The sequence below is a fragment of the Kouleothrix sp. genome (assembly GCF_046328425.1).
Taxonomy (GTDB): Bacteria; Chloroflexota; Chloroflexia; order Chloroflexales; family Roseiflexaceae; genus Kouleothrix.
Genome location: NZ_JAXLWP010000009.1, coordinates 1 through 115,343, shown reverse-complemented (window position 1 = coordinate 115,343; position 115,343 = coordinate 1). Strand labels below are relative to the sequence as shown.

Here is a 115,343-nt window from a genome sequence, read left to right as displayed (position 1 = left end):
TTCGGGGGCGGCAATGCCGCCCCGAACCCCCGCCACACCGCACGTGATCAGCCGGATGTAGTATTCAGCAGGCGCTGTAGCCTACTTTTTGGCAAGGCCAGCCGCAGGCATATACAGGCGGGTGGCGTACTCCTTCACCATGCGGCGGGTGCTAAACATCGGCGCGACGGTAGCAATCGCCTCTTTGCTCCAGCCGATCCACTTATGCGGCACGCCATCGCTGCCGCGCTCGTAGAAGGTGGGCAGTACCTCGTTCTCGAGGATCTGGTATAGGTGTTGCGAGTCGCGCCAGTCCTGCTCGTCGATATTGCTGTACTCGCGCTCCTCGCCGATCGCCCAGCCATTCTTGCCATTGAACGCCTCGGGCCACCAGCCATCGAGAATGCTCAGGTTCGGCGCACCGTTCAGGCTGGCCTTCTGGCCGCTGGTGCCGCTGGCCTCGTACGGGCGGCGCGGCGTATTCAGCCACACGTCTACGCCCTGCACCAGCTTGCGCGCCACGCACATATCGTACTCTTCGATGAACAGGATCTTGCCGAGGAAGCCGGGCTGCTGCGACATCTGGTACACCTGCTGGATGAACAGCTTGCCGGGATCATCGGCCGGGTGCGCCTTGCCGGCGAACACAATCTGCATGGGCCGGTCCCAGCGGTTCAGGATGGCCTTCAGGCGCTCGATATCTTTGAACAGCAGCGTGGCGCGCTTGTAGGTGGCGAAGCGCCGCGCAAAGCCGATCGTGAAGGCGGTTTCGTCGAGCACCGGCCACACCGCCGGCGAGGTGCCAAGGCGCAGGTGGCGCTCGCGAGTGCGCTCGCGCGCGAACTCGACCAGCTGCTTTTTGAGGCTCTGGCGCGCCTGCCACATCACTTCGTCGGGCACGTCGTGGATCTTTTGCCACAGCGCCACGTCGTCGAGCCGATCTTCCCAATCCTTGCCCATGTAGGCTTCGAACAGCCGGCGCATCTCGGGCGCGAGCCAGGTGGCCGTATGCACGCCGTTGGTGATCGACGTGATCGGCACTTCGTCCTGGCTTTTATCCTGATACATCCACTGCCACATGCCGCGGGCTACATGGCCGTGGAGCTTGCTCACGCCGTTATGGCGCTCGGAAGCCCTGAGCGCTAGCACCGTCATGGCAAAGGTTGGCCCCCAGCTCTGCTGCTGAAGCGCCACATTCACGAATTCATCGCGGCTGAGGCCCAGCTGCGACCAATACTGCCAGAAGTATTTTTCGATCAGCGGCAGTGGGAAGGCATCGTTGCCGGCCGGCACGGGCGTGTGGGTGGTGAACACCGAGCCCGACTGCACGCGCTGCATGGCTTCGGCGAAGGGCACGCCCTGCTGCACCTGCTCGCGCGCCAGCTCGAGCACCAGGAACGCCGAGTGGCCTTCGTTCATATGCCACACCGTCGGGCTAATGCCCATTTGGCGCAGCGCGCGCACACCGCCGATGCCGAGCACGATCTCCTGCGCCACGCGCATCTCTTGGTCGCCACCGTACAGCCGGGCCGAAAGCTCGCGATCCTGCGGGCTATTCGGGTGAATGTCGGTGTCCATCAGGAAGAGCGGAATGCGCCCGACCTGGATGCGGTAGACCTTGGCGTAGATGGTGCGGCCGGGCAGCTCGACCTCGACAACCACCTCGCGGCCGTCGGGCGTGAGCGCGGGCGAGGCGGCGACATTCGCAAAATTCAGCTTGACGTACTGTGCCTCTTGCCAGCCGCTATGGTCGAGGCGCTGGCGAAAGTAGCCCTGCGGGTACAGAAAGCCCACGGCCACAAACGGCAGGCCAATGTCGCTAGCCTCTTTGGCGTGGTCGCCGGCCAGCACGCCCAGGCCGCCGGAATAGATCGGCAGCGACTCGTGCAGGCCGAACTCGGCCGAGAAATAGGCGATCGCCTGATCCTTCGTGCCGGCATATGTCTGCGCGAACCAGGTTTTCGCCTCGCCCATGTAGCGATCGAAGGTATCGAGCACCTGATCATACTGCTTCAGATAGTCGGGGTTCTCAGCAGCGTCTTCGAGCCGGCGCTGGCGCACATCACGCAGAAAATCGACCGGGTTGTGGTAATCCTGCTCCCACAGCTCAGGGTCGATTTGCCGGTAGAGCTCCTGCGCTTCCGGATGCCAGCTCCACCACAGGTTGAAAGCCAGCTCGCGTAGGCGGCTGAGGCGTTGCGGAATGGGGGTGAAGAGCAGATCGGCGGTGGTAATATTCACAAAACCTCCTAGCATGTATCGAAGCTGCCTCATACCGGCAGTCGGTCATCTCAACAAAGGACGAAGGGCAAGACCGAACGCGGCTGCCGCCGCTCGACCCTTCGCCGTTCGTCCCCCATTGGTACATACGCCGCCCATTGTACGAAAAGACCGGGCTTCTGTCGAGTCGGTATTTGTTTGCTCTCTTGACAAACTTTCGAGAGTATGCTAGGATCACAGCCATCACACCTAAACCGATTTAACTACGAAACGCAAACCATTCGCCACGGGATTGTCCGGAGATAGCGCAGGTTCGCCGTATGACCGATTCGCACCCAGCCGACCTGGCGCTGATGCGCGAGTTGAACCAGCGAAGCGTGCTGAGCCTGCTGCGACAAGAAGGGCCGATCTCGCGTGCCGAGCTGGCGCGGCGCAGCAACCTGAGCCGCTCGACCGTATCGAGCATTATTGCCGCGCTGCTGGCGGCCAACCTCGTGCGCGAGACCGGCATCGGCAGCTCGCAGGGTGGGCGGCGGCCGATCATGATCGAGTTCAACTACCAGTCGGCGTTTGTAATCGGCATCGAGCTCGGCAGCACGGCGCTGACGCTGCTACTGACCGATCTGGCCGCGAATGTGCTGCGCAGTGCCTGCGTGCCATTCGACCTAGCGGCCGGCCCGGTGGCGTGCATTGCCCAGCTGGTGGCGCAGGTAAACGGCCTGCTGGCCGCAGCGCAGCTCAGCCGCACGCAGATCGTGGGCGTGGGCGTGGGCGTGCCGGCGCCGCTAGCCTACGCGACGGGCCGGCCGATCGCGCCGCCAGTGATGCCCGGCTGGCATGGGGTGCCGCTACGCGCGCTGCTCGAAGACGCGCTGGCGCTGCGCGTGTTTGTCGAGAACGACGCGAACCTCGGCGCGCTGGCCGAGCACCACTGGGGCGTGGCGCAGGGCTGGGACAACGTCGCCTACCTGTACCTTGGCAGCGCGGGCATCGGCTGCGGGCTCATCCTTGACGGGCGGCTGTTCCGCGGCGACATCGGCTCGGCCGGCGAGATCGGCCACCTGATGGTGGAGGAAGGCGGCCCACGCTGCCGCTGCGGCTCGTACGGCTGCCTCGAGGCCGTAGCCGGCCTGCCGGCGGTGCTGCAGCGCGCCCAGGCGCTCGGGCTGCCCGGCGGCCAGCTCGACGACATTCTGGCGCTGGCGCGACAGGGCCACAGCCAGGCAATCGCGCTGCTCGACGCAACCGGCGAATACCTGGGCATTGCCGTCGCCGACATGCTGAACATGATCAACCCCGGCTGCGTGGTGATTGGCGGGCGCATGGCCGAAGCCGGCGACTGGCTGCTGCGCGCGCTGCGTGGCACACTGCAGCGGCGTGGGCTTGCGGTAGCGGTGGAACATGTGGCGATCGTGCCGGGCAAGCTTGGCAAAAATGTGGTAGCCATTGGGGCAGTGTCGATCGTGATCCACCACGCCTTTAATGTGCCGGCGCGCGCCCCGAACCAAAGCGCGGCCGAGGCTCTGCCGGTATAGCACGGCAAGTTCCAAGTTTGGTGGTTTCGCATGAAACCAATACGCCCTGAAAGGGGGTGATTGGAGCGGTTGGCACGCCACCTGCGCGCCGCTGAACCCATCCACAGAACCATCGCCAATCGTACGATGATTGAACGGCATCAGATTCCCTTTATGCAAAGGAGCGAAACAGGTATGCATCGGATGCTCAAACTCCTGGGCGCCATCGCGCTGATGGCACTGCTGCTGGCCGCCTGTGGCGGCGGCACCACCGCAAACCCCACCGCCGCGCCTGCGGCCCCCGAGCCCACCAAGGCTCCCGAGGCTACCGCCGCGCCCGCAGCCCCCGAGCCTACCAAGGCCCCTGAGGCTACCGCCGCGCCCGCAGCCCCCGAGCCCACCAAGGCCCCCGAGGCCGGCGGCGCCATGGCTGGCCCGAAGGTGACGGGCGAAGTGACGCTGTGGCACGCCTACGGCGCTGGCAGCGCCGAGGAAAGCGCGATCAATGCGTTGATCGAGAACGCCAAGAAGGACAACCCCGACGCCAAGATCACCGTGCTCGAGGTTCCGTTCGACCAGATCTACAATAAGTTCGAAACCGAAGCGGCGGCCGGCGGCGGCCCGGACATGTTCATCGCGCCGAACGACAGCCTGGGCAAGGAAGTTCGCGCCGACCTGCTCGCGCCGATCGACGACAAGATGGCCGGCCACCTCGACAACCTGCTGCCGGTCGCGGTCGATGGCTGCAAGGTCGATGGCAAGCTGTACTGCGTGCCCGAGTCGCTGAAGGCCGTGGCGCTGTTCTACAACAGTAGCACCGTCAAGGCCGCGCCAAAGACCACCGACGAGCTGCTGGCGGCCGTCAAGGGCGGCTTGAAGCTGGCGATCAACCAGAACGCCTACCACAACGTGCCGTTCTTCGTCGGCTTCGGCGGCAAGATCGTCGACGACGCCGGCAAGTGCGCGCTCGACCCGGCCTTCGGCGAGGCGATGGCCTACCTGAAGCAGCTGAAGGACGCCGGCGCGCAGTTCTACACCGACGGCGGCAAGGCCAACGACGCCTTCCAGACGGGCAAGGCCGACGCGATCATCAACGGCCCGTGGGCCACTGGCGACTACAAGAAGAGCCTCGGCGACAAAGTCGCAGTGGCGCCGGTGCCCGCCGGCCCGAAGAACCCGGCTGGCCCGCTCACCGGCACCGACGGCTTCTACATCAACGTCAATAGCAAGAACGTCGATGGCGCGGTGGCGCTGGGCCTGTACCTCACCAGCCCGGCCTCGATGAAGGTGTACGTCGACCAGGCCGGCCACGTTCCGGCCGACAAAACCATCCAGATCAGCGACCCCGTGACCAAGGGCTTCGCCGATGCGGCCGCCACCGGCTACCCGCGCCCGCAGGTCAAAGAGCTCGACAACTTCTGGGGCAACTTCGGCGACGCTGTCAACAACGTGATCGAGAAGGGCACCGACCCGGCACAGGCCTCGAAAGACGGCTGTGCGGCGATGGACAAGGCCAACGGCAAGTAGCACCAGGCCCACGAGTGACCTTTCGGGATCGGTTTCCGCACTGCGCGGAAGCCGATCCCACTCCAACGCAGCGCTGCAACGCGGCACAACACCTGCCCGTGCCACCATCAAACGTACCACTGATGGCTGACCAAGGAGCGCCTCATGGCTACAGTCAACGTACAGTCGAATACCCCGGTGACCACGCGAAAATCGTCGCGACAGCGCGCGGCTTCAACCCGGCTGGCGTATTTGTACCTGCTGCCGGCACTGCTGGTGATGGGCGTCATCACCTTCTACCCGCTGCTGTTCCAGGTCTACATGTCGTTCACCGATTTTGGCTTGAAAAATCTGCGCGTCAACTCGCAGCCGCCGAACTTTGTGGGGCTCGACAACTACATCAGAATTCTCAAAAGCGACATGCCCTTCACGGGCTTTAACTTCTGGGGCACTTTAGCATTCGACCTGTGGTGGGCCTTATCGAATGTGGTGATCCACGTGGTGCTGGGCGTGCTGATCGCCGTGCTGCTGAATACCGAGGGGCTGTGGTTCAAGCGCGTCTACCGGGCGATCTATGTGCTGCCGGTGGTCATTCCGGCGCTGATTGTCGCGACGGTGTGGAAGAACATGTGGGACGCCGACTACGGCCCGATCAACGGGCTGCTTTCGACGATCGCCGGCTGGTTCGGCGGCGCGCCAGTGCATATTCGCTGGCTCGACTCATTCGACCTGCCGATCCCCTGGATCCCGCTGCCGCTCTCGTACTACGCGATGCTGGTGACGAATATCTGGCTAGGCTGGCCGCTGAACGCGGTGGTGGCGACCGGCGCGTTGCAGAGCATCCCGAAAGAGCTGTACGAGGCTGCCGAGATCGATGGCGCAACCCGCACCCAGCAGTTCATGAATGTGACGGTGCCGATGCTTCGGCCAGCCATGCTGCCATTCGCGATCTTTGGCTTTGTCACAACGTTTAACCTATTCCACCTCTCGTACTTCCTGTCAGGCGGCGGCCCCGATCACCGCACCGAGCTGCTGGTCACGTGGGCGTATCGCCTGGTGAACGAGCAGAAGCTGTATGGCATTGCCTCGGCCTTCGCCGTATATGTGTTCTTTGTGCTCCTGATCCTGACGCTGATCACTAACCGGCTGGCCAAGGCTACCGCGAGCTACACCGAATAATCCGGCCGCTGCTTCACCCTATTGAAGGAGGACGAGCTATGGCAACCGCTACTACTCCAGCCCGCGGCGTTGGCCGGCGCCCGCGCGGCACGTCGTCGGGCCGCCCGCTGCAGCTCGGCACGCAGCTGCTGCTCCAGGCATTCTGCCTGCTTCTCGCCTTCACCGTGCTGTACCCGATCGCCTGGGTGGTGGCTCGATCGATCGACCCAAGCACACTCAACCGCCCGACTTCGCTGCTGCCCGAAGGCGCGACGCTCGATGCCTATCGCGCGGTGCTGACCCAGCCGACGACCAACCCGGTGTCGTTCGCGCAGCTGGCGCTGAACACCATTCTGCTGGCCGGCGGCGTGACGATTTTCGCGCTGGCGATCGCCGTCACCGCTGCCTACGCCTTTTCGCGGCTGCAGTTCCCCGGCCGCTCACAGCTGATGCTGGCCGTGCTGGGCGTGCTGATGCTCCCGTCGGTGGCCGGCATCGCGCCGCTGTTTGTGCTGCTGAACCGGGTGGTGATCGGCGGGTTTAACCTGCGCAATTCGCTGTTCGGCGTGGGCCTGGCCATGACATCGGGCGCGCTGCCGTTTGCGATCTGGAACCTGAAGGGCTACCTCGACACTATTCCGAAAGAGCTCGAGGAGGCCGCGACGATCGACGGGGCGACCCGCAACCAGACGTTCCTGCGCATCGTGCTGCCGCTGGCAACACCGGTGCTGGCGGTGACGGCGTTTCTGGTGTTCCTGGGCGGCTGGACCGAATTCTACCTGTCGTGGCAGTTCCTTACCGAGCCGAAGAATTTTACGCTCTCGATGGCGCTGTACAACATGGTCGGCCAGTACGCCGGGCAAACGCCCTGGTCGCGCTTTACCGCTATGGCGCTGATCATTGCGGTGCCGGTGGCGGTGGTGTACCTGGCGCTCCAGAAGTATATCGTCGGTGGCCTGACGGTCGGCGGTGTGAAGGGCTAGCCCGCACTCACCAGCGCGACCCAGGCGCGAAGGCCCGAAGCTGCCAGGCCGCTTCGGGCCTTCGCGCTTTTTGCGCCGGCGCACGCCGCCGGCATCCCCGCAGCGAATGGGTATGCGCTCGCAAGCGCGCCGCGCCGGCTACGCGGCCGCTCGCCAAGCTGGCCCGGCCGCGCTTGACGATCGGCGCGCTCAACGCGTATACTAGCGCAGCCAGAGCCCACGAGGAGCCTATGCGCAACCGATCGCACCGCAGTTCACGCGCGGCCTGTATCCCGGCATAGCCGCATGGCCGACGCATACTCTCAGCCACCGCGTGCCGCAAGGCTGTGGCCGCTGGGCCGCCTGCTGGCATGGGCCGCGCTTGGCATGCTGGCGCTCGTCGTCGGCGCACAGCTGGTCTTCTTCGCTATCCACGCCGCGCATATGCTCGGCTACCCATTCCCGCTCGACTACGGCGAAGGCCCGCTGCTGGCGCAGATCGGCATGCTGCGCGGCGGCACGCCGATCTGGCAGCTCTACGCCAACCCCGATCAGCCACCCTACTTCGTGGTGAACTACCCGCCAGTGTACCCGCTGGCCGCCGCGCTCGCCGCGCTGCTCACCGGCGACGCGCTGCTAGCCGGGCGGCTGGTGTCGCTCGCCGCCACATGCGCCGCGCTCGCAGCGCTCTGGCAGCTGGCGCAGGGGCCAGCAACCGCGAACCGAGAAGCCAGAAGTATGATCAATCGGCGCTTCCTGGTGCTTGGCTCGCGGCTGCTGATCGTTCTTTCATTCCTTGGGCTGCCGATCGTGCGCGAGTGGGCCGTGGTGACGCGCGTCGATATGCTTGGCGTGGCGCTCGGGCTGTGGGCGCTGGCGCTGGTGCGGCGCGGCGCCGGGCGGCGCCTGGCGCTCTGGGCGGCGCTGCCGCTGGCGCTGAGCCTGCTGGTCAAGCCCTCGCTGATCGCCGCGCCGGCCGCCGCGCTGGTGTGGCTGTTGTTTCGCGACTGGCGCCGCGCGCTGCTGCTGGGCGCGCTCACCGCCGCGCTCGTCGCACTGGTGGCGGGCACGCTCGAATTCGCCAGCGGCGGCTGGTTTGCGCTCCATGTGCTGGCGGCTAATGCGAATGCCTGGGAAGCCCGGCTGGCGTACGGCTTCTGGCACGATCAGCTGGCGATCCTGTGGCCGCTGCTTGCAGCAGCTGGCCTGGGCGCGCTGTTCGGGCTGTTTGCGCGCGAACCTGAAGCGGAGAGCCAGGCGCCAGCAACCAGAAACCCCGGCTCGGGCCGGCCGATCCTGAGCTCGCGCACCTCGATCCTGCTCGCGCTCTACTACACAATCTTCGGCGCGGTGGTGGCCTATGGTGTGGGCAAAGTCGGCGCGTACACGAACTACTTTCTCGAATTCTACGCCGGGCAGATCTGGCTTGCCGCCGAGGCGGCGTGGTGCGCCGGCCACGGGTTCACCCCGGCATTCGTGCGCCGCGCGCGCCTCGGGCCGATCGCGCAGCTTGGGGCCACGATCGCGATCGCGGCACTGCTGGCGGGCGCACAGCTACGCTACTACCCGCTCTGGAGCGAAACCTACCTGAAGACCGCCGGCCTGATCGAGGGCGTGAACCCGCCGCGGCTGGCGCTTGGGCGCTATGGCGTCTGGCAGGATCTGCGGCGCGAGCGCGACCTGCTGGCGGCGTTCGCGAAGATCAACGCGGCGTTGAATGCCGAGGCGCACGCGGCTGGCGGGCCGCTGTTCACCGACATCCCCGGCGTCGCCGCGCAGGCCGGGCTGGTGTTTCGGCTGCAGGCCTTTGAGTATCGCCAGCTGCTCGACGCCAACCTGGCCGATCAGCGCGGCCTGCTGCGCGACCTGGCCGGCGGCCGCGTGCCGCTGGTGGTGCTCGACTACCTTGGCAACTGGCTGACGCCCGAAATGATCACGCTGATCACCCACCGCTACGCCCAGGCCGGCTCGCGCGGCACCTACGATATCTATCGCCCGCTCGAGCCTGGCCCGCCCACGGCAGCCAGCCTGAGCTTTGCCGGCGGCCTGCGCCTGCTGGCGTTCCACCTCGCGCCTTCGCCCGGCCGGCCGGCCTACCACCCCGGCGAAACAGCGCTGCTGACGCTCGACTGGCGCTACGACGCCGCGCCGAACGACCCCGCGCCTACAAACGCGGTCAGCGTGGTGGTACAGCTTCAAGACGCGGCGGGAAGCGTGCTCGCGGAATTCGCGCGGCCGCTGCTGTACGGCGCGCTGGCGCCGCGCGACTGGGGCGACGCCGTGGTGCAGCATTTGCAGCCGCTGGCGCTGCCGGCCGAGCTGCCGCCGGGCAGCTACCGCCTGGCGCTGGGGCTGCGCGCTGGCGAACGCGACCTGGCTGCACCGCAGCCGCTCGCAACGCTGAACGTCGAACCCCGGCGCGGGCGCGCGATTGGCGAGCGCGGCTACTTCGTGCCCGAGCCTCTGCTGGCGGCCTGGCGCGCGCGCGGCGGCGACGGCTCGGCCGGGCCGGGCGACCCGATCATGCCGGCGGTGCCCTTCGCCGACGGCACGCTGCAGTGCTTTGCGCGCGCCTGCCTGCGCTTCAGCCCTGGCGGCGTGCAGCCGCTGCCACTCGGCGAGCTGATCAGCCTTGCCGACGCGGGCCTGCAGCCCACCGGCGCAGGCGCGCCCGGCACGGTCAGCGCCGGCTTCCAGGCGCTCTGGCAGGCCAGCGGCGGGGACGAGCAGCTTGGCCCGGCGATTGGCGGCGAGCTGATCCGCGGCGACAAAGTGGTGCAGTACACGCGCTACGCCCGGCTCGAGCGGCCGCTCGCGGGCGGGGCGGCCCGGCTGGCGCGCCTGGGCGATGAATTTCTACGGCTGCCGGGCGGCGGGCCGTACCGCTGGCCAGAATACCCGCCCGCACCTAACTAAACCCGCCAAAGTAGCCCATCAGGCTATCGCGCGCGGCGTCGAGCATGCTCAGGTTATCGGTTTCGCGCAGCTTCACGCCCAGCGCGACGGCGATTGGCTTGAGCAGCGCCACCACCTCGGGCGAGGCGACACGCAGCTCTTTTGGCAGCGCGCCAGCCATCTCGAGCATATCAAGAACGTGCTTTTGAAACCCGGCCTGGTAGTTCTGCGGCCCCGAAAGGTACGGCTGCAAAACCATGCCGCTGCGGTGATCGACTACCATCGCCATAAACGGGTAGTACGGCCGCTCGCCGCGCTGCTCCTGGATGGGCGTCGGGGCCGGAAACAGGTCGACTTCCCAGATCTGCTGGCCGGCGCGCAGCCGCTGCTTGATCTGCTGGAGGCGCGGGCGATCGAGCGGCGGCAGCTCGGTTTCCCTTGCAACGAACCTAGCCGGCTCCTGCCAGGCGTCGCTCCACACCAGCCCCTCGGCGCCGCGCTTGGCTACGCGCACCAGCAGCTTCCCCGGCATTGGCGAGCTGAGCAGCTCGGGGTTCTCGGCCAGGCGCTGCGCCACATCTACCGACTGCTCGAGTGCCAACGCGAGAAAGCGTGCGTCGGCGGCGGTGATATACCACGGCAGCAGGCCCGGATCGTGGCTGCGGAACTGGGGCCAGGCGCTGCGCCCGCGAAACTTCAGCTCAAGCTGCTTGATCACGCCGAGATCGCGCTTGTCGAGGTACGCGCGGTCTTCGAACGAGGCCATCAGGCACTTCTGCGAAAAGATTACGTCGAGCGGGTTGGGCTCGGGGCCGAGCGCGCCCGACTGCAGCGCCATGTAGCCTGCCAGCCCCTCGGTGCCGCGATACACCCCGAGCGCGAAATGCTCGCCGAGGTTGCCCATCACGCAGCAGTAGCCCACCTCGCCATCTTCGGGATTCTGCACGCCAAACAGGTCGGAGTCGTACATCCACTCCCACGGCGCCACGGCCTTGAATGCCACAGCAGCCTGAAACAGCGCCCGCCATTCCTCGGTGGAAGGTTCTTGTTGAAGCATTGCCTCTCGCTTTCAGCCGCCGCGCTGGGCCGTCTTTTCAACCGCAGCCATGGGCGAAGCCGCGTGATGGTGCGCGTACCTGCCGCGTAGCGCATACCAGCGCACCCGCAGCACGTCGAGCAAATTGCGCCACGAGTCGCGCAGCGGGTTTACCTTGGTCTCGGTGCCATAGCGCCAGATCACCGGCACCTCGGCGATCGGGTAGCCCTGCCGCCGCGCCAGAAACAGCAGCTCGACATCGTACGCCGTGACGGCGGCGCCCTGCACGCGCGGGGCGTGCTCGCCGTAGATCTGCACGCGCCCGAACAGATCGCGCGCCACGAGGCCGCGCAGCGCCTTGAACCCGCACTGCGTATCCTGGATGCCGCCAATCGCCACCACCCGCACGATCAGGTTGAACACCCGGCCCATCAGGTGCCGATACCATGGCTCGCCCAGCCGGCGCGCGCCCAGGCCCTCGCGCGAGCCGATGGCCACGTCGTAGCCGCGATTGAGCCACTCGTGCAGCTTGGGCCACTCTTCGATCGGCACCGCCAGGTCGGCGTCGCACAGCAGCAGGTATTCGCCGGTGGCCGCCAGCGCCCCCGCCCGCACCGCAAAGCCTTTGCCGCGATGATCGAGCGAGAGCAGCCGCAGGCACGGGTGGTTGCGCGCCATCCGCTCGACCAGCGCGGCCGTGCCGTCGGTGCTGCCGTCGTCGGCCACCAGCACCTCCGAGGCGTAGCTCTGCCGCTCGAGGTACGCGAGTATCTGCGCCAGGGTATCGGGCAGGCGCGCCTCTTCGTTGTAGGCCGGTACCACTACCGAGAGCAGCGGCGCATCAGGCGGAAGGCTCACAATGCACTCCTTACAATGTCAGCGTCGGCGCCAGCGCCGGCGCGGCCGAGCGAGAGAAGCGTTGCCGGCGCTTGCGCACAAAGCGCGGCAGCGCCAGCAAGCCGGCTGCCTGGCCGCGCAGCCGCGCGCGCGCGGCCTCTTCGCGCACATGCCACAGCGCCGCGAGCGTGAAGCTCAGCTGGGCGCGCACAAACGCTGCCAGGTGCTTGCGCACCAGTGCGGCCGGCATGTTCTTAGCCCACACCAGGATGAAGTTGCGCCCGCAGTAGTAGCTCGCCAGCTTGCCCCCGCCAGTGGCGCTAAGCCGGTGGTACACCACCGCCTGCGGCACGTACAGGGTGCGCAGGCCGCGCAGCCGCGCGCGCAGGTTCAGGTCGACATCCTCGCAGTACATCACCAGGTCTTCGTCGAAGACTTGGCCGCGCTCGCTCAGCGCCTCGAGCGCCGAGCGCCGGTACGCCGCCGCGCCTGCGCACGGGCCGAATACCTCTTGCATCACATTGTATGCCGCCGCGTCGTGCTGCCATACCCCGCGGCTGCCCGGCACGCCGTTCGCGCCATAGAAATCGCCCGCCGAGTGCAGGTGGTCGCGCTGATCGAACAGCATAAGCTTGCTGGCCGCGAATGCGTACGACGGGAAGCGCTCGAGCGCGCCTACCAGCTGCTCGAGCCAGCGCGGGTGCGCCTCGGTGTCGTTGTTCAGCAGCACCACGTACTCGCCGCCGGTCGCCTCGAACCCGGCATTCACCGCCGCCGCAAAGCCGCGATTGCGCGGCTGCACGATCACCTGCGCCTCGGGGTAGCCGCGCCGCAACAGCTCGCACGAGTCGTCGGTCGAACCATCGTCCACCACCACCACGCAAAAGTCGCGGCGGGTCTGGCGCCGCAGCGCGTTCAGGCACGTCGGCAGGTGCTTCGCACCATTGTAGTTTGGAATGATGACGTCGATCATGGTTTCAGTAGGCCGTTCGCGGTTTCGCGGCCGGCGCTTCATTTCAGGCCGTCGCCAGGCTATTGCACGCTGCCGATATACTCGGCTACTGCGGCTTGCCATGGGCGTAGCTCGATGCCCAGCGCGGCGGCGGCCAGGTTGCGCAGCGGCGTATACGGCGGCACCGTGCTGTCGCGCTTGTACTCGGCCAGCGTGATCGGCCGTAGCGCTGTGCGCGTGTTCCCGGCCTGCCGCACGATCTCGGCCGCGAACTCGTAGCGCGAGCAGGCGCCTGCGTTCACCAGGTGGTAGGTGCCATAGTACGGCGTGGCAATCAGCTGCTCCACCGCCGCAGCTACATCGCCGGCATGCGTCGGGCTGCCGATCTCGTCGGCCACCACCGCCAGCTCATCGCGCTCGGCTGCCAGCCGCAAGATCGTTCGCACGAAATTGCGCTCGCCGCCAAACAGCCACGCAACCCGCACGATATAAAAGCGATCGAGCAGCTCGCGCACCGCCTGCTCGCCGGCCCACTTCGAGCGCCCATAGGCATTGATCGGCCGTGCCTGGTCGTACTCAAAGTACGGCGCCGACGCCGCGCCGTCGAATACCTCGTTGGTGCTAACATACACCAGCGGCGCGCCAAGCTGCCGGCAGGCCAGCGCCACATAGCGCGTCCCTAAGCCATTCACCCGGTGGGCCAGCTCGGGGTCGCGCGCGCAGCCGTCGACATTAGTGTAGGCCGCCGGGTGTAGCACCAGCTCGGCGCCGGTGGCCACCAGCTGCGCGACACACTCGGGACGGCCGAGCTCCAGCTCGCCGTGGCCCAGCGCGATCAGCTCGTGCTCACGGCCCAGCCGGGCCTGCAGCGCCCGGCCAAGCTGGCCATTCGCGCCGGTGATTGCGATCCGCATACTACCCGCCTTTGGCTTGGAAGGCTGTCTGAGCGCCCGCATGATAGAAGATACTACCCGGCGCGTCAAATGCCTAGCCCCGCCGCGCTGCTCCACTGCCGCTCGCCGCCGGCGCTGCGATCGTGGCCAGGCGTGGCTTCCAGCGGCCGATGACTTGAATACATGGGCTTGTCGTACAGCGGCGAACAAGAGTACTGCGCAGGTGTATACCCGGAGTACCAGCCGATGGCTTGACCAGCGCAGCGCTTCCGTAGTATGCTGCGTTAGGTTCGATAAAGCATGCTATCCGCACCTGACAAAGCGTAGGTCTCTGTGGTCGCATCTGCCCCCGATAACTCAACCGCTCCGCAGCTCGATGTGCTGCTGTTCCGGCTCGCCGGCGAAGTCTACGCGCTGCCATCGGCCTGCGTGCGCGAGGTGATTCGCTATCGCGACTATACCCCGGTGCCTGGCGCGCCCGCAACGCTGCCGGGCATCTTGAACCAGCGCGGCGTCGTTGTGCCGGTGGTCGACATCTACCCGCTGCTGGGCCTGAGCGCGCCGCCGGCCTCGCGTGCCACGCGCCTGGTGATGCTGAGCCACCAGGAGATCGACATGGCCCTGCTGGTCGAGGCGGTGCTCGATCTCGCCGCGCTGCCGCCCGCAGCGCTCGAGCCGCCCCCGCCCGCGCTCGACCCCGCCCGCGCCCGCTTTCTCCGCGGCCTGGCCACGTTCGAGCAGCAGCCGGTCGCACTGCTCGATCTCGACGAGCTGATCGCCGGGCTGAGGGCATGGGAGTAGCCAATGAACGCCGATATGCTGCTGATCGTACGCACGGCCCGCCATCGCTACGCTGTTCGCCACGCCGACCTCGCAGGCATGAAAATGCTGGCCGATCCGCGCGTTCTTGATCATAGCGGCTTCTACGGCCAGCCCTGCCTCGCGGCCGAGCTTGGCCCGCTGCTCGGCCACGCCGACACCGGCGCGCTGCAGCGCCGCCAGGCGCTGATGGTGCCGCTGCGCCGCCGCTATGTCGCGCTGCTGGTCGACGCAATCGAGACGTTTATCGAGCACGCGAGCGCCGTGCCGCTGCCCGCGCTGCTGCGCGAGCGCCTGCGCCAACCCTGGGCCACCGGCGCGCTGGTGCTGGAAGCACAGCCCGTCGTGCTGATCGATGTGCGTGCGGTGGCCCGCAGCGTAATGCTGGCGGCACCAGCCAGCCCTGATCGAAAAGGCAACACTGCTTATGTCTCAGGCGCCTGATCCCAATCGCCTCGGCCGAACCATCGTCGATATCTACAACGACGAAGGCGAGCGCAGCCGGCTGCTCGGCCGCTTCGCCATCAGCTTCGGCACGATCGCGGCCGCCGGCAGCTGTACGCTGCTGGGGCTCAATCTGCTGGGCGCGCTGCCGGGCCAGCGCCTGGCATTTGTGGTGATGCTATCGCTGCTGCTGGCCCTCAGCATTACGCTCGCGACACTCGGGCTGCTGCGCGGGCGCCGCTATCGCCTGGCCACCAACCTGTTTCTGTACTCGGCCGTGTTCTATGTCACCGTGGCGATCTACCTGGTCGGCGGCGTCGCCAGCCCGATCTTTGTGCTGTATTTCGTGCCGATCATGGCCGCCGGGCTGTTCGGCCGCACGCAAGATAGTATTCGCCTGTTCCTAGTTGCCCTGCTATGCTACATCGGCCTGGCTATTCTGCAGAGCACCGAGCTGCTGCTGCCGGTGATCGACCTGCACGGCACCGGCCGCGTGATTATCACCCTGCTGACGTTCGGCTCGATCGGCGGCTTGCTGGCCTACCTGGCGCTGGTGTGGGCCAGCAGCACCAGCCACTTTATTAGCCAGGCCGGCGCGCAGGCCGAGGCGCTGTTCGACACAAACCAGAAGCTGCTCGAAAAGAATATTCAGCAGATCGAGCTAGGCAGCGAGCTTTCGACCGCCGCCGCCGAGCTGCTGGCCGCTTCGCACCAGCAGGCCAGCGGCGCCACCGAGCAGGCCAGCGCGGTCTCGCAAGTCAGCACCACCATCGAAGAGCTGGGCTCGACCGCGCGCCAGATCGCCATCGCCGCCGAGCAAGTGGCCGAGGCCTCGCGCCAAACGCTCGAAAACTTGAGCGAGGGCCAGGACGCGGTCGACAACAGCATTCAGGCCATGGAGCGCATCCGCGGCCGCATGCAGGATGTCTCGTCGCGCGTGCTCAACCTGGGCGAGCGCTCGCAGCAGATCGGCGAGATCATCGACCTGATCAACGACCTGTCGGACGAAACCCACCTGCTCGCGCTCAACGCGGCGATCGAGGCGGCCGGCGCCGGCGAGCACGGGCGCCGCTTTGCGGTGGTGGCCGCCGAGGTGAAGAGCCTGGCCAACCGCGCGCTCGCGGCCGCCAAAGAGGTCAAGGGCGTGATCGCCGAGATCCAGCAGGCTACCAATTCGGCTGTGCTGGCGGCTGAAGAAGGCGGCAAAGAGGTTGAGCATGGCGTTGAGCTAGCCCACAGCGCCGGCGAGGTGATGAATGCGATCGTGCTGGTGGCCGAGCGCACCGCCCAGAGCAGCGCCGAGATCAGCCTGGCCACCGCCCAGCAGCAGAGCGCCAGCGAGCAGGTGGTCGAGACCATGCGCGAGATCGCCGATGTGGCCCGCCAGACCGCCGCCGGCTCGCGCCAGATGGCCGACTCGGCCCAGATGCTTACCGCAATCGCCGAGCGCCTGCACGGCCTGGTGTACGACGAAGCTCATACGCCCGCGTTTAAAGCCGAGATGGACGCGCTCGACCGGCGCATGTCGAGCATCGCCGGGCGGAGTAATAGCCGACCCTAAGAAGTTGTTTGAAAAGGCAGTGGTTTGGAGGACGAAGTCCCTCCAAGTATCCACTTGTTCTGGCGGGTGGCGGCCACGAATGTGGCCGCCACCCGCCAGAGGAAGTGCGAGGGGCAAAGCCCTCGCGCACCCCTTTTCAAACAGGCTCTAAGATCAATTCACAGCATTGTATGGATTTAAGCGCTTTCCATAACCAGTTTCGCGATGAGACGCTCGAAAATGTGCGCGTGCTCAACGAGGGCTTGCTGGCGATCGAAACGATCGAGCTCGGCGCCGCCGAGCGCCGCCAGTGGCTCGACGCGATTTTCCGCGCCATGCACACTATTAAAGGCTCGGCGCGCCTGCTTGGCTTCGAGCCGATCGGCCGGCTCGCCCATACCTGCGAGCATATTCTTGGCGCCGTGCGCGAAGGTCGCCGCGAGCTCGACCGTGCGCTCGCCGACGATCTGCTGCGCGGCGGCGACGCAATCCTCGAGCTGACAAGCGCCAGTATCGAGGGCCGCGCGCCCACGATCGATGTCGAAAGCCTCACGCTCACGCTCGGCCGCAGTAACCGCAGCCCAGCCTCGCCCGCCGCCGATCCTCCGGCCGCAGCGCCCGAGCCTGCCACCGCCCCGCCCGCCCGCCCTCAGCGTTCGGCTGCGCGCCAGACCATTCGCGTGCGCGTCGATCGGCTCGACCGGCTGCTGAACCTGACGGGCGAGCTGGCGGTAGGCCGCCAGACCCAGGCGGCCCACCTGCATACCCTCGACGAGCTGACCGGCCTGGTGGCGCAGCAGGAGCGCGCCCTGCTGGCGCTCGAGCGCGAGCTGAAGCAGCTGCGCTTCTCGGCCATGCAGCGCGACACGATCGACCGCCACCTGAACAGCGCGCTCAACGCCGGCGACCGCGCCAGCCGGCTGATCCACACCCACGCCGAGCGCTTCGGCCAGCACCTCAACCACACCAACCTGCTGATCGAAGACCTCGAGCAGGAGGTGATGGCCGCGCGGCTTATGCCGATCGCCACCGCCTTCGCCAACCTGCCGCGCGCCGTGCGCGAGCTGGCCTACGAAACCGGCAAAGAGATCAGCCTGGTGCTCACCGGCGAGGCAACCGAGCTCGACCGCAAGATCATCGAGGCGCTGAGCGACCCGCTCGTTCACCTGATTCGCAATGCCGTCGACCATGGCATCGAGCCGCCTGAGGATCGCGAGCGGCTCGGTAAGCCACGCCAGGGAACTATTCAGGTTGAAGCTGAGGCATTCGGCGCGCTTGTGTACGTGCGCATCCGCGACGACGGCTACGGCATGGATACGGCCAGGCTGCGCGAGGCCGCGATACGCAAAAATCTGTATACCCCCGAGCAGGCTGCGGCGCTTACCGAGCAGGAAGTGCTCGATCTCGTGTTCTTGCCGGGCTTCAGCACCGCCCAGATCATCACCGATATCTCCGGCCGTGGCGTGGGCATGGACGTAGTGCGCACCAATATTGTCGAGCTGGGCGGGCAGGTGCAGGTTGAATCGCGGCTGCAGGCCGGCACGACGATCACGCTGATCCTGCCGATCACGTTGATGACCACGCGCGTGCTGCTGGTCGAGGCTGCCGGCCAGCTCTTCGCGCTGCCGGCGTCGGGCTGCCAGGGCAGCACCTGGGTGTATGCCGAGCGCCTGAAGACGATCGAGGGCCGCGCCATGCTCCAGCACGAAGGCCGTATGGCGCCGCTGCTGCGCCTGGCCGACTTGCTGGGGATCGGCGGGGAACGGCCTTTCCCGGCGCACCAGCGCCGGCCGGCAGTGCTGATCGGCGGCCAGCGCGCCCTCGCCGTGCTGGTCGATCGGCTGATCGACGAGCGCGAGGTGGTTGTTAAACCGCTCGGGCCACTGTTCGAGAAGCAGCGCCAGTTCAACGGCGCTGTTCAGCTTGGCAATGGCCGGCTGATCTTGCTGATCAACCCGGTGGCGCTGACCCAGCTCGCCCGCAGCATGGCGGTGAGCGCGCCACCGATCGCGCGCCCCGCGCCGGCTCGACACTCGCGCCTGCTGGTAGCCGACGACTCGTTCACCACCCGCGAGCTGATCCGCTCGATCCTGCAATCGGCCGGGTACCACGTCACCACCGCAGTCGATGGCTTCGACGCCCTTGACAAACTGCGGAGCGATACCTACGATCTGGTAGTCAGCGATATTGAAATGCCGCGCGTCGACGGCTTTCAGCTCACCAGCAAAATTCGCACCGACCTTGGCCTGGCCGATCTGCCGGTGATCATCATCACTAGCCTGGCCTCCGAAACCCACCGGCGCCGTGGCCTGGAGGCCGGCGCGCAGGCGTATATCGTCAAAAGCCAGTTCAATCAGCACAGCCTGCTCGAAACTATTCAGCAGCTGCTCGCATAGCCACCCACAATGGTAGATCATGATCCACGCGTGTCTACCCAGCCTTTAAATGGAGCACGACATGGCGGAAAAAATTCTCGTCGTCGACGATAGCAAGCTGGTGACCGATATCGTCAAGATGCGTCTGAGCATGTATGGCTACGAGGTGCGGCTCGCACATAGCGGCGAAGAGGCCCTAGCCCAGATCGCCGACGAAGTACCCGATCTGATGGTGCTGGATGTGCAGATGCCCGGGATCGACGGCTACGAGGTATGCCGGCGCCTGCGTAATAACCCGGCGCTCGACGAGCTGCGTATTATTATGCTAACATCCAGCGACGACAAGCACGCCGCGTTCGAGGCCGGCGTCGACGATTATCTCAACAAAGATATCGATCTGCTTAACCTGCCCAACCGCGTCAAAAATATTCTCGAGATGCACTAAGCCGCCGCGCTTGCCGGCGGGTAGCACCGTTCTACCGCATCGCTACCATCAGCTGTCGGAGCAATGTCTCGCCCGGCATCGCGTCGCCGTCGCTTGGAAATGCTATGAGCCAGCCTATTCGCGTTGTGGTTGTCGATGACTCTGCGCTCGCGCGGAGCATTATCACCGACCTGCTCGAGCGGGACTCGGCGATTCAGGTTGTCGGCAGCGCCGGCGACGGCCGCGCTGCGATTGCGCTCGTGCAAGAGCTGCGGCCCGATATTGTGACCATGGACGTACGCATGCCGGTCATGGATGGCCTGGCCACCACCGAGTATCTGATGGCCTACTGCCCCACGCCCATTCTGGTGCTTACGGCTTCGCTCGCCAGCCACGACGTCGATATTACGTTCAAGATGCTGGGCGCAGGCGCGCTGGAGGTGCTCGAAAAACCTGGCGGCAGCCCGGCCGATCTGGCGCGCGCCGGCCGCGCCCTGAGCCGGCGCATCAAGGTGCTGGCGCGCGTCAAGGTGGTGACGCACCTGCGCGGCCGGCGTAAGCCGCCCAGCGCTACCCTGCCACCTGCGGCCGCGCCGAAGCTGGCTACCCTGCCTAGCGAACCCGCGCCGCCTACCAGCCTTGAGACGCCAGCCTTTCCGCTGATTGTGATCGGCGCGAGCACCGGCGGCCCGCGCGCCGTCAGCCAGGTGCTCGCGGGCTTGCCGCGCGGCCTGGGCGCCGCCGTGCTGGTGGTACAGCACATCGCCGCTGGCTTCAGCGCCGGCCTGGCCGAGTGGCTAGCCCACACCAGCCCGCTGCCGGTGCGGCTGCCCCACGAGGGCTATGCACTGCGCCCAGGCGAAGTACTGGTGGCCCCCGACCAGGCCGACCTGCTGATCGCCGCCGATGGCACAGTTCACCTGAGCGCCAACCCACTGCTCCTCCAGCGCCCATCGATCGATATTTCGATGCAGGCTGCCGCCGCCATGTTCGGCCCGCGCGCGCTCGGCGTGCTGCTCACCGGGATGGGCCGCGATGGCGCCTACGGCCTGCTGGCGATCAAGCGCGCCGGTGGGCATACCATCGCCCAGGACGAAACCACCAGCACGATCTTTGGTATGCCGCGCGCCGCGATCCACCTTGGCGCGGCGTGTGAAGTGCTGCCGGCTACCGAGATCGGCGCGCGCCTCGCCGCGCTCGTGCACGCCATGCAGCCGGCCGAGCGAGGTGCGCGATGAGCCAGCAGCCTAAGCACGCGCCAGCCCGCCAGCACATCGGCCACGGCGCCACACCTACGCCCTGGCTCTCGCCCGAGCAGTTCGCGCATTTTCGCGCGCTGCTGGCCGATTACAGTGGCATATCTATCGACAGCGCGCACCAGCGCGCGCTCGAGCAGGGGCTGGCACAGCGCCTGCAGGCCACTGGCGAAACCCTCGCCACCTACCGTCGCTGGCTTGGCACGCTGGCCGGGCGCGCCGAGCTGCGGCAGCTTTCGGAGCTACTGCTGAACCACGAGACGATGTTCTTCCGCAATGGGCCGCACTTCCGCGCGCTGCGCGACGTGCTGCTGCCCGAGCTGCACCAGCGCAAGCCGCCCGGCGAGCCTCTGCGTATCTGGAGCGCTGGCTGTGCGACCGGTGAAGAAGCCTACTCGCTAGCGATTAGCGCACTTGAAACCCTTGGCCAACCGCCTGCCCGCCCGGTCGAGATCTGGGCTACCGACCTGAGCGAGCCAGCACTGCAGAGCGCGCGCGCCGGGATGTATCGCGGGCGTTCGCTGCAGAATGTACCGCCTGAGCTACTGCAGCGCTACTTCACCCCGCACGATGGCGGTTTCGGCCCCACTCCGGCCGTGCGCGCACTGGTGCGCTTCGCGCAGCTCAATCTGCTCGAGCCATTCCCGGCCGAGGCTCAGAATGTCGACATCATCTTCTGCCAGAATGTCACTATCTACTTCCAGCTGCACACATGCCAGGCGTTGATTGCGCGCTTTTACAGCTGCCTGCCCGACGGCGGCATGCTATTCCTGGGCTTCTCTGAAACGCTCTGGAATGTGTCCGAGCAGTTTGCTACCCGCGAGGTGGCCGGCGCGTATGTATACTGCAAGGGTGCCGCCACGCCGCCCGAGCCGCCGGCTGCGCGCAAGGCCCAGCCAAGGCCGCCGGCCGAAGCACCGAGCGCGCGCCCGCGCCGCGTACCAGCTGTGCCCGTGCCGTCATTCAATCGCCATGCCGGCGCTGCCAAAACCGACCGCGCGCTGCTCGACAGCGGCTACGCGCTGCTGTCGCAGGGCCGCTCCGAAGAGGCGCTCGACCACCTGCGCCAGGTGGCGCCGCAATCGCCGCTGGTGGGCGAGGCGCTGCTGCTGATCGCACGCGGCCACGCCGACCGCGGCGACCTCGACCTGGCGATCGCCGAGGTTCAACGCTCGATCGAGATCGATGCCCTGAATCACGCGGCCTATCTATTGCTTGGTACGATCTATAGCCGCCAGGAACAGTGGCCGGCGGCGATCGAGCAGCTCGAGCGCGCACGCTACCTCGAAGCCGAGTCGGCGCTGGTGTCGTTTCGCCTGGCCGAAGCCTATCGCCAGGCCGGGCGCTTCGAGAAAGCACTGCTCGAATATCGCAATACCCTGCAGAAGCTCGACCGCTACCCGCCCGGCGAGCTACTCGACGGCGTGGCGGTTGGCTGGCTGCGCGAAACCTGCCAGCGGCATCTCGCGCAGATACAAGCCACGAATACACATCCATACGGGGCGTAACGCCCCTTTACTATCTCTAGTAGTAAGTATGCCAAAGCTACGGCGTCAGTCGAATCGGCGCAGCCACGCCAGCCTGTTGGGCCACACCAGCTCGCCCTGGCTGGCGCGCGCCCGCCCGCGCCTAGCGCCCGAGGCCACCGACGCCGCACAGCGCCGCCAGGCCGAGATCGAGCAGGATCTGCGGCTGGCGCGCGATATTCAGCAAGGGCTGCTGCTCGAGGCCGTGCCGCATTTACCTGGCTGGGAGATCAGCGCCATATCGATCCCGGCGCGCGACCTCGGCGGCGACCTATATGATTTCCTGCCGCTGGCCGATGGATGGCACGGTATCATGATCGGCGATGTGTCGGGCAAAGGGCTTCCGGCAGCGCTGCGTATGGCCGTGGCGCGCACGGTGTTCCGCCAGGCCGCCCGCCGCGACGAGGCGCCTGGCCCGACGCTCGCCGCCACCAACGCCGGCATCATCACCGAGATTCCGCAGGGCATGGTCACGATGCTATATGCCAAGCTCAACACGCGCCATGGCGAGCTGCGCATCGCCAATGCCGGGCATAACTACCCGGTGCTGCTCAACGGCCAGGTATCCGAGCTTGAGCTTTCGGGCCTGCCGCTCGGCGTCGACGACGAAAGCGCGTATCGCGAAGCCAGCGCCTGTATCGAGCCGGGCGACATTGTGGTGCTCTACACCGATGGCGTCGTAGAAGCCGGCTCGCCCGATGGCCAGCTCTACAGCTATGCGCGGCTCGAGCAGATGCTGCAGGCGAATGCGCACCTCAAGCCGCGCGCGCTGATGGCCGTGCTGCTGCACGATCTGCGCGCCTGGAACGGCAGCGCGCAGGCCGACGACATCACCATGGTGATCATCCGCCGGCGGCTGGCACGTGCTGGCGACGAGCTGCGTAGCAGCGCCGAAGACGTGCTCGGGCCGGCGCGCGCCGCCGAGCTGTGGGCCGCCGCCGAACTGCCCGCGCCCGACGCGCCGGCCGAGCTGTGGGCCGCACGCCTACCCAGCATTGTTGGCCTGGCGCAGGGCCGCTTTGGGCGCGGCCTGGCGCGCGAGCTGAACGCCCAGCTACGGCTGGCGCTGGAAGAGTACCGTTAAGTATCAGAACCGAGAAGCACAGCGCTGGCCCTGATTCTCGGCTCTGCAAAGGGCTGGAGCGACCGCGATGACCGTGAACGAACCGCTCAATTTCATGCCGCTCGATCTGGATACCTTCGCCGGGAGCGAGCGCTTTATGGCCGGCACACGGCTCGGCGCCGCGTTCAGCCAGGGCATCCGCGCCTACCTGCGCGCCGCCTACAGCGATGCGATCGAGCACTTCAAGGCGGCCCTGATCGCCGCCTATGTCGAGGGTGAAGAGCAGGCCCAGATCTTCGACCGCGAGCGCGCGATTATCTACCTGTATATCGGCAATGCGCTGGCCTTTCAGGACGACTGGGACGGCGCGCTGCGCGAGTACCTTGAGGCAGTGCAGACCGACCCGCAGCTGGCTGAGGCGCACTACAACCTCGGCGTGGCCTTTGCCGCGCGCGGCCAGCTCGATCGGGCGATCGCCGCATTCAAAGAGTCGCTCGAGCACAACCCGATGCTTTACGAGGCGCACTTCTCGCTGGGGCGCTGCTACCAGCGCTTGGACGACGCCGGGCGCGCTTATATTCACTACGACCAGGCCTGCGGCGCGCGGCCACAGGCGGCCGAGCCACGCTACTACATGGGCCTGATGCACCAAGCCCACGGCGCCTATGAGCTGGCGCAGCGCTGCTTCACCGAGGCGCTGCGCGTCGAGCCGACATTTGTGTCGCCCCAGGTGCAAGACGAAGTGCTGGTGACACGCTCGGAGGAGCAAGTGGCGCAGTGGTACTACCGCCTCAGCCAGGATCTGAAGCAGCAGGGCTACGAAGAGGAGGCCGAGCGGATCTACCGCGCACTGCTACAGTGGCGGCCGCACGAGTATCACGCGCGCTATCTGCTGGGAAATCTGCTGGCGCGCGCGCGCCGCCTCGATCGGGCGCTGGAAGAGTATACGTGTATTCCGCCGCAGGATCGGCATTATGTTGACGCGCGCATCCGCACCAGCGCCATTCTCAAGCTACAGCGCCGCCTACGAGAGGCCTACGAAGTGCTATTCAACTGCGCCAAGCTGCACCCCGGCAACGGCAAGCTCTTCCTGAACATGGGCAAGCTGCTCTACGATATTGGCAAACACACGCCAGCCACGCGCGCCTTTGAGCGCGCGGTGCAGCTGCTGCCGCGCGATCCGCAGGCGCACTACCTGCTCGGCTTTATGTACAACGCAATTGGCCGCGAAGGCTGGGCGCTGGCCGCCTGGCGCAAAGCAGTGGAATTAGCGCCCGACGCGCACTCGTTGCGCTACGATCTCGGTTACATGTATATGCGCCGCGAGCGCCACGACCTAGCGGCGCGCGAGTTTGAGCACGTGTTACAATATTGGCCCGAAGACATCGAGACCAATTTTATGCTCGGCGTGTGCTACAAAGAGCTGACTGATCCAGCACGAGCGATCCCGCTGTTCGAAAAAGTGCTGCGCCGCAACCCTGGCCACACCCAGTCGTTGTACTACCTGGGCGCCGCCTACCTGCAGATCGGCAATGTTTCGCTCGGCAAAGCCTACCTGCGCCGCTACGACCACCTGCAGCGCCAGGGCGGGCCAGCGGCCGGGCCGGCCAGCTCAACGCTGGCGCAGCAGGCGCGCGCGCAGGGGCTGCGGCTGATCGGCCAGCGTTGATTTGCTCTATCGCCGCGCCTCCCGATGAACCAAGCAGACACCGGACAACCGGCAAAAGGACAGCGCATGGAACGTGTGCTCGTGAATATTCCTTCGAACCCGATCTTCGAGCGCGTGGTGCGCGCCAGCGCGAGCGAGCTTGGCCAGGCGATCGGCCTGCCGCCCGAGCGCGTCGAAGATCTCAAGCTCGCCGTGAGCGAGGCGGTGAATAACGCGATCGACCACGGCAACCGGCGCGAAGCTACCAAGCTGGTCGAGGTTGTGTTTGTGCTCGAGCCCGACAAGCTCGAGATCCATATCAGCGACCAAGGCCAAGGCGTCGAGCAGCTCAATTTCTCGCGGCGCACGATCGACGAGAGCAATCTCGAGGGCGGCATGCACCGAGGGTTCGGCATGTACTTCATTGGCGCGCTCGTCGACGACTACGAGGTGCGATCGTCGCAGCAGGGCACAGTAATGACACTACGGCTCTACCGGAAGGACGCTATATCATGAGCAACGATGTGATTCGGCGCGAAGAGTTTGGCGAGGTCGCCGTGCTGCATATATTGACAACCAGCGTCGACACTAATTCGGCTGCGGCGATCGAGGCCACCGCCAGCCAGGCGGCTATGCGCCCGATCACCGTGCTCGACTTCGCCAACGTGGCGTTTATTAACTCGGCCGGCATCTCGGCCCTGCTGAAGTTCGTGGTGTCGGCGCGTAAGGCCGGCAACAAGCTCTTCGCCATGAACGTAAGCCCGCATCACCAAAAAATTTTTAAAATGGTCGAAATGTCGCGTTTCATGCCGACGATCGAAGAGCGCGATCTGGCATCGTACCGCTGAGCATATCGCACGCCCGCACGACATGACAGCGCGATTACAGTTGTTTCAAAGTGGCGCAAATATCGTAACTTTGCTGACGCCACCACGTTCACATGTGGTAAAATAGTCGTACCTGCATATGCATACGGCATCGTCGACCCGGCGGCCCAATGGCAATAGCATGCAGCCGCCCCGGATGTAAAATGCCCCGAAAGATTTGTGATTCAAGGATACGGAGGTCATCTCATGTCATTGCCGACAAGCCCGGCCGTAACCAATGGCAGCGCTCCTAGCGTCCTGATTGTCGAGGACGATGCCGCAACTCGCCGACTGTATAAGTTTATGCTGACGAACGGCGGATACCCGGTGATCGAGGCGGAGGACGGTGTCGCCGCGCTTGAGCAGCTCGCCAAGCATCCATGCGAACTGGTTATTACCGATATGAATATGCCGCGCATGGACGGCATGGAGCTGATCCAGGCCATTCGCCGCGACTATAGCGATGTATATGTGATTCTGATCACCGCGTTTGGCACGCCGGATACCGAGAAGCAGGCTCGGCGGATCGGCGCCAACGATTACCTGGCCAAGCCGTTCGATTTCGAAGAGCTTGAGCGCCGCGTGCGGCTGTTCTTCGAGAGCCGGCCACGGCCGGCGTAGTGGCAAGCGCAAGCGGCAGCTGCCTGGCGCTCGCACGGGCGCACCGCGCTGGAATTTGACCATGGTTCATCATCGCCAGCATTATCTATAAACCATGGAGTCAGAACTCCGCGACGTCTACGAACAACTTGTCGCCACGCTGCGCGAGCTGCTGCCTTGCAGCGGTATTGCCGTCCTGCTCCCCAGTGGCGCCGCTATTATAACCGCGGCGCAGTTTGGTATCCCCGCGCTCCCCAGCCAGATCCCAGCTAACCCAAGCACGCTCGGCGCGCTGCAGCGGATCATGGCTGCGCGCCAGCCAGTGCTGGCACGCGCAGCGGGCGCGCGGCTGCCCACGCCCGGCGCCGGCCCCGACTGGCTGGCTGCGCCAATTCTGGCCGGCGACGAGTGCTACGGCTGCGTGAGCCTGAGCGGCGAGTTCGCGCCTGGCCACGAGCGGCTGGCTTTATCGGCCGCGCGGCAGGCTGGGCTGGCGCTGCGCATCGCACAGCGAGCGGGGGCGCCGCTCAACCACGATCCTCAGCTGCGCAGCCTGGAGGCGCGGGTACGCCAGGCGGCCGACCAGGCCACTGCGCTGGCGCTGGTCGTCGACGCGGCGCTCGCGCTGACGCAGGCCAGCCACTGCGGCATCTTCACCAACAAGCAGGGCCGCGCGGCCTTGCTGGCGCGCCGCGGCTACACCCCGGAAGAGGCCGCCTTGGTGCAGCAAATCCCACCCAGCCTCGAGCACGGCCTGACCGGCCGGGCCTTCCGCGACGGTACGCTGGCCTACTCGGCCGATATCGAAAACGACGCGCTGGCACTGCCGGCGCTGGCCGGCTCGCGCGCGCAGCTGGTGATCCCGATCGGCGAGGGCCAACCGTGCCTTGGGATCATCGATCTTCAGTCATCGCGCCTTGGCGCCTTTCAGCCGCTCGACCCGGCCCTGTTCCTGGCGCTTGGGCACCTCGCCGCTGTGGCGCTGGCGGCGCCCGCGGCACGTACGCTGGGCGCGCCGGCCAGCGAGACACACGTCAGCGCCGAGCACGACCTGCTGCTTTCCTCGCGGCTGGCGGTCGTCACCGACCTGGCGGCCGGCGTCGCGCACGAGATCAACAACCCGCTCACAACCATTCTCGGGTATACCCACCTGCTGCTGCGCGACCAGCAGCTGCCGCAAGCCACGCGCGACGACATCGCCCAGATCATGGTCGAGGGCCAGCGCATTGCCGCGCTTGTCGAGCGCTTCCTGCGCTTCGCCCAGCCATCGGCAACCGGCAAGTGCCCGGTGGTGATCGACGAGCCGCTGCACGAAGCACTGGGGCTGCTGCGCAGCCGCATCCAAGAGAGCGGGATTCACCTCGACGTCGCGCTGCCCGAAAGCTCGCCGATGGTGTTGGGGCAGGCCGGGCAGATCGAGCAAGCATTTCTCGAGCTGCTGCAAAACGCGATCGAAGCCATGAACACCAGCGACGAGCGCCGCCTCAGCGTGCAGGTGAGCGAGCAGCACAACTGGGTGCGCGTGGCCATCGCCGATACCGGCCGCGGCATCCGGCCCGACCTGCTGACCCGCGTATTCGAGCCGGGCTTCACCACCAAAGTCGATAAAGGCATTGCGCGCGGCCTGGGCCTGGGGCTCTACGCCGTCCACACGATCGCGCAAGAGCACTGGGGCCGCGTCGAAGTGCAGAGCCACGTGTGGCGTGGCAGCACCTTTACATTGTGCCTGCCGGCGATCTAAACGTTTATACACCTACGACCCACTCGCGTATCCGGTTGGTTCGCCCTGGCGATATACATGGCAAACTAGCCCGTGCCCGCAGCACAAAAGGTACACCGACATGAGCACCCTCGCCACACCCGAACCCGCTGAGCAAGGCCCTTCGCGGCTGCTGATCGTCGAAGACGACACCAATGTACGCGATTTCTGCGTGCGCCTGCTGCGCATGAACGGCTACCAGGTAGTGGCCGCCGAGAATGGGCGCGTTGCGCTGCAATACCTGAGCCAGGCCAGCTACGACCTGGTATTCACCGACCTGCAGATGCCCGAGATGGGCGGGATCGAGCTGCTGAACGAGCTGCGCGAGCACTACCCCGACACCGACGCGATCGTATTCACGGCTCACGCCACTGTCGAGACCGCGCGCCAGGCGCTCAAGCTGGGGGCCTTCGACTATCTCACCAAGCCGGTAACGGTCGACGACCTCGAGCGCACTGTGCGGCGCGCGATGGAGTGGCGGCGCGTGCGGCAAGAGAAGCAGCGCCTCTCGCAGATCGTGGCGCTGCACGAGATGAGCCAGACCTTCACCTCGACGCTCGATACCGCCACAGCGGTGCGCGAGATCGTGCGGCTGCTGTGGCGGCGCTTCGCCCCGCGCGCGCTCTCGCTCTCGCTGCTGCACCCCGAGGACGACGAGCTTGAGCTACTGGCCCAGCGCGGCGCCGGGATCGACCGTGCGCCGAACAGCCGGGCGGCCGTGCGCGGCTACGACGAGCAGGCGATCGTGCGCGCGCACATCGAGCTGGTTGGCGACGACCACGACGCGCCCAGCCCACGGCACCTGGCCCGCATCACCCTGCGCACCAGCGATCGGCCAGTGGGCCTGCTGCAGCTGGCGCGCAGCGCCGACCAGCCCGGCTTCGACAACGACGACCGCACGCTGCTGAACGTATGCGCCTCGCATATCGCCGCGTCGCTCGACAACGGCAGGCTCTACCAGCAGCTGAAAGATCAGAACCTTCAGACGATCGCGGCGCTGGCGGCGGCGATCGATGCGCGCGACCCGTACACAGCCGGGCATTCCGAGCAGGTGCGGCGCTACGCCGTGCGGCTGGGCGAAGTGCTGAGCCTTCCGGCCCAGCGGGTGGAGTATATTCACTACGGCGCGCTGCTGCACGATATCGGCAAGATCGGCATTCGCGACTACATTTTGCTCAAGCCAGGCCCGCTGAGCGAAGAAGAGTACGCGATCATGCAGTCGCACCCGACGATTGGCGCCGACATCCTGCGCAAGATCAAGGCGCTGCGCGACGTCATCCCGATCATCGAGTGCCACCACGAGCGCCTGGATGGCCGTGGCTACCCGCGCCACCTCCAAGGCCCGCAGGTGCGCGAGGAGGCGCGGATCGTGGCGATTGCCGACGCCTACGATGCCATGACCTCACACCGCGCCTATCGCCGGGCCATGGAGGCCGAGCAGGCATTTCATATTCTGATGAATGGCCGTGGCACACACTGGGATGGCCAGTTTGTTGAGGTGTTCGTCGAGATGATGCGCCGCGAGGGCACAGCGCTGCTGTTGCCGCGCCCGCGCCCGCCGCAGCTGGCCGTGAACGGATTGCTCGAGCGGCCAGTCGCGATCGAGCTTGAGGCACGCGACTAGGCCGTATTGGTATTACTTCCCGCTGACCACGCCATCGCTGCCGTCGTTGTTGATCGTGATCAGCACATTCTGGCTGCGCTCCTCGTCGTCGGCCGGCTCCTCGACCGACAGCGCGGCGACGTGATCGCCCTTGACCACATTCAGGATCGTGACGCCCTGCGTCGAGCGGCCCAGCAGTGAGATCTCGCCGGCGAGGCAGCGCATCACCGTGCCGCCGGTGGTGATAAATGTCAGCAGCGAGGTATCGTACACCACGCGCGCGGCGGCCACTTGGTCGGCTGGGCGCAGCTTGATCGTGATCACGCCACCGGTACCACGGCCCTTGGAGGGGTATTCGTCGAGCGCGGTGCGCTTACCGAAGCCATTAGCCGTCATCACCAGCAGCGAGCCGCCATTCTGCACCAGATCCATGCCAATCACGCGGTCGTTGTCGGAGAGGTTCACGCCGATCACGCCACTCGCGGGGCGGCCCATGGGGCGAACTTCCTCCTGGCGGAAGCGGATCGTCTGGCCGCGCATGGTCGTGAGCAGCACATCTTCGTTGCCCTGTGTCATCGAGACCCAGCCCAGCAGATCGCCTTCCTCGAGGCCAATCGCGATCAGGCCATTCGAGCGCACCTGGCTGTACTCTTTCAGAATGGTGCGCTTGATCTTGCCGCGCTGCGTGGCCATAATCAGGTACTCGCCCTCGTCAAAATCGGGCACGGCCAGGATCGACGTCACCTGCTCGCCCGGCTCCAGCGCGATCAGGTTCACGAGCGGCAGACCTTTGGCCGTACGCCCGGCGTCGGGCACCTCGTGGGCCTTCAGCTGGTAGACCTTGCCGCGATCGGTGAAGAACAGCAGGTCGTCCATCGTCATGCAGGTGAGGATGTGGCGCACGACGTCCTGCTCGCGCGTGACCATGCCCCTGATGCCGCGCCCGCCGCGCCGCTGGGTACGGTAGGTATCGGCGTTGATGCGCTTGACATAGCCACGCTCGGTGAGCGTCACCAGCACCTTGATATCGGGGATCAGGTCTTCGTCGCTCACCTCGCCGTCGGCGTCGGGGATGATCCGGGTGCGCCGCTCGTCGCCGTACTTCTCTTTGAGGTATTGCAGGTCGGTCTTGATCAGGTGCAGCAGCTTGCGCGGGTTGGCCAGAATATCTTCAAGCTCGGCGATCAGCTTGATGACCTCTTTATACTCTTCTTCGATCTTTTTGCGCTCAAGCGCGGCCAGGCGGCGCAGCTGCATCTCGAGAATGGCCTGGGCCTGGATCTCGGTGAGCTTGAAGTTGCGCATCAGGTTGTTGCGCGCGCTATCGGCGTTACGCGACTCGCGAATGATGCGGATCACCTCGTCGAGGTTATCGATCGCAATCTTCAGGCCTTCGAGCACATGCGCGCGCGCGCGGGCCTTGGCCAGATCGAACGCGGTGCGCCGGCGGATCACCTCGCGGCGATGATCGATGTGCTCTTGCAGCATGCGCTTGAGCGTCAGCACGCGCGGCTGCAAACCGCCCTCGACCAGCGCCAGCATGTTCACGCCAAAAGTCGTCTGCATCTGGGTGTGCTTGTACAGCGCGTTGAGCACCTTTTTCGGCTGGGCGTCCTGCTTCAGGATGATCACCAGGCGCATGCCGCTGCGGTCGGATTCGTCGCGCACGTCGCGCACGCCCTCGATCTTGCGCTCTTTAGCCATCTCGGCGATGCGCTCTTGCAGCCGGGCCTTGTTCACCTGGTAGGGCAGCTCGGTGACGACGATATTGTACGCGCCACGCGCGGCCTCTTCGATATGCGCCTTGGCGCGCAGCGTGATGTGGCCGCGGCCAGTGCTGTAGGCGTTCACAATGCCTTCGGTGCCGAGGATCATGCCGGCGGTGGGGAAGTCGGGGCCGGGGATGATTTTGATCAGGTCTTCGACCGTGGCATCGGGGTTGTCGATCAGGTGCATGATCGCATCGCACAGCTCGGTGAGGTTATGCGGCGGGATGTTCGTGGCCATACCTACGGCGATGCCGGCCGCGCCGTTGAGCATCAGGTTTGGCAGGCGCGCGGGCAGCACGGTTGGCTCTTTGAATGTGCCGTCGAAGTTGTCGCGAAAATCGACCGTGTCCTTGTCGATGTCGAACAGCAGCTCTTCGGCGATCGCCGAGAGGCGCGCCTCGGTGTAGCGCATGGCGGCGGGCGGGTCGCCGTCGACGCTGCCGAAGTTACCCTGCCCGTCGATCAGTGGGTAGCGCATATTCCAGGGCTGGGCCAGGCGCGCCAGCGCATCGTACACCGCCGTATCGCCGTGCGGGTGCATCTTGCCGAGCACATCGCCGACGATACGCGCGCTTTTCTTGTACGGCTGGTTGTGGCGCACGCCCATGTCCCACATTCCGTACATAATGCGCACCTGAACAGGCTTGAGGCCATCGCGCGCGTCGGGCAGCGCCCGCGACACGATCACGCTCATGGCATATTCCAGGTACGCTGTGCGCATCTCGTCGTTGATGCTCACCGGCCGAACGATCCCGATTTCCATGACGCCTCCAGAACGCGATCAGCGGCGGCAAAAAGCCGCCGGCTGATAATTTCTCGTACTTAATGCACGGCTCGATTCTCTGCATATTATACCGCTAAATCGCGGTTTTGTCCATGAAAATCAGCACATATTTTCTACCGAAAAAGACGTGCTCGGCAGTAGCTCAGCGGTCGCATGCCTGGCAGGCCGCGCCCTCCAAACTGCATTGCTTAGGTGGCTTGAAACGAAGTAAGCTCGCCGTGGACGGCGCGCTATTCAGGCGGAGGAGGCACGGTGCCGGCAGCCTCGTGGCCAAGGCCGCGCACCGCCACCGGGCCGAAGCCCAGGTAGTCGCAGGAGGTAAGCTGGTAGTACACGCCGTCGACCACGCCCTGGGTGGCGACGGCCCAATCGTGGGGGCGATGCAGGTGGCCATACACGCAAGCGACGGCGCCGGAAGCCGCGATGCGCCGGGCAAACTCGGTAGGCCGATGATCGAGGAATGGCGGGTAATGCACCATGACGACAATCGGCTTGGCGCCGGCGGCCAGCTTGCGCGCGGCCTGGAGCGCCAGATCGAGCCGGATCAGCTCGCGGTTATACACCACCTGATCTTCGTCGGGCTTGAAGCCGGGGGTATCGGGGGTGATCCAGCCACGCGTGCCACACACCACCACATCGCCAAGATCAAGCGCGTCGCCCTGGACCACTGCCAGCGAAGGCGGGAGCTGGCGGCGCACCCGCCCGGTGCTCTCCCACCAGTAGTCGTGGTTGCCGCGCGAAAGCACCTTGCGCCCCGGCAGCGCGTCGATCCAGGCTAGGTCGGGCAGGGCTTCGGGCAGCTTAAGCGCCCACGAAATATCGCCGGCGATCAGCACGGTGTCGGCGTCGCGCACGCGCGCGCGCCACGCCGCCGCCACGCGCTGCGGGTGCTGTTTCCAGCGGTCGCCAAAGATATCCATTGGCTTTGGCTTCACCGACGAAAGATGCAGATCCGAAATAGTCCATATCACGGCGCTATGATACCAGAGGCTTGGCGGCTTGCCAAACGCGGTGCGTGACAAACATCATAGTGCTGGCGCCGGCGCGCTTTTATAATAGACTTCATTGGACATACAATGGGGGAACCGATGAACAAGCTCGAACTGCTCAAGCGCGTCACCGCGTTTCGGCGGCTTAGCAGCGAACAGCTGGCGCTCCTGGCGCGCAGCGTCGGGTCGCGGGCATTTCAGCGCGGCGAGATCATCTTCCACCAGGGCAGTATCGGCAGCACACTGTATATCATCGTAGCCGGGCAGGTGCGGATCTACACCACCAGCGAGGCCGGGCAGGAGCTGACGGTGACGCTGTTTCGCGACGGCGACTTCTTTGGCGAGATGGCGCTGCTCGACGGCCAGCCGCGCGCCGCTAGCGCCGAGGCTATGTGCCACACCACCACGCTGACGCTGCACCGCGCGGCGTTTCTCGACACCATCAACGCCTGCCCGCCGATCGCCGCCTCGGTGCTCGAGGTCATGGCCGCGCGCATTCGCCAGGCAAATATGGCCGCCGAGCAGCTGGCGAACATGTCGGCCTCGCAGCGCGTGGTGCGGCAGCTGCTCAGCCTGGCCGCGCGCTACGGCACCGCCGACGGCGGCGAGATCCGGATCGACATCCACCTGACCCAAGACGACCTGGCCAGCCTATCGGGCACCACGCGCGAGACCGTGAACCGCGTGCTCGCAAACCTGCGCGGCCAGGGCCTCATCCGCGTCGAGCGCGCGCGCGTCAGCGTGATCGATCTCGACCAGCTCGAACACTCCGGCGATTCGCCCGGCTAACGGACCTTTGAAGGCAAGGAGCTCGCCCATGCTGTACCTGTTCGTGTTCGCGCACCTCGTCGCCGATTTCGTGCTGCAGCCCTACTGGCTGGTGTTGCGCAAGCGCCGGGTGGACGGCCTGCTGATCCACTGCGCGATCGTGCTCGGCTGCATGCTGACGCTGCCACTGCTCGACCGCGCGGCGCTGGCGCTCGTCCCCGCGATGCTGGCGATCACCGCCGTGCACTTCGCGGCCGACTGGTGGAAGGTACGGTTTGGCGATCGTATTCCTGGGCCGCCGATCGGGCCATTTCTGCTCGACCAGCTGATCCACCTGGCAACGCTGATCGGGGTGCTGAGCCTGGCGCTGGCGCAGGCGCAGGTATGGCAGATCAGCGCCTCACCATTCGCACGGCTGGCGCTCTACGGCTCGGCCTACATTATCGCGGCATTCGCCACGCCGATCGGCGTGATGATCTGGCTGGATCCGGGCTTCTCGAACGCGGCGCTGGCCGGCGGCACGCGGCTGCGCAGCGTGCTGGCCGGGGCCTCGGCGGTGTCGCTCGCGATCTTCGGCGGCTTGCTGGCGCTGCCCGCCACGCTGATCGGGATGACCATGCTGGCACGCCACCCGCGCTCGAACCACCCGCTCGATCTGCCGGCGGGTATGCTCGCAGTGCTGTGCGTGGGCGCAACAGTGGGCACAGTGCTGGCGCTGCTGCAGTAAGGGGGTGGCTTCGCCACCCCCGACCCACACGGCAGCCTATGTTTTCATCCCAGCTTGGCGCTACTCGAGGTAGCCGCGCAGGTGGCGGCCATATGCCGGATGGCGCAGCTTACGCAGCACACGGGCCTCGATCTGGCGGATCCGCTCGCGCGTGATGCCAAACTCGCGGCCAACCTCTTCGAGCGTGCGATACTGTCCGTCGGCCAGGCCATAGCGCAGCTGAATAATCCGCCGCTCGCGCTCGGGCAGCTTCTGCAAGGCGATATCGATCTGCTCGCGCAGCAGGTGCTTGGCAGCCTGATCGAGCGGCAGCGCGCCAGCCCGGTCTTCGATAAAATCGCCCAGCACTGCGTCGCCCTCGGCGCCAACCGGCGACTCGAGCGAGAGCGTCTGACGCGAGGCCTCAAGCGCGCGGCGCACCTTTTCGCCCGACAAGCCCAGCTCAAGCGCCACTTCGTCGGGGGTAGGCTCGTGCTCCATCGACTGCTGCAGGCGGTTAGCCGTGCGCAGCACGCGGTTGATCGTTTCGCCGACATGCACCGGCAGGCGAATGGTGCGGCTCTGGTCGGCGATCGCGCGGGTGATCGCCTGGCGCACCCACCAGGTGGCGTAGGTAGAAAACTTAAAGCCGCGATGATAATCGAATTTTTCGGCGGCGCGCATCAGGCCGATATTGCCTTCCTGGATAAGATCGAGGAACGACAGGCCGCGGCCAAGGTACTTTTTCGCGATCGAGACGACCAGGCGTAGATTCGCCTGGATCAGATGCTCACGGGCTGCCTGGCCCTCGGCCGAGCAGCGGAGCAGCTCGGCGCGCTCGCCGGCCTCACAATCGCCACCCGCCAGCCGCGTGTCGGCCTGCTCGCCTGCCTCGATCTGCCGCGCCAGACGCTGCTCTTCAGGCGCGCTCAGCAGCCCGACGCGCCCGATCTCGCGCAGGTAGATCCGCACCGGGTCGTCGGCGGCAATGCCCTGCTCATCGAGGCCGGCATCAAGATCATCGCCGAGCGCCTCGTCGTCGGCTGCCACAGTGGCGTATGGATCGAGCTCGGCGCTAGACGCACCAGTGGTGGGGCTAGCAGCGGAAGCGTAAGCGGGCGGTGCCAGGTAATCGTAGGCAGGGGCGGAGGCGAGGTGCCGCTTGTCGCGGGCCGTGGACAACAGCAGATCGAGTGTATCGTTCACTGGGTCCGGCTTTCTATTAAAACGGCCTGGCCATGTTATGCAAAGTGCACTATACCACAGAATCATGGCGGCTTCAAGGGGGTATTTTTTACGATTCTAGCACATACAACATTGCTTTAACGAATGGTGAAAGAATGCAGGGAAGATATCGCATGCAATGCTGAAAATCATTTTTTACCAGTTTCGGCGATACGGCGCAGCATCGGCGCGGTATACGCGTGGCAAATTGCGATCGCCACCGCGTCTGCCGCGTCGTCGGGCTTGATAATCGTCGGCTGCTTCAGAGTCAGCCGCACCATCTCCTGCATCTGTTTTTTATCGGCGCCGCCGTAGCCAGCAACCGCCTGCTTCACGGCTGTGGGCTTGTACTCGTGGGTTGGCACGCCGGCCTGCGCAAGCGCCAGCAGCGCCACGCCGCGGGCCTGGCCGACATGGATGGCGGTGTTGACATTCTTGCCGAAGAACAGCTCCTCGATCGCCGCAGCGCCGGGGCGGTACTGTTCGAGCAGCGCCTGTAGGCCGTTATACAGCGACAGCAGGCGCTCTTGCTGCGGCAAGCCGGCCGGGGTAGTAAAAGCGCCGCAGGCCACCAGCACGAGCGCGCCGGTCTGCTCGTCGACGATGCCCCAGCCCATGATCGCGGTGCCTGGGTCGATCCCTAGTGTTCGCATAGTTTCCACCGGCGAAAGACGAAAGACGAAAGACGAACATACATTGTCGTACATCATCCTTCGTCTTTCGTCCTTGGTTCTTGGTCGTTACGTTAACTGTTCGCAAACTGCTCGGCCAGCTCGTCGGTGACTTCGAGGTTGCTATACACCTTCTGCACATCGTCGAGGTCTTCGAGCTTTTCGATCAGGCGCATTACGCGCAGGCCATCTTCGACCTCGGGGTTGACGGTGGTTGTGGCGAGCATGGTTTTCTCGGCGCCGGTGAGCGGCAGCCCGGCGGCAAGCAGCGCCTGGCGCACCGCCGCGAGCTGTTGAAACTCGGTGTACACCTCGATCGCCTCCTCGCCGACCTCGACGTCATCGGCGCCAGCGTCGATCGCGGTGAGCATGACCTCGTCGGGATCGAGCTTTTTGGCGTTCAGATCGATCGTAATCAGGCCTTTGGTTTTGAACATCCAGCCGACCGATCCTGGCTCGCCAGGGTTGCCGCCGGCCTTGCTCAGCGTGGCGCGAACCTCGGAGTTGGTGCGATTACGGTTGTCGGTGGCGGTTTCGATCATCAGCGCGACGCCGCCGGGGGCGTAGCCCTCGTAGTAGATCTCTTCAAGCTTGGCCTCGCCGCCCTTACCCATGCCGCGGTCGATCGCGCGCTGGATGTTATCGGCGGGCATGTTATTGGCCTTGGCTTTATCAACTGCAATGCGCAGGCGAAAGTTCCCGTCGGGGTCGCCGCTGCCCCCTTCGCGCGCCGCAATCGTAATATCGCGCGCCAGCTTGGTGAACAGCTGGCCGCGCTTTTGATCGAGAATGCCTTTGGAGCGGCGAATCGAGTGCCATTTCGAGTGGCCGGACATAACACGAGCCTCCTGTGTTGTTTGCTGGCCATATTATAGCACAGGCGCCAGCGCGACGAACAACGAGCCCTGGAGCGGTGTACCGCCCCAGGGCTCGCGTGCCGTTTGCAGGGGTTAAGCGATCGGGTTTGGCACATCCGTGAGCGGCGCCGTGGCGCTGCCATTGCCATTCAGGCTCACCACCGGCTCGGGCAGCTGGAGCAGCTTCACGCGGCCCAGCAGCTCGCGCAGCCGGTCGCCGTCGATCGTCTCGTACTCGATCAGCGCGCTCGACATATCGTTCAGCACAGCGCGGTTGGTGGTAAGGATCTCGCGGGCGCGGCCGTAGGCCTCATCGACGATCCGGTGCACCTCGCCGTCGATCGCGCGGGCGACATCGTCGCCGTAGTTGCGCTGCTCGCTGATCTCACGGCCGAGGAAGATCAGCTCGTCCTTCTCGCCGAAGGCGATCGGGCCAAGCTTCTTGCTCATGCCATAGCGCGTCACCATCGCGCGGGCGATCCGCGTCACGGTGGTAATATCGCTCGACGCGCCGGTGGTCACATCGCCGAAGACGATCTCCTCGGCCACGCGGCCGCCCAGCGCCACGGCCAGCTGCGCCTCGAACTGCGACACGCTCATGTAGTTGCGGTCTTCGTCGGGCAGGAACAGGGTGTAGCCACCGGCCCGGCCGCGCGGAATAATCGTGACCTTCTGCACGCCGTCGGCCTTGGGCATACCGCCGCCGACAATCGCGTGGCCGGCCTCGTGGTAGGCCGTGATCAGCTTCTCGCGCTCGGTCATCACGCGGCTGCGGCGCTCGGGGCCACCCATCGCCACGCGCTCGATCGCGTCTTGTAGCTCGGCCATGCCGATCTTCTTCTTCGAGCGGCGCGCCGCCAGGATAGCGGCCTCGTTCACCGCGTTGGCCAAGTCGGCGCCCGAGAAGCCCGGCGTCTGGCGCGCGATCACCTCGAGGTTGATATCGTCGGAGAGCGGCTTGCCCTTGGTGTGCACCTTGAGCACGGCCACGCGGCCCTTCACGTCTGGGGCATCAAGGATCACCTGGCGGTCGAAGCGGCCGGGCCGGATCAGCGCCGGGTCGAGCACGTCGGGGCGGTTAGTGGCGGCGATCACGATCACATTGGTGTTGGTATCGAAGCCGTCCATCTCGACCAGGATCTGGTTCAGCGTCTGCTCGCGCTCGTCGTGCGAGCCGCCGAGGCCAGCGCCGCGCTGGCGGCCGACCGCGTCGATCTCGTCGATGAACACGATGCAGGGCGCATTGCGCTTGGCCTGGTCGAACAGGTCGCGCACGCGGCTTGCGCCGACGCCGACGAACATCTCGACGAACTCCGAGCCGGAGATCGAGAAGAACGGCACGCCGGCCTCGCCCGCCACCGCGCGTGAAAGCAGCGTCTTGCCGGTTCCGGGAGGGCCGACCATCAGCACGCCGCGCGGGATGCGCGCGCCCAGCGCCGCGAACTTATCGGGGAACTTCAGGAACTCGACCACCTCGGTCAGATCCTGCTTGGCCTCTTCCTGGCCGGCCACATCGGCGAACGTGATCGTCGGCTTATCGCCCGAGAACATGCGCGCCCGGCTCTTGCCAAACGACAGCGCCTGGTTGTTCGAGCCCTGGGCCTGGCGCATGAAGAAGATGAAGAAGCCGATCATCAGCAGCACCGGCAGCAGGATGGTGAAGATATTGAGCAGCCCGCCCCAGGCCGGCGCCGGCTGCACCAGCACATTCACCGCCTTGGGATCGACGCCCGACTGCACCAGCAGGTTGGTGATGCTGTCGTTGGCCTCGAGCCGCGAGCGATAGCGCTGCTTGGGGTTATCCTTCAGGGTAAAGAAAATATCGTTACTTGCCGACTGCGGCTCGATCCGGTCGATCTTGCCGTCTTTGGCAAGCGAGATCACCTCGGTGATACCCTTCTCATCCGGCGCGTTTTGCTGGTTGTTGAAGTAGTTGAAGAATAGCGCCAGCGCAGCTACCAGAATGATGAGGTAGACAAAGCTATTCTTGAGCCATCGGTTATCGCCCATAATCGTGTTCCGCTCCCCTCTCAGGAGCCAGGCTCCTCACTAGAAGGCACAGTGCAGCGAAAAAGCTCGCCATTTGTCAATGCGGCCATTATAGCAAACCAGTATGGCCCCCGACAAGGTAACGAGATCACAGATTAACGACAACCTTAGCGCTGTTTTGCAATTTCTAATGTAGTACTCACATTGCCAGCGCCAGGCTACGCGGCGCGCGGTTCGCCACGCGCCGGCTACTCCGCGTAGATCTCCTGCTTCAGCACGCCGATGTACGGCAGGTTGCGGTAGTGCTCGCCGTAGTCGAGGCCATAGCCAACCACAAATTCGTTCGGAATATCGAAGCCAAGGTAGTCGACCGGCACATTGGTGACGCGGCGATCGGGCTTGTTGAGCAGCGAGCAGATCCGCAGGCTGGCGGGGTTGCGCCGCAGCAGCTGGCTGCGCAGGTATTCGAGCGTCAGGCCGCTATCGATGATGTCTTCGACGATCAGCACATGCCGGCCGGCGATGTCGGTGTCGAGGTCTTTGAGCAGGCGCACAACGCCGCTTGAAGCCGTGCTGTGGCCATAGCTCGAGGTAGCGATAAAGTCGATCGCCAGCGGCATCGGGATGGCGCGCGCCAGATCGACCATGAACATCATGCAGCCCTTCAGCACGCCCACCAGCAGCAGGTCGCCAAGCGGGGCGTAATCGTTGGCGATCTGCGCGCCGATCGCGCGCACTTTGGCCTGCAGCTCCTCCGACGAGATCAGGATTTTATCAATGTCGCGATCCATGAGTCCAGACTCCATAATGTGCACACCTCGATCAGATTGCAGGGATGACGCGGTGGCCCGCGTCCAGGCTTACGGTGTTTCGGCAGTGGGTCAGGCCGGTGCAGCGTCGCGCAATACATCGACACGCACAACCTGGCGGCTGGCCGGATCAGCCAGGTACGGCGCGGCGGCGCGCACGCCCACCAGCCACACCAGCGCGTCACCAGCTACCACGATCGGCCAGGCGGCGCGCAGCGCCTGCGGAATGCGCGCATCGACCAGCAGATCCTGCACGCGCCGGCTCATTCCAGCGGCGATCGGCAGCCGGTCGCCGGGCTGGCGGCGGCGTGCGCCGAGCGGCCCCGGCAAGCGCTCGGCGTCGAGCAGCAGCGACCACGGATCGCGCGCCTGGGGCGATCCCGCGCCGCGCGCCACCACGATCGACCAGCCAGCGCCTAGCGCGACGGCGCCGTGCTCGGGCAGGCCGAGCGACGCGCCAGGCAACTGCGGACCGTCGAGCGGGGCGGGCGCGCCGAGCGTGAACGAGCCGCCATAGCCTACCAGCAGCGCCGCGCCTGGCAGGGCGACGCGGCGGCCAACAGCGCCGCCGATCAGCGCGCGCGCCTGCTCGACATGGTCGAGCGTCAGCGTTTCGCCAGGCGCCAGCAGCGCGTGGGCGCGCCGCAGCGCTGCGCGCTGCAGCGCGGGGTGTAGCGCGCGCCAGGCCGCTCCGTCGATATCAACGCCGTCGGGGCGGATCCGCGCCAGCGCAGGCCAGGCGCGATCCAGCTCGGCGGCGAGAAACGCCTGATCATCGGCGCAGATCTGGGCAGTACGACCAAGCGCCGCGACAATGTGCGGATTATACTCGATCAGGCGCGGCAGCAGATCGTGGCGAATGCGATTGCGCGTCGCCAGCCAATCGTGGTTGCTGGGGTCGCGGCGCGGGTCGAGCCGATGCTCCGCGCAGTAGCGCTCGATCGTATCACGATCGACGTGGAGCAGCGGGCGAATCAGCGATGGCGAGGCGGGCGCGCTGTGGGGCGAGGCCGCCAGATCGCCCTGCCCGCCTGGGTTCCACGCCTCCCAGGCCACAACCGGCCGCATGCCCGCCAGGCCCTCGGGGCCGGCGCCGCGCAGCAGGTGCAGCAGCAGCGTCTCGGCCTGGTCGCCGGCGTGGTGGGCCACCGCTACGGCCTGCGCGCCTGTGTCGCGCGCCACCTCGGCCAGAAAACGGTAGCGCGCCTGGCGCGCCGCAGCGTGCAGGTTGAGCCGCTCGCGCGCGGCCAGCGCCGGCACATCCTTCGCCGCGACGGTGGCGGGCACGCCCCAGGCGCGCGCCAGATCGGCGACGAACTGGGCCTCGGCGGCCGACTCAGCGCCGCGGATCATGTGGTCGAGATGCGCGACGTGCAATCGCGGGGCGGCGGGGTACAGGGCGCGCAGCACGTGCAGCAGGCACAGCGAGTCGGGGCCGCCCGATACCGCCACCACCACAGGCGCGTCGGAAGCGAGCATCTGGTGCGCCGAGATCGCGGCGCGGACGGTAGAGCGAAGATCCGGCATTCGCTATTCTCAACGCTGGCGCTAGCGGCCAGGCTGATCGCGCAGGCGCAGCACGTACAGCGTCAGGCCATTCTGGGGCACCGGCTGGCCGTCGACATTGGTGGCGACCGCCGGCTGGCTGACCCAGCCAAGCAGGTAGATGCCCTCCGGCGCATTCGGGGCATTGGGCGAGCCAGGGCTACCCAGGCGTGAAAGATCGCGATCGAACAGCATATTCATCATCGGCTGGCGGTCGAACACACCCGAGGCGCCTAAGTCGAGCGCCGACGGAAAATTCGCCTGGGCATCTTCGGGGCGAACCTCTTTGCTCACGCCAGGCGCGAGCGTGCCGAGGCGTACAAACGTGTTGCCGCGCACCAGCACGGCATCGTCGAGCGCCACCGCGCCCGAGTTACGGATCTCGCCGCGCATGCCCTGCGCCTCGCCTGCAAGATTGCTCTCGACCTGCGGCGGCACATCGACGGTGGCCTCGGCGACAAACATCGTCACCGAGGCAATATCGGCGAGCACGGCGACCGACGGTGCGCCGGCCTCGTCGACGCGCACCGGCTCGAAGCGCGCGTTGAGAAATAGCTGGGTTGGGCCGCCCGTCACCAGCGTGGCCTGCGGAAACGTGAGCGCATATGAGGCGCGCTGGGGCGAGAACAGGCCGATAAACGACGTGGCCAGGCCACGGCGCTGGCCCTCGCTGCTCTCGACAATTGCCAGCTGGTTGTATTGCGCGGTGCCGCCGCGCAGCAGCGTACCGACGATATACAGGCCACCAGTGAACAGCAGCACCACCACGGGCACGGTGATCCAGGCGAGCTCGAGCCGGCGTACGCGCCGCAGCACAACATAGTTGAGCGGGCCAATCACCAGCACGTAGCCCAGCACAAACAGCAGCAATGTCCAGGGCGAGGGCAGGTTCAGCGAGGGCAGCTTGAGCACGCCACGGTCGAGCAGGTTGAACTGGCTGAGGCGCGAGCTGGCGCCTGGCCTGAGCGGCTGCAGATCGCGCAGCACCTGGCCCCAGAGCGCGGGCTCGCCGGGCCAGCCGCGCAGCGAGGCCAGATCAAACGCGCTGAACGTCACCAGCCCAGCGCCGTAGCCATGGCGGAACAGCAGGCTGGCGCCCGGCGGCAGGAGCTCAGCGTCGGGGCGTGGCTGCGCGCGGCTGAGGGTTGTGCCGGCGGGCAGGCTGGCCGCATCGGCGCCGGCCAGCGTGGCGAGCGGCGCGATATCGCCCTGCGCCAGAGCGCCAACCGACTGCACCGGCAGCAGGTCGGCCAGGCCGCCTGCAGCGGCCGCAGCATTGGCGCCGCCGCCGACAACCAGCTGGCCGCCCAGGCTGACCCAGATCGCCAGCGCCTCGCGCTGAGCCGGCGCCAGCACAGCGCTATCGATATCGTGGAAGAACAGCGCGTCGAGGCCACGCAGCGCCCCGACCGTCTCGGGCAGATCGCTGACGGCGATGTGGCGCACGCGCGCGCCCGAGAAGCCATTGATCTGCACTGCATCGAGCGCATTGAGCAGGGCCGGGTCGCTGCTGACGACGCCAATCAGAAAGATGCTGTCGTCGACGGCGTCGATCGACACGTCCTGCGATGCCAGCTCAGTTGCGCCATCGAGCAGCCGCACACGGCCATTCGGCGAGTAGACGGCGCTATAGGCATCGAGCACCACGCGCTTACGCGAGCCGCGCGGCAGATCGACCGCGCGCCGAAACACCTGCTCGTCGAAGCGGCCCGGCAGCGACCACTCAAGCTCGGCGCGCAGATCGGGGCCATCGTTAGCCACATCGACAACCACGGGGAACCACTCGCCCAGGCGGTAGCTGCCATCGTAGCCCGCGCGCACCTGCAGCGTCACCGGCGACTGCGCCAGCGCCAGCGGCAGCGCGGCGGCGCCTGTGCATAGGCCCGCCAGAACCGCAAGCAGGAGCAGCCATGGGCGCGCGCGGCGCAACACAGATAGCGGCATACGCACCTAGGACTCGGAGCGGCGGCGCATCAGCCGCTCGCGGCGGGCATTGCGCCGTAGCAGCGCCTGCATCTGGCGGCGCATCAGCGTAGGCATGCGCGTGTTCACCTCGCGCTCGACCTGCACAGGCAGCTCTTTCTGGGTATACTCGGCGAGCTTTTCAGCCAGCAGCGCCTCAACGCGGCTGGTATCCGCCAGCTCGCCGCGGCGCTCTTGCACCGTGTGATACTCCTTCAGCAAGGTCAGCACGTCCTTCTGGGTACGCTCTTTCTCGCGCTTCTTGAAATCGGTAAGGTAATCGTTGATCGTCGTGGCGACATTGCGCGGGTCGGGCACATGCTTAAAGGTGAACTTGCCGCCGCCGCCGCCCGTCTCGATAAACACATCGCCGTAGCCGAGAATGCTCTCGACAAAGCTGACATCGAACGACACGTCCTGGATGCGGTCGAGCGGGGCGCTGCGCGTGCTCTCGGGGCCAAACGGGCGCTTATCGACATCGACGATCTTATCGCGCTGGAGGATATATTTATCGTGCTCATGCTCTTCGCGCACCCAGATAATGCGGCCGATGCAGCCAAGCGCGATCGGCAGCCAGATCAGCAGCGCCCAGCCGCCACCGATCAGCTCGAGGCGCGAGGCAATAATAAGCAGCACCGACGAGAGCAGCAAAATACCGAAGGGGCGCAGCATGGCCAGCACCAGAAAGATCCAGAATGGCCGCCACGTCACTTCTTCCTTTTCGTAGTTGATCTCGGGGTTGGTCGAGAACAGCCAGGGAATTGGTCCAGGGCGCTCTTCGACATGAATAGGCGCCTCGCGCTTCTTGTCGGGCTTCTTGCCGTAGACCTGATCTTCGATGATCTGGCGCAGCAGCTCGGGCTCGTTCTGCTTGCGCAGCTTGCCAAGCTCGGCGCTGATCTTCTGCTGCATGAGGGCAGGGTTGGCGGCCCACTCGAACAGCAGCTTGCGCACACTCAGCGAGCCGACGACGAGCTTGCCATAGGCTACCGCAGGCTTCTCGGGCGGCTTGGTTTTGAGCAGGCCGAGCCTGAAGCGCAGCTGATCGCGCCAGAGCGCAAGCTGGCCAAGGAAGTAGGCGAAATAGCTATCGGCGCTGAGGTTCACCTGCTGGATGTTTTCGAGCAGGATCTCCTGCTTGACGTGCCGCACCAGCAGCTGCGTATCGTCGTAGATCACGCGGGTGTTAGTGAGGATCAGGAAATCGTTGGCCCAGTCGATCGTCAGGTAGACCAGCGTACCGAACGCGACCAGGGCGACCAGAAACAGCAGCAGGTTGATCAGGTCGGCGCCGGCGGCGCTGGCCTGATCGATATAGAAAACGCGCCCGCCCTGGTAGCGAAAGTAGATCATCAGCGCAAGCGTGGCCATAGCCAGCAGCAGCAGCGTATCGGCGGAGATGCCGAAGCGGCCTGGCTTCTTTTTCTTCTTTGGATCGCTGTTGCCGCGAAACCAGACGAACAGCAGCCCGCCGATCAGCGCCAGGAAGAAGATATTAATCACATCGACCAGGCGGCCAGTCGGGGCGACGTCGCGCTGGAAGAACTGGCCGCCGACGAGGCGATACAGGGCCAGGCCAAACGTGAGGGCGGCGATCAGCAGCGGGATGAAGATCCGCTGCAGCAGCAGAATCCAGTGGCGGCGCGTGTAGTGGAGGATCTGTTCGCCTTCGTCCAGCTCCAGATCAACATTGGGCTTCAAGAACCCGAGCATGGAGAACCTCCTCGGCCAGCATGTATGCGAGACTGTATAGATGCTATAACAGAGCGATTGAGCGGAGAGCCGCCGGTCATCCTGATGCGCTCCGGGGCCACCCCACAGGATCAGTATCTCTGCTCTCCGCGAGCGAATTAGGTAGCGCTGCAAACCGTCACGCTAGTGGCCATCGGCATAGGCGCCGCGCAGTTCGGCCGGCAGCAGCGCGGCGACCTGGCGCATCAGCTCGTTGGTAGCCCGCTCGCGCGCGTCGCGCGGGGCGGCGTGCTCGGCCGCGCCGAGCCGGAATGGCTTGCCCACCGTGACGGTAACGCGCGGGAAGCCCAGCCACGGAAAGCGCCGCATAAACACGCGCGGCGTGCCGGTAAGCGCCACGGGCACGATCGGCGCGCCGCTCTTGAGCGCCAGCAGCGCGGCGCCGCCGTGCGCCCGCGCCAGCCGGCCATCGTGGCTGCGCGTGCCCTCGGGAAACAGGCACAGCAGCCGGCCGCGCCGCAGCGCCTGCTCGGCCAGCTGCATGGCGTGGCGGTCGGCCGCGCCACGGCGTACGGTAAACGCGCCAACCATGGCCATAAACGGCCTGAGCGGGCCACGAGCGTTTTCGACCTTTGACATCAGCACGATCGAGCGTGGCAGCACGCCCACAAGCACGCCCGGATCGATGGCGGCCAGGTGATTGCTGACGACAATGCCGGCACCCTGGCGCGGCAAATGCTCGATGCCCGAGACGCGCGCGCGCATGAGCACGCGCATCAGCGCCCGGATCAGGCACCGTACAAAGCCATACCCCAACCGCTCGCGCCACCCTAGCTCTGGCATGCCAGCCCCAATACACCAGCGCAGCCGCCGCGCCGCTATGAATTACGCCGCAGTGCGCCCAAGCTGCGCGATGATCAGCTCGACCTCTTGCTCGGGCAGCAGCGTGTCGTTGTTCAGCACCAGCGCGTCGGGCGCGCGGCCCATCACGTGCTGGTCGAGCGCGTCGCGGCGTGCCACGTCGGCGGTGACCGCCGCCACGTCGGCGGCCATGCCGCGCCCGCGCAGCTCGGCCACACGCCGCTCGGCGCGGGCGCCCAGCGACGCGTCGAGATAGATCTTGAGCCGCGCCTCGGGCAAGACGATCGTGCCAATATCGCGGCCGACCATCACCACACGGCCGCGCATGCCGATCGCGCGCTGGCGCCCGCGCATGACCTCGCGCACCGGCGCGTGGCGCGCCGCCTGCGAGACATGCCGGTCGACCTCGGGCCGGCGCAGATCCCACGTGACATCGGCGCCATCGACCAGCACGGTATACTGGCGGCCGTCATCGGCAGTGGGCGGCTGAATATCGATCGCTAGCTCGCGCGCCAGCTCGGCCAGCGCTGCGGCGTCATCGAGATCGACCTCGCGCCGGAGCGCGGCCCAGGTGAGCGCGCGATACATCACTCCGGTGTCGAAATACAGGTACCCCAGCCGCCGCGCCAGAAGCTCACCGAGTGTGCTCTTGCCAGCGCCAGCCGGGCCATCGATCGTGATCGTGTCGGGCATGGTCATAGTAACTATCGTCCGCGTGCATTCCGCGTTATTGTAGCATGGCGGCGCACGTGCAAGCAAGCCTCTGTAATCTATTTTATAATACGCGCGACGTGATCACACCGTTCGCCACCCTCGGTAAACGCTTGACAGCCTGGCGCGCGGCGGCGCTGCTGGCGCTGGTTATGATGCTGGGCGGCTACTTCGCCACGCTGAACCTGTTCGGCTGGGATGCGGATACCGGCCAGCACCCCGACGAGCGCTTCATGGCGCTGGTGGCCGCACGGCTGGGCTCGCCCGGCAGCCTGGCCGAGTACCTCGACTCGGCGCGCAACCCGCTGAACCCGCGCAACGCCGGTTTCCCTTTTTATGTGTATGGCCTGCTACCGCAGACGCTGGTGCATTATACCGCCGCGCTGCTCGCGCCCGCCGCGCCGGATACCGGCGCGCCGCAAGCCGGTAACGCCGATGGCCTGGATGTCGCGCGCTACCTGCTCGTGCTCAAGATCGGCCGCGCCTGGTCGGCCGCGTTTGCGCTGCTGAGCATAGCGCTGGTGTTTCTGCTGGGGCGGCGGCTGTATAGCACCAGCGCCGGGCTTCTGGCGGCGGCGCTGCTGGCGCTATCGGCGCTGCCGATCCAGATTGCGCACTTCTTCACCGTCGACTCGGCGGCGGCATGCTTCGCGCTGCTGAGCATGTACTGGGCGGTGCGGCTGGCGCAGGGCGGCGGCCGGGGCTGCGCGCTGGCGCTGGGCCTGAGCATCGGCGCGGCGGCGGCTTCGCGCCTGACGCTGGCGACGCTGGGGCTGCTGGCGCCGCTGGCGCTGGCGCAGTGGCTGTGGGCCACTGCGCCGGGCCGGCCGCCGCGCCGCGCGCTGCTGGGCGCGGCCGGGCTGCTGGCGCTGGCCGGCTTCGCCGCGCTCGCGAGCTTTCGCCTGCTCCAGCCCGACGCCTTTGTCGGCAGCTGGCTGCTCGACATCCGGCCCGAGCCGCGCTTTGTCGCCAACCTGCGGGCGGTGAACGCGATAGTCGCCGGGCAGATCGACTCGCCGCCAAGCCAGCAGTGGGTCGGCCGGGCGCGCTACTTGTTCCCGCTGCAGAACATGATCGCCTGGGGCATGGGCGCGCCGCTGGGCCTGGCGGCCTGGGCCGGCTGGGCCTGGGCCGGCTGGCAGCTGCTGCGCCACAGGCAGCTTGCGCACCTGCTGCCGTGGGCCTGGGTCATACTTTTCTTTGGCTGGCAGGGTGGCATTTTCGGCGCGACCATGCGCTACTACCTGCCGCTGTACGGGCTGCTGGCGCTTTTCGCGGCGTGGGCGCTGCTCGGGCTGGCGCGCGGCGGGCCTGTGCTTGGCAGATTGCAGGCGGCAGCGTGGCGCTGGCTGCCGCTGGCCGCAGTGGCGCTGGCGACGCTGGGCTGGGCATATGCGTTTACGCGGATCTACGAGCGCCCACACGCGCGCGTCGCAGCGGCGCGCTGGGTGCACGCGAACATCGCGCCGGGCGCACGGCTGACGTGGGAGGAGTGGGACGACGCGCTGCCCTTGCAGATCGACGGCCGCGCGCTCGACGAGAGTAGACTGCTTATGACGCGCCCCTACGCCGAGGACGAGCCGGGAAAATACTTCGGCGCGCGCGACGCCAACGGCAAGTACTCGCCTGGCCTGCTCGACCAGCTCGACGCCGCCGATTATGTCGTGCTCAGCAGCAACCGCGTCTACGGCTCCGCCACCCGCCTGCCCATGCGCTACCCCGCGCTCACCCGCTACTACCACGCGCTCTTCGACGGCGACCTTGGCTTTGACCTCGTCGCCGATATTCACTCCTACCCCACGCTGTTCGGCCTGAGCATCCCCGACCAGAGCGCCGAAGAAGCCTTCACCGTCTACGACCACCCGCGCGTGCTGATCTTCAAGAAGACCGAGCGCTTCTCCCGCCAGCGCGCCGAGCAGCTGATCACCGCCGGCATCGCCTGGAGCGAGGTGTACAAGCTGCCGACGATCCGCGCCAGCCGCGTGCCTACCGCGCTGCGCCTCACCGATACGCAGCTCGAGCAGTACCGCGCGGGCGGGACGTGGGCAGCGCTGTTCGACCCGGCGAGCCTGGCGAACCAGCTGCCCTGGCTGGCCTGGCTGCTCGCGCTTGAGCTGCCCGGCCTGGCGCTCTTCGCCCTGCTGTTCCGCCACCTGCCCGGCCTGCCCGACCGCGGCTTCGCCCTGGCCAAAACGCTCGCCCTGCTGCTGCTCGCCTACGCCGCCTGGCTCCTCGGCAGCGCCCACCTGCTCGCCTTCGGCCCCACCAGCGTGTGGCTGTGCGCCGGCCTGCTGCTCGTGCTCGGCGCCGCCGCCGGCTGGCGCGCCCGCCACGAGCTGCGCGCCTTTGCCCGCGAGCGCCGCGCCGCGCTGCTGACTGCGGAAGGGCTGTTTCTGCTGGCCTACTTCGGCTTTGTGGTGGTGCGGGCGCTGAACCCGGACCTGTGGCACCCGGCGCGCGGCGGCGAGAAGCCGATGGACCTAGCGTTTCTGACGGCGGTGGTCAAGAGCCCGTTCTTCCCGCCCTACGACCCCTGGTTCGCCGGCGGGTTTCTCAACTACTACTACTTCGGCTTTGTGCTCGTCGGCGCGCTGGTGCACTTGACCGGCGTGCTGCCCACCACCGCCTACAACCTCGCCGTGCCCACGCTGTTCGCCCTCACCGCCCTTGGCGCCTGGGGCGCCGTGTATAACCTGCTCGCGCCGTCCGACAGCAACGCAGAGAAACAGGCCGACCAGGCGCCCGAGCCGGGCGGCGCGCGGCTGCTTGCTCGCGAGCGCCGCGCGATCGGCACCGGCCTGGCGGCTGCCGTATTTGTGGTGCTGCTTGGCCCGCTCACCCAGGCGCTGTGGTTTCTACCCGGCTCGGCCAATGCCGACGCAGGGCAGCCGGCCGCGTGCCAGGCAAGCAGCAGCTACGCCGCGCAGCAGAGCTGCCAGGGCCGCGCCGAGTGGGCCTTCTGGGACGCGACCCGGCTCGTTGGCATGCACGAAGGCGATAGCACGATCAACGAGTTTCCGTTCTTCACCTTCCTGTTCGCCGACCTGCACGCCCACATGATCGCGCTGCCGCTGGCGTTGCTGGCGCTGGCCCTGATGGTCGCCGCGGCCAGAACCGAGCAGCATACGCGCGAAGCCGGGCCATCGGCGCGGAGTGCCGGCGCGTGGCTGGCGATACTCGGCGCCCTGGCGCTGGTGCTGGGCGCGCTGCGGGCCACCAACACCTGGGATTTCCCGACCTACATGGCGCTGAGCTTCGTGACGCTGGGCTTCCTGGCGTGGCGCCGGCTCCAGCGCGGCGCGAGCCTGCCGCGCACCGCGATTGCATGGGTCGGCGCGCTGGCCGCGCTGCTGCTCGGCAGCACGCTGCTGTTCCAGCCGTTTCTGCGCAGCTTCGCCACCGACTACGCCGGCTTCGAGCTATGGCACGGCACGCGCACCTCGGCCGCCGATTTCCTGCGTATCAATGGGCTGTGGCTGTTCATGCTGCTGAGCGGCGCGGTGCTGCTGTACTGGCGGCGCGGCGCGCGCCCGGCGCTGCTGGCGCTGATCGGCGGCGCGCCGCCGCTGCTGGCGCTCGCCGCCGTGCTGCTGAACGCTGGCGCGCTCGTGCTGCTCGTGCCGCTGGCGATCGGCGCCGTCGCGATCGTGGTCGATCACCTGCTCGACACACCGGCCGCGCCCAGCCTGCCGGCCCCCGCCACACCCACCGACAGCGACGAGCCGTATGTCCAGCTCGAGCTGCCGTTGCTCGACGCGCCAGCGCCGCCGGCGCAGGAAGAGCTGCCGCCCGCGCCCGACGAGCCACGCGAGATCGCGCGGCTGCTGGGGCTCGCCTGGGGCATGTTCGGGCTGCTGATCGTGCTCGCGACCGAGCTGGTGGTCGCAAAGGGCGACATCGGCCGTATGAACACGGTGTTCAAGTTCGGCATGCAGAGCTGGACGCTGTTCGCGCTGGCGAGCGCGCTGGCGCTCGGCGCGCTGTGGCCGCTGGCCCTGCAGAAGCGCCACGCGCCGATCGGCTGGGGCTGGCGCGCTGTTGCCGCGCTGCTGGTGGCGGCCGCGCTGGTGTACCCGCTCAGCGCCACCCCGGCGCGCCTGGCCGATCGCATCGACGCCGGCATCGGGCCGACGCTCGACGGCACCGCGTTTATGCGCTCGGGCAACGCCAGCTGGGCCGAAAATGACCAGCAGTTCGACTTCGCCGAAGACGCGGCGGCGCTCGGCTGGATGCGCCAGAACATTGCCGGCAGCCCGATTGTGCTCGAAGCTCACACCGAGGCCTATCGCTGGGGCGGGCGCGTGTCGATCTACACCGGCTTGCCGACACTGCTGGGCTGGCCGTGGCACGAGACCCAGCAGCGCCAGGTGGCCGATGTCGGCCCCATTCTGTCGGGCCGCCAGAACACGATCGCCCAGCTGTACGGCGGCGCCGACCCGGCCGCGGCACTCCGCGACCTGCAGGCATATGGCGTCGAGTATGTCTACGTCGGCAAGCTCGAGCGCGCGCTCTACCCGGCCGCCGGCCTGGCGAAGTTCGACGCGCTGGCGCAGTCGGGCGCGATCGAGCAAGTGTACGCCGCCGGCCAGACGCGCGTCTATCGCGTGCCGCGCGGCGCCACTGCGCCAGCGGTTGCCTCGACCACGCTCGACACGAGGCCGCCGGCACCAGCCGTGCCGCAGACGACGCTCATGGCAGTGCCGGTGTATACACTGCCAGTGGTCGGCGAATACGCCTGGAACAAGCTCGCGCAGTCGGATGGCGCGGCGCTGGTGCTGTGGCTGCTGGCGTTCTACGCGCTGCTGGCGCTGGGCCTGCCGCTCGCGGCGCTGATCTTCGGGCGCATGGCCACTGGCCGCGCCGAGGCCGCCGGCGATGGCGGCTGGGCATGGGCGCGCCTGGTCGGCCTGCTGCTGCTAGGCTACGCGGTGTGGCTGCCGGCGAGCATGGGCCTATGGCAGTACAACCGCTGGGGCTTGCTGCTCGGGCTGGTGCTGGTGCTGGCGCTCGACGGCGCGCTGCTGGTGTGGGCCGGACGCCGCCGCATCGCCGCCGAAAAAGCCGCGCGCGCGCAGGCCGCCGACGAGGGCGAACCCACAGCCGAGCGCGCCGAGACGCCACTGCGGCAGGGCCTGGCCCTGCTCGGCGCGCACCTGCGCGCCCACGGCCGCGCGATAGCGGCCAGCGAGGCGCTGTTCCTCGGCGCGTTCGCGTTCATGGCGCTGCTGCGCGCCCTGAACCCCGACCTGTGGCAGCCCTTCTGGGGCGGCGAGAAGCCATTCGAGTTCGGCTTCCTCAACGCGATCCTGCGCAGCCCAACCATGCCGCCATACGATCCATTCCTCAGCGGCGGCAAGATCAACTACTACTACTACGGCCTGTTCCTGGCCTCGCTGCCGATCAAAGCCACCGGCATCAATCCGGCGGTTGGCTTCAACCTGGTGATCGCCACGCTGTTCGCGTTTACGCTCAGCGGCGCGGTGGCCGTCGCGACGCGGCTGAGCGGCCGGCTGCGCTACGGGCTGGCCGGCGGCGCGTTTGTGGCGCTGCTTGGCAACCTGGCGGCCGCCTTCCAAGTCGGCTGGGGCGCCGGCATTGGGCCAGTGCGCGAGGCGCTGGCCGGCGGCCTGGCCGGCTTCGGCGAGCGCCTGGGCTCGTGGTTCGTCGGCCCTTCGCGGGTGATTATCATCCCCGACAAGCTCACGACGATCAACGAATTCCCGTTCTGGAGCTACCTGTTCGCCGATCTGCACCCGCACCTGATCGCCATGCCGCTGGCGCTGCTGCTGATCGCGCTGGCGTTCGAGCTGTTCGATCGGCCCGAGCCGCGCGCCGCGCGCCAGCAGCCGGCGCTATTGGCCGATGGCTCTCGCTTCGCGGCGCGCGCCGCCGGCCTGCTGGCCGCCCTGACTCTGGGCGCCCTGGCGGTGACAAACTCGTGGGACCTGCCGACGTACGCGCTGCTGATCGCTGGCGCGCTGGCCGGGCGGGCCTGGCTCAGCGCGCCCTCCGGCCGCCACGTGCTCGGGCGCCTGGGGCTGGCCGCGCTCGAAGCCGCCGTGGTGGTAGCCGGCGCGCTGCTGCTGTACCTGCCATTCTTCCAGAACTACGTGCGCCCGGCTGGCGTTAGCGGCATCGGCCTGGTGCGCGACGGGTCGCCGCTGAGCGGGTTTGTGCTGATCTACGGGCTGTACCTGCTGATCCTCGGCCTGTGGGTGTTTGGCGTGGCCGCGCGGCTCTTCCGCAGGGTACGCCGCCCGGCGCCGGCGCCGCTCGCCGCCGACGCACCCGCCGAAGGAAATGCGCTGCTGGGCATTGCCGCGCGCCCGCCGTCCGGCACGCCCTGGCGAGGGGCCAGCCGGGCGCTGCTAATCGCCGGCGCGCTGATCATCCTGGTCGCAGCCTCAAGCGGCAGCGGCGCGGCGCTGATCTGGTCGAGCCCGCTGCTGCTGAAGGTCGCCCTGGTGCTGCTGCTATCCGCCGGCATTCCGGCGCTGCTGACGCGACGCCTGCCGCGGCGCGCCTGGTTTGTGCTGTGGCTGGCGGTGCTAGCCTGGGCCGTATCGCTGGGCGTCGAGCTGATCTACCTCCGCGACCATCTCGACGGCAGCGACTCGTACCGCATGAACACAGTATTCAAGTTCGGCCTGCAAGCCTGGATGCTCATGGCGGTGGCTGCCAGCGCGGCGCTGCCCTGGCTGGCGCGCGGCCTGCGCCGCGCCGGCGTAGTCGCCCAAACCCTCGCCTGGGCGCTGATCGTCGCGCTGGTGAGCCTCGCGCTGGTGTTCCCGCTGGCCGGCATCCCCAGCCGGCTGGCCTACCGCTTCCCCGAGTCGCCCGCGCCAACCCTCGACGGGCTGGCGTTCATGCGCCAGGGCGTGTTCGACCTGCTGCCCGAGTACATAGGCCAGCAGAACGGCGTGGTGCGCCAGATCAGCCTGAACGACGACCTCGACGCGATCGGCTGGCTCAACCAGAATGTGCGCGGCACGCCGATCGTGCTGCAGTCGGATCTGTGGTTCTACCGCACCTATGGCGTGCGCGTGGCGGCAAACACCGGCCTGCCGACGATCGTCAGCCCGCTGCACGCCAGCGAGCAGCACGACCCAGAGCTGGTGAGCGAGCGCGATGCCGATGTGCAGCTGATCTATAATTCGACCGACGCCGATACGGCGCTGCGGCTGCTGGCGAAGTATCACGTAGGCTATGTGTACATCGGCCAGATCGAGCGCGCTGCCTACAGCCCGGCCGGCATCGCCAAGTTCGAGCAGATGGCCGGGTCGTTCCTGAAGCTGGCCTACCACAACCCAACCGTCACCATCTACAAGGTCGATCCGAGCGTCTACACGCGTGTGCTGGCCGGCGACATCGAGCCGCCGCCAGCCGAGCCGGTGCCGCCCGCAACGCAGCCCGACGAGCCACAGACCGCGCCGCAGCCGCCGGCCGGCGATCAGGCGTCGCAACCGTCGCTCGAGTCGCTCGAGCAGCGGGTGAAGAACGACCCGACCGCCGCCGGGCCGGCGTTCGCGCTGGCCGAGCGCTACCGCGCGCTCAAGCGCCTCGACGATGCCGCCGCAGTGCTGGCGGTGGCCGCGCCGGCCCACCCCAACGACATAGCGCTCCAGCATCTGTGGGGCGATATTCTGCGCGACGCCAATCGGTTCGACGAAGCCGAGCAAGCTTATCGCGCAGCCATCGCCGCAGATGGCTCGGCCGGCAACTACAACAAGCTTGGCGTCGAGCTGATCAAAATGGGCCGGCTCGATCGCGCCGCCGAGGCGCTGAACCAGGCGCTGGCGATCGACGCGAACGCCCCCGAGCCGTACTTCCGCCTGGGCCAGCTCTACGAGCAGCAGGGCGATACCGAGAAGGCGCTCGAACAGTACCGCGCCTACCTGGCGATCGCCCCGCGCGACGCCCCCTACTACGCCGAGGCCAGCGCGGCGGTCGCGCGTTTGCAGAAGTGACGAATGTGATCGGACAGATTTTCATCTGGTGGCTGACAATTCAGCTGATCGGCCTGATGGCGCTGCCGCTCACCCAGTGGCTATTCCGCGCCCTCCCCGACCGTGGCTACGCCTTCGGCAAGAGCCTTGGGCTGCTGCTCACCGGCTACGCGGCCTGGCTGCTGGCCATGCTCGGCCTGGCGCCATTTGGCCGTGGCCTGGTGCTGCTGTGCGCGCTGGCGGTCGGCGCGCTTGGCCTGCTGATCGCGAAAGACCCGCGAGCCGAGGGCCAGGAGCCGAAGGCCCAGGCTGCGGCATCCGTGGCCCAGAAGCTCGCGGCGATCCGCGCGTGGCTGGCGGCCGAGTGGCGCCGCGTGCTGGCCTACGAGCTGGTGTTCGCGCTGGCCCTGCTATTCCTCGCGCTGCTGCGCAGCTACCAGCCCGACCCCTGGGGCACCGAGCGGCCGATGGACTACGCGCTATTTAATGCCATCCGCGTGAGCGGCAGCTTCCCGCCCCACGATCCCTGGCTAGCTGGCTACAGTATCAATTACTACTACTTCGGCTACCTGCTGATGGCGCTGATGTCGCTCGCCAGCGGCATCGCCGAAGGCGCTGCCTATAATCTGGCGCTGGCGCTGATCTTTGCGCTCGCGGCGTTGGGCATCACAGGAGTAGTCGTCAGCCTGATCGAGCTGACCGCCGGGCCGCAGCCGGGCCGCAGGCGCTGGGGCGCGATTGGCGCAGCTGGGCTGGCGCTGGTGCTTGTGCTCCTGGCCGGCAATCAGGGCGGCGCGCTTGAAATTATTTCCGGCTCGCACAAGATCCTCGAGCTGGGGCAGCGCGACTTTGCGCGCGCCGTGGCAAACGGCCTTGGCTCACGCACCCGCCTGGTGCTCGACGAGCCCTATACCCCATGGGGCGACGCGAACCTTACCACCGAGATCGTGCCCGCCGACACCGCCACCGACTTCAACTGGTGGAATCCCTCGCGGGCGCTTTGGGACGCCTCGCCGCAGCCGGGCGACGCCACGCGCTACTACACCATCACCGAGTTTCCGTTCTTCTCGTTCTGGCTCGGCGACATGCATCCGCACGTGATGTCGCTGCCGTTTGGCTTGCTGGCGCTGGCGCTGGCGCTCCAAACCATCGCCCGGCCCACCGCGCCGAATTACACCATGGGCTGGCGTGGCTGGGCCGAGCTGGCGCTTACTGGCATTGTGCTGGGCGGCCTCTACCTGATCAACAGCTGGGATCTGCCAACCTACGTGCTGCTCTACCTCGGCGCGCTGCTGCTGCTGTACGCCCGGCTGGGCCGCGCGCCGCAGCCGGCAGAGGCCGGTGCGCCGGTAGCCGGCCCGCTTGCAACCCTGCGGCAGGTATGGTGGCGGCATTTCCTTGGCCAGGCGCTTGCGGCGCTGCTGGCGGCCGCTATTCTGTTTATGCCCTTTCACCTGACCTTCCGCTCGCTGGTAGGCGGCAATGGCCTGCCCTTGCTACCGGTTACATGGACGCGCACGCTGCTGCATAGCTTTCTGGTGATTTTTGGGCTGTTTCTGGTGCCGCTGCTGTTCTATCTGTTTGCGCAGCTGCGCCGGGCGCAGCCCGCCGATGGGGCGCTGGGCATTGCGCGCACTGCCACACGTCCGGTCGCGCTGGCCGCTGCGGCGCCCTGGCTGGTTGGCGCGACGCTGCTGCTGGGCTTTGCGCTGGGCTTCCCGCTGCTGGCGCTACTGCCGATCGCGCTGTACGCGATCGGCCTGGCGCTCGATCGCGCCCGGCAGCCGGCCGAGGCATTTGTGCTCTGGGCGTTCGCGCTGGCGTGCCTGGTCTGCTTTGGCACCGAGATCGTATACATCCGCGATGTGTTCAATTCGCGCATGAATACAATCTTTAAGTTCTACTACCAGGTGTGGTTGATCTGGGGTGTGCTGGCGAGCTACGCCGTGTGGTGGCTGGCGCCGCAGATCGCCGACAAGGCGCAATCCCTGATCCGGCGGATTGGCTATGCCGTAGGCCTCGTGCTTTTTGCCGTACTGCTGGCCGGCGCGCTGGTATACCCGTGGATGACGGCTGTCCGGCAGTTTCGCGATGGCGAGCGCGTCGGCCTAGATGGCAAAACTCCGCCCGAGCACACCCCCGACGCAGCTGCGGCGTTCGCGTGGCTGCGCGCGAACACCCCCGGCGACGCCGTAGTGCTCGAGGCGGTGGGCGACGACTACGACCAAGTGCACGGGATTGGCGCAAACGCGGTGTCGGCGGCTACCGGCCGCGCCACCGTGCTCGGCTGGCCCGGCCACGAGGATCAGTGGCGCGGCGGCGACCCGGCTGTCCATGCGCTGATCGGCCCGCGCAAGGACGATGTGGCGAGTATTTACAGCGATACCGATACCACACGCGCCGCCGAGCTGCTGAAAAAGTACAGCGTCGGCTACATCTATGTCGGCGCGGCCGAGCGCGCAACCTACCCGGCCGAGGGCCTAGCCAAGCTCGGGCAGCTCGGCGACGTGGTATTTCAGCAGGGCGATGTCGTGATCTACCGCGTGCGATAGTACAGCTCGGCAGTTATCCACAAAGTACACAGATGTGCGCGCCGGCATCGGCAATCTGGATACTCTGTGGATAACCGCACCCTCCGGCAGCTCGCTATGCGCGCCGGCATCGGCAACCTGGATATTTTGTGGATAACCGCAACGCTTGGTAGATCGCGTCTAGCGATATCCCTCGGCCTGCATCTCGAACAGGCGCGCGTAGGTGCCGCCAAGCGCCAGCAGCTCGTCGTGCGAGCCAAGCTCGCTGATCTGCCCGTTCTCAACCACCGCGATCCGGTCGGCCATACGCACTGTGCTGAAGCGGTGCGAGATCAGCACCGCGATCTTGCCGGCAGTCAGGTCGCGGAAGCGCTGGAAGATCTCGTACTCGCGCTCGGCATCAAGCGCGGCGGTCGGCTCGTCCAGCACCAGCACCTCGCTATCGCGCATGAACGCACGGCTGAGCGCGATCTTCTGCCACTGCCCGCCCGAAAGCTCGTGGCCCTTCTCGAACCAGCGACCAAGCATTGTCTCCATGCCCTCGGGCAGCTCCGACACCACCTCGTCGGCCCCGCCGCGCTCGGCCGAGCTGGCCAGGCGCTCGGTGTCGTCGAGCCGGTCGATCTGGCCGAAGCCGATGTTCTCCTTGGCGGTGAGCTGGTAGCGCACAAAATCCTGAAAGATCACGCCGATGCGCTTGCGCAGCTCGTCGGGGTCGTACTCGCGCAGGTCCACGCCGTCGAGCAGAATCTGGCCTTCGCTCGGGTCGTACAGGCGCGTCAGCAGCTTGATCAGCGTAGTCTTGCCGGCGCCATTCTGCCCTACCAGCGCCAGCTTCTCGCCCGGCGCGATCGTCAGGTTCAGATCGCGCAGCGCCCAATCGTCGCGGCCGGGGTAACGAAACCAGACATTGCGGAACTCAAGGCCGCGCGTCAGCGTCTGCGGCATCGGCACGGGCCGCGCGCTCACCGGCATCTGCGGCGTCAGCTTCAAAAAGCCGAACAGGTTGTCCATAAACAGCCCGTTTTCGTACAGCCGGTTGAAATTGTCGAACAGGCCCTGGAACGTGCCCTGGCTATTGCGAAACAGCGCAAGGTAGAAGGTCATGAGGCCAAGCGTAATGCTGCCGCCGGCCGCCAGAAAGATGATCCAGGCATACGCGCCGTAGTAGCTCGCCGAGGCGACCATGCCCCATAGTAGGCTTACCAGCGAGCGGCGGCGCGCCAGGTGCTCATCTTCCTCGAAGATCTTCCAGAACATGTCGGTGTAGCGCTGCAGCAGCGGCTCGCCCAGCCCGAACAGCTTGATCTCCTTGACTGTGTTATCGACGGTGAGCACGTGCTCGAGATAATTCATGCGCCGCGACTCGGGCGCGCGCCAGGTGAGCAGCCTGAACTGGATCTTGCTGTACTTGTTCTGGGCGATAAACGATGGGATCGTCGCGCCGAACAGCAGCAGGGCGATCAGCGGGCTGAAGGCGAACAGCGCCACCGCAAACGAGGCAAGCGTGATGATATTCTGAAGCACCAGAAAGCCGCCGTTAATAATGCCGAGCGCGCGGTAGTCGGCCTCGCGGCGCGCATTCTGCAGCTTATCGTAGAAGCTGGCATCCTCGAAGTACTGCAGATCGAGCGCGAGCGCCTTGCGGATCACCGAGCTGTTTATATGGTGGCCCAGCCGCGCGTTCAGCACGTGCTCGGCCAGCCGGCGGATCTGCGCGATCACCGCGCCAAGCAGGATCAGGCCAAACTCAATGCCCAGGTATGGCAGCGCGACGATCAAGCCCGCCTGCGAGCCGACTTTCGCATTGATCGAGTGAACCACCGAGTCGACGATCAGCTTGCCGACCCACGCCTGCGAGATCGGCAATGCCGCGCCAATCAGCGTCAGCAGCGCCATGACGATTGTGCTGCGCTTGTCGGCATTCCACACCAGCCGAAACGCGGCTGGGATGTTGCCATAGGCGGTGCGAATATCCTGTATACGCTCGCGCCAAGGTTTAGGCGGCTCTGCGCCCTCGCTTGGCCGCCGCGCGTGCGTGCCCGATTGTGCAATCATAGAGCTCCGTTATTCCGCCGCGTACGAGCGGCACTGCAGAACTTAACCTTTGAGATAATCAATACTCTTAAATAATACCACGAATTTGGTAATGATGTAATCCTACCTCAGTTTGATCACGTGTCTTTTGGTATGCCCTGCCAGGCTTTGCCAGGCAGGGCATACCAAAAAAAATCGGGGGCGGCAATGCCGCCCCCGAACCCTGACTATACCGCAGCCCAGCGGCTATTGTGCCGGAGCGAGCCGGGCGCGCTCCTCGGGCGTGATCGGCTGGAACTGACCGTCTTTGTTCAGATACACGATCTCTTCGTTCTTGACATTGACGACCAGGTCTTTCGAGCCGTCGCGGTTCAGGTCGTCGAAGCGCAATACCACCGGCGTCTTGTCTTCGCCCGCGCCAAAGAGGTACGGCCCGGTGAGCGTTCGGATCTTGCTCGCGTCGCCGCCGGGGATCTCGATCACCACTACCTGGCGATTCAGGTTCATCGCGATGAAGTGCGATGGCGTGCCGGCGCCATCGTTGTGGCCTACCACTTCGTCGACCTGGAATGTGCGCGTCGTGCCATAGCGCAGATCATCGACTTTGCTACGCCCCCAGCCCATCACATTGCCCATAATAGCGTAGATCGCGAGCAATGCCAACAGTGCCGTGACAATATAGGCAATCGTGTGCAGCGAGATCGGCGGGACGGTTATCGCCCCACGGGCCGACGTAGAACCGTTTCGGGCGGCGGTGTTGCGGATTTCTTGACTACGTACTGCCATTGCTGGGGCCTCCTTTTCCAGCGCCTGTTGCGTTGCCACCGGGTGCCGCCCGAACCGATATTGCTTGTACGCATCTCTGTAAATAAAACGTTTGTTCTATATCGGGCTGAGAGAAGTATATCAGAACATGTGTTCCGAGTCAAGCGTTTTTCAACGAAATTTTGCCAACGCGCGGGCGTCGTAAGCAGGCGAAATCGGCGGCTGGCACGCGGTCGGCAGCCAGCCGGGCAGCGGGGCGTGAGGCAGAAGTGGGGGGCCGGCAGGCTTGCTGCCACACCGGCGCGAGGGGGCTACGTTCGCGATCGGGCGAGCAGCAGCTCGATCTTATCGACCAGGCGCTGCAAATCGATCGGCTTGGTATCGTATTCGTCGCAGCCGGCGGCCAGCGCCCGCTCGCGATCGCCCGACATCGCATGCGCGGTCAGCGCGATCACCGGAATGGCGCGTGTCGTCGGCTGGGCCTTTAGCAGGCGGGTCGCCTCCCATCCGTCGATCACCGGCAGGCTCATATCCATCAGGATCAGGTCGGGCCATTCCGCCAGCGCTACATCGATACCCTGGCGCCCATCCGCCGCGATAATGACCTCGTAGCCTCTACGGCGCAGGCGGCGCGAGAGCATATCCTGGTTCATTTCATTATCTTCCACCAGTAAGAGCTTCGCCATTGTGCCTCCGCTTGCAGAACTGATGTGATCTCGACTATACTCCAATAGACTTTAGAAGCTAGCTTAAAGGGTGATTTGGAGGGGATTCGTCCCTCCAAATATCCACTTTTTCCGGCGGGTGGCCGCCACCCGCTAGAAGGGAAGTGCGAGGGGCTATGCCCCTCGCGCGCCCTTTGCAAACAGGCTTTTAGGGCGTACTCAGCTGGCGCCGTTAGCCTTCGGCAGCGCGGTACTCTTCTCCGTATCGTGTGGAGTTTTTCCGCGCTCTGTGCCGAAATACTGTACACAGAAGATCAGCAAGTACCATAATATTACACGAGTTATACGAAGTCTGTTAGAAAGCAGTGCAAAATTTTTCCTGGCTCAGCCATACTCATGGTATGGTAACAAAAGAACACGGTTCTGAACACAGCAATTCGGTGGCATTTGGTATACAACAGATAGTAAAGACTTGTATGCAGTAAACATATGCTTGATCTAGCACCTCACAACCCATATGGGTTGCGGCTGAGCAGCCCGGTGCTGGCCGCCGCAGGCTGCTTTGGCTATGGCGTCGAGTATGCCCGCTCGGTCGACATGCGCGCCATCGGGGCGATCGTGACGCGCAGCACGTCGCTGCAGGGCCGGCGCGGCCGACCGCTGGTGCTCGAAACGCCGGCCGGGCTGCTGCTGGCCGGCACCTGGCCGAACCCGGGGCTGGCGCATGTGCTCGATCGCTACGCGCCGACGTGGGCGGGCTGGAGCACGCCGGTGATCTTGAGCATTATAGGCGCGAATGCCGATGAGTATGGCGCGATCGCGGCCGCGCTCGAGGGCGCTGAGGGCATCGCCGGCATCGAGCTGAACCTCGCGGCCCATGCCGAGCAGTCGGCGCGGATCGTTGCGGCCGCTCGCAAAGCAACGCAGCTGCCGCTGCTGGCGAAGCTGCCGCACTCGCCCGATACCGTGGCGCTCGGCCAGGCAGCGGCCGACGCCGGCGCCGACGCGCTTGTGCTATTCGCGCCGTTTGGCGGCAGCGCGGCGAACCCGCGCACCGGCGAATTGCTCGGCGGCGGGCTCGTCGGGCCGGCCACGCGGCCGCTGGTGCTGGCGGCGCTTGCCGGCGCCGCAGCACACCTGAGCCTGCCGATCATCGCATGCGGCGGTGCCGGCGGCGCCGACGACGTGCGCAGGCTGTTGGCGGCCGGCGCCGCGGCTGTGGCGCTTGGCAGCGCGCTGCTGGCGAACCCGCACCTGGCTGGGCGGATTGGCGCCGAGCTAGCCGAAGCGAGCAAATGAAAAAGGGGCGGCCCTGCCGCCCCGGCCAATTCGCGCAATGCCGCGCTAGCGCACCGAGCCGCGGCGCACCAGGTTGACGATCGCCAGCAAGATCACCGCGCCGACGAACGAGATCAGCAGCGCCGTGAGGTTGAACGAGCTGCTATTGATCGTCGGGCCGCCGAACAAGAAGCCGCCGATCATCGCGCCGATAATACCGATGACGATGTTCAGCACCGCGCCTTGCTGCCCGTCGGTTCGCATCACAATGCTGGCAAGCCAGCCCACCAGCGCGCCGAACAGCAGCCAGAGTATCAGATTAATCATGGTATTCCCCTCCGAATAAAGCGCCACAGGCAACTCCCCTGGCCCGAGCGCCGCGTTTCCTTCCTTGCGCTAAGTAAAAGCAAACCGCGTGCCACGGCGAGCTACGCGCCAGGCGCCAGGCCGCGCAGCAGGCCGGCGGCATTCTCGCCCAACGCCTCGACTGCGTAGCCGCCCTCTTGCACTACCAATGTCGGCAAGCCAAGCGCCGCGACACGCCGGCCGATCGCGGGGTAGGCCGCGCTGGTGAGCGCGAGATCGCCGATGGGATCGCCGCCATAGGTATCGAAGCCAGCCGACAGCACCAGAAAGCGCGGCGCGTGCTCGGCGATCGCCGCCAGCGCCCGATCGAGCACGGCCAGGTAGCGCACGTCGTCGACGCGGGCTTCAAGCGGGAAGTTCAGCGTGTAGCCAAGGCCCGCGCCCGCGCCGCGCTCGCCGGCATAGCCCGAAAAGTACGGGTACTCGCGCGCCGGGTCGGCGTGGATCGAGACGAACAGCACGTCGGCGCGCTGGTAGAAGATCTGCTGCGTCCCGTTGCCGTGGTGAAAATCGATGTCGAGGATCGCGACGCGCTCGCCGGGCGCGGCCAGGTAGGCGGCGGCAATTGCGGCATTGTTGAGGTAGCAGTAGCCGCCGTAGAGATCCGTGCCAGCATGGTGCCCAGGCGGGCGGCAGAGCGCATAGGCAAGCGGTTGGCCTTCGAGCAGCAGCGCCGCCCCGGTGAGCGCGGTATCGGCCGAGGCGCGCGCGGCCTGGTAGGTGCCGGCCGCGATCGGCGCGCTCAGATCGAAGCAGTAGTAGCCGGGCGCGACCAGCGGGTGCAGGCACGGCTGGCTCATCCAGCGCACCGCGAGCGTACTGGGCAGCACCGCAGCCGGGTTGCCGCCAGCGGCAACCCAGCGTTCGTATGCCGACTCAAGATACTCAAGGTAGGCCGATTCGTGGACAGCATGGAGTGGCGCAACGCCGAACTCGCGCGGCGGCAGCAGCGGCCCGAGGCCAGCGCGCTCGATCGCCGCGACAATCATGTCGACGCGGGCCGGCGACTCGTATGGCGGAATGAGCCGGCCGTCGTAAAACTCGTGCGGGGGGTTGTGCAGCGCGTGTTTGGGCGAAACAACCGTGATCATACACTCCTCTGAAGCCCGAGGGCCTGAAACGCGGCGAGTGCCGGTAGCACACGAACTCGGTGCCAATACAGGGCGCAGTGTACCACAGCAGAGGCAGCGCAGATACGGCCAAATACTGTAGCATCCTTTTTGCGCTCCGCTGCGTCATACAGGGTGCGAAGAGTGCAACGTTCGGAAGGCTTGCGAGCCTCCAAAGCTCCCTCTGGGATGATCAGGCTCGCGCAACGCCTTTTGCCCCCACCCCTCGCCTGGCAGGCGAGCGCGAGGGCCGACGTAGCACGAGCCCTGGTTGGGGCGCGTCGCTATTTCTGAGACCCTAAAGGACTGTGGTACACTGTTAGGAGTGTCCATCGCAGGCAGTGATGTTCGGTGCCGGTATGATCAACCTGATCGACAAACACAGCTTTATTGCCATTTTGCTCGCGGTGACGCTGGAAGAGCTCGGCATCCCGATGCCCATCCCGACCGATCTGCTGATCGTATTTGCTGGGATCAAAGGCGCCGGCTCGCTGGCCAACCTCGCGATCTGGTTTGTGCTTCTGAATATTGCGTCGGCGCTGGGAGCGAGCGGGCTGTATGCGGTGGTGCGCCGCGGCGGTAGGCCGCTGGTGGATCGCTTCGGCAAGTATGTGCACCTCGGCCCGAAAGAGCTGGCGCGCGCCGAGCGGATACTTTCGCGCGGCGGCTGGAGCAGCATCGCCGTGGCGCGCGCGGTGCCAGGGCTGCGCTACCTTGCCGTGGTGGCTTGCGGCCTGCTGAACATCCCGTACCGGCGCTTTATCAGCGCGCATATTGTTGGCTCGTCGGTGTATATTGTGGTGTTTCTGGCGCTTGGCGCGGTGTTCGGCCCGGCTGTGATGCACTACGTGCACCTGCCGGCAGTCGAGCTGCGGCTGGTGTGGCTGCTGCTGCTCGCGATCGGGCTGCCGCTGCTGCTGGCCTGGTTCTGCTACCGCGGGCATGCCGAATATACCGTGGCGCCATCGCGCCGGCGCACGCTTGGGGCGATTGTGCTGGCGTGCTTCGCGGGGGCCACGGCGCTCGGCGCCAGCTGGGCTGCGGCCGCGTCGCTGGCCGATGTGTTCGACAACCCGCGCCAGCTGAATATTGCGTTTGCGCTGGCAAATGTGCTGCTGGGCCGCGGCCTGCAGCCAACCAGCGCATATATGCTGGTGTACAGCGCGATCCTGCTGCTCTGCATCGGGGTGGGCACGTTCTACTACGAGGTGGTGCTTCCGGCGTTGGCGCCGCGCGGCACGACGCTGGCGCGGCAGACGCTGGGGCTGATGCTGCTTGGGGTGCTGCTGGTGTGCAGCTTCCTGGGGCCGGCGCTGGCGGCCTCGCGCGGCGGCCCGATCGAGCGCTGGTGGGCGGCGGGCGGGCCGGCGTACCTGGCGCTGGCGCTGCTGATCGGCATCATTAGCTACGCGCTCACTACCGCATGCGCCCGCGCGCTCGCAATTGCCATTCTGCCGTCGCTGCGGCGCAGCGAAAAGCTGCCGGTGGTAGCTGCGCCAGCCGCGCCATCACTCGCTCCCGCCGAGCCGCCACAGCCACAAGACGATCGGCCGGGGGTTAAGCCGGCGCCGTAGCTGGCGCGAGCCTGCATGCCGCCAGGCCTCGGCACACCGCGCGAGCGCGCCCCACTTCACCGCTGTGCGCTTACACCGAATTCGCTTTATTATGTATTGGGCAAATACACCCTGCATGGTGGGGACGCGGGGGCGGCTTCGCCGCTCCGCAGAAATCTTGGTTATGGTGCGGCGGCTTCGCCGCGCCGCACCATAACCAATGTGCAGCATGTGCTTGCCCAGCACAAAATTCGCTTTATTATTTACACTTTGGTGGGGTTTGGGGGCGATTTCGCCACCCCCAAATTTCTTTTTATGATGCACTGCGTGGCTTCGCCACACAGTGCATCATAAACTCGAAGTGACCAAGCGAAGAGCGGATTACTTCTTCACCTGCTCGAGGAAATACTTGCGGAACTTCGCAACCTTAGGCGCCACCACCGCGCGGCAGTAGGGCTGGCTGCTATTGTTCGCATAGTACTCCTGGTGGTAATCTTCGGCGCGGTAGAAGCGGGTGAACGGCACCACCTCGGTCACGATCGGAGCATCCCAAACCCCCGCCGCCGTGATCTCGTCGATCACGTGGCGGGCCTGCTGCTGCTGCTCGGGCGAGTGGTAGAAGATCGCCGAGCGGTACTGCGTGCCGACGTCGGCGCCCTGGCGGTTGAGCGTGGTCGGATCGTGGATGGTGAAGAACACCTCGAGCAGATTCTTGAACGAGACAGCGCCCGGGTCGAAGGTGATCTGCACCACCTCGGCGTGGCCGGTGGTGCCGGTGCAGACCTGGCGGTAGCTGGGGTTGTGCACCTGGCCGCCGGCATAGCCCGACTCAACCTCGATCACGCCGCGCATCTGGTCGTACACGGCCTCGAGGCACCAGAAGCAGCCGCCGGCCAAGGTTGCCACCTCGGTGCGCGCTGGCGATCGCGGGGTAGATGTATCGGTCATTTGGAAAACCTTCTTTCTGTGCTTGGGCCAGCGGCGCCTACTATGCAGCGCCGCTCACCGATATAGTCCTGGCGGCGGGCGGATTGTTACAGCCCTGGCGCGATCTCGCCGGCGAGCTGTTCGAGGAACTGGCGCATGAAGCTGGTGCGGCGCAGCGCCTCGTCGCGGCCGGCCTGCGTCTGCATGGTATCGGCCAGGCGCAGCAGCTTCACGAAAAAGTGATCGACGGTGTTCAGCCGATCGTCGGGCGGGCGCTGGCGCGGGAAAGGCTCGGATGGGTCGTACAGGCGCCGGCCGAGCTGGCCGCCGAGCATGAGGCAGCGCGCGATCCCCACGGCGCCGATCGCGTCGAGCCGATCGGCGTCCTGAACCACGCGGGCCTCGGGGGTGCGCGGCGCGATGCCGGCCGAGAAGCTATGCGCCTCGATCGCGTGGCCGATCGCCGGCAGCAGCGCGGGCGGGTAGCCTTCGGCGCGCAGCCAGCGGGTGGCGGCGTCGGCGGCCAGCGCCGAGGCGCGCGCGCGGTCGGGCGAGTCTTTCGGCACGTACACGCAGTCGTGCAGCCAGGCGGCCGGCAGCACCACCGCGAGGTCGGCGCGCTCGGCGCGCGCAAGCGCTGCGGCGTTTGCGGCCACGCGGCGGATGTGCGCGATATCGTGGGCGGCGTCGGCGGAGTGCGCGGCTGCGGCCAGGAACTGCTCGCAGCGCGCCTGCCAGGGCGCCCAATCGTTCTGCGTCATCTTCAGGGCATTCACGGTTTCAGCCAGCTCTCACGGCGGCATCACGCCGCCACACGTAGCGCGGGGGTAGTATACAGGATCGGAAGCAGGGCGCGCAATCGCGCCGCATGCCTGCCGGAAGAGGCTTGGAAAGCGCCGAGCTGGCGTGCAGGCCATCCGGGCAGGCGGATAGCAGAGGAGGTTTTGTGATGATACGAAATGCTTTGCCGGGCGCGCGGGCGCTCGGGTTCGGCGCCATAGCCCTGGCGCTGCTGGCCGGCTGCGCAGCCCCCGGCAGCCCAGGCAGCAGCCCTACCGCCGCGCCGAGCGCGGCGCCACAGCCCACCGCAGCCGCCACCAGCGCCCCAGCGCCCACCGCTCAGCCGCAGCCCACCGCTCAGCCACAGCCCACCGCAGCCGCCACCAGCGCCCCAGCGCCCACCACCCAACCGCAGCCGAGCGGCGATGTCGACCCAGCGGTGCAGGTGGTGGCCGACTACTATGTGGCGATCAGCCAGCAGCAGTTCGACGCGGCCTACGCGCTGTGGGCCAACGGCGGGGCCGCCAGCGGCCAGACGCTCGAGCAGTTCAAGGCCGGCTTCGCGCGCACGGCGGCGGCCAGCCTGCGCCTGGGCCAGCCCAAGCCGACAAGCAACGCGGTGGCGGTGCCGATCGAGCTGATCGCAATCAGCAACGACGCCGACGCGCAGAAGCCGCAGATCGTGCAGCAGTTTCGCGGCATCTACACCGCCGCCGCCACCGCCGACGGCTGGCGGCTGACGAGCGCGTCGGTGGAGGAGGTGCGCGACGGCGCGCTACCGCCGGCCGAGCTGGCCGACCCAGCGCAGACGCTGCAGAACTACTACGCGGCGATCAACAGCCAGCAGATCGCGCACGCCTACACCTTCTGGGGCAACAATGGCCAGAATAGCAACCAGCGCTATGTCGATTTCGCGCGTGGCTTCGCCAACACAGCGCAGGTGAGCGCGGCGCTGGGCACGCCGCAGATTGGCGCGGCGGCCGGGTCGATCTACGCCGAAATACCGGCGCTGGTGAGCGCAAAGCAGCGGGATGGCAGCCAGCAGACATTCTGCGGCACGTACACCATGCGCAAGCTGAATGTGCCGCCGTTCGACCAGCTGGGCTGGCATATTGAGAAGGCCGACATGGCGCAGCACGCAGCGGTGCCGGCGGCCGACGCCGCGCGCGTGCTGGCGAACGGCTGCAAGTAATCGTACTTGTTCATCTTCGGTGTGCGGCTTTTCCGCGCTCCGCGCAGAAAAGCCGCACACGATACGGAGCATAGCACCGCTCTGCCGAAAGCTGAGCGCGCCAGCCGCGTACGCCCTAGAAATAAAGCGTGTGCTGAGGCCGTTTGATCAGCGCCAGCCGAACCCGGCGACACGATCGGCGGCGAGGCGGCCGAGCAGCACGCGGTAGGGCGCAGGATTGTTCGGATGGTACTCGAAGCGCGCGCGCTCGAACCACTGCACCAGCAGCGTCTCGCCATTAGGCAGAGGCTCGTAGGCCGGCGGCGTGAGCGGGTAGCCCCACAGCGCCAGCGCCTCGCGCTCGCTCACGCCAGCATCGCCTAGCTCGAGGCCGTGCGTGCGCCAGTATTCCCAAAACTCGGGCGCGATCGCCTGGCCTGTCGTGTCAAAGTAGTGCGGCGTGCTCGGGCTAGCCTTGGGCAGCGCCTGCCAGTCGCGGCCCTGCGCGGCCAGCGCCTCGGCGCCGAGGCGGCCCAGCTCGACGATATAGGGCGTGCCGCCGTTCTCGGGGTGGTACTCGAAGCGCTGGCGCTCGAAAAACTGCACGGTGTAGTCCGCGCCGGTATCGGCGCTGCGCTGCAGAAACTCTTCGGTGAGCGCGAAGCCAAATACTGGCAGGCCGCCATTGCGCCCCCAGAATGCCGCGAACTCGCCGCCGAGCGAGTGGCCAGTTTCAGGAAAGAACGCGCGCCCAGCGATGGCCGGATCGGCGGGGTCGCGCGGCGCGTCGGGCAGGAGGCTGGCGATCGGCCGCGCCTGCAGGGTATAGCCGCCCGAGGGCGCGCTCTCGAACCAGGCCAGCACGCCGCCGCCAGCCGCGATGCTGGCCCTGACCGCCGAATTGCCAGCTTGAAACCGGCTCGCGCTCACCGGGTCGTAGCCCCACGGGCCAGGCGCCGCTGCGTGATTCCAAAACAGCCAGCGGTCGGCCAGTGTGATGTCGAGGTTGGCATGCGGGCCGCTGCGGCGGCGCTCGATAAGGGGCGGCTCGCGCTCGACAAGCAGGTTGTTGCGATCGACGTAGGCCAGCCGGTCGCCGCTGAGATCGAACGGGATGCGCTGGTCGTCGTGGCAGGCGCCATCGGCAATTGGCTGCGGCGCGCCGCCGCCGAGCGACACGACCGAGAGCACCGGGCACGCGGCGGGAGTGCCGTCGGGCGATCCCGACTGCACCCAGGCGGCCCAGCCGCCGCTGGCGCGCGCGTCGCGCAAGTCGTAGTCGTGGGCCAGCGGCAGGCGGATCACCTCGGTGGGCGGGCCGGCGTCGGGGGCAAGGCGGCGGGTCTTCAGCACCGCCGTGGTGGGCGCGCCGCCCACGGGCGCAATCTCCCACCACACCGCCGTGTCGGCGAAGACATCGGGGAACAGCCCGCCATTCTCGGCGACCACCCAGCCGGTGCCGGTGCGCAGGTCGCGGGCTACCAGCGGGCTGGCGGCGCCCAAGGCGCCATCGCGCCACACCAGGATGCCGTCCCCGAGCGCGAAGCCGGCGCCAAACCGGCCCATGTAGCTTGAGTACGAGAGCTGGCCGAGCTGCAGCCGAACCTGGCCGCTGGCGAGATCGGCCACATACAGGTTGGCGTAGCGGGTGAAGCGGGTGGGCTGCACATCTTCGGCCCAGGCGACGTACGTGCCGTCGGTGCGCACGGCGAGCGGGGTGCCGGCGACCGCAATGTGAAACCCGGCCGCAGGCGCGGCGTGCGCCGCGCCCGGCAGGCCTGCCACGAGCAGCGCGGCCAGCACGACAAGTGGGAATGCGGATAAGCGGTGCATACTGCCTCCAATCGCGATCAGATCGCTTTTTCACAGCATATGCAGCCGCCCAGCGGCGCGCGACGGCACGCGGGTGACGCGGCAATGAGAAGACGCTCACACGATGAAAAACGTGGCAGTGGCGTACTATAGCAGAGCACAGAAAGGACGGAGGACGGAGGACGAAGGACGGAGGACGAAGGACGGCGTTGATTCGTCAGCAGAGCACAGAAAGGACGGAGGACGGAGGACGAAGGACGGCGTTGATTCGTCAGCAGAGCACAGAAAGGACGAAGGACGGAGGACGGAGGACGGCGTTGATTCGTCAGCAGAGCACAGAAAGGACGAAGGACGGAGGACGGCGTTGATTCGTCAGCAGAGCACAGAAAGGACGGAAGACGGAAGACGGAGGACGGAGGACGGAGGACGGCGTTGATTCGTCTTCTGTTTTTCGTCAAACCTGGTTCGGATGTATGACAGCCCGCACTTAGAACACTCGATCACCGTGATACGCTCCGGGGCAATCGACAGGATCGCTAGCTCTGCCACCGTGATGCGCTCAGGGTCAATCGGCAGGTCGCTATCCCTGCTCTTGGCTATGGGCGCCAGTTTCCTCGCGCAGTGCGATCAGGCGCCCGGTGCCGACCTGCTCGAGCCCACGGGCCACCTGGCCATCGCCGACAAGAAAGGCGTGCACTGCGGCGTGCGGCAGCGCCAGCACCACCAGCGGCGTGAGCGACACCACGCTAGCGACCGGCGGGGTGCCGCGCAGCAGCTCGATCTCGCCGAAGAACTCTTCGGGGCCGAGCTGGGCGATCGTATGAACCTTGGCCGGCTCGTCGCCCTGCGGCTCGGCGCGGGCCAGCACGGTGGCGCGGCCCTGGCGGATGAGGTAGAACACGCCCGAGGGCGTGCCCTGGCGCACGATCACCGCACGCGCCGGGAACTGCTGCTGGCGGGCGATGTTGGCCAGGCCGCGCAGGGTATTGCGCGGCAGCTCGGCGAAGATCGGCACGCGCTCGAGCAGCTTCAGCCGCGCGGCAGCATCGCGCGCCGTGGCCGATTGCCCGCCGCGCCGCGCGAAGGCGCGGACCTCGGCGGCCGGAATAAACAGCAGGCCGGAGTCGATCGCGGCGCGGTAGAATGCGTCGCTGGGCGCGTCGGCATCGAGAAACTCGGCGCCGAACGAGTCGCCGCGGTGCAGCTCGGCGGCGAGCATACCGTTGCGCATAGCGGTGACCTCGCCAGCCTCGACAACCCACACGCCGGGGGCGCGCTCGCCGGGGCCAAGCAGCAGCGCGCCGGCCAGCGCCTGGCGCTCTTCGATCGCGTGAGCCAGCGCCGCCAGCTCGTCGTCGTCGCAGGCCAGGAACTCGTCGACCTGGCGCAGCAGGCGCAGGCGCGCGGCGCGCACATCGCCGAACGCATTCGAGAGCGCGCGCGCCCAGGGGGTATCGGGGAAGCAGTAGCGGCTGGCGGTTTCGCGCTCGGGCCAGGGCAGCGCGTCGTAGGCGGCCTGGATTGCGCGGCGGGCGAAGGTGGCGCCAGCGATCGACTCGACGGTAGCGACGGCATAGCGCAGCACCTCGGCATAGCGCGCGCCCTGGAGGTCGAGCGGCAGGGCCTGCACCAGCGGGCTGATACGCACGCGCTCGCGGTCGAGCGTCACGTCCCAGTTGGCGGTGGCGGCCAGCACATCCATGCGGTCGTCGAGCGCGCGGGTGCGGCGGGCGCCATACACCGCGAGCAGCAGGCCATAGCAGCCGGCGTAGCAAAACTGAAACGCGCGGGTAAGGCGCTGCTGCTCGCTGATGCTGGGCTCGTGCGGCCAGGCAAGCTCGTCGGGCGCGATCTGGCGCAGTGTCGCGAGGTGCACCAGCCAGCCGCCGGCCCACAGCCCAGCCGCCAGGACGCCCAGCAGCGAGGGCCGGCCGCTCAGATCGGCGACGTACGCGGCCGTCTGCACCAGCGCGGCGCACCAGAGCAGCACCCAGGCCCAGATCAAGCGCGAGTCGTACAGGTCGAACAGGCGCGGCAGCAGCAGCGCCAGCGCCAGCGCGCCGCAGTAGGCCGGCGCGGCCACGGCCACCTGGCCGATCAGCGATTCGCGCAGCGGGGCGATCAGCAGCGCAGCCGCGCCGACGCCAAAGGCCGCCAGCAGCAGCAGCGCGGTGCCGGCAAGCTCGCGCGGCGTCGAGAGGCGCAGATCGACGTCGAGCAGCGCGGCAAAGCCGGCCACCAGCAGAAAGATGAACGCGACGCCATCGGCCGTGAGGCGCGCCCACTCGGGGGTTGGCGCGGCGCGCACGGCCGCCGCCAGCGCCGCCAGCGCGGTCATCACCGCGAGCGACTGGAGCGCGGTGGCGATCGCGGCGCGGCGGTAATCGGGCAGCACCGCCAGCAGCGCGCCGAGCGCCAGCGCCCACAGCAGCGGCGCGACTGCGGCGGCCCAGCCTGGCGGCGTGGCCTGGCCGGCGCCGGAGGCGCGCCATGACAGCGCGGCCAGCAGCAGGGCCAGCGCACCGGCCAGCGCGGCCAGCAGCGCGGGCTGGCGGCCATAGCCACGGCGCAGCAGCCAGCCAAGCGCCGCGCGGCCAAGGCCCACGGCCGCGAACACCAGCGCAGCCAGCAGCGGCAGCAGCACCAGCAGCACCAGCACGACGGCCACCAGCCGCGGCAGGGGCGTGCCGGCATCCCACAGCGCGCCGATCGTGCCGAGCAGCTTGCGGTTCCAGAACTGCACCGCGAAGCCGATCGCCAGCGCCGAGTAGAGCAGCGCCAGCAGGCCATACACCGCCAGAAAACGCTCTTCGCGTGTGAACTGCCCAGCGGCCAGCGAGCGCCGATTTGAGCTGTCGGCAGCCGGCGCGGGGCGCAGCTTGCTCCACAGCGGCCCGCGCACAAAGGCCAGCGCGCGGCGGCGCAGATCGGGCATGCGCAGCCAGTCGACCAGGATGAAGTAGCCGTCGAGCTCGAGCAGCGGGTTGGCGTTGAACAGCGTGGCGATGTAGCAGGTGAGCGCCAGCTTATAGGCCACGGCGGCCAGCAGGTGGTCGGGCCGCAGCAGTACGAAGAGCGCCGCCGCTCCGCCGACGAGCAGATCGGACATGGGGCCGGCGGCCGAGACGAGCATGCGCGCGCCGCGCGGCGCGCGCCAGATGTCGCTGGTATCGACAAAAAACGCGGGCATTCCGAAGTAGAGCATCAGGCCGCCGGAGCGCAGGTCGCGGCCGTAGTGCTTCACAGCCAGCGCGTGGGCGCTCTCGTGCAGAAAGAACGACAGCAGCAGCGCGAGCCAGAGCAGCGCAAGCTCGAACGGCAGGCTGGCGCTGCTGAGCACCGGCGGCGCGCCGGCGCCAAGCAGCAGCGCGGCGAACGCGCCCAGGCCCACCAGCGCCAGCGCCAGCCACAGCGCGGCGAACGGCCAGCTGAACAGCAGCCAGCCGGCGGCGCGGTAGATCGCGGCGTAGAAGCCGTCGATATTCGGCAAGGCCCACGTGGCGCGCGTGAGCCGGCGCAGCAGCCGGCGGCCCCAGCCTTCGGCGGTGCGCGCCTCGAGGCCGGCAGCCAGCGCGCGATACACGCCGGCCGGCTGGTCGGTGAGGAAGCCCTCGGCGCGCAGCGCGGCCACGAGCTCGCCCACCGGCAGGAGCTGCTTGGTTTGCAGGAACGCCTGCGTCGCCAGCTGGGCGACGGTGCGGGTGCCGTCCATCTGGCGCCACAGGTCGCGCTGGGCGGTGGTGAGGCGCAGGTAGTTGCCGCGCGGGCTGCGAATAATCGTGATCGCCTGGCCGTCCTCGACAACGCTATCTTCGGCCACATCGGGCACGGCGCGCGGCCGGAACTGCGCCGGGTCGACGCGGGCGGCCAGCGCAGGCCAGAGGCTGCCGGGCTGCGGCGGCGGCGCGCCGTGCAGGCGCCGGCCAATGCCGCGCCAGAGATCGCCGTGGCTGGGCACACCGGCGGCGTGGGCCAGCGCGGCCCACAGCCCGGCGGGCGCGTGGGCAGGGCGGCGGGGATGCGCAGGCCGGGTTGGGGGCGTGTCGCTCATAGGCTCTCGCAGCTCGATCGCACTGGCTCGATCGTAGCATGCCGGCGGCGCGATGTCGAGCAGAGCATACGAGCGGCAGTCGGATCGTGCGGGAAGCGACGATGCGCCTAGCGGATCGTCACCTGGGCGGCCGGAATGGCGTCGGCCGGGCGGCCAGCCAGCGCGATCGGCGGATGCGCGCCGCTGGCAGGGTCGAACATACCCAGCGCGATCGTATACGTGCCGGCGGGCAGGCCGGCGGGCAGCGGCACGTCGTTGATATCGACCACAACTGTGCCGGGGCGCCACGAGCTGGTGGGGAAGCGCCCCTGCCATGGCGGGGCATCGCGCTGGGCCACGGTGTTGCCGGCCGCGTCGAGCAGGTGCACGAAGATAAAGAAATCGCGGTCGAAGGGCTGCTCGACGACCCAGAAGGTGCGCAGGCCCAGCCAGCCGGCCGCGCGGTCGGGCTGGCCCAGCGCCACGCCGGCCAGCCGCGCGCCGCCAACCATGGCCCCGGCAATGTGCAGCGGCGCGTCGCCGGCGGCAAGGCCGGTGGCGTAGATCGCCAGGTGCGGCCCGAGCATATCGCGTGGCGTAGCGCCGCCGAACTCGGCCAGCGGCGCGCCGGCCAGGGCGGTGTACGCAGGGGGTATCGGCCACTGGCGCCACGCGTCGGACGAGGCCAGCAAATAGCCGTAGCCCTGGCTACGGTACCACGCCAGGTCGTGGCGCGTAAGCGGGGCCTGCTCGGCCCAGCGGCTCTCGGCGGGGCCGGGCAGCGCGCGCAGCTCGGCCGCGACGCGCACTCCCGGCGGCACGTGCTCGTCGATCCAGGCCAGCGCCTGTACGCGCGTATCGCCGCGCAGCAGCCGGGCGGTGTAGGCCCAGCTGCTCAGGGCCGGCGGCAGCAGCAGCGCAGCGCCCAGGGCCAATGGCACGAGGTAGCGGGCTGGCTGCCAGGCACTTTTCCCCCGCCCGCTCAGGCCCGCGGCCCAGGCGCTGGCCGCGGCAAACGCCACGCCCAGCGGCAGCGCGCCAAGCACCACCAGCGGGAGCATGTTGCGGGTGAAGTGGCTCTGCTGAGCCAGATGCAGCAGCAGGTAGGGCAGCGCGAAGCTCAGCCAGATCAGGCCGGCGGCGCGCTGGCGCCCCGGCCGCGCAAGCAGCAGCGCCAGCCCGGCCAGCACCGCCAGGCAGGCCAGCCAGCCGAGGCCCTCGCTCCAGAAGAAGTCGGCGTAGCCGGCGATATTCCAGGCGCCCACGAAATCGCCGTGGGCCGTCTCGGCGTAGTCCTTCACCTGGCCCAGCAGGCCGCCGCGAAACTCGGCCCAGCTGAGCAGCGCGTAGGGCGTGCCGGCCACAAAGCCGAGCGCCGCCGCGCCGCCGGCGGCAAGCAGGCGCGGCGCGCGGGCGAGCGAATGGCGCGGCGAGGCCAGCACGTGCGCGGCGGCGACCATCAGCGCGGCCACGCCGGCGTTGTACTTAGCCGAGGCCGCCAGCCCGGCAAACGCGCCGGCCGCGAGGTAATCGCGCCAGCGGCCGTGCCAGGCCAGCGCCAGCGCCGCGCCGAATGCCAGCAGCACCAGCCAGGCGCTGGCCATATCGGTGGTGACGTACTGCGAGTGGCGCAGGTGAAACGGCGCCAGCGCCAGGAACAGCGCGGCCACGAACCCGGCGGCGCGCCCCGCAACCTGGCGCGCCACGCGAAACGCCGCCACGATCGTCAGCGCCGCGATTGCGGCGGTGAGCATGCGCCCCCAGAAGAAAAAGCCGGGAATGGTGGTGTACTGGTGCGTGGTGATGATCATCTGGTCGAGCGCGGCATAGCGGCCCTGCGCCAGGCCCCAGCGGAAGTGCGCCGTCAGCACCGAGAGCAGCAGGTAGACGTACAGCGAGGGCTTCTGGAAGAAGTGCGGGTTGGGGTCGCCGGTGCGCAGCATCTGCACGACATAGTCGATCGGGTTGGGCTCGTCGGGGTGGTCGACAAACGGCAGGTTGAGCCGCGCCGTCCAGGCGCGCAGCGCAAACGCGGCGAGCGCAATCACGGCGAGCGCGAGCCACTCCCAGTGGCGCGGGAGGGCGCGCGTGGCTGGCCGGCGGGCGGCCTGATTGCGGGCGGCTTCGGGCTGCATGGCGTGGCCGGCCGGCGAGCTAAGCATTCGCGTGGGCCGCCCGGCGCGGGCTATTATACCAAGGATGGCGCCGGCCGCAGCCGGCCGCGCGATCTGCGTTACAATAGCGCCATGCACGCGATTCCCGATCTGCAACTCGAGCTGAGCGACGTGAGCGTCGGCTATGGCGCGCGCCAGGTGCTGGCGGGCGTAAGCCTGGCGCTGCGCGCGGGCGAAACGCTGGTGGTGGCCGGGCACAACGGCAGCGGCAAGAGCACGCTGCTGCGGGTGCTATGCGGTCTGCAGCGGCCCAGCGGCGGGGCGGTGGTGTACCACGCCGCCGGGCAGCGCTACGCCCCCGAGCAGGCGCGCGCGCTGGTGGGCTGGGTCGCGCCCGATCTGCAGCTGTACCGCGAGCTGACGGCGCTGGAGAACCTGCGGTTCTTCGCGCAGGTGCGCGGCCTGCGGCCAGGCGAGCGCGAGCTTGAGGCGCTGCTGGAAGAAGTAGGGCTGGGCGGGCGCGGCGGCGACCTGCTGGCGGCCTACTCGTCGGGGATGGCGCAGCGGCTGCGCTACGCCTACGCGCTGCTGCACCGCCCGCCGGTGCTGCTGCTCGACGAGCCGACCGTCACGCTCGACGAGCGCGGCGCGGCGCTGGTCGAGCAGGTGGTGCAGCGCCAGCGCGCGCGCGGCATCGTGGTGATCGCCACCAACGACCCGCGCGAGCTGCGCTACGGCGACTATGTGCTGAGGCTCTCGACGAGCTGAGCCAGCGACAGCGGAATGGTGGCGAGCTGCCGGAAGGCGCGCGACGACTTGCGCAGCGTGAGCTGGTGGTCGATGATCCAGATCGCGTAGTGCGGCTCGAGCTGGGTGCGGCAGCCGGCGGCCTGGGCGCAGCGCTGGCCCGACGACATTGGCATCAGGTAGAGCGAAGGGTAGACGGTGAACGCCACCACGTGCAGGTCGCCGACGGCGATCTGCACGTCGGGCGGGCGCAGCGTGACGCCGCCCAGCCAGAGCCCCAGCAGCACGCTGAGCGCGAGCGCCATGCTACAGCCGTTGAGCACAGCCGCGTACTTCGCCCACACCGCCCACGAATGCCCGCGCATGCAACCACCTCCCCACCGCTCCGGCCGCCACGTGTGGCCAGCTTGTTTGCACATACAATGCCAACGAAGCACATTCTATTTAGCAAAGGAGCACGAGCCGTGAAGATCGTCGACCTCAGATGCGCCGTGATCGGCGGCAGCCCGGTTGTGCGGGTGCTCACCGACGAGGGGATCGTCGGGCTGGGCCAGGTTGAGTCGTTTAAGCCATACCTGAAGCCGCACATCCTGTTCTACAAGCCATACATCCTGGGCGAAGACCCGACAAACGTCGAGCGGGTGATGCTGAAGATCCGCCGCCTCGGCAGCTTCAAGCCCTGGGGCGCGGCGGTGAGCGCGATCGAGATGGCGCTGTGGGATATCGCCGGCAAGGCCGCCGGCATCCCCGTGTACAAGCTGCTGGGCGGCAAGGTGCGCGACAGCGTACGCGCCTACAACGGCGGCGTGCGCTTCCCAATGAACGGCTACACCCCGCAGGATTACGCCGACGACGCAGCCCGGATCAAGGCGTCGCCCGAGGGCTTCACGATCGTCAAGCAGCCGATCGGCTTCCACAGCCCAATGCCGGCGCACGTGCCAAACTTCTTCTATGGCGAGGTGCAGAACCGCGCGCCGAACTTCCAGCGCGGCGAGCCCAACGCCGGCCCGCCGCACCCCAACCGCGGCCTGCTGACCGAGCGCGGCCTCAGGCATATCGTCGACTGCGTGGCGGCGATGAAGGCAGTGCTGGGCGACGAAGTCGGGCTGGCGCTCGATTGCGGGCCGGGCTGGATGCTGCCCGACGCCATCCGGCTGGCGCGCGCGCTCGAGCCGCTGCACATCCTCTGGCTGGAAGACCTGATCACCGGCGACTACACGCCCTACGTGCTGGCCGACCTGTACCGCGAGGTGACGCGCCACGCCACCACGCCCATCCACACCGGCGAGCAGCTGTACCTGCGCCAGAACTTCAAGGAGCTGATCGAAAAGCAGGCCGTGAACATCGTCGGCCCCGACCCCGCCGACGTAGGCGGGCTGGCCGAGCTGAAGTGGATCGCCGAGTATGCCGACCTCCACGGGATCATGATCGCGCCGCACGGCGTGTTCGACGGCCCGATCGGCATTGCCGCGCTGGTGCAGGTGTGCGCTACGCTGCCCTCGAACTTCATTGCGTTCGAGTGCCCGGCGCTCACGCCGGCCTGGTGGCGCGATGTGGTAACCGGCCTGCCCGACCCGCTGATCAAGAACGGCATGATCGAGGTGTGGGACCGGCCGGGCCTCGGCGTCGACCTGAACCCTGAGGCCGCGCTGCCGCACCTATCCGAGGACGATCGCGGCTTCTTCGACGCCTGATGCTCCATTCGGCTGAACATTTGCCCTATAGTGGGGTTCGGGGGCGGCTTCGCCGCCCCGGCTGATCGCTTGGATTATGGTGGGGGTTCGGGGCGGCGAAGCCGCCCCGCTGATCGCTTGGATTATGGTGAGGGTTCGGGGCGGCTTCGCCGCCCCCGAAATTTCTTCTGGCGGCGCCCGGCAAGCCGGGCGCCGCACAAGAAAACACAAGTAATCAAACGGAGTTGGCATGGGTTCTGCTACAATACGGCGCGAGACAAGCCAAGCGGGGAAACCATGGCGAGCACATTTTTCGCGCCGAGCGAGTATAGCGACGGCGACCTGAGCATCCGCGCCTACCGCCCGGGCGACGGCGCGGCGCTGCAGCGCGCGACGCTGGCCTCGTACGAGCACCTGCGGCCGTGGATGCCGTGGGCCACCAACGACTACAGCATCGAGCAGGCCGAGGCGGTGTGCCGGCGCGCGCACGCCAACTACCTGCTGAACGACGATTTCACGCTGAGCATCTGGCTGGGCGGCGAGCTGGCGGGCGGCAGCGGCTTTCACCTGCGCGAGGGGCCGCTGGCCTCGCGCAACGCCCAGATCGGTATGTGGATCAGCGCGGCCTACGCCGGGCAGGGGCTGGGCTCGCGCGCGCTGGCGGCGCTGCTGGCCTGGGGCTTCAGCGACTGGCCGTGGGAGCGGCTGACGTGGCACTGCGACACGCGCAACGTGGCCAGCGCGCGCGTGGCCGAGAAGAACGGGCTGACGCGCGAGGGCACGCTGCGCGCCGACCGCTTCGGCGTCGACGGCCAGCGCCGCGACACGCATATCTACGCGATCCTGCGCGACGAGTGGCTGCAGCGCCAGGGTGCGTAGGCCAGGCGCGGCTCGTGCCGACGATCGCGCGGGCCGCGCCGAAAATCGCAGGGCGCCCCCGCCCAGGCAGCGTGGTGTGGCCTGGCTCCGGCGCGGGCAAGCCTACCCGCGCGCCGCGCGGATCAGCGCGGTGGGCACGCTGAACGAGTACCCCTCGTCGATCGCCAGGCTGGCGCGCACCTCGCGCGGCGCGCCGTCGATCAGCGCGCGGATCTGCGTGATCGCCAGAAACGGCGTGTTCATGCGCGCCACCCACGACTCGAACTCCAGCCGCAGCGGCCACGTGCCGGCCACCTCGGCCGCGAAGCCCGCCGCCGCGCACATTGCCAGCCACTGGTCGGCGGTGTGGTCGCGCACGTGCGAGGGGTCGCGCAGCAGCTCGATCGCGTTGAGAAACGTGTCTTGCGCGGGCGGGTCGGGCGACAGCACATCGACGAGCAGCAGCAGCCCGCCGGGCTTCAGCACGCGGGCGAACTCGCGCAGCGCGGCGAGCGGGTGCGGGTAGTGGTGCGCGCTGTAGCGCGACGTCACGATGTCGAAGGTCGCATCGGCGAATGGCAGCTGCTCGACATCGCCGCGCTTAAAGGTAACGTTGCCAAGGCCGCGCTCGCGCGCGAGCTTGCGGCCCTGCGCCAGCATGGCCTCGGTCAGGTCGATCGCCACAACCTCGGCCGCATGCGCCGCGAACGCCAGCGCGGTGTGGCCGGCGCCGCATCCGGCGTCGAGCACGCGCTCGCCGCCGCGCAGCCCGGCCGCCACGAGCATCGCGCTCAGATCCGGCCCGCTCACGTGCACCGCGCTGGTGGCATAGTTGGCGGCCACCGGCGCGAACTGGCGCTGCACCGAGTCTTTGATGTCTTCCATACTCACGCCTCCCTCAAGCGCTCCTTGCTTATGTATTCGGCTGATCCCTTGCGGTATGGTGGGGGTTCGGGGCGGCTTCGCCACCCCCGAACTTCTTTTGGTATGCCGTGCCCGGCTTTGACGAGCCTGTTTGAAAGGGGTGCGCGAGGGCTTTGCCCTCGCCTCCCTTCTGGCGGGTGGCGGCCACATTCGTGGCCGCCACCGCAGAAAAGTGGAAACTTGGAGGACTTTGTCCTCCAAACCACCCTTTTCAAACAGCTTCTGACGGGCAGGTCATACCAAAAAGAAAGTGATCAAGCGAACAGCGTATGAGATGCCGAACCGCGAAAGTCGTAACCTTGAAAGAACACGAACAGCCAGGGCTACATACTCACCAGCAGCACCCCGCACAGGATCACCGCCACGCCGGCCCACTGCGCCGGAGCCAGCCGCTCGCGCAAGAACACCCACGCCAGCAGCACCGTCACCGCGCTGAACAGCGACGCCAGCGCCGTGACGATCGTGGTGTAGGCGCTGCCAAGGCCCATGTTGAACGCAATAAACGCCAGCGTGTCGAGCAGCGCGCCCAGCACCACCAGCACCCAGCGGGGGGCATTCAGGCGCGCCGGGAGCGCGCGCTGGCGCGCCAGCAGCCCGATCGCGCACACCAGCTCGACGCAGCGCAGCACCAGCACCGGCCAGAGAATGCCCAGCGCCGGCGTCACGTAGTCGAGCGCCCACAGCGACACGCCGAAGCAGAGCGTCACGCCGAGCGCCTCGGGCACGCCCGCCAGCGTGGCGGCCTGGCGATCGTGCGGCGAGCGCGATACCACCACCACGCCGCCGACCAGCAGCAGCGCGCCGAGCAGCGCCAGCCGGGCCGGGCGCTCGCCGGCCAGCAGCGCCAGCAGCGCGCTTACCACCGCAAACCCCGAGGCAATCGGCGACACCAGCGCCAGCGTGCCGATCGCGAACGAGCGGTACAGCAGCAGCGTACCGATCACGTTGAACAGGCCGATGCCCACCACCAGCAGCCATACCAGCGGCGTCGGCGCTGGCGCGCCCGGCCGGAAGAGCAGCAGCGCGCCGGCCAGCACCATGCCCACCAGCTGCACATAGAAGAACGTATGGCGCACGCCGATCGCGCGCGACACGTGCGTCACCACAAAGTCCGACGCGCCCCAGCACAGCGCGGCGGCGATGCCATACACAATGCCCATTGTTTTTACAAGCTCGCTTGATTTCGAGGCTCTGCGGTCTTCCAAACCTCCCGCGCGGGAGGCAGCCACGTAGGTTCTGCGGATCACACGCCCAGGTGAATATAGCGCGCCACCACGCCGATCAGCAGGTCGATGTCGACCGGCTTCTCGAGATACTCGGCCACCTCCAAGTCGGCGGCAATCTCGCGCGCGCGCCGGTCGGCCGAGAGAATGACCACTGGAATGCGGGCCAGCGCCGGGTCGCGCTGCTGCACCGCCCGGAAGGCCCAGCCGCTCATGATCGGCATGGCCAGGTCGAGCAAGATCACACCCGGCGGGCGGGCGGTCGCGCGCAGCTGTTCAAGCGCGTCCTGGCCGTGCACCGCCTGCGCCACCACGTAGCCCTCGTCTTCCAAGATCTCGCCGAGCGCCGCCCGGATACTTGGATCGTCGTCGATCAGCAGTACCTGCATGAGCGCCTCCGTTTGTGCGATCCCATTTACTCGATCGCCACGACAATACGCTTGTTGTTGGCGCCCTTGCTGCGCGTCTTCAGCAGCGTCACACGCCCGACCTCGCGCGTGTTGGCCACGTGTGTGCCGCCGTCGGCCTGAAGGTCGAGGCCGACGATATTGACGGTGCGCACCTGCTGGATGCCCTCGGGCAGCAGGTTGATCTTGGTGCGAATCAGGTCGGGGATCTGAAATGCCTCGGCGCGCGGTAGGATGCGCACCTCGACCGGCCGGGCGGCGGCGATCTCGTCGTTCACCCTTGCGACAATCTCTTGGGCCAGCTCGTTCGAGAAGTTCGGCAGCTCGAAGTCGAGCCGGCCCTCGTCGGTATCCATGTTGCCGCCCGTCACCGGGGCCTTGTAGTCGCGCCAGATCACGCCGCACAGCAGGTGCAGCGCGGTGTGCGTGCGCATGAGCTTGTAGCGCCGCTCCCAATCGACGCTGCCGCGCAGCTCGGCGCCGATATCGGGCAGGCCCTCGCCCGCCAGCGTATGCCACACAGCGTCGCCCTGCTTGCGCACCTCGGCCACCCGCCATACGCGCGCGCCGTCGCCGAGCGTGCCGGTGTCGTGCGGCTGGCCGCCGCCGGTGGCGTACAGCGCCGTGCGATCGAGCGCCACCGCGCCTTGTTCCACCGCCGTGACGCGGGCGTGAAACTCGCGCAGGTAGGCGTCGGTCTGGTAGAGCAATTCTGTCACATCGGTACTCCTGTCGGCGATAATGAGCGATATTCTACCACCAATGCTCATACGCGGCGTTTTTCCTGTACAATAGCCGCGTCGATCTCGCCAGATACTGCGGAGCCCTCCATGCCTTCTACGCCCTGGCGCAACAGCGCCCAGCACCTGCTGCCCGCGCGCGCCGCGCCGGCCGCACCCGGCCAGTACGATATCTATCCGGCCTTTCAGCTCGCGCCCGGCGATATTGCCACGGGCTACGCGCCGATCGCCCGCGCGCTGGCCGGCGCCCGCCAGGCCACGCTCGACGGCTACGTCGGCGTGTTCTGGGACGACATGCGCGCCGGGGTCGACGCCGAGCTGGCGCGCATGGGCCTGCGCGCCGCCTGGCTGCCGGCCGAGCAGGCGCTGCTGCCGGCCGCAGCGATCGAGCGGCTGGTGGCGCCATTTCTCGGCGGCGACGACCCGCTGTTCGGCACACGCTTCACCGGCGATCTCGCCAGCTTCTTCGACGCCGAGCGGCTGGCCGCGCTCGCGCCCGACCCGGCCGCCGACCTGAGCATTGTGTACGGCTGCGGCGCGGCGCTGGCCGGCTGGGATGGCCCGCTCATCTACGCCGACCTGCCGAAAAACGAGCTGCAGTTTCGCGCGCGCGCCGGCAGCGTGGCCAACCTTGGCTGCGCTGCCCCCGGCGACCACAAGCGCATGTACAAGCGCTTCTACTTCGTCGACTGGCCGGCGCTGAACCGCCACAAAGCCAGCCTGGTCGCGCGCGTCGGCCTGCTTGTCGATGCGCAGCGCCCCGCCGAGCCGGCCAGCCTGTCCGGCGAGAGCTTCCGCGCGGCGCTGGGCCAGATGAGCCGCAGCCTGTTTCGCGTGCGCCCGTGGTTCGAGCCGGGGCCGTGGGGCGGCCAGTGGATCAAGCGGCATATCGCCGGGCTGGCGCAGGACGTGCCGAACTACGCCTGGAGCTTCGAGCTGATCGTGCCCGAGAACGGGCTGCTGTTCGCCAGCGACGGCAACCTGCTCGAAGCCTCGTTCGACTGGCTGATGTTCCACGATCACCGCGCGGTGCTTGGCGCGGCGGCCGGGCGCTTCGGCTACGATTTCCCGATCCGCTTCGACTTCCTCGACACTGTCGGCGGCGGCAATCTCTCACTGCAGTGCCACCCGCGCCCCGAGTACGCGCTGCGCGAGTTCGGCGAGCCGTTCACGCAGGACGAAACCTACTACATCCTCGACTGCGAGCCGGGGGCGCGCGTGTTCCTGGGCTTTCAGGAAGACATCGATCCGCCAGCCTTCCGCGCCGCGCTCGAGCGCAGCTATGCCGAAGCCAGCCCGGTCGAGGTCGAGCGCTTTGTGCAGAGCCACCCGGCCGCGCGCGGCGACCTGTTTCTGATCCCCAGCGGCACGATCCACTGCTCGGGCGCCGGCAGCCTGGTGCTCGAGATCAGCGCCACGCCGTATATCTTCACCTTCAAGATGTACGACTGGCTGCGGCTCGACCTGGATGGCCGGCCGCGCCCGCTGAATATCGCGCGGGCGTTTGAGAACCTGGCCTTCGAGCGGCGCGGCGCGCGCGTGCGCGATGAGCTGATCGCCCGGCCGGCGACGCTGGCCGAAGGGCCGGGCTGGCGCGTGGTGCACCTCCCTACGCACCCGGCGCAGTTCTATGATGTGCACCGGCTTGAGTTCGAGCAGGCGATCGAGGTGGCGACCGAGGATGCCTGCCATGTGCTGAGCCTAGTGGAAGGCAGCGCGATACTCGTCGAGACGGCCGGCGGCGCTCGCGGGCGCTTCAGCCACGCCGAAACGTTTGTGGTATCGGCGGCGGCCGGCAGCTACCGCATCCGCAACCTCGGCGGCGGTGTCGCGAAGGTCGTGAAGGCGTTTGTGAAGCCGTAGGCACGCATCCAACAGAAAGCAGCAGCCCCATGAGCGAACTGAGCCCCGGCCACATCCTGGCGCTCGACATCGGCGGCAGCCACGCTGTGGCCGCGGTGGTGAGCCAGCACGACCGCGCGATCGTCGAGGCGTCGCGGGCGCGGCGCGCGACGCAGCCCGACGCCCCGGCCGATGCGCTGCTTGGCGCGTGGGCCGGCGTGCTGGGCACGGCCTACGCCGGCGCGGGCGCGCCGCCGGTGGCGCGGCTGGGCGTGGCCATGCCCGGCCCATTCGACTACGCGCGCGGCGTGTCGCTGCTGCGCCACAAGTTCGCCAGCCTGCTCGGCAGCGACGTTGGCGCGGCGCTGAGCGCGCGCTGGGCTGCCGCCGGCCATCCGCCGGTCGCCGCGCGCTTCGGCAACGACGCTACGCTGTTCGCGCTAGGCGAGTGGTGGGCCGGCGCCGCGCGCGGCCACGACCGCGTGCTGGGGATCACGCTCGGCACCGGGCTGGGCGCGGGGTTTGTGGCCGGCGGCGAGGCGCTGTACGGCGGCGAAGGCGTTCCGCCCGACGGCGGGCTGTGGGATTGGCCATACCGCGACGGCATCGCCGAGGACTACGTATCGGGCCGGGCGGTGAGCGCAGCCTACGCCGCCGCGTCGGGCAGCCAGCTCGACGCGGCCGAGATCGCGCGGCGCGCCACGGCCGGCGACGATGGCGCGCGCGCGGCATTCGGCGGCCTGGGCGATCACCTTGGCCAGATCCTGGCGCCGTGGGTCGGGCGCTTCGCGCCGGGCGCGATCGTGGTGGGCGGCAATATCGCGCGGGCCTGGCCGCTGTTCGCGCCGGCGCTGGAGGCGCGGTTGGGCAGTCTGCCCGTGGCGCTGCGGCGAACCGAGCTGTTCGAGGATGCCAGCCTGCTGGGCGCAGCCGCGCTATGCGCTCCGCTGTAGCACACAGCCGCGCCAGACGCCGCAGCGGCTACTTCTGGTACTTGGCGATCAGCACCTGGGCCTGGCTCACCAGCGGCGACGAGGGGTTGCGGTCGATCACGCGCTGCCAGCTTTTGATCGCGTCGCTCGTCTTTGGCGGGCTGGTGCTGACAAGGCAGTGGCCCATGCTGATCAGCACGCGCGCGTCGTCGGGGGCGCTGGCGGCGGCGCGCTGCACCTCGGCCAGGCCGCGCTGCACAAACGACTGGTCGCCGGTGCCGGCGCCATAGAAGCACGAGCTTGCGCCCATGTCGGCGCGCGCCGGGGCGTTGCTCGGGTCGAGCGCGAGCGCCTGGCTGTAGGCGTTGGTTGCCTGGAGCCAGCGCCCAAGCCGCTGCTGGTACACCGGGCTATCGGGCGCCTGCTCGCGCACGATCTGCGCGCTGTCGTACAGGATATTGCCCAGGTCGATCCAGGCCTGCGCGCTCTTGGGGTTTTGCTCGGCGAAGCTCTGGGCCTGCGGGATGCTCGACTCGTAGATGTCGAACGGCGAGGCAGTGGGCGTGGGCGCGGGCGGCGGCGCGCCGCCGCCGTTGGTCATCAGCAGCCCGCCGGCCACGATCAGCACCAGCACGCCGGCCAGCGCGATCGGCGCTACCAGGCGCTGGGCCAGCCTGGGCCGCAGCGCGCGGCCAGGCTGGCTGGCCGGCAGCATCGGCGTATCCGCGCCCTTCGGCCGCTCGCGGCGGCGCGCCGGCGGCAGCGGGCGGTAGTCGAGCGCCTGGCCGTCGGCGGCGTCAGCCTCCGGCTTCTGGCCTTTGGCTGCCGGCTCGCGCTCTTTGGCGGCTGGCGGCTGGCTGCCGGCTCCGGCCCCCCGGCTCTGCTCGCGGTCGTAGCTGGCGCGGCGCGCCGGGTCGCGCAGCACGGCGTAGGCGCGCTCGATCGCGTCGCGCCGGGCGCGCGCCAGCTCGATCAGCTCGTCGGCGGCGCCTTCGAGCTTGGCTGGGTCGTAGTGCTCGCGCAGGCGCGCATACGCCGCGTCGATCGCCACAGCGTCGGCCTTGGGGTGGACCTGCAGGGTCTCGTAGTAATCCTGATTATTCATAGCGAAAGCTGACAAGATAGCCAGGCAGGCGGGAGCGCACAGTGAGTGGCATCTTGCCGCCCCCGCCGCCGTTAGGATGCGCTATTTACTTCCGACGAACCGCCCAAAGGCGCCGAGGCCGCGCGGCAGGCGCGCGCGCTGGCCGCCCGCCTGCCAGCGGCCCTCGATCGTGCGGCGCACCACCGCAATCAGGCCGCCCAGCACGCCGATCACCACGCCAAGCCACACCAGCAGAATGCCGGGCTTGATGCTCACGGTGATCACCGCCTTGGCCGGGTCGACCGGCAGATCGAGGCCGTTGACGCGCACCACCACCCAGCGCTGCAGCGGGTTGAAATCGTCGAACACCACGGTTTTGCCGCCCGGCAGCTCGGCAGGGATGCGCTGGATAGCCTTGGCCGGGTCGGTCTCGTTCGCCACCAGCCGTAAGATCGGCGCGACGCTGGTCTGCTGGCCCTCGTAGGTCACCAGCAGCCTGGCGCCAATATCGCCGCTGCTGCCGCCGTGCGCATCGGCCGCGTCGAAGCCGAGAAACGTGATCGTATACGGCCCGATCTCGCGCTTGTCGTTCACGGCCAGCTGCGCGGTGTTGCGGTCGATCGCCGGCTGGTATTCCTGCGGCGACACATACACATCCTGGAAGAACTCGCTTTTGATCGCCGGCGTGGCCATGGTCGCGCCCATGCGCGGGTTGAAGTACAGGTTCGGCGCGGCCTTCCAGCTGCTGCCATTGCGCGCCATGTCGATGTCGAGCACGCCGCGGTTCTGCTGATTGAGCTTCCAGTCGTTGAACGTGAAGTTGTACCCGTAGGCGCTGATCGTCTGGCCCTGCGGCAGCGACAGCCGCAGCTCGGGCGTGGCGTAGAAGCTCGAGCCGACCACGCCGGCCAGCAGCACCGCCAGGCCCACGTGCGCCAGGTAGCCGCCGATCCGCAGCCAGCCGCTGCGCAGCGTGCGGATGATCATCAGCAGGTTGGTGCCGGCCGCGAAGGCGCCCAGGCCAATATACGCCAGGGGCAGCGGGTCGCGCGCGCCGAGCACCAGGCCCAGGCAGGCCACCAGCACCGCCGCCAGCGCCGGCCAGCGCAGCGCGCGCAGCAGGTGGCGCACATTGGTGTCGCGCCAGCCCAGCAGCGGGCCGACGACCATCAGGAGCACCAGGATGATCGCCAGCGGCGGCACGGTGGCGTGGTAGAAGCTTGCCACCAGGCCGAAGCGCCCGTCGCTGAACGCCGGCGCGCTTGGGTCGACATTCTGGCCGCGGTCGAGCTCGAAGGCCGCGCCGAAGAAGCCCTGCAGCGCATTGCCGACGCCGGGGATCGCCGAGATCACTGGCATCGAGGTGCCGACGGCCACCACCGTGGCGATCACAATCAGGCCAAGCGCCATCAACACGAAGAAGCTATCGCGCGAGAGCAGCTTGTCCGAGATCGGGCGGCTGGGGATGTCGCGCCAGCGCAGCGCCAGGAAGCCCGCGCTGAACAGCGCCAGCGCCGCCAGGGTGCCGGTCATGATATTCTTCAGGCCCTCGGCCACGAACGAGTGCACCGAGAACGACGACAGCACGCCGGTGCGCGTCAGGAAGGTGGCGTAGAACACCAGCACGTACGTCAGGATCGCCAGGGCGAAATTCGTCCGGCGCATGCCGCCGCTGGTGCGCTGGATCAGCAGGGTGTGCACCAGCGCGGTGGAGGTAAGCCACGGCACCAGCGACGAGTTCTCCACCGGATCCCAGCCCCAGTACCCGCCCCAGTTCAGCGTCTCGTAGGCCCAGTAGCCGCCCAGCAGCAGCGCCAGGCCCAGGAAGGCCCAGGCCGCCAGTGCCCAGGGCAGCGCCGCGCGCGCCCAGCCGTCGTAGTCGCGCCGCCACAGCCCGGCGATCGCGAACGCGAACGGCACGGCCATGAGCGCGTAGCCCACGAACAGGATCGGCGGGTGGATGATCATCCAGGGGTTGTGCAGCAGCTCGTTCAGGCCCTTGCCGTCGGCCGGGGCCGCCGCCGCGCCGGTGGAAGGGTCGGTGTAGGGCACAAACGGGTTGCGCACGAGCATGAACACCAGCAGCGCGGCCTGCAGCAGCATCAGCACGCTGAGCACGTACGGCTCGTTGTGGCGCGTGCGGCGGATCAGCAGCTGCGCCGCCAGCAGGCCCCACAGCGCCCACACCACGAACGAGCCGGGCTGGCCGGCCCACATCGCCGCCATTCTAAAGCCAAACTCAAGGTCGGCCGAGCTGTAGTCGTAGACATACTGGATATCATAGCGGCGCGCCAGGAAGGCGTACACAATCAGCGCGACGATCGCCAGCACCATGCCAAAGGTGGCGCGCGTACCAATGCGGCCATACGCCAGCGCCGCGGCATTGCCGCGCGTCACGAGCGCGTAGCTCGTGCTGGCCACCGCCGCCGCTGCGATGCCGCAGATGATCAGTATCGTGCCGAGTAGGTACATAGCGTGACTCCACGTTTGAGTTTGGCGTGCCGAGCTTTGAGCGCTCGCGTGGCGGGCTCAGCGCTCATCCCTTGCTCTGGTCGAGCTGCTCCTGGTACTTCGAGGGGCACTTCACCAGCATGTCGTCGGCCTGGAACACGCCTTTGGCCGTGTCGTAGTGGCCGATCGCCACAATGCTGACGGCCTTCTCGAAGTTGGCGGGCTTGACCCTCGGGTACACCACCTGAACAATCTTGCCGGTGGCGTCCTGCATCTTGAATGTAAAGTTGTTCTGGGCGTCGTAGCTGCCCTGCTCGCCGGGCACCAAGAAGCCGGCCAGCTGCACGCCGCGCCCGGTGCTCATGGCCTCGGCCACGCTGGTGGTGTAGGGGCGCAGCGCGCTGTTGAGGCCGTAGTAGCCCAGCCCGATCGCCAGAGCAATGATCGCCAGACCGATGATATGCAGCGGCTTCAGCACGAAACCGCGCCGGCCAAAATCGCTGGATGCGGTTGCCATGGAATGCTCCTATTCATCATTGGTTACGGCGCGCGCGTTCGGGTGCGGGTTGCGCACCTCGAGCGTGGCGCGTGGCGCGCTGGCCTCGGCGCGCGGCGGCTGGTCGAGCCGGCGGCGCAGCTCGCGCGCCTGCTGATCGAGCCGCCACAGAAACGCGAAGATGCCCAGCCACACCACCAGCGCCACGGCGAGCGCTGCGTAGATCGCGACACCAGGGTCAAGTAGGAAGTTCGGCATAGCTGCCCTCCCGCCCGATCAGCCGCTCGTGCAGCACGAGCATGTCGGCGCGCAGGCGATACATCCATACAAACAATGCAGTGAAGCCGGCGATCGAGGCAAGGAAGGTGAGCAGGGTGCGCCCATTCGCGAGCAGGCCGGTGCCGGGAGCCTCCATGTTCAGGCGCACGGTGCCGGTGGCCAGGTCGGCGTCTTCCAGCGCGAGGGTGAAGCGCTGGCCTTCGAAGTTCGGCCGGTCGGCCGGCTTGCGGCTGCCGAGCTCGAATGTCGGCTCGAGCGTGCCAAGCGCCGCGCCGCCCGCGCCGCGCACGTTTACCTTGGCCACCGCCAGGCCGCCGCGCTGCTCGAGCCCAACCAGCTCGAGCACGATATCGGAGCTGCCGAGCTGGCCGATGCGCGCGCCACCGGGCTGGGTGGTGAGCGTGATGCCGTCGCACTTGCTGCCCTGGATGAACGCGCAGTTCGGGTGCAGCGTGCTCTCGGCCACGCGCGGCGCGACAAACAGCAGAAACGGCATTGTCACAGCGGCGAACAGGTTGTACGCTGCCGCCAGCCGCCGCCGCCGCTCGGGGTCGTCGATCGCCGAGCGCAGCGCGAAGTAGGCGGCATAGATCAGCAGCAGCACCAGGATCGAGGTCTCGCGCGGATCCCAGTTCCAGAACACGCCCCAGACGATCTGGGCGAAGATCGCGCCGGTGATCGTGGCCAGGATACAGAAGACAAACCCAACCTCGGCTGCGGCGACTGCACCGGCGTCGTGCTCGGGGCGGCGGCGCCACAGGTACAGCGCGCTGTAGATGCCCGATACGCCAAACGCCAGCGAGGTAACCCACGCCGTCGGAACGTGCATAATGATGATCCGCCCTGCCTCACCCAGGCCGATATACTGCGGCACAAGCAAGAACATTGCGGCGATCACACCGGCCATCCACAGCCCAAGCAGCAGCTTGGCGGCCTGCGCGAGCTGCGTCTTCACAGCCATCGCGACCTCTTTCTAGTGGTTTGTGCGCTTCGGCACCCGCTATCATACTACGATTGGTTTTGATGAGCAAACGATGAGCGCCACTGGCGCTATACTAGCCGCTCGCTGCCGTGGCGCTATCGAATGGCGCCGTGCGCCGATCACCTGCACGACATTCGCCGCCGCGCCTAGCGGTCGGGCAGGGTGTACGCGAACTCGTAGGTGTGCGCGCCGTCGATCACCGCGATCGTCATGGCGCCCGCCAGGCCCTCCAGCTCGCCGGTGCCCGAGTCGGGCACGACGCTGATAGTGAGCGCGCCAGCGCCGCGCACCATGGTGCCGCTGTGCTGCAGCACAAAGCTGCCGCTGCGGCCGGCCAGCACGCCGCTGAAGCGCTCGATCGCCACATAGCCGGCCGAGCCTGCCACCGCCGTGCCGGCGCTCAGCATCTCGCCCTTGCTGCCGCCCAGCAGCTCGCCGTGAAACTGCTTGTCGATCGCCAGCCGGCCCAGGCTGGCGTCGGCGCCGCCGTCGGCCAGCGGCTGCGGCGTCAGCCGTACCTCAAATGTTCCGCGTGCATTGTGGTTGCTCATGGTCACTCTCCTTTACCCCTGTTCTTCGGAAGCTACGCCTCCTGCGGCGCGCAGCCCCAGTATACCGCCAGATCGCCACAGGGCTCGACAAGCCAACGCGCTGGTGTTAGAATCAGGCTGTTCGCTCGCCGAGCCCAGGAGGGCGCCATGGAACGCACCTTCTCGTTTGGCTACTGGCTGCGGCGCCGCCGCAAGGCGCTAGATCTGACCCAGGCCGCGCTGGCGGCGCAGGTGTTCTGCTCGCTCGATCTGATCCGCAAGCTCGAGGCCGATACGCGCCGGCCATCGCGCCAGCTCGCCGAGAAGCTGGCCGATGCGCTCGCGCTCGCCCCCGACGAGCACGCCGCGTTTGTGCAGGCCGCGCGCGCCGAGCACTCCGCCGACACGCTGCCGCTGGACTCGCAGCCTGTGCCAGCTGCCGCGCCCGCTTCCTCTAATCTGCCAACGCCGCTCACCAGCCTGATTGGCCGCGAGCACGACCTGGCTGCGGTGGTCGCGCGGCTGCGCCTGCCCAACACGCGCCTGCTGACCCTCACCGGCCCTGGCGGCGTCGGCAAGACGCGCCTGGCGCTCCAGGCGGCGGCCGAGCTGCGCGAGGCCTTTCTCGACGGCGTGTGGTTTGTCGACCTCGCGCCGATCCGCGATGCCGCGCGCGTCGGCGCGGCCATAGCCCAGGCGCTCAATCTCCACCCGCACGGGCTGCCGTCGGCCGAGCTGCTGAAGCTGAAGCAGTTCCTGCGCGATCGGCACGCGCTGCTGCTGCTCGATAACTTCGAGCAGGTGCTGGCGGCCGCGCCGCTGCTGGCCGAGCTGCTGGCGGCCGCGCCGCAGGTCAAGGCGATCGTGACCAGCCGGGCGGCGCTGCGCCTGCGCGGCGAGCAGCAGATCGCCGTCGAGCCGCTGGCGCTGCCCGACCCGGCCGCGCCGCTCGAAACGCTGGCGCGCGCGCCGGCGGTGGCGCTGTTCGTCGCGCGCGGGCGCGAGGCCAACCCCAGCCTTACGCTCAGCAAGGCCAACGCCCCGGCAGTCGCGGAGATCGTCACCCGGCTCGACGGCCTGCCGCTGGCGATCGAGCTGGCGGCGGCGCGCCTGCGGCTGTTCGCGCCCGACGCACTGCTGGCGCGGCTCGGCCACCATCTGGCGCTGCTGGGCGGCGGCGCGCGCGACCTGCCGGCGCGCCAGCAGACCATCCAGGCCACGATCGCCTGGAGCGAGGCGCTGCTGAGCGAGCCCGAGCGGCGGCTGTTCCGGCGGCTGGCGGTGTTCGTGGGCAGCTGCACCTTCGAGGCGGCTGCGGCGGTGTGCGAAGACCCGCAAGAAAACCCTGGCGAAACGTTGGCCGACGCGGCCACAGGGCTGATCGAGCACAGCCTGCTGCGCCGCGCCGATCAGCCCGACGGCACGCCGCGCTACGGCATGCTCGAGACCATTCGCGAGTACGCGCTGGATCAGCTGGAGGCCAGCGGCGAGGCGGCGGCGCTGCGCCACCGGCACGCCCACTACTACCTGGCGCGCGCCGAGCAGATACCCGATCAAGACGACCCGCTCTGGCTCGGGCACATGGGCCCCGAGTACGAGAACCTGCGCGCCGCATTTGAGTGGGCAATGACGCCAAGCGAAGAAGCCGAGATCGCCTTGCGGATCGCCAACGCCATGATTCCCTTCTGGTTCGACCGCGGCCTCTGGCAGAATGCCATCGAGACGCTGGGCCGCGCGCTACAGCACCCGAGCGGCCTGGGCCGCACGCCGGCGCACGCGAATGCCTGCTGCGAAATCGGGCAATTTCTCGGGCTGGTGGGCGAATATGCCGCGGCACAGCAGCACTACGAGGTGGCGCTCGCAATCAACAGCGAGCTTGGCAACGACTGGGCGTGCGCCTGGCTGCTCGGCCGGCTGGGCTGGGTCGCCCGCGAGCGCGGCGACAGCGCCTGCGCCAGGGCGCACTATCAAGCGAGCCTGGCGCGCTTCCGCGAGCTGGGACACCCCGGCGGCTGCGCCTGGACGCTCGTCAGCCTGGCGCAGGTGGCGATCCTCGACGAAGACCCGGCGCGCGCCGAGGCGCTGCTTGCCGAATGCCACGACGAGCGCCAAAAGACCGAAGACAAAGCGCTGATGGACGCCTGGAGCTTCAACCACGCCGGGCACGCGGCCCAGCTGCGCGGCGAGTTCGCGCGGGCCGAGCAGCTGCACCGGCAGGCCCTCGCGCTGTTCCAGACGTTTGGCGAGCAGAATGCCGGCATGCCCTGGACGTACCAGGGCCTGGGCGAGTGCGCGCTGGGGCGCGGCGACACCTCCGAGGCGGCGCGCTGGCTCGGGCAGGCGCTGCGCGTGAGCCACCAGCTCAACGACCGGGCCAGCACGGCGTGGGCGCTGGCCGGGCTGGGCGCTGCCGCCGCGCTCAACGAAGAGCCTGAGCTGGCGGCGCGGCTGTGGGGCGCCGCCGAGCAGCTGCGCCAGGCGATCGGCTGCCGCGCCGCGCCGGCCGCGCGCGCCACCCACGATCGCGCCATGGCGCTGGTGCGCTCGCAGCTGGGCGAGGCGGCATTTGCCGCTGCCTGGGCCGCCGGGCGCGCGCTCAGCGCCGAGCAGGCGATTGCAGCGGCGGGCCACCAGATCGCCGCCTAAGGCAGCCCGCCCGGCAGGAGCCAGCGTAGCAGCAGCCCTGCCGCGCCGCCGGCCAACACCAGCCAGGCCGAATTGATCTTGAAGCGAAACAGCAGCACAGCCGCAGCCGCCGCCAGCAGCGCCGTGGGCCAATCGACGACGGCCGCGCGCCCAAGCTCCCACAGCACGGCGGCCATCAGGCCAAGCGCTGCGACGTTCACGCCGTCGAGAAACCCGCCCATCCACGGCGAGCGGCGCAGCAGCGGAATGAGCGGGTTCACCGCCGCCACAAACACAAACGAGGGCAGGAAAATGCCAACCGTGGCCAGCGCCGCGCCAGGCGCGCCGGCCACGAGGTAGCCCACAAACGTAGCGGTGGTGAACACCGGGCCGGGCGTGAACTGGCCGATCGCGATCGCGTCGAGCAGCTGCTGGTCGCTCAGCCAGCCCAGCCGCACCACGAACTCGCTGCGCATGAACGCCAGCAGCACATAGCCGCTGCCATACAGCACCGCGCCGATCTTCAGAAAGCTCAAGAACAGCTGCGCCAGCGACACGGGCACGGCGGCCTGCGCAAGCCACGGCGCCGCGCCGATCGGCAGCAGCGCGGCCGCGCCGCGGCGGCCCAGCCGCGCGAAGTTGCGCGCCAGCATCACCAGCAGGCCGCTGCCAAACAGCAGCGCCAGCTCGTCGAAGCCCAGCAGGTAGAGCGCCAGCACCGCCAGGCCCAGCGCCGCCAGCCACGGCCCCTTCACGGCAGTTTTGGCCAGGCCCCACAGCGCCTGCAGCACAATCGCGATGATCACCGGCTTGATGCCGTAGAGCAGCCAGTTTGCCGCGGGCATGGCGCCAAACTCGGCATACGCCCACGCCAGCGCCAGCACCATCAGCGCGGCCGGCAGAATAAAGCACACGCCGCCGGCGATCATGCCGCGCCAGCCCGCGCGCACCTGGCCGACGTGGATCACCATCTCGGTTGAGTTGGGGCCGGGGATCAGGTTGGTGGCGCCCAGCAGATCAAGAAAGTGCGCGTCGTCCAGCCACTTCCGGCGCGTCACAACTTCGTCGCGCAGCATGGCGATGTGCGCTGCCGGCCCGCCAAACGCGGTGAAGCCAAGCCGCAGCGCCAGCCGCGCCACCTCGGCCACTGTGCCCGGCGGCACAGGCGGTTGCACCCGCTCTTGCATTGCAGGATTCCTTTAGGACTTACGCAGTTGCGCTGTTCGGCTTCCCGAAGCCGCGCATAGTGCCTGCGGCAGCACGGTACTTTGTGATCATCGTGTGTGCGGTTTTTCGGCGCGCGCGGAAACCGCACACCTCTACGGAATTCGGTACCGCTCTGCCGAAGGCTGAGCTCACCAACTGCGTAAGTCATATCCTTATCTAGCAGGGCTCACGCGAAGCCCTCCCGCGCGCGATCTTGGAGAGCGGTACGCCGCTTGCATGCATCATAGCATACCGCTCGGGTGCGACACTCGCTGTCACAACGGTGTGCTATACTCGCACATACGAGTTAGTAGAAAGAAGGAAGAGCCATGTGTGGACGCTACACGCTTGTTCAGGCCGAGCAAGTCGCCGAGCGCTTTCAGGCCGCCGAGGCGCAGCTGCCGCTGCTGCCGCGCTATAACGTGGCCCCCAGCCAGCTCATGCCAGTGGTGGTGCGCAACAGCCCCAACCGCCTGGTCGAGATGCAGTGGGGCCTCGTACCGGCGTGGTCGAAAGAGCCGCGCACGTCGTTCTCGACGATCAACGCCCGCGCCGAGACGATCGCAACCAGCGCGGTGTTTCGCGGCCCATTCAAAAGCCGGCGCTGCCTGGTGCCAGCCAGCGGGTTCTACGAGTGGCAGAAGCTCGAGAAGGGCAAGCAGCCCTTCTGCATCCGGCTGCGCGGTGGCGATCTGTTCGCCTTCGCCGGCCTGTACGACATCTGGCGCGACCGCGAGGGCAACGAGCTCTACAGCTATACGATCATCACTACGGCGCCGAATGAGCTGGTGGCGCCGATCCACAATCGCATGCCGGCGATCCTGCGGCGCGAGGATGAAGACGCTTGGCTGAGCAAAGATAGCGACGCGGCGCGGCTGATGGGGATGCTTGAAGCCTACCCCGCCGACGCGATGGAGGCGTACCCGGTATCGCGCGCGGTGAACAGCCCGGCCCACGATGGCGCCGAGCTGATGCAGCCTGCCGCGGCGTAGCAGCAACACCCACCTAGCTGGCCGCAACCACCAGCGCCGCGCCCGTAAGCGCGGGCAGCAGCAGCTCGCCATCGGCGCTCAGCTCAACCCCATCGCCGCTGGCCAAAGCCAGCGCGCAGCCGTGCGCCGCCAGGTCGCAGCGCTGAAGCGCCTCCCCGGTATTGAGCGCCACAATCACCGCGCCCGCGCCGGCGCCGCAGCGGTAGGCATACAGGCCGCTGGCGTCGTCGGCGAGCAGCGTGGCGCGCTCGCCACGCCACGCCAGGCTGTGGCGCCGGCGCAGCGCGATCAGCTGGCGGTAGAACGCCAGCAGCGCCTGGTCCTGCGCCGCGCCCCACAGCATCGGCAGCCGCGATTCCTCGGGGTGGCCGCCGCCGTCGGCGTAGCGCACGTCGCGCGCCTGCGAAAGCCCGACCTCGGTGCCGTAGTAGACGATCGGCGGGTGCGGCAGCGTGAACTGGCACAGCGCCGCCAGCCGCAGCCGGCGCACGTCGCCGCCCGCCGCCCACAGGAAGCGGTTCATGTCGTGGTTGTCGAGAAACGACGGCAGCGTGAAGTCGCCCGCGAAGAACGCCAGGTGCCGGCTCAGGAAGTCGTCGAATGCCACCGGCCCGATCGAGCCAAACACAAACAGCTGGCGCAGCGCCTGCATCAGCACAAAGTCGAGGCAGCCGTCTAGCCGGCCCAGGTAGGTTCGCTGCAGTACTGGCGTCTCGACCACCTCGCCAAGCGTGATGCTGTCGGGGCGAATGGCGCGGGTCGCGGCGCGAAACTGGCTCCAGAACGCGTGCGACGGCCCGTTGGCGTAGTCCAGCCGGAAGCCGTCGACACCCTGCGCCAGCCAGCCGCACGCGCTCTCGATCATGTACGCGCGCGCGGGCGGCGAGTCGCTGTCGATCTGCGGCATGTGCGCCACGCCGAAGAAGCTCAGGTAGTGCGCCGGCCAGCGCGTGAACGTGAACCAGCGCGCCGCCGCGCTCTCGGCGTCGGCCTGGGCCGCGCGAAAGGCCGGGTGCTCGCTCGAGATGTGGTTCGCAGCGTAGTCGAGGACGACGCGCAGGCCGCGGGCATGGGCGGCGTCGAGCAGGGCGCGCAGGTCGGCGGCGCTGCCCAGGCGCGGCTCGACCGCCTGGTAGTCGGTGGCATCGTAGCCGTGGTGCGAGGGGCTCGGGAAGATCGGCGAGAGCCACAGGCAGGTGGCGCCAAGCGCGGCGATATAGTCGAGCCGCTCGGTCAGGCCGCGCAGTGTGCCGCCGTAGAAGCCGTCGAGCGCGGCAGGGCTGGCGAAGGGGCGGCCGGGGTCGGGGGCGAAGCGATCGACAAACACCTGGTAGATCACGGCGTCGCGCAGCCAGGCGGGCACGGGCTCGGTGTCGACGTGGTAGGCGTAGCTGCCGGTGCGGCGCACCGGCCAGAGCGGCGGCTGCCCCGGCACCGCGAACAGCTCGGCGTCGAACGGCTCGGCGTGTGCCGGCTGCTCTCCGCCGATCACTCCGGCGATCTCGCTGGCCCAGTGCGACGCGTCGGCGCGCGCGAGCCAGGCCTCGAGGCGGTAGCGCACGAGCGTGCCGGCGGGCTGAGGTGGGATGGTGGCGGCCCAGGTTTCGACATAGCCCCACAGCAGGGTATCCCACTCGACGGCCGTGCGCGTGAGCGCGAGCGCCGTGCCGGTGGTGGCGACGCCGCGCGCGCCGGCGGGCTCGCTGCCGTCGGTGGTGTAGTAGCAGGCGGCGTGGTCGGCGGCGACGCGCGGGCCGATCGAGAGCGCGACGGTCACCGGCTCGCCAGGGCGCGGGTCGGGCGGGTCGATGCGCTGGGCGTGCGCGAGGCCCGCGCGCGCCGCGCGCAGCTGCGCCAGCCGCAGCGCGTCGGTGGCCTGCGTGCCGAAGACGAAATCGGCCGAAGGCGCGGGTGTTTGATCGATCACAAGAAGCTCCTTCTTACCGGCCGCCGGCGCGGCCCACGCGCGGCTGCTAGCCCTTCACGCCGCCAGCCGAAAGGCCCGACACGAGGCTGCGCTGGAGGTACAGGAACAAGATCACCACCGGCACCGAGACGATCAGCGACGAAGCCGCGAACCAGCCCCACGGCTGGCTGTAGGTATCTTGCAGGGCGAAAATGCCCACCGGGGCGGTATACTTGCTCTCGTCGAACAACAGCGTCTGCGCGAAGATATACTCATTCCAGCCCGCCAGGAAACCGAACAGCGCCGTCACCGCCAGCGAAGGGCGCGCCAGCGGCAGCATCACGCGCACAAACGCCTGGGTGGGGGTGCAGCCGTCGATCATCGCGGCCTCCTCGAGATCGACGGGGATGGTGTCGAAGTAGCCCTTGAGATTCCAGACATTGAAGACGATCGCGCCGGCGGCGTAGATCAGGATCAGGCCAAGGTGCGTGTTGGTAAGACCTAGCCGGTTCAGGATCAGGTAGAACGCGACGATCGACAGAAAGCCGGGGAACGCCTGGAGCGCCAGCATCCCGCCGAGCAGCAGGCCGCGGCCACGGAAGCGAAAGCGCGAGAGCGCGTAGGCGGCCGTCACGGTGATCAGCAGAGTGGCGGCGGTGGTCGAGAGCGCCACCTTGGTGCTGTTCCAGAGCCAGAGCGGCAGCTCGGTCTGCGTCAGCATATAGCGGTAGTTGTCGAGCGTGGCGTTCACCGGCAGCAGCTGCAGCTGGGTAGAATACAGCGTATTGCCGGGGCGGAGCGAGGCCTGCACCACGAAATAGATCGGGAACACCGAAAAGATCGTGCCAAGCAGCAGCGCCAGGTGCAGCAGCACCGCAGTGAGCGGGCGAGTGCGCGCGGTAATCATTCGTATACCCCCTTGGTCGCGTTCGTGACACGGATATACAGCGCGGTGATGCCCAGCAGGATAATAAACACCACGATCGCGAACGCCGACACCAGGCCGAAGCGCTGGGCGCCCTGGAAGCCCTGGTTGTAGGCCCACACCAGCAGCAGCTCGGTGGCGCCAGGCTGGCCGACGCGCTGCACCGGGCCGCCCTTGGTCATCAGCCAGACGGTGTTGAACATCTGGAACTGCGCGATCGCGCTCAGGATCACCGCCGGCAGCGCCACCGGGCGCAGCAGCGGCAGCGTAATGCTGAACAGCTGGCGCCACCAGCTGGCGCCGTCGATGCTGGCGGCCTCGTACATATCCGCCGGGATCGACTGCAGGCCGCCCAGCAGAATGAGCATAAAGAACGGGTAGCTCATCCACAGGTTCACGATCGTGATCGCCGCGAACGCGGTGCCGGCGTTCAGCAGCCAGTCGGGTGCGGCGATGCCGGCGGCGCGTAGGATCTGGTTGATCGGGCCGTACTGGCCGTGGAACAGGAACTTCCAGATCAGCGCGGTGATCCAGGTGGGCACCGCCCAGGGCAGGATCATCAGCGTGCGCCAGATCGCGCGGCCGCGAATGGCCGGGTGGTTGAGGATAAGCGCGAATGCCAGCCCGACGACAAAGAACAGCGCGACGCACACTGCAGCGTACAGCAGCGTCTTGGCGAGCACAATATAGAAATCGGATTGGGTCAGCAGCCGGGTGTAGTTGTCGAAGCCCACCAGCTTGTACTTGCCCTCGGCGAAGCGCGCCGGGCCGTTGCGGTTGGTGAACGACATGTACAGGTTATAGAAGATCGGCAGAACATTCACGATGACAATGCCGAGCAGCGCCGGCGTGAGGTAGGCTGCGGCGGTGAGCGTTTGCCGCTGGGTTCGGCCGCGCGCGCGCGCCGACGCCGGCGCGGGCTGTGCTGTTGTGAGTGGCTGAGCCATAGCATTCCTCCGGAGGTTGGCCGGCAGCCGCGAGCAGGTTGCCGCTGGCGGCTGCCGGTAGCCGGCCTACTTCAGATCCTGGGCCTTCTCGTTGAACAGCGCCGCGCCATCTTTGATCGCCTGCTCGGGCGGCGACGCGCCACTCCAGATCGCCTCGAGCGTCTTGGCGATCGGATCCCACATCGCGTCGATAAACTGGGTGTTCGGCAGCGCCACGCCGTTGGCCGCCTGGCCAATAAAGCCGGCGATAATCGGGTCGTCCTTCACCTGCTCCTGCGCGGCCTTGTTTGCCGGCACCTGCTTGTTCACCTTCGCGAGCGCGGCCTGCACATCGGCGCTGCCGTAGTACTTCATCAGCTCGACGGCGGCCTGCGGGTTTTTGGCGTTGGCCGCCAGCATCAGCAGCTTGACGCCGACAAACGGCTTGCCAGGCTGGCTCGAATTGCTCACTACCGGGATCTTCGCCAGGCCGACGTCGAGCCCGGCCTTCTGGTAGTCGGCAATCGCCCACGGGCCGTTCATAATGATCGCGGCCTTGCCCTCTTTGAACAGCGTGTCGGCCACGCCGTAGTCGATCTCTTTGGGCATGATCGTGCTGAAGCTTTTGATCAGATTCGCTGCCTGCAGGGCCTTGTCGCTGGCAAGCTCGGTGGTGCCGTCGGGGGTGACGAGCGTAACGCCCGAGCCCTGCCACCACGGCGCCGAGAAGTAGGCGTCTTTGGGGTTATACACGAACAGGTACTTGTCGGGGCCGTTGTAGGCCTTGGCTTTGGCCAGCAGGTCGTCGGTGCTCTTGGGCAGGTCGGCTTCTTTGATCAGCTTCTTGTTGTAGATAAAGGTGATCGCCTCGAGCGACTCGGGGATGCCGTAGACCTTGCCGTCGTAGATCATGGCCGCGCTGGCCACGTCGGTGAAGTTCTGCTTCAGGTAGTCGGCGGTGATGCCCAGGCTATCGACCGGCTGGATGGTGCCGCTGAGCGCGTTCTTGCCGATCTGGTCGTCGACCCAGCCGATCAGGTCGGGGCCTTGGCCGCTGGGCACGGCTACCTGCACCTTGTTGTTCAGGTCGGGCACGCGCAGCAGCGTGATCTTTACATTGTTCTTGCCGGCGTAGTCGGCGAAGGCTTTTTTGATCGCCTCGTAGTAGTCGCCCTGCCAGCCGTGCCAGATCACGATTTCGGTGCTGCCGCTGCCGAGCGCGTCGGGCGCGGGCGTTGGATCGGGCGCTTTGGTCGGCTCGGCCGCAGGCGCGGCGGTGGCCTCGGGCGCAGCGGTAGCCTCGGGCGCCTTGGTCGGCTCGGCTGCAGGCGCTTTGGTGGCCTCGGGCGCTTTGGTGGCCTCGGGCGCAGGCGCGGCGGCGGTTGGCGCGCTGGTGCTGCTGGCCTGGCCACAGGCGGCCAGCACGAATGCGAGAAGCACCAGCGCCGCGATCGGCTTCAGCGAAATACGTAGCATGTGTTGCTCCTTTGCATAGCGAGAATTTGTATCGACAAACGTTTCGGGTGGATCTGGTGCGTTTGTGCCTCCTTTCCTTGGCCGTAGCCGGCGCCGCAACATGGGTATGCCGTAGCCAGGCCGGTGCGCCGCCGGCCTGCGACTAGGCGGTGTTGCGCCAGGCTAGGGCGTGTCGTGGCCGAGCTGCTCTTGGAGCGAGGCGTTGAGCGTGCCGAGCAGGCTGCCGATGTAGGCGATATCGGTGTGGCGCAGCGCGCCGAGACGCAGCGCGATCGACTGGTCGTGGGCGGCCTGCGCCTGCGCGCGCCGCGCGACGCCGCTGGCCGTCAGGCGCACGCGCTGGGCACGCCGGTCGGTCGGGTCGGCGACGCGCTGCACCAGCCCTTGCTGCTCGAGCCGGTCGATCAGCCGCGTGACGGTGCTTTTATCGACAAGCAGCCGGCCCGCGATGTCGATCAGCCGGTGGCCTTCGAATGGATCCAGCGCGTTGAGCGTTGCGAGCTGGGTTGGCGTCAGGCCGTGGCGCGCCAGCAGCCGCCGGTCGCCGTCGTCGAGCAGCAGAAACGCCGCTTGTAGCCGGGTGTACAGGTCGCCGGTGCTCATGGCGCCTCCATTCGTTCGAGAAGCAGCCTGAAAAGACCTGGGCCGCTGTGCTTGCCCCGTAGGTTCGAAGATTCGTTGCGATGTATATAGTTGCAAGTAAATTAGTTGATGTAGCAACTATATACCTGGCCACGCGGTTTGTCAAGAGGGAATTTTCGGCGTCTTGTGGCGGCGTGTGCAGCGCGCACGCGTGGCACGCGAGTGGCTATAGCATTGGCGAGGAATACTGACGAGGTTGCGTATGCGAGCGCGCTGGGTCAACTTTTTTCGGCTGCTGCGCGAGGCCGCGCTGAAGTGGCAGGCCGACAACTGCCTGCGCCTGGGCGCGTCGCTCTCGTACTACACACTGTTTTCGCTCTTCCCGCTGATCCTGGTGGCGCTGGCGCTCATCCAGCTGCTGCTGTACAACTCCGACGCCGCGCGCGACGCCATTCTCGACGCCTTGGCGCGCGTGACCGGCGGCTTCCGCGACGAGTTTGTGCAGACGCTGCAGGCCGCGCAGCACACGCGCCGAGCCAGCGGCGTGCTTGGGGGCATATTCTTGCTGCTAGGCGCCTCGTGGGTGTTCGGCGAGCTTGTGAGCGCGTTCAATATCATCTGGGGGCTGCAGGCGCCCGACCGCGGCGGGCCGCTTCAATTCCTGCGTGCAACGATATTCTCGTTTGCGCTGGTGCTGGCCGCCGCGTTTCTGCTGCTGGTGTCGATGATCGTCAGCGCGCTGCTGACCGCGCTGGGCGGGCTTATGGCCCTGCTGCCGGGCGGTGTGCTGCTGTGGGCGCTGGCGCACGGGCTGATCAGCCTGCTGGTACTGGCGCTGGTCTTTGCGCTGCTGCTGAAGTACCTGCCGCAGACCGAGGTGGCCTGGCGCGATGTGTGGCTGGGCGCGGCGCTGACGGCAGTGCTGTGGACGCTGCTCCAGGCGGCGATTAGTTACTACATCGCCTGGAGCAGCTACAAGGAGTACGGCCTGGTCGGCGGAATTCTGGCGCTGATCGCCTGGGTGTACCTTTCGTCGCAGGTGCTATTTCTGGGCGGCGAGTTCACCTGCTGCTACGCTCGGCGCTATGGCAGCCGCCGCGCGGCCGCCGGCCTTACGCCACCGCCCGCGCCAGAAACGCGTCGTACGCGGTGATGAACTGCTCGGGAACCTCGAAGTAGGGCATCGCGCCAGTCTGGAACTCGGCGGTTGCCCAATTGCCGCGCGCCGCGTACTCGCGCAGCCGCCCGTAGTCGGTGAAGTCGCCGCGCACGCCGTGGGCCGCGAACACCGGCATCTCAAGCGCATCGTACACCCGGCTGATGTCGGCGCTGAACAGCAGGCCTGCAATAAACGCGTAGGGCGCGTGCTGCGCGCCGGGCTGGTGCGCCGTCAGGTAGTCGTACTCGAGCATCCCCTGGTCGACGGCCTCTTTCGATCCAAAGGTTTTTTCGAGGAAGTAGCGCTGGCTGGGGCGACTGACCAGGGCATCGTAGAAGGGCAAGCCCCACGGCGCGCGGTCGAACCCCGCCTTGACCGCCTGGTTGCCGCGCACGCTGCCGTCCGGGCCGTAGAGCCGGTCGTTCGCGCGCATGCCGGTGGGCGCAACCAGCGCGATGGTATCGAAGCGATGCGGGTTCTCGCTGGCGGCGCGCGCTAGAAACTCGCAGCCCAGCGAGAGCGCCAGCGCGTCGACCTCCTCGGCGCCGGTGTCGCGGTGGATCTGGTCGAGCATATCGAGGATCGCGTCGACATACAGCCGCGGCGAGTACTCGCGATCCGAGCGCTCGGAAAAGCCAAAGCCCGGCAGGTCGAGCGCGTACACCCGGCGGCTGTTGCGGTAGTGATCGTAGAGCGGGCGCACCTCGTAGGCCGAGGCGGCGGCGTTGATGCTATGGATCAGCAGCAGTGGCTCGCCCTGGCCGTCGGTGTAGTAGCTGAGCTTACCGGCGCGGCCGGCCAGCTCGCGGCGCTCGCCGACGAGCGCGTGCGGCAGCGCCATCGCGTGGTCGACGCCATAGTTGCTATAGGCGATGCCGGCGGCGGCGGCGGCCAGCGGCAGGCCGAGCAGCCCGCGCGTGATCGCGCGCCGGGCTCGGTTTGGTTTGCGTAACGTCATCTTCACACTCCTCGTCTATATAATCAGGTTTCGCTGTATCAACTTGCGTTCCACCATTCCTACCGCTAAGTACTACGTTGTAGATGCGCGATCGGGATGCGGGGCGCGGCCGGTATCAGCGAGGATGGCCAGTACCGCGCTGCCGGGGCAAAAAGCGCCGCGTAGCCTGTGTGAAAAAGGAGTGCGCTGATGGATCACGTTTCCCTTCCGGCGGATGCGCAGTCGCGCGAGCCGATCGTGGCGGCCTACACCGATCTTCTGGGCGGCTGGCGCGCGGCGCTGCGGGTGGTGCTGGCGCAGCAGCGCGCCGGCGACGCGGCGCAGCCGCCGGCCGAGACCGCGCTGGCGCTGGTGCAGGCGCGCGGCGAGATCGGCCGGATCAAGGCGCTGCTGCGCGGCTGGGGCGAAGTCGTCGCCGACCTGCCCGACGACCAGGAGATCGCCAACCCCGAGGATGTCGCCCAGCAGCTGCGCCTGCTCGACGCCTTCCGGCGGCGGCTGGCAGTTCAGCTGCGCCAGGCGGCCCAGTTCGCCGAGCGCGACCGCCCGCCGCACCTGGCGGCCGACATCGACGACGCGCGCGAGCATATCCGGCAGATCAAGGCCCAGCTGCACGCCTGGCAGGCGCCGGTTGCCGATACGGCCGAAGATGCTGGGTAGCCTTCGGCCCACGCGCGCACGCCTCTTGCTGTACAGCCCGTGCGGCAATTGGCTTCGGCCTGGCTGAAAAGGCGCAGTACCAGGGGCTACATCCCTCGCGCTCCCTTTTCAGACGGCCTCTTACGCGCGGGTGCTGGATGAACGACGAGCTGTTCGACGTGATTGTGGTGGGCGGCGGGCCGGCCGGCCTTTCGGCGGCGCTGTACCTGGCGCGCTACGATCGGCAGGTGCTGCTGTTCGACGCGGGGCAGGGCCGCTCGACGTGGCACCAGGTGAACTATAACTACCTTGGCTTCCCCGGTGGGGTTGCCGCGCGCGAGCTGCGCGCGCTGGGGCGCCGCCAGCTGGCCGAGTACGCGCAGGTGCACGTGCGCGAGCACAAGGTCGAATCCATCCGGCGCGCGCCCGGCGGCCTGTTCGTGGCCACAGCCCAGAATGGCGCCTGGCAGGCGCGCGCGCTGATCCTGGCGACCGGCGTGGTCGATCACTACCCGCACTTCGACGGCTGGGACGCCTACGTCGGCCGCAGCATGTTCTGGTGCATTACCTGCGACGGCTACGGCTGCAAGGGTGCGCGCGTGGTTGTGACGGGCAACACCGACGCCGCCGCAGCCGAGGCGCTGCAGCTCGGGCGCTTCGCCGGGCGCGTGACGCTGCTGACCGACAGCGCCGAGTGCGCGCTGAGCCCGAAGTTCCGCGAGCGCCTGGCGCGCGCCGGCATCGAGCTTGTGTGCGACAAGATCGCCACGGCGATCGGCAGCGACGGCCAGTTCGAGGCGCTGCGGACGCGCGGCGGGCGGCGGATCGCGCTTGACCAGCTGTTCTGCCAGCACGGCGCCACGCCGCAGACGCAGCTGGCCGCCGCGCTGGGCGTGCGGCTCAGCCATCGCGGCTATATCGAAACCGATGTCGAGCAGCAGACCAACGTGCCCGGCGTGTTCGCGGCCGGCGATGTCACGCGCTTGTTTGCCCACCAGGTCAGCACTGCCGTCCACGAAGGCGGCCAGGCCGCCTCGGCCGCGAACTACTTCCTGTACCCCGCAGACCTCAAAGACGACTAGCCGCGCCCGCGCCAAAGGGGTGCGCGAGAGGCTATGCCCCTCGTACTTCCCTTCTGGTGGGTGGCGGCCACAAATATGGCCGCCACCCACCAGAAAAAGTGATATTTGGCGGGACGAAGTCCCTCCAAACCACCCTTTTCAGACAGCTTCTAATAGCAGCAACCAACCTATGGTAGAATGCCAGCCGTATTCAGCAATACTATGGGTGGTGTTTGGTATGGTGCCGACCGATCTCTACCGGCTGCTGCAATGCCCCACCTGCGGCTCGCGCGACCTGCTGGTGCGCGACGCGGGAGTGCACTGCGCATCCTGCAACAACGACTACCCGAACCACGGCGGCTATATCGACCTGATGCCGCGCGCGGTTGAGTTCGGCTATGTCTCGAAGTATGTCTCCGAGGAAGAGCAGCTGGCCGAAGAGCTCGACTACCGCGAGCTGGCGCCGCCGCTGCTGGCCGCCGGCGTGCGCGACCGCGCGCTGGCGCGCCTGCTCGACTTTCGGGCCACCGACGTGGCGCTCGACAACGGCTGCGGCACCGCCAAGCACGCCGTCTGGAATGCCGGCAAGGTGCGCCTGATGATCGGCTCCGACCCGGCGACCATGTTTGCCGACGCGGCGGTGGAGCAGGTTGCGCTGGCCAAGGCCGACTCGCGCCGGCTGCCGTTTGCCGCGAACACGATCGACAAGGCCTTCTCGATCGACGTGCTCGAGCACTTCCCGCGCGACGTCATCGACGCCTACCTGGCCGAGACGGCGCGCGTGCTGCGGCCCGGCGGGCGGCTGTTCGTGTTCTCAAACACCAGCGACCCGTCGTCGCTGCAGCTGCTCACCGACGCAAGCCGCAAGCTCGGGCAGCTGTTCGTGCGCGCCGGCGTGTACGATTTCCAGCGCCAGGCCCGCCGCAAGTCCGACCACATCAAGGCGCTGCGCACCTGGGACGATGTGCTCGACGCCATGCGCGTGGCCGGCCTGCGCCCGGTGAAGATCGTGTTCTGGAACAGTGTGTTCACCAGCTTTGTCGAGCACGTGCTGATGAAGCTGGGCGAGGCGGTGTTAGGACGGAAGACCAACGACCAACGACCAACGACCAAAGATCTTGTGCCGACAGCTGCTTCGTCCTCTATCCTTGGTCTTTCGTCTGGCGACGGGACTGACCGCGAGATCCGCGCGCGCCAGCGCATGCGCGGCCGGCTCGAGCGCCGTGGCCCGGCCTACTACGCGCTGCTGGCCGTCACGCTAGTGATGGAGCTGGATCTGTGGCTGTTCGGCCGGCTGAAGTCGGGCAGCTACTTCATTGTGGTCGAGAAGCCGTAGAGCCGGCTGGCAAGCTCGTGGTAGGGCTCACCTGCCGCCTTGTAAGCTGCAAGCCCAGAACATATGCGACGACCCCGCAGCATAACCCTGGTCGGCGTTCTGCTGGTGCTCTACGGCCTGGCGCTGATGCTCACCGCCGGCCTGGTGACGCTGCTGGCGCTGTGGCCCGAGGCACTGCAGCTCAGCCAGGCCCAGGCGCTGAGCGTGCTCGACCAGATCAGCCGGCTCGATGTCGTGCTGCTGGGCGGGCAGGTGCTGATCGGCCTGATCATGCTCACCAGTGGGATCGGCCTGCTGCAGCTGCGCGGCTGGGCCTGGCTGATGGCGATCATCGGGCTGGGCGTGCACCTGCTGATCCTGCTGATCGACTACTGGCGCCACGACCCAATGTACTGGGCTATGCTGATCTCGGCTATGCTATGCTTTCTGCTGAACCTGCGCGAGGTGAAGCAGACGCTCGGCCTGATCGAAGACCCCAACGATAACACGCGCCTGCACGATACCTGGGAAGAGCCCGCCGATGCGCGCGAGCATCGTTCGCTGCTGCGCCGCCGCGGCTAGGCGCCGCCCTGGCCCGCGCAGCTAATATGAGTGCCGCTTTCGAGCCGACAACAGCGTATGGAGCAGATCAGCGAACACGAGATCGGCCTGCTGCGGCGCTTTGAGCCGGTGGCGTTCTTTACCAAAGGCGAGCAGTTCTTGCCAATGGACGCCAGCCGCTATATCGAGAGCTGCGCGCTGTGCGTCAAGCGGCCGAATGAGCCGGCGCGCGTGCTTGTGCCGCGCGGCAAGCTCACCGCCGAGCGGCTTACGCAGCCCTGGCCCGACGTGCCGGGGGCGATCTACTACCTGCACTTCGTCGACCCGCTGCCGCGCCGCGAGATCCAGCAGTTCTACCAGGCATCCACGCTGCGCGAGTTCCGGCCGGGGCGCGGCCGGCTGGCGCGCGTCGGCATCCTCTCGCGGCTTGGCGACCTGGTGTTCTCGGTGTCGCTGCTGCTGCGCGGCCGGGTGCCGGGCGGCTCGGCCGCCGCCGCCGCGCTGCGCTACCAGGCCCTGCAGTCGGCCGGCGATCAGCCGTGCTACTACGGCCGGGTGGTGCGCGAGCATGGCTACACCGTGCTGCAGTACTGGTTCTTCTACGCCTTCAACGACTGGCGCTCGTCGTTCAATGGCGTGAACGACCACGAGGGCGACTGGGAGCCGGTGATGGTGTACTTGGTGGAGGACGCCGACGGCAACGCCCGGCCCTGCTGGCTGGCCTACTCATCGCACGAGTTCCAGGGCGACGACATGCGCCGGCGCTGGGACGACCCCGACATCACCAAGATCGGCGAACATCCGGTGGTGTACGTGGCCGCCGGGGCGCACGCCAACTACTTCTTCCCCGGCGAGTACCTGCCCACCGCCGAGGTGCCGTTCAGCGCGCCGATCCTCCGGATCTGGCGGCGCGTGCGCATTTTCTGGCGCGAGCGGCTGCGCCAGGGCGGCGACCCGATCGAGTGGCGCGAGGCCGGCGCGGTGCGCATCCCGTTCGTCGACTACGCGCGCGGCGACGGCGCGCGCATTGGCGCGGGCCAGCCGCTGCAGTGGCAGATGCACCTGCTGCAATCCGCGCCCGGCCACCTGGCGCCGGCCTGGGTCGATGGCTTTCGCGGGCTGTGGGGCCTGCACACCGGCGACCCGCTCGAAGGCGAAGACGCGCCCGCGCGCCCCAAGTTCAACCGCGACGGCACGGTGAACAGCCTGTGGTACAACCCGGTGGGCTGGTGTGGCCTCGACAAAGTGCCGCCGCCGGGGCGCGCGCTCGACGCGCTGATCGCCCAGCGCCAGCGGCTGCTCGACGAGCAGGCCGAGCTGTCGGGGCAGATTGAGGCCAAGGTGGCGCTGGCGATCGGCCTGGAAGCCGAGATCGAGGCCATCCAGCACCTGCCGCACATGCGCCAGCGCACCGCCGAGCTGATCCGCCGCGCGCGCGCGGTGGCGGTTGAGTGCAACCGGCTGCGCGCGCGGCGCGCCACCAACGAGCAGTCGCTGGCCCAGTTCGCCGCCCGCGCCGCGCGGCTGGCCACCAACGACTTCGGCCCGCCGCGCGCGCACCTGCGCCTGCCGCAGCTGCCCACCAGCCCCGACGACATTCGCCTCGGCCGCTTCGCCGAGGTCTGGAGCGCGCTGAGCGTCGGGCTGCTGCTGATCACCACGATCATCATTGGCCTGATCTCGCGGCAGTGGTGGATCGGCCTGCTCTCGATGCTCGGCATTTTCGCGTTTCTCGAGGCGCTGTTCAAGCGGCGCGCGCAGAACTTCATCAGCAACTTCGTGGTTGGCCTGGCGCTGCTGACGATGCTGGTGCTGCTGATCGAGTTCTTCAAGCCGGTGATCGTGGTGCTGGCGCTGCTGACTGGCCTGCTGATTATTATCGACAACGCGCGCGAGCTGCGCACTTCATAGGTGACACGAGCTACATGGTGGGTTCGGGGGGCGGCGAAGCCGCCGACAAACTCCTTTAGATCGTGGCCACCGCGGTGGCCACGACCGGACAAAAAGGAGGGGTGATTTTGGAGGGCTTGCGCCCTCCAAGCCTCCCACGCAGGAGGACGCCGCGTTTCTCGTGTTGACACGAGCTATCGCGCTCTGCGCTCGGCTATAGGCGCCTGCAAGGAAGTATATGCGACCATTATATATTTCGCCCACCGGCCGCGGCGGCGTCGATTTTGGCATCCAGAATATTCTGCGCGCGGTGCGGCGCGCCGGCATGCCCGGCGCCGAGCTGCTGCGCCTGCCCGAGCTGTATAACTTCGCGCCTTGGCTGCTTGGGCGCGGCCTGCCCGCGCGCTGGTACGAGAACTTCGACATCGTGCAGGGCCGCTCGCGCGTGGCCTTCGCGCTGCGCGCACCCGGCCGCCCGCTCGTCACCACTGTGCATCACCTCACCACCGACCCCGACCTGCAGCCGTATTCGTCACTGCAGCAGCGCTTGTTCTACCGCCTGGTCGAGAGCCGCTACGACGGCTGGTCGATCCGCGCGGCCGACGCGGTGGTGTGCGTGTCGCGCTACACCCAGCGCCAGGTCGAGCAGACCTACGGCAAGCGCGACACGGTGCTGATCTACGATGGGATCGATACCGACGTGTTTGTGCCGACGCCCGGCATGGCTCGCCGCGACGACGGCCTGCCGCCGTGGCGCGACGCGCCGCGCGGCGAGCACATCCGGCTGCTGTTCGTCGGCAACCGCACCCGCCGCAAGGGCTTTGAGCTGCTGCCGAAGATCATGGAGCGGCTGCCGGCCAGCTACGTGCTGTTCTACACCGGCGGCTTTCAGGGCAGCGAGGCCGCCCCGCCGCACCCGCGCATGATCTCGATCGGCTCGCCCGACCGCGCCGGGCTGGTGGCGGCCTACCAGAGCTGCGATATCCTGCTGTTCCCCTCGCGCCTCGAGGGCTTCGGCATCGCCCCGGCCGAGGCGCTGCTGTGCGGCCGCCCCGTCGTCACCACCAATATCTCGGCGCTGCCCGAGGTTGTCGACGACGGGCTGAACGGCTTTTTGTGCGCGCGCGACGACGTTGCGGCCTACGCCGAGGCGGTGCGCCGGCTGGGCGAAGATGCCGGGCTGCGCCGGCGCTTTGGCGAGCACGGCCGCGCCAAGGTTGCGCAGGCGTTTGGCTACCAGCAGCTTGGCCAGGGCTTCGCGACGCTGTACCGGCGCCTGCTGCAGCGGTAGCGCGATGAACATTTTGTTATACGTTGGGCGTACCGGGGCGCCGCTACCTGGCGTTCATATACATAGAACAATCACGCAGCGGCAATTTCATTTGTAGCCGGCAACCAAAACTAAATCCGTCGGCCTTTATTGTATTAGCCGCTCCTCAATTTTTTCTGGCTGCCCCCACACGGGGCAGCCTTTTTTGTTGGCGCGCAGCCGGGCGGCGCTGCGCAGGCCGCCATGGTATAATCGTGGCCTATGAACAGCGACACACCTCTCTACGACGTGATTGTGGTCGGGGCTGGGCACGCCGGCTGCGAGGCCGCCGCCGCCGCCGCGCGCATGGGCTGCCGCACGCTGCTGCTGACGATCGACCTCGACAAGCTCGGCCACATGTCGTGCAACCCGTCGATCGGCGGGCCGGCCAAAGGCCACCTGGTGCGCGAGATCGACGCCATGGGCGGGCTGATGGCGCGCGTTACCGACGCGACGTATATTCAGATCCGGCTGCTGAACGAGAGCAAAGGCCCGGCGGTGCAGGCGCTGCGTGCCCAGTGCGATAAACGGCTGTACGCCAAGGTGCTGAAAGAGGCGCTCGAGCGCATTCCCAACCTCGATCTCAAGCAGGCCATGGTCGAGCGGATCATCCCAGGCGCCGGGAGCCAAGCGCCGGGGGCCGGCGACGATGCCGAGCGCTTTGCGGTGCTCACCCACACTGGCCGCCGCTACCGCGGGCGCGCGCTGGTGCTCACCACCGGCACGTTTCTGCGCGGCCGGGCGATCACCGGCGAGGCGATCTGGGGCGCCGGGCGCGCCGGCGAGGCCCCGGCGCTGGCGCTCGGGCAGGATCTGGCGGCGCTGGGCTTTCCGCTGGTGCGCCTGAAAACCGGCACGCCGCCACGGGTCGACGCGCGCACGATCGATTTCGGCCACACCGAGCTGCAGCCGGGCAGCGATGTGCCGCTGTGGTTTGGCCACTACTACGGGGAGACGATTGACGAAGGACAAACGACGAAGGAGAGGCCTGGCCCGGCACGGCCTTCGTCCTTCGTCGATGGCCTTTCGTCTCCTATCGCCCCCGCCTTTGTCGGCAAGCCCGCGCCTGTCTACCCGCACGCCCAGCCTGGCGGCTGGCGGCCGCAGCTGCCGTGCTACCTCGTGCACACCACGCCGGAGTTCCACGCGATTGTGCAGGCGAACCTCGGCCGCGCGCCCCTGTTCAGCGGCGTGATCGAGGGCGTAGGGCCGCGCTACTGCCCCAGCATTGAAGATAAAATCGTGCGCTTCGCCGACAAAGAGCGCCACGGCATGTTCCTCGAGCCCGAGGGCTGGAGCACCGCCGAGGTATATGTTCAGGGCTGCAACACCTCGCTGCCTGAAGACGTGCAGTGGCGCATGCTGCGCGCCATCCCGGCGCTGCGCCACGTCGAGATCACGCGCGCCGGCTACGCAATCGAGTACGACGCCGTGGCCACCGGCGAGATCGCGCCGGATCTGAGCGCCAAGCGCCTGCCCGGCCTGTTTCTGGCCGGCCAGATCAACGGCACCACCGGCTACGAGGAGGCCGCCGCGCAGGGTCTGGTTGCCGGCGTCAACGCCGCGCGCTTCGTGCGCGCCGCGCCGCCAATGATCCTGCGCCGCGACCAGGCGTATATCGGCGTGCTGATCGACGACCTGGTGACGAAAGCGATCCACGAGCCGTATCGTATGTTCACCTCGCGCGCCGAGCACCGCCTGCTGCTGCGCCACGACAACGCCGACCTGCGGCTCACGCCGCTGGCTGGCGAGCTGGGCCTGGTTGAGCCGGCACGCGTCGCCGCCGCCGAGCGCAAGCGCGAGCACGCCGAGGCGCTGCTGGCCGAGCTGCGCGGCCGCCGGGTGTTCCCCTCGGCCGCCGTCAATGCCACACTCGCGGCGCATGGCGTCGCGCCGCTCAGCGCCGAGATGACCGCCGAGGAGCTGCTGCGCCGGCCCGAGGTGCGCTACTCCCAGATCCGCCCGGCGCTCGGCCTGCCCGACGCGCCGCCCGACGTGGCTGAGCAGGCCGAGGTGCAGGCCAAGTACGGCGGCTACTTCGCCAAGCAGCAGCGCGAGGTCGAGCGCATGCGCAAGATGGAGTCGCGCCGTTTGCCGCCAGGCCTCGACTACGCCGCGATCCGTGGCCTGCGCAACGAGGCGCGCCAGGTGCTGGCGCGGTTCCAGCCGGCTACGCTTGGCCAGGCCGCCCGGCTTTCCGGCATCAACCCGGCCGACATCGCCGTGCTGCTGATCGCGATCGAGAAGCAGCAGCGCGTGGCCACGCCGCCGCCTGGCCACCCGCACGCCACATAGCGCGGTGCCGCCGGCGTTCATGCGGCCATACCAAATTCGGCTAATTACTTGCTGTATAGTGGGGGTTCGGGAGCTGCTTCGCCGCCCCCCGAAATTTTCTTTTTGAGATAGCCTGCCCGGCTTCGCCGTGCAGGCCATCTCAAAAAGAAAGAGAACAGAGCTAGTATTACATAGAAACGCATACCGGCGCAGGTTCGCGAAAACACTCGCGAACCTGCGTTGATTCTAGGGTACTTTCTGATTTGCCCGCCTGGTGCGTCGCCAGGCCCCAAACGAGTATGACATCGTTCTTCTGGATCGCCCAGGCCGCTAACGCAATCACGCTGACAGTCGCGCTCGCCGCGCTGCTGCTGGTGGTATGGCTCGGCCCGCGCCGCTGGACCAACCAGAGCTTCGCGCTGTTTCTAGTGGCGATAATCGTCTGGATGGGCTTCAGCATTGTGGCGCGCCTGCTGGTGAATGTGCCGCAGCTCGGCGGCAGCCCTGCCGCGCTGATGAACTGGGTGGCGCTTGGCTTCGCGCTTGTCGGCGTCACGCTGTTCTGGTTTATCGAAAGCTTCTACCCGATCGGGCGGCGCTGGCGGCTCGCCGCCAACCTGCTCGCGCTGGTGATCTACGCGCTGTTCGTGCTGCTGCTGATCGAGAACGCGGTGGTCACCGATGTGCGCCGCGGCGCTGATGGCGGGATCGATTTCGGCATCTCGCCGGCTGCCAGCGCGCTCTCGGCGTTCCACTACCTCTACGAAGGCGTGGCGCTGTATCTGCTGGCGCGCAACGCCGCCTGGCGCAGCCACCGCCCGCTGCTGATTGGCGCGCTGATTGTGGTGGCCACCACCGTTGCGGCGCTGCTCAGCCCGGCGATCGCGGTGCAGACGTACACGATCGCGATCGGCACGCTGTTTATGGCCTACGAGGTCGTGCGCCAGCAGCTGTTCAACCCGCTCATTCAGCTCAACCAGCACCTCGAGACCGAGGTCGGCCGGCGTACCGCCGAGCTGGCGCGCTCGCTTGAGGCCCAGGAGCGCGTGCGCAGCGAGCTGGCGGCGGCGCGCACCATCCAGCTTAGCCTTCTGCCCCACGCCACGCCAACCCTGCCGAACATCGAGGTGGCCGGCAGCTCGCTGCCTGCGAAAGAGGTTGGCGGCGACTTTTTCGCCTACCACACCTTCGCCGATGGCCGCCTGGGCGTGGCGGTGGGCGACGTCAGCGGTAAGGGCATCCCGGCCGCGCTGCTGATGGCGCTCGCGCTCAACACATTCGAGACGCTTGTCGATACCTACGACGACCAGGGCGACCTGCTGAGCGCCTGCAATCTCAGCCTGGCCCCGCGCATGATGCAGAGCCGCCAGAATGCCGCGTTTCTTAGCGTGGTGCTCGACGGGCACGGCTACGAGGCGCGGATCGCCAACGCCGGCCTGGTCGCGCCGCTGCTGTGGCGCGCCGGGCAGGTGCGCTACATCGAGAGCTTTGGCCTGCCGCTTGGCGCGATGCATACCGCCAGCTACGCCCAGCAGGTGCTGGCGCTGCGCCCCGGCGATTGCCTGCTGCTGGTGAGCGACGGCATTGTTGAGGCCATGAACGCCGAGCGCGAGCTGTGGGGCTTTGAGCGGCTCGAGTCGGCCTTCGCCGCCAGCGGCTGCGCCGCGCCTACCAGTGTGGTCGAATCCATCCTCGCGGCGGCGCGCGGCTTCATGGGCGCCATGCCACCCCACGACGACATGACCATCGTGGCGCTGCGCGTCTGCGAGTAGCACCCCGGATACCTCCCCCCATCCCAATCAAGCCAGCTTGCGAAACAACACCGCTTATGCGGTTTGGAAGCGGCGTAGCCGTCCCCAGAAAACACTCTTGTGGCCGAGACAGACCGCCGTTTGCGCGGTGGGGCCTGGGGGCGGCTGCGTTCCCCCAGAAAACACTCTTGTGGCCGAGCCAGATCGCCGTTTGCACGGTGGGGCCTGGGTGCGGCTGCGCTCCCCCAGAAAACACTCTTGTGGCCGAGCCAGATCGCCGTTTGCGCGGTGGGGGCCTGGGGGCGGCTGCGCCGCCCCCAGAAA

Annotated in this window: 87 protein-coding genes; 42 read left to right on the top strand and 45 right to left on the bottom strand. The window is 67.6% G+C overall.

The window, feature by feature from the left end; genetic code table 11:
• Positions 1–81: 81 nt before the first annotated feature.
• A complete protein-coding gene (glgP, locus tag U0177_RS10100) occupies positions 82–2,220 on the bottom strand; it encodes an alpha-glucan family phosphorylase (RefSeq protein WP_409570497.1) in 2,139 nt (712 codons plus the stop codon).
• Positions 2,221–2,519: 299 nt separating this feature from the next.
• Between glgP and U0177_RS10095 the strand changes: the two genes are divergently transcribed.
• From U0177_RS10095 to U0177_RS10075, 5 genes are all read left to right on the top strand, one after another.
• Positions 2,520–3,734, top strand: a complete 1,215-nt coding sequence (locus U0177_RS10095) for an ROK family protein (protein ID WP_409570496.1) — start codon at positions 2,520–2,522, stop codon at positions 3,732–3,734.
• Positions 3,735–3,908: 174 nt separating this feature from the next.
• The gene (locus tag U0177_RS10090) at positions 3,909–5,240 is read left to right on the top strand and encodes an extracellular solute-binding protein (RefSeq protein ID WP_409570495.1); all 1,332 of its coding nucleotides are present in this window, start codon (positions 3,909–3,911) and stop codon (positions 5,238–5,240) included.
• A gap of 144 nt (positions 5,241–5,384) precedes the next feature.
• On the top strand, positions 5,385–6,398 hold the full coding sequence (locus U0177_RS10085; protein ID WP_409570494.1) for a carbohydrate ABC transporter permease: 1,014 nt from the start codon (positions 5,385–5,387) through the stop codon (positions 6,396–6,398).
• Positions 6,399–6,436: 38 nt separating this feature from the next.
• The gene (locus U0177_RS10080) at positions 6,437–7,360 is read left to right on the top strand and encodes a sugar ABC transporter permease (RefSeq protein ID WP_409570493.1); all 924 of its coding nucleotides are present in this window, start codon (positions 6,437–6,439) and stop codon (positions 7,358–7,360) included.
• 285 nt (positions 7,361–7,645) lie between these two features.
• Positions 7,646–10,255 (top strand): DUF2029 domain-containing protein, encoded by a 2,610-nt coding sequence (locus tag U0177_RS10075; RefSeq protein ID WP_409570492.1) that lies wholly within the window; start codon positions 7,646–7,648, stop codon positions 10,253–10,255.
• Here the strand turns inward: U0177_RS10075 and U0177_RS10070 are convergent.
• From U0177_RS10070 to rfbD, 4 genes are read right to left on the bottom strand one after another with little or no spacing between them, the layout of a single operon-like run.
• Positions 10,248–11,291 (bottom strand): DUF6930 domain-containing protein, encoded by a 1,044-nt coding sequence (locus tag U0177_RS10070; RefSeq protein ID WP_409570491.1) that lies wholly within the window; start codon positions 11,289–11,291, stop codon positions 10,248–10,250. The two genes, U0177_RS10075 and U0177_RS10070, sit on opposite strands and share 8 nt — an antisense overlap.
• A gap of 12 nt (positions 11,292–11,303) precedes the next feature.
• The gene (locus U0177_RS10065; RefSeq protein WP_409570490.1) at positions 11,304–12,128 is read right to left on the bottom strand and encodes a dolichyl-phosphate beta-glucosyltransferase; all 825 of its coding nucleotides are present in this window, start codon (positions 12,126–12,128) and stop codon (positions 11,304–11,306) included.
• Between the two features lie 10 nt (positions 12,129–12,138).
• Entirely contained in the window at positions 12,139–13,080 is a 942-nt protein-coding gene (locus U0177_RS10060; RefSeq protein WP_409570489.1) for a glycosyltransferase family 2 protein, read from the bottom strand.
• A 59-nt stretch (positions 13,081–13,139) separates the two neighbouring features.
• Entirely contained in the window at positions 13,140–14,015 is an 876-nt protein-coding gene (rfbD, locus tag U0177_RS10055) for a dTDP-4-dehydrorhamnose reductase (protein ID WP_409570488.1), read from the bottom strand.
• Positions 14,016–14,285: 270 nt separating this feature from the next.
• On the opposite strand from rfbD, the gene U0177_RS10050 reads away from it, so the two are divergent.
• The 14 genes from U0177_RS10050 (at position 14,286) to U0177_RS09985 (ending at position 29,896) form a co-directional block, all read left to right on the top strand.
• Positions 14,286–14,753 (top strand): chemotaxis protein CheW, encoded by a 468-nt coding sequence (locus tag U0177_RS10050; RefSeq protein ID WP_409570487.1) that lies wholly within the window; start codon positions 14,286–14,288, stop codon positions 14,751–14,753.
• Positions 14,754–14,756: 3 nt separating this feature from the next.
• On the top strand, positions 14,757–15,215 hold the full coding sequence (locus U0177_RS10045; RefSeq protein ID WP_409570486.1) for a hypothetical protein: 459 nt from the start codon (positions 14,757–14,759) through the stop codon (positions 15,213–15,215).
• On the top strand, positions 15,199–16,776 hold the full coding sequence (locus tag U0177_RS10040) for a methyl-accepting chemotaxis protein (RefSeq protein WP_409570485.1): 1,578 nt from the start codon (positions 15,199–15,201) through the stop codon (positions 16,774–16,776). The genes U0177_RS10045 and U0177_RS10040 overlap by 17 nt, the downstream gene beginning before the upstream one ends.
• A gap of 170 nt (positions 16,777–16,946) precedes the next feature.
• The gene (locus U0177_RS10035; RefSeq protein ID WP_409570484.1) at positions 16,947–19,151 is read left to right on the top strand and encodes a response regulator; all 2,205 of its coding nucleotides are present in this window, start codon (positions 16,947–16,949) and stop codon (positions 19,149–19,151) included.
• Positions 19,152–19,212: 61 nt separating this feature from the next.
• Positions 19,213–19,575: a PleD family two-component system response regulator gene (locus U0177_RS10030; RefSeq protein WP_409570483.1), complete on the top strand. Its 363-nt coding sequence runs from the start codon at positions 19,213–19,215 to the stop codon at positions 19,573–19,575.
• 104 nt (positions 19,576–19,679) lie between these two features.
• On the top strand, positions 19,680–20,792 hold the full coding sequence (cheB, locus tag U0177_RS10025) for a chemotaxis-specific protein-glutamate methyltransferase CheB (protein WP_409570482.1): 1,113 nt from the start codon (positions 19,680–19,682) through the stop codon (positions 20,790–20,792).
• Positions 20,789–22,318, top strand: coding sequence for a CheR family methyltransferase (locus U0177_RS10020; protein ID WP_409570481.1), 1,530 nt, complete (start codon positions 20,789–20,791; stop codon positions 22,316–22,318). Before cheB ends, U0177_RS10020 begins: the two co-directional genes overlap by 4 nt.
• Positions 22,319–22,346: 28 nt before the next feature.
• The gene (locus tag U0177_RS10015; protein WP_409570480.1) at positions 22,347–23,420 is read left to right on the top strand and encodes a PP2C family protein-serine/threonine phosphatase; all 1,074 of its coding nucleotides are present in this window, start codon (positions 22,347–22,349) and stop codon (positions 23,418–23,420) included.
• A gap of 67 nt (positions 23,421–23,487) precedes the next feature.
• On the top strand, positions 23,488–25,068 hold the full coding sequence (locus U0177_RS10010; protein WP_409570479.1) for a tetratricopeptide repeat protein: 1,581 nt from the start codon (positions 23,488–23,490) through the stop codon (positions 25,066–25,068).
• A 66-nt stretch (positions 25,069–25,134) separates the two neighbouring features.
• Positions 25,135–25,563 (top strand): ATP-binding protein, encoded by a 429-nt coding sequence (locus tag U0177_RS10005; RefSeq protein WP_409570478.1) that lies wholly within the window; start codon positions 25,135–25,137, stop codon positions 25,561–25,563.
• On the top strand, positions 25,560–25,895 hold the full coding sequence (locus U0177_RS10000; protein ID WP_409570477.1) for an STAS domain-containing protein: 336 nt from the start codon (positions 25,560–25,562) through the stop codon (positions 25,893–25,895). Before U0177_RS10005 ends, U0177_RS10000 begins: the two co-directional genes overlap by 4 nt.
• Before the next feature lie 225 nt (positions 25,896–26,120).
• Entirely contained in the window at positions 26,121–26,534 is a 414-nt protein-coding gene (locus U0177_RS09995; RefSeq protein WP_409570476.1) for a response regulator transcription factor, read from the top strand.
• A gap of 94 nt (positions 26,535–26,628) precedes the next feature.
• Positions 26,629–28,254, top strand: a complete 1,626-nt coding sequence (locus tag U0177_RS09990; protein ID WP_409570475.1) for an ATP-binding protein — start codon at positions 26,629–26,631, stop codon at positions 28,252–28,254.
• 100 nt (positions 28,255–28,354) lie between these two features.
• Entirely contained in the window at positions 28,355–29,896 is a 1,542-nt protein-coding gene (locus U0177_RS09985; protein ID WP_409570474.1) for an HD domain-containing phosphohydrolase, read from the top strand.
• 12 nt (positions 29,897–29,908) lie between these two features.
• Here the strand turns inward: U0177_RS09985 and gyrA are convergent, their stop codons facing one another.
• A complete protein-coding gene (gene gyrA, locus U0177_RS09980) occupies positions 29,909–32,407 on the bottom strand; it encodes a DNA gyrase subunit A (protein WP_409570473.1) in 2,499 nt (832 codons plus the stop codon).
• 251 nt (positions 32,408–32,658) lie between these two features.
• Entirely contained in the window at positions 32,659–33,399 is a 741-nt protein-coding gene (locus U0177_RS09975) for a metallophosphoesterase (RefSeq protein ID WP_409570472.1), read from the bottom strand.
• Between the two features lie 117 nt (positions 33,400–33,516).
• Here U0177_RS09975 and U0177_RS09970 point away from each other — a divergent pair, with 117 nt between their 5' ends.
• Together U0177_RS09970 and U0177_RS09965 are read left to right on the top strand one after the other, a co-directional pair.
• A complete protein-coding gene (locus U0177_RS09970; RefSeq protein WP_409570471.1) occupies positions 33,517–34,206 on the top strand; it encodes a Crp/Fnr family transcriptional regulator in 690 nt (229 codons plus the stop codon).
• Between the two features lie 28 nt (positions 34,207–34,234).
• Positions 34,235–34,912 (top strand): DUF3307 domain-containing protein, encoded by a 678-nt coding sequence (locus U0177_RS09965; RefSeq protein WP_409570470.1) that lies wholly within the window; start codon positions 34,235–34,237, stop codon positions 34,910–34,912.
• A 60-nt stretch (positions 34,913–34,972) separates the two neighbouring features.
• Here the strand turns inward: U0177_RS09965 and U0177_RS09960 are convergent, their stop codons facing one another.
• From U0177_RS09960 to cmk, 10 genes are all read right to left on the bottom strand, one after another.
• A complete protein-coding gene (locus tag U0177_RS09960; RefSeq protein ID WP_409570469.1) occupies positions 34,973–36,097 on the bottom strand; it encodes a sigma-70 family RNA polymerase sigma factor in 1,125 nt (374 codons plus the stop codon).
• Positions 36,098–36,264: 167 nt separating this feature from the next.
• Complete coding sequence (ruvC, locus tag U0177_RS09955) at positions 36,265–36,768, bottom strand: crossover junction endodeoxyribonuclease RuvC (RefSeq protein WP_409570468.1); 504 nt, start codon at positions 36,766–36,768, stop codon at positions 36,265–36,267.
• Between the two features lie 92 nt (positions 36,769–36,860).
• The gene (locus U0177_RS09950; RefSeq protein ID WP_409570467.1) at positions 36,861–37,622 is read right to left on the bottom strand and encodes a YebC/PmpR family DNA-binding transcriptional regulator; all 762 of its coding nucleotides are present in this window, start codon (positions 37,620–37,622) and stop codon (positions 36,861–36,863) included.
• 114 nt (positions 37,623–37,736) lie between these two features.
• Positions 37,737–39,653, bottom strand: a complete 1,917-nt coding sequence (gene ftsH / locus U0177_RS09945; RefSeq protein WP_409570466.1) for an ATP-dependent zinc metalloprotease FtsH — start codon at positions 39,651–39,653, stop codon at positions 37,737–37,739.
• Positions 39,654–39,880: 227 nt separating this feature from the next.
• Entirely contained in the window at positions 39,881–40,423 is a 543-nt protein-coding gene (hpt, locus tag U0177_RS09940) for a hypoxanthine phosphoribosyltransferase (protein WP_409570465.1), read from the bottom strand.
• A gap of 90 nt (positions 40,424–40,513) precedes the next feature.
• A complete protein-coding gene (gene tilS, locus U0177_RS09935) occupies positions 40,514–41,968 on the bottom strand; it encodes a tRNA lysidine(34) synthetase TilS (protein ID WP_409570464.1) in 1,455 nt (484 codons plus the stop codon).
• Positions 41,969–41,989: 21 nt separating this feature from the next.
• Positions 41,990–43,930: a hypothetical protein gene (locus tag U0177_RS09930; RefSeq protein ID WP_409570463.1), complete on the bottom strand. Its 1,941-nt coding sequence runs from the start codon at positions 43,928–43,930 to the stop codon at positions 41,990–41,992.
• 6 nt (positions 43,931–43,936) lie between these two features.
• Positions 43,937–45,661 carry a PH domain-containing protein gene (locus U0177_RS09925; RefSeq protein ID WP_409570462.1) on the bottom strand — a complete coding sequence of 575 codons (1,725 nt, stop codon included), beginning with the start codon at positions 45,659–45,661 and terminating at the stop codon, positions 43,937–43,939.
• Between the two features lie 162 nt (positions 45,662–45,823).
• The gene (locus U0177_RS09920) at positions 45,824–46,483 is read right to left on the bottom strand and encodes a lysophospholipid acyltransferase family protein (protein WP_409570461.1); all 660 of its coding nucleotides are present in this window, start codon (positions 46,481–46,483) and stop codon (positions 45,824–45,826) included.
• A 42-nt stretch (positions 46,484–46,525) separates the two neighbouring features.
• A complete protein-coding gene (gene cmk / locus U0177_RS09915) occupies positions 46,526–47,200 on the bottom strand; it encodes a (d)CMP kinase (RefSeq protein ID WP_409570460.1) in 675 nt (224 codons plus the stop codon).
• Positions 47,201–47,292: 92 nt separating this feature from the next.
• Here cmk and U0177_RS09910 point away from each other — a divergent pair, with 92 nt between their 5' ends.
• Both U0177_RS09910 and U0177_RS09905 read left to right on the top strand, forming a co-directional pair.
• Positions 47,293–55,179 (top strand): DUF2298 domain-containing protein, encoded by a 7,887-nt coding sequence (locus U0177_RS09910; RefSeq protein ID WP_409570459.1) that lies wholly within the window; start codon positions 47,293–47,295, stop codon positions 55,177–55,179.
• 5 nt (positions 55,180–55,184) lie between these two features.
• A complete protein-coding gene (locus tag U0177_RS09905) occupies positions 55,185–57,710 on the top strand; it encodes a DUF2298 domain-containing protein (RefSeq protein ID WP_409570458.1) in 2,526 nt (841 codons plus the stop codon).
• A gap of 159 nt (positions 57,711–57,869) precedes the next feature.
• Here the strand turns inward: U0177_RS09905 and U0177_RS09900 are convergent, their stop codons facing one another.
• From U0177_RS09900 to U0177_RS09890, 3 genes are all read right to left on the bottom strand, one after another.
• Positions 57,870–59,747, bottom strand: a complete 1,878-nt coding sequence (locus U0177_RS09900; RefSeq protein WP_409570457.1) for an ABC transporter ATP-binding protein — start codon at positions 59,745–59,747, stop codon at positions 57,870–57,872.
• A 225-nt stretch (positions 59,748–59,972) separates the two neighbouring features.
• Positions 59,973–60,512, bottom strand: coding sequence for a hypothetical protein (locus U0177_RS09895; RefSeq protein WP_409570456.1), 540 nt, complete (start codon positions 60,510–60,512; stop codon positions 59,973–59,975).
• 290 nt (positions 60,513–60,802) lie between these two features.
• Positions 60,803–61,177, bottom strand: coding sequence for a response regulator (locus U0177_RS09890; RefSeq protein ID WP_409570455.1), 375 nt, complete (start codon positions 61,175–61,177; stop codon positions 60,803–60,805).
• A gap of 468 nt (positions 61,178–61,645) precedes the next feature.
• On the opposite strand from U0177_RS09890, the gene U0177_RS09885 reads away from it, so the two are divergent.
• Positions 61,646–62,455 carry a dihydroorotate dehydrogenase gene (locus tag U0177_RS09885; RefSeq protein ID WP_409570454.1) on the top strand — a complete coding sequence of 270 codons (810 nt, stop codon included), beginning with the start codon at positions 61,646–61,648 and terminating at the stop codon, positions 62,453–62,455.
• Between the two features lie 45 nt (positions 62,456–62,500).
• Here the strand turns inward: U0177_RS09885 and U0177_RS09880 are convergent, their stop codons facing one another.
• Both U0177_RS09880 and U0177_RS09875 read right to left on the bottom strand, forming a co-directional pair.
• Positions 62,501–62,758 (bottom strand): GlsB/YeaQ/YmgE family stress response membrane protein, encoded by a 258-nt coding sequence (locus tag U0177_RS09880; protein ID WP_409570594.1) that lies wholly within the window; start codon positions 62,756–62,758, stop codon positions 62,501–62,503.
• Between the two features lie 104 nt (positions 62,759–62,862).
• The gene (locus U0177_RS09875; protein ID WP_409570453.1) at positions 62,863–63,891 is read right to left on the bottom strand and encodes a histone deacetylase family protein; all 1,029 of its coding nucleotides are present in this window, start codon (positions 63,889–63,891) and stop codon (positions 62,863–62,865) included.
• A gap of 377 nt (positions 63,892–64,268) precedes the next feature.
• Here U0177_RS09875 and U0177_RS09870 point away from each other — a divergent pair, with 377 nt between their 5' ends.
• Positions 64,269–65,483 (top strand): DedA family protein, encoded by a 1,215-nt coding sequence (locus tag U0177_RS09870; protein WP_409570452.1) that lies wholly within the window; start codon positions 64,269–64,271, stop codon positions 65,481–65,483.
• Positions 65,484–65,843: 360 nt separating this feature from the next.
• Here the strand turns inward: U0177_RS09870 and msrA are convergent, their stop codons facing one another.
• Together msrA and U0177_RS09860 are read right to left on the bottom strand one after the other, a co-directional pair.
• Positions 65,844–66,410 (bottom strand): peptide-methionine (S)-S-oxide reductase MsrA, encoded by a 567-nt coding sequence (msrA, locus tag U0177_RS09865; protein WP_409570451.1) that lies wholly within the window; start codon positions 66,408–66,410, stop codon positions 65,844–65,846.
• Positions 66,411–66,496: 86 nt separating this feature from the next.
• Entirely contained in the window at positions 66,497–67,150 is a 654-nt protein-coding gene (locus U0177_RS09860; protein WP_409570450.1) for an HD domain-containing protein, read from the bottom strand.
• Between the two features lie 188 nt (positions 67,151–67,338).
• Here U0177_RS09860 and U0177_RS09855 point away from each other — a divergent pair, with 188 nt between their 5' ends.
• Positions 67,339–68,361 (top strand): hypothetical protein, encoded by a 1,023-nt coding sequence (locus U0177_RS09855; protein ID WP_409570449.1) that lies wholly within the window; start codon positions 67,339–67,341, stop codon positions 68,359–68,361.
• A gap of 147 nt (positions 68,362–68,508) precedes the next feature.
• On the opposite strand, the gene U0177_RS09850 is transcribed toward U0177_RS09855, so the two are convergent.
• The 3 genes from U0177_RS09850 to U0177_RS09840 form a co-directional block, all read right to left on the bottom strand.
• Complete coding sequence (locus U0177_RS09850; RefSeq protein WP_409570448.1) at positions 68,509–70,173, bottom strand: hypothetical protein; 1,665 nt, start codon at positions 70,171–70,173, stop codon at positions 68,509–68,511.
• A 559-nt stretch (positions 70,174–70,732) separates the two neighbouring features.
• On the bottom strand, positions 70,733–74,203 hold the full coding sequence (locus U0177_RS09845) for a cyclic nucleotide-binding domain-containing protein (RefSeq protein WP_409570447.1): 3,471 nt from the start codon (positions 74,201–74,203) through the stop codon (positions 70,733–70,735).
• 107 nt (positions 74,204–74,310) lie between these two features.
• Positions 74,311–76,434, bottom strand: a complete 2,124-nt coding sequence (locus tag U0177_RS09840) for a glycosyltransferase family 39 protein (RefSeq protein WP_409570446.1) — start codon at positions 76,432–76,434, stop codon at positions 74,311–74,313.
• Here U0177_RS09840 and ccmA point away from each other — a divergent pair.
• Positions 76,429–77,064 carry a heme ABC exporter ATP-binding protein CcmA gene (gene ccmA / locus U0177_RS09835; RefSeq protein ID WP_409570445.1) on the top strand — a complete coding sequence of 212 codons (636 nt, stop codon included), beginning with the start codon at positions 76,429–76,431 and terminating at the stop codon, positions 77,062–77,064. The two genes, U0177_RS09840 and ccmA, sit on opposite strands and share 6 nt — an antisense overlap.
• Here the strand turns inward: ccmA and U0177_RS09830 are convergent.
• Positions 77,037–77,408: a hypothetical protein gene (locus tag U0177_RS09830; RefSeq protein ID WP_409570444.1), complete on the bottom strand. Its 372-nt coding sequence runs from the start codon at positions 77,406–77,408 to the stop codon at positions 77,037–77,039. The two genes, ccmA and U0177_RS09830, sit on opposite strands and share 28 nt — an antisense overlap.
• Positions 77,409–77,507: 99 nt before the next feature.
• Here U0177_RS09830 and U0177_RS09825 point away from each other — a divergent pair, with 99 nt between their 5' ends.
• On the top strand, positions 77,508–78,737 hold the full coding sequence (locus U0177_RS09825; protein WP_409570443.1) for a mandelate racemase/muconate lactonizing enzyme family protein: 1,230 nt from the start codon (positions 77,508–77,510) through the stop codon (positions 78,735–78,737).
• 276 nt (positions 78,738–79,013) lie between these two features.
• Positions 79,014–79,595 carry a GNAT family N-acetyltransferase gene (locus U0177_RS09820; protein ID WP_409570442.1) on the top strand — a complete coding sequence of 194 codons (582 nt, stop codon included), beginning with the start codon at positions 79,014–79,016 and terminating at the stop codon, positions 79,593–79,595.
• A 102-nt stretch (positions 79,596–79,697) separates the two neighbouring features.
• Here the strand turns inward: U0177_RS09820 and U0177_RS09815 are convergent, their stop codons facing one another.
• The 4 genes from U0177_RS09815 to U0177_RS09800 all read right to left on the bottom strand — a co-directional run bounded on the left by U0177_RS09815 (position 79,698) and on the right by U0177_RS09800 (position 82,847).
• Positions 79,698–80,459, bottom strand: coding sequence for a class I SAM-dependent methyltransferase (locus U0177_RS09815; protein ID WP_409570441.1), 762 nt, complete (start codon positions 80,457–80,459; stop codon positions 79,698–79,700).
• A 362-nt stretch (positions 80,460–80,821) separates the two neighbouring features.
• The gene (locus U0177_RS09810; RefSeq protein WP_409570440.1) at positions 80,822–81,658 is read right to left on the bottom strand and encodes an EamA family transporter; all 837 of its coding nucleotides are present in this window, start codon (positions 81,656–81,658) and stop codon (positions 80,822–80,824) included.
• An 83-nt stretch (positions 81,659–81,741) separates the two neighbouring features.
• Entirely contained in the window at positions 81,742–82,110 is a 369-nt protein-coding gene (locus U0177_RS09805) for a response regulator (RefSeq protein ID WP_409570439.1), read from the bottom strand.
• A 26-nt stretch (positions 82,111–82,136) separates the two neighbouring features.
• Positions 82,137–82,847: an alanyl-tRNA editing protein gene (locus U0177_RS09800; RefSeq protein ID WP_409570438.1), complete on the bottom strand. Its 711-nt coding sequence runs from the start codon at positions 82,845–82,847 to the stop codon at positions 82,137–82,139.
• A gap of 111 nt (positions 82,848–82,958) precedes the next feature.
• Here U0177_RS09800 and U0177_RS09795 point away from each other — a divergent pair, with 111 nt between their 5' ends.
• Together U0177_RS09795 and U0177_RS09790 are read left to right on the top strand one after the other, a co-directional pair.
• Positions 82,959–84,731 carry a class I mannose-6-phosphate isomerase gene (locus U0177_RS09795; RefSeq protein WP_409570437.1) on the top strand — a complete coding sequence of 591 codons (1,773 nt, stop codon included), beginning with the start codon at positions 82,959–82,961 and terminating at the stop codon, positions 84,729–84,731.
• A 29-nt stretch (positions 84,732–84,760) separates the two neighbouring features.
• Positions 84,761–85,663: an ROK family protein gene (locus tag U0177_RS09790; RefSeq protein WP_409570436.1), complete on the top strand. Its 903-nt coding sequence runs from the start codon at positions 84,761–84,763 to the stop codon at positions 85,661–85,663.
• Between the two features lie 28 nt (positions 85,664–85,691).
• Here U0177_RS09790 and U0177_RS09785 read toward each other — a convergent pair whose 3' ends face one another.
• The 6 genes from U0177_RS09785 to U0177_RS09760 all read right to left on the bottom strand — a co-directional run bounded on the left by U0177_RS09785 (position 85,692) and on the right by U0177_RS09760 (position 91,485).
• Positions 85,692–86,747: a J domain-containing protein gene (locus tag U0177_RS09785; RefSeq protein WP_409570435.1), complete on the bottom strand. Its 1,056-nt coding sequence runs from the start codon at positions 86,745–86,747 to the stop codon at positions 85,692–85,694.
• Between the two features lie 81 nt (positions 86,748–86,828).
• The gene (ccsA, locus tag U0177_RS09780) at positions 86,829–89,198 is read right to left on the bottom strand and encodes a cytochrome c biogenesis protein CcsA (RefSeq protein WP_409570434.1); all 2,370 of its coding nucleotides are present in this window, start codon (positions 89,196–89,198) and stop codon (positions 86,829–86,831) included.
• 64 nt (positions 89,199–89,262) lie between these two features.
• A complete protein-coding gene (locus tag U0177_RS09775) occupies positions 89,263–89,694 on the bottom strand; it encodes a cytochrome c maturation protein CcmE (RefSeq protein WP_409570433.1) in 432 nt (143 codons plus the stop codon).
• A gap of 9 nt (positions 89,695–89,703) precedes the next feature.
• On the bottom strand, positions 89,704–89,931 hold the full coding sequence (locus U0177_RS09770) for a CcmD family protein (protein ID WP_409570432.1): 228 nt from the start codon (positions 89,929–89,931) through the stop codon (positions 89,704–89,706).
• Positions 89,912–90,913, bottom strand: a complete 1,002-nt coding sequence (locus U0177_RS09765; RefSeq protein ID WP_409570431.1) for a cytochrome c biogenesis protein — start codon at positions 90,911–90,913, stop codon at positions 89,912–89,914. The genes U0177_RS09770 and U0177_RS09765 overlap by 20 nt, the downstream gene beginning before the upstream one ends.
• A 167-nt stretch (positions 90,914–91,080) precedes the next feature.
• Positions 91,081–91,485, bottom strand: a complete 405-nt coding sequence (locus U0177_RS09760; RefSeq protein WP_409570430.1) for a DUF3224 domain-containing protein — start codon at positions 91,483–91,485, stop codon at positions 91,081–91,083.
• Positions 91,486–91,632: 147 nt separating this feature from the next.
• On the opposite strand from U0177_RS09760, the gene U0177_RS09755 reads away from it, so the two are divergent.
• Complete coding sequence (locus tag U0177_RS09755) at positions 91,633–94,110, top strand: ATP-binding protein (protein ID WP_409570429.1); 2,478 nt, start codon at positions 91,633–91,635, stop codon at positions 94,108–94,110.
• Here the strand turns inward: U0177_RS09755 and chrA are convergent.
• Complete coding sequence (gene chrA, locus U0177_RS09750; RefSeq protein WP_409570428.1) at positions 94,107–95,276, bottom strand: chromate efflux transporter; 1,170 nt, start codon at positions 95,274–95,276, stop codon at positions 94,107–94,109. The genes U0177_RS09755 and chrA overlap by 4 nt on opposite strands.
• A 348-nt stretch (positions 95,277–95,624) precedes the next feature.
• On the opposite strand from chrA, the gene U0177_RS09745 reads away from it, so the two are divergent.
• Positions 95,625–96,287: an SOS response-associated peptidase gene (locus U0177_RS09745; RefSeq protein ID WP_409570427.1), complete on the top strand. Its 663-nt coding sequence runs from the start codon at positions 95,625–95,627 to the stop codon at positions 96,285–96,287.
• A 13-nt stretch (positions 96,288–96,300) separates the two neighbouring features.
• Here the strand turns inward: U0177_RS09745 and U0177_RS09740 are convergent, their stop codons facing one another.
• The 5 genes from U0177_RS09740 to U0177_RS09720 form a co-directional block, all read right to left on the bottom strand.
• Positions 96,301–98,214 carry an alpha-amylase family glycosyl hydrolase gene (locus tag U0177_RS09740; protein ID WP_409570426.1) on the bottom strand — a complete coding sequence of 638 codons (1,914 nt, stop codon included), beginning with the start codon at positions 98,212–98,214 and terminating at the stop codon, positions 96,301–96,303.
• A gap of 46 nt (positions 98,215–98,260) precedes the next feature.
• The gene (locus U0177_RS09735) at positions 98,261–99,100 is read right to left on the bottom strand and encodes a sugar ABC transporter permease (protein ID WP_409570425.1); all 840 of its coding nucleotides are present in this window, start codon (positions 99,098–99,100) and stop codon (positions 98,261–98,263) included.
• Entirely contained in the window at positions 99,097–100,065 is a 969-nt protein-coding gene (locus tag U0177_RS09730) for a carbohydrate ABC transporter permease (protein WP_409570424.1), read from the bottom strand. The genes U0177_RS09735 and U0177_RS09730 overlap by 4 nt, the downstream gene beginning before the upstream one ends.
• Positions 100,066–100,131: 66 nt before the next feature.
• On the bottom strand, positions 100,132–101,520 hold the full coding sequence (locus U0177_RS09725) for an extracellular solute-binding protein (RefSeq protein ID WP_409570423.1): 1,389 nt from the start codon (positions 101,518–101,520) through the stop codon (positions 100,132–100,134).
• Between the two features lie 162 nt (positions 101,521–101,682).
• Positions 101,683–102,123: a MarR family winged helix-turn-helix transcriptional regulator gene (locus U0177_RS09720; RefSeq protein ID WP_409570422.1), complete on the bottom strand. Its 441-nt coding sequence runs from the start codon at positions 102,121–102,123 to the stop codon at positions 101,683–101,685.
• 241 nt (positions 102,124–102,364) lie between these two features.
• On the opposite strand from U0177_RS09720, the gene U0177_RS09715 reads away from it, so the two are divergent.
• Positions 102,365–103,255: a YihY/virulence factor BrkB family protein gene (locus U0177_RS09715; protein WP_409570421.1), complete on the top strand. Its 891-nt coding sequence runs from the start codon at positions 102,365–102,367 to the stop codon at positions 103,253–103,255.
• Here U0177_RS09715 and U0177_RS09710 read toward each other — a convergent pair.
• Positions 103,215–104,219 (bottom strand): alpha/beta fold hydrolase, encoded by a 1,005-nt coding sequence (locus tag U0177_RS09710; protein ID WP_409570420.1) that lies wholly within the window; start codon positions 104,217–104,219, stop codon positions 103,215–103,217. The two genes, U0177_RS09715 and U0177_RS09710, sit on opposite strands and share 41 nt — an antisense overlap.
• Positions 104,220–104,408: 189 nt before the next feature.
• Here U0177_RS09710 and U0177_RS09705 point away from each other — a divergent pair, with 189 nt between their 5' ends.
• From U0177_RS09705 to U0177_RS09670, 8 genes are all read left to right on the top strand, one after another.
• The gene (locus tag U0177_RS09705) at positions 104,409–104,879 is read left to right on the top strand and encodes a hypothetical protein (protein WP_409570419.1); all 471 of its coding nucleotides are present in this window, start codon (positions 104,409–104,411) and stop codon (positions 104,877–104,879) included.
• Between the two features lie 137 nt (positions 104,880–105,016).
• Entirely contained in the window at positions 105,017–105,940 is a 924-nt protein-coding gene (locus tag U0177_RS09700; RefSeq protein WP_409570418.1) for an NAD(P)/FAD-dependent oxidoreductase, read from the top strand.
• 217 nt (positions 105,941–106,157) lie between these two features.
• Positions 106,158–107,255 carry a class I SAM-dependent methyltransferase gene (locus tag U0177_RS09695; protein ID WP_409570417.1) on the top strand — a complete coding sequence of 366 codons (1,098 nt, stop codon included), beginning with the start codon at positions 106,158–106,160 and terminating at the stop codon, positions 107,253–107,255.
• Between the two features lie 63 nt (positions 107,256–107,318).
• Positions 107,319–107,816 carry a hypothetical protein gene (locus U0177_RS09690; RefSeq protein WP_409570416.1) on the top strand — a complete coding sequence of 166 codons (498 nt, stop codon included), beginning with the start codon at positions 107,319–107,321 and terminating at the stop codon, positions 107,814–107,816.
• 57 nt (positions 107,817–107,873) lie between these two features.
• Positions 107,874–109,706: a hypothetical protein gene (locus U0177_RS09685; RefSeq protein WP_409570415.1), complete on the top strand. Its 1,833-nt coding sequence runs from the start codon at positions 107,874–107,876 to the stop codon at positions 109,704–109,706.
• A gap of 217 nt (positions 109,707–109,923) precedes the next feature.
• Positions 109,924–110,976, top strand: coding sequence for a glycosyltransferase family 4 protein (locus tag U0177_RS09680; RefSeq protein ID WP_409570414.1), 1,053 nt, complete (start codon positions 109,924–109,926; stop codon positions 110,974–110,976).
• A gap of 240 nt (positions 110,977–111,216) precedes the next feature.
• Positions 111,217–113,289, top strand: a complete 2,073-nt coding sequence (locus U0177_RS09675) for a tRNA uridine-5-carboxymethylaminomethyl modification enzyme MnmG/GidA (RefSeq protein WP_409570413.1) — start codon at positions 111,217–111,219, stop codon at positions 113,287–113,289.
• Between the two features lie 278 nt (positions 113,290–113,567).
• Positions 113,568–115,040 (top strand): PP2C family protein-serine/threonine phosphatase, encoded by a 1,473-nt coding sequence (locus U0177_RS09670; protein ID WP_409570412.1) that lies wholly within the window; start codon positions 113,568–113,570, stop codon positions 115,038–115,040.
• Positions 115,041–115,343: the final 303 nt, after the last annotated feature.

Excerpts from the sequence above, each read along its gene's own strand:
- U0177_RS10095 (WP_409570496.1), top strand. The coding sequence starts at position 2,520 with ATGACCGATTCGCACCCAGCCGACCTGGCGCTGATGCGCGAGTTGAAC.
- U0177_RS10015 (WP_409570480.1), top strand. The coding sequence starts at position 22,347 with ATGCCAAAGCTACGGCGTCAGTCGAATCGGCGCAGCCACGCCAGCCTG.
- U0177_RS09795 (WP_409570437.1), top strand. The coding sequence starts at position 82,959 with ATGCCTTCTACGCCCTGGCGCAACAGCGCCCAGCACCTGCTGCCCGCG.
- U0177_RS09930 (WP_409570463.1), bottom strand. The coding sequence starts at position 43,930 with ATGCCGCTATCTGTGTTGCGCCGCGCGCGCCCATGGCTGCTCCTGCTT.
- U0177_RS09745 (WP_409570427.1), top strand. The coding sequence starts at position 95,625 with ATGTGTGGACGCTACACGCTTGTTCAGGCCGAGCAAGTCGCCGAGCGC.
- U0177_RS09850 (WP_409570448.1), bottom strand. The coding sequence starts at position 70,173 with ATGCACCGCTTATCCGCATTCCCACTTGTCGTGCTGGCCGCGCTGCTC.
- cmk (WP_409570460.1), bottom strand. The coding sequence starts at position 47,200 with ATGACCATGCCCGACACGATCACGATCGATGGCCCGGCTGGCGCTGGC.
- U0177_RS10030 (WP_409570483.1), top strand. The coding sequence starts at position 19,213 with ATGGCGGAAAAAATTCTCGTCGTCGACGATAGCAAGCTGGTGACCGAT.
- U0177_RS09725 (WP_409570423.1), bottom strand. The coding sequence starts at position 101,520 with ATGCTACGTATTTCGCTGAAGCCGATCGCGGCGCTGGTGCTTCTCGCA.
- U0177_RS09685 (WP_409570415.1), top strand. The coding sequence starts at position 107,874 with ATGGAGCAGATCAGCGAACACGAGATCGGCCTGCTGCGGCGCTTTGAG.
- U0177_RS10090 (WP_409570495.1), top strand. The coding sequence starts at position 3,909 with ATGCATCGGATGCTCAAACTCCTGGGCGCCATCGCGCTGATGGCACTG.
- U0177_RS10045 (WP_409570486.1), top strand. The coding sequence starts at position 14,757 with ATGAACGCCGATATGCTGCTGATCGTACGCACGGCCCGCCATCGCTAC.
- U0177_RS09820 (WP_409570442.1), top strand. The coding sequence starts at position 79,014 with ATGGCGAGCACATTTTTCGCGCCGAGCGAGTATAGCGACGGCGACCTG.
- U0177_RS09925 (WP_409570462.1), bottom strand. The coding sequence starts at position 45,661 with ATGCTCGGGTTCTTGAAGCCCAATGTTGATCTGGAGCTGGACGAAGGC.
- rfbD (WP_409570488.1), bottom strand. The coding sequence starts at position 14,015 with ATGCGGGCGCTCAGACAGCCTTCCAAGCCAAAGGCGGGTAGTATGCGG.
- U0177_RS09830 (WP_409570444.1), bottom strand. The coding sequence starts at position 77,408 with ATGCGCGGGCATTCGTGGGCGGTGTGGGCGAAGTACGCGGCTGTGCTC.
- ccmA (WP_409570445.1), top strand. The coding sequence starts at position 76,429 with ATGCACGCGATTCCCGATCTGCAACTCGAGCTGAGCGACGTGAGCGTC.
- U0177_RS09920 (WP_409570461.1), bottom strand. The coding sequence starts at position 46,483 with ATGCCAGAGCTAGGGTGGCGCGAGCGGTTGGGGTATGGCTTTGTACGG.
- U0177_RS09775 (WP_409570433.1), bottom strand. The coding sequence starts at position 89,694 with ATGGCAACCGCATCCAGCGATTTTGGCCGGCGCGGTTTCGTGCTGAAG.
- U0177_RS09785 (WP_409570435.1), bottom strand. The coding sequence starts at position 86,747 with ATGAATAATCAGGATTACTACGAGACCCTGCAGGTCCACCCCAAGGCC.
- U0177_RS10085 (WP_409570494.1), top strand. The coding sequence starts at position 5,385 with ATGGCTACAGTCAACGTACAGTCGAATACCCCGGTGACCACGCGAAAA.
- U0177_RS09695 (WP_409570417.1), top strand. The coding sequence starts at position 106,158 with ATGGTGCCGACCGATCTCTACCGGCTGCTGCAATGCCCCACCTGCGGC.
- U0177_RS10075 (WP_409570492.1), top strand. The coding sequence starts at position 7,646 with ATGGCCGACGCATACTCTCAGCCACCGCGTGCCGCAAGGCTGTGGCCG.
- U0177_RS09885 (WP_409570454.1), top strand. The coding sequence starts at position 61,646 with ATGCTTGATCTAGCACCTCACAACCCATATGGGTTGCGGCTGAGCAGC.
- U0177_RS09815 (WP_409570441.1), bottom strand. The coding sequence starts at position 80,459 with ATGGAAGACATCAAAGACTCGGTGCAGCGCCAGTTCGCGCCGGTGGCC.
- U0177_RS09810 (WP_409570440.1), bottom strand. The coding sequence starts at position 81,658 with ATGGGCATTGTGTATGGCATCGCCGCCGCGCTGTGCTGGGGCGCGTCG.
- U0177_RS09730 (WP_409570424.1), bottom strand. The coding sequence starts at position 100,065 with ATGGCTCAGCCACTCACAACAGCACAGCCCGCGCCGGCGTCGGCGCGC.
- U0177_RS09985 (WP_409570474.1), top strand. The coding sequence starts at position 28,355 with ATGAGCACCCTCGCCACACCCGAACCCGCTGAGCAAGGCCCTTCGCGG.
- U0177_RS09720 (WP_409570422.1), bottom strand. The coding sequence starts at position 102,123 with ATGAGCACCGGCGACCTGTACACCCGGCTACAAGCGGCGTTTCTGCTG.
- ftsH (WP_409570466.1), bottom strand. The coding sequence starts at position 39,653 with ATGGGCGATAACCGATGGCTCAAGAATAGCTTTGTCTACCTCATCATT.
- U0177_RS09690 (WP_409570416.1), top strand. The coding sequence starts at position 107,319 with ATGCGACGACCCCGCAGCATAACCCTGGTCGGCGTTCTGCTGGTGCTC.
- U0177_RS09700 (WP_409570418.1), top strand. The coding sequence starts at position 105,017 with ATGAACGACGAGCTGTTCGACGTGATTGTGGTGGGCGGCGGGCCGGCC.
- U0177_RS09970 (WP_409570471.1), top strand. The coding sequence starts at position 33,517 with ATGAACAAGCTCGAACTGCTCAAGCGCGTCACCGCGTTTCGGCGGCTT.
- U0177_RS09765 (WP_409570431.1), bottom strand. The coding sequence starts at position 90,913 with ATGGCTGTGAAGACGCAGCTCGCGCAGGCCGCCAAGCTGCTGCTTGGG.
- U0177_RS09715 (WP_409570421.1), top strand. The coding sequence starts at position 102,365 with ATGCGAGCGCGCTGGGTCAACTTTTTTCGGCTGCTGCGCGAGGCCGCG.
- U0177_RS10010 (WP_409570479.1), top strand. The coding sequence starts at position 23,488 with ATGACCGTGAACGAACCGCTCAATTTCATGCCGCTCGATCTGGATACC.
- U0177_RS10040 (WP_409570485.1), top strand. The coding sequence starts at position 15,199 with ATGTCTCAGGCGCCTGATCCCAATCGCCTCGGCCGAACCATCGTCGAT.
- U0177_RS09860 (WP_409570450.1), bottom strand. The coding sequence starts at position 67,150 with ATGACGCAGAACGATTGGGCGCCCTGGCAGGCGCGCTGCGAGCAGTTC.
- U0177_RS09875 (WP_409570453.1), bottom strand. The coding sequence starts at position 63,891 with ATGATCACGGTTGTTTCGCCCAAACACGCGCTGCACAACCCCCCGCAC.
- U0177_RS09735 (WP_409570425.1), bottom strand. The coding sequence starts at position 99,100 with ATGATTACCGCGCGCACTCGCCCGCTCACTGCGGTGCTGCTGCACCTG.
- U0177_RS09855 (WP_409570449.1), top strand. The coding sequence starts at position 67,339 with ATGATACGAAATGCTTTGCCGGGCGCGCGGGCGCTCGGGTTCGGCGCC.
- U0177_RS09710 (WP_409570420.1), bottom strand. The coding sequence starts at position 104,219 with ATGACGTTACGCAAACCAAACCGAGCCCGGCGCGCGATCACGCGCGGG.
- chrA (WP_409570428.1), bottom strand. The coding sequence starts at position 95,276 with ATGCAAGAGCGGGTGCAACCGCCTGTGCCGCCGGGCACAGTGGCCGAG.
- U0177_RS10060 (WP_409570489.1), bottom strand. The coding sequence starts at position 13,080 with ATGATCGACGTCATCATTCCAAACTACAATGGTGCGAAGCACCTGCCG.
- U0177_RS09705 (WP_409570419.1), top strand. The coding sequence starts at position 104,409 with ATGGATCACGTTTCCCTTCCGGCGGATGCGCAGTCGCGCGAGCCGATC.
- U0177_RS09995 (WP_409570476.1), top strand. The coding sequence starts at position 26,121 with ATGTCATTGCCGACAAGCCCGGCCGTAACCAATGGCAGCGCTCCTAGC.
- U0177_RS09805 (WP_409570439.1), bottom strand. The coding sequence starts at position 82,110 with ATGCAGGTACTGCTGATCGACGACGATCCAAGTATCCGGGCGGCGCTC.
- U0177_RS09670 (WP_409570412.1), top strand. The coding sequence starts at position 113,568 with ATGACATCGTTCTTCTGGATCGCCCAGGCCGCTAACGCAATCACGCTG.
- U0177_RS10000 (WP_409570477.1), top strand. The coding sequence starts at position 25,560 with ATGAGCAACGATGTGATTCGGCGCGAAGAGTTTGGCGAGGTCGCCGTG.
- gyrA (WP_409570473.1), bottom strand. The coding sequence starts at position 32,407 with ATGGAAATCGGGATCGTTCGGCCGGTGAGCATCAACGACGAGATGCGC.
- U0177_RS09895 (WP_409570456.1), bottom strand. The coding sequence starts at position 60,512 with ATGGCAGTACGTAGTCAAGAAATCCGCAACACCGCCGCCCGAAACGGT.
- ccsA (WP_409570434.1), bottom strand. The coding sequence starts at position 89,198 with ATGTACCTACTCGGCACGATACTGATCATCTGCGGCATCGCAGCGGCG.
- U0177_RS09890 (WP_409570455.1), bottom strand. The coding sequence starts at position 61,177 with ATGGCGAAGCTCTTACTGGTGGAAGATAATGAAATGAACCAGGATATG.
- U0177_RS10020 (WP_409570481.1), top strand. The coding sequence starts at position 20,789 with ATGAGCCAGCAGCCTAAGCACGCGCCAGCCCGCCAGCACATCGGCCAC.
- U0177_RS09990 (WP_409570475.1), top strand. The coding sequence starts at position 26,629 with ATGGAGTCAGAACTCCGCGACGTCTACGAACAACTTGTCGCCACGCTG.
- ruvC (WP_409570468.1), bottom strand. The coding sequence starts at position 36,768 with ATGCGAACACTAGGGATCGACCCAGGCACCGCGATCATGGGCTGGGGC.
- U0177_RS09965 (WP_409570470.1), top strand. The coding sequence starts at position 34,235 with ATGCTGTACCTGTTCGTGTTCGCGCACCTCGTCGCCGATTTCGTGCTG.
- hpt (WP_409570465.1), bottom strand. The coding sequence starts at position 40,423 with ATGGATCGCGACATTGATAAAATCCTGATCTCGTCGGAGGAGCTGCAG.
- U0177_RS10070 (WP_409570491.1), bottom strand. The coding sequence starts at position 11,291 with ATGCTTCAACAAGAACCTTCCACCGAGGAATGGCGGGCGCTGTTTCAG.
- cheB (WP_409570482.1), top strand. The coding sequence starts at position 19,680 with ATGAGCCAGCCTATTCGCGTTGTGGTTGTCGATGACTCTGCGCTCGCG.
- U0177_RS09680 (WP_409570414.1), top strand. The coding sequence starts at position 109,924 with ATGCGACCATTATATATTTCGCCCACCGGCCGCGGCGGCGTCGATTTT.
- msrA (WP_409570451.1), bottom strand. The coding sequence starts at position 66,410 with ATGACCGATACATCTACCCCGCGATCGCCAGCGCGCACCGAGGTGGCA.
- U0177_RS09790 (WP_409570436.1), top strand. The coding sequence starts at position 84,761 with ATGAGCGAACTGAGCCCCGGCCACATCCTGGCGCTCGACATCGGCGGC.
- U0177_RS09770 (WP_409570432.1), bottom strand. The coding sequence starts at position 89,931 with ATGCCGAACTTCCTACTTGACCCTGGTGTCGCGATCTACGCAGCGCTC.
- U0177_RS09675 (WP_409570413.1), top strand. The coding sequence starts at position 111,217 with ATGAACAGCGACACACCTCTCTACGACGTGATTGTGGTCGGGGCTGGG.
- U0177_RS10035 (WP_409570484.1), top strand. The coding sequence starts at position 16,947 with ATGGATTTAAGCGCTTTCCATAACCAGTTTCGCGATGAGACGCTCGAA.
- tilS (WP_409570464.1), bottom strand. The coding sequence starts at position 41,968 with ATGCCGGATCTTCGCTCTACCGTCCGCGCCGCGATCTCGGCGCACCAG.
- U0177_RS10080 (WP_409570493.1), top strand. The coding sequence starts at position 6,437 with ATGGCAACCGCTACTACTCCAGCCCGCGGCGTTGGCCGGCGCCCGCGC.
- U0177_RS09870 (WP_409570452.1), top strand. The coding sequence starts at position 64,269 with ATGATCAACCTGATCGACAAACACAGCTTTATTGCCATTTTGCTCGCG.
- U0177_RS09760 (WP_409570430.1), bottom strand. The coding sequence starts at position 91,485 with ATGAGCAACCACAATGCACGCGGAACATTTGAGGTACGGCTGACGCCG.
- U0177_RS09950 (WP_409570467.1), bottom strand. The coding sequence starts at position 37,622 with ATGTCCGGCCACTCGAAATGGCACTCGATTCGCCGCTCCAAAGGCATT.
- U0177_RS10005 (WP_409570478.1), top strand. The coding sequence starts at position 25,135 with ATGGAACGTGTGCTCGTGAATATTCCTTCGAACCCGATCTTCGAGCGC.
- U0177_RS09900 (WP_409570457.1), bottom strand. The coding sequence starts at position 59,747 with ATGATTGCACAATCGGGCACGCACGCGCGGCGGCCAAGCGAGGGCGCA.
- U0177_RS09845 (WP_409570447.1), bottom strand. The coding sequence starts at position 74,203 with ATGAGCGACACGCCCCCAACCCGGCCTGCGCATCCCCGCCGCCCTGCC.
- U0177_RS09755 (WP_409570429.1), top strand. The coding sequence starts at position 91,633 with ATGGAACGCACCTTCTCGTTTGGCTACTGGCTGCGGCGCCGCCGCAAG.